We start from the raw sequence: 115,343 nt of genomic DNA, 5'->3' as shown, positions 1-115,343 counted from the left end.
GGGAAGAGTGAAACATGGCTATCGTGCGGGTTGTGATGATGCAGCGGGACGAAGGTACAGCCCTGGCGCGATGGATCACGCATTACGCATGGCTCTTTGGTTTCGAAAACCTCACCATCCTTGATAACGGCTCAGTCGATCCGCAGACACTTTCCATTCTCGACGCCGTTGAAAAGCAAGGCGTCACAGTCCGACGGGATCTGAACCAGTCGCATGATTTTCATCGGAAAGGTGGCCATCTAACCCGGATCATCCAGGGATGGGACGGGCTTTACAATTATGATTTCGCTTTGCCGGTGGATTGCGATGAACTGCTTGCTGTCTTTACCGAAGATGGCCTCTCTTTGGACAAGACTGCCATTCATGAAGCTTTTGACGCGCTAAAGGGTACGGATTGCGCGCTCAGAATTGATACATCCCTTTTCAATGTCCCAGGCCGGCCCGGCTGGTATGCTCCTATCAGGCACTTTCACAAGGGATTTGTAGCGGCCAAGACAATTTCCATCTGTGATGATGGGCAACATGAACCACGATCAGCGGTTCGGGATGAGTTCAAAAGCACCGCCTTCACCTATTTGCATAACCATCATCTTCCCTACACCGACTGGAGAGAACGCCTGAAAAACAAGGTTTCCGGGCTTGTCGATGTGAATGATGACGCTGCCCTACGCGCCTACCTGACCCAACCTCACGCCGAAGGCGCTCATGCTGTTGAGGCACTTCTGGTGACGCCTGAAGAGTATATGCATCTGTATGATGACAGCGTGCGTGTCTTCGTAGGCGTTGGCTCAACACCGATTACTTTTGTTGAAGGTCCAGAGGTGAAGACGACGGTGTGGAACACCGACGCTTATCTGGCAGCCCATCCCGACGTAAAGCAGCACTATACGATCGGCGCGCTCCAGCATTATCTTCGCGATGGCTTCAGGGAAAAACGCCCTCTCACAGCATGACACACACGACGCTGAGCGGACTGGGCCGATCAATTAGAAGGTTGGCGGCGTACACGAACTGATCACTTCACAGGCTTCCTCGCTAATACAGCGGAAGCGATGGGGTTTGCGGCTATCAAAATAGTACGCGTCTCCCGGACCGAGAATATGTGACTGGTTTTCTACCGTCACCTCGACCTGACCACGAATAACAACACCAGCTTCCTCGCCGTCGTGTGCATAGGCAACACCTGTATCGGCCCCAGGCTCATAACGCTCGTGCAAGACCTGAAGCGAGCGACCAAACAGGTTTCCTCCAACCTGTCGCAGGGAGATGCCGCTCTGCCCGATCTCAGTCAGGTCTTCGGCGGAATAAAAGTATTTTTCCTGCCCTTCCGTCTCGAAGCTGAAGAAATCTCCGAGTGTGACAGGAATGCCGTCCAGAACGCGTTTCAGCGTCCCAATCGAAGGATTCATGTCCCCCGACTCAATCAGTGAAATTGTGGAATTGGTGACACCGGTGCGCTTGGCCAATTCGCGCTGGGAAAGATTTTTTGCAACACGAACAAGTCGCAACCGCTGACCAACATCCGTCACCATTCATTCTCCCACTCACCTGACATTCCATCTCAGTATGTCATAACGATTTAGGAATGGAACACGGAAAAATACTGTTTCACCAACGAGATGCTGGCAAACTGCTTTTTCCGCACTCCCATTTTTCATTGATGCCCCCGGAGCCAACACAATGAAGTATGCGTGTTGAGCGAGGGTTCTTTTTCAAACAGCCCCCGTCTACCTACCCAGGATGTAATATTTTCCGCAGACGGAATTATAATGAATTTAGATGCGAAATTCTTTCGAAAGTCTCGCAGACAAACGTTTCACGAAACAAGCCGGTTCATAGATCAAAGAGCGGTAAGACTTCGCCAGATCATATACGTGGCCACTACGAAGATCACACCAGCAAAAAACGTCGTAAGCGCGCCCCCTGCTCCAGCCAGACGTCGGGCCGCAGAGGTTCCAAGCGTACTACCAAGTACACCTCCCAGAACGAAAAGCGCGCCCATCGTCCAGTCAACATACCCCGACAACATATAACTTAGGGCGGTACTCGCCCCAAAAGCGGCCACTGCAACCAACGATGTTCCGATTGCATTCAAAATTGGCATTCTCGTGCAGGCAACCAGCGAGGGGACAATGAGAAACCCGCCGCCGATGCCAAAAAAGCCCGACAGAAGCCCCGTTACCGTTCCGCTTGCCATGACCTTGGGCATATTGTCGCGATTACAGGCTGCCCCAGCGATGCCCGGATTCCGCCGTCCCCGCAGCATTAGAATACCCACGACAATCATCAGCACCGCAAAGCAAAGCAGTAGTTTTTGCCCGTCAACAGCCTTGCCCAGCGCAGCACCAACCAAGGCTCCCACCACACCAAATGGCGCGAAAACTGCTGCGCAACGCCATTTAACGGTTTTCTGCCGGGCATGACTGACAAGCCCTGCCAGCGCATTGACGGCGACTGCCATCGCACTCGTCCCGATCGCGACATGGGGGTTTTTCACCCCCACGACATAGACCATCAGTGGAACAGCCAAAATAGAGCCACCGCCGCCGATCAATCCCAGCGTAAAGCCGATAATGACGCCACAGAACAGTTCAAGCGCGATTTGCATCAAAGCAGCCAATACTTACTTTTTGCCGGACTTCAGAGCCTTCGGAGCCACAAAGAGCTCATGCCCCTTGAGCATGCCTTTCCAGTAAAGAGCCGGCATGATGTATTTTTTAAGCCACCAAGCGAGACGGGTCGCTTTCTGGCCATTGAGCAGCCACTTCGGCAGCGCCGGCGCCAACTTCCCACCATAGGCGAACTCAGCAAGAACAATCTTGCCGTTCTCAACGGTCAATGGGCATGCACCATATCCGTCATATCCAGACACCGGGCTCTTACGCTCCAGGAATGCCAGAACGTTTGTAGCAACAACGGGAGCCTGCACACGCACAGCTGCCGCCGTCTTGGCGCAGGATGCTCCAATCACGTCACCAAGAGCGAAGACCTGCGGATACCGGACATGCTGGAGCGTCTCCGGATTCACCTCAACAAAACCGTCCGACCCGGCAATGGCGCTCTCTCGCACAACCTTGGGAGAAACCTGCGGCGGCACGACATGCAGCATGTCAAACGTGCACTCCACGCGCTCCACGCCAGCATCCGTCTTCCGCTCAAAAACAGCCGTCCGTGCAGGACCATTCACTTCAACAAGCCTTGAGCCCAGATGAAGTGCGATACCGTAATCCCGCACATAATCCATCAAAGACGGCACAAACTCTTTCACCCCGAACAGACCCGGCGTTGCCGTATTGAATTCGACGGAGATATTCTTCAATACCCCCCGACGACGCCAGGCGTCACTGGCCAGATACATGGCCTTTTGTGGAGCGCCAGCACATTTGATCGGCATAGGCGGCTGCGTGAAAATCGCCTTACCGCCTTTGAGCTGTTCAACCAGCTGCCACGTGTAAGGCGCCAGATCAAAGCGATAGTTGGACGTCACTCCATTCTTGCCAAGCGTTTCGCTGAGACCAGGGATAGCATCCCAGTTCAGGGAAATGCCTGTCGCTACAATCAGAGCATCATAGGACAGAACCGTGCCGTCCTTCAGCACGACCTCACGCGCCTCGGGTCGAAAAAGCTCAACAGACGTTTTCAGCCAAACGGCGCCTTTGGGAATCAGGTCCTGTTCCCGACGTCGTGTCTGCGATGCCTTGAAAACACCGCCACCTACAAGCGTCCAGCCCGGCTGATAAAAATGCTCTTCGGAAGGCTCGACAATACCAAGAGCGAGGGTGGAGTTACGTTTTAGCAGACTGGCAGAAACGGAAAGGCCGCCCGCACCGCCACCAATAACCAGAACCTGGAAATGCCGAGCGCCTTCACGAGCAGCCATAGTCGGAGCAGGCACAGCCTCAAGACGCGATTTCAGTCCACCCAGATCAATACCGGCCCGTGCGGCTTCCGCCAGAATCTCCGCAGCAGGACGAGTACCCGCTTCAGCAAGCGCCCAGATCTGTGCTGCGCGCGTTCCCGAGCGACAATAGCCAACGACTGGAGCGGGAAGTGACGCAAGTGCTTCTCTAGCCTGCAAGACCTGAGCATCACTCGGCACCGTTCCGGCCTTCACCGGAATGGCCAGAAACGCCAACCCTTCTGCCTTTGCTGCGGCCTCTACAGCAGCGGCATCGGGCTGGTCTGGCGCCTCACCATCCGGGCGAAACGAAACAATACTCCGAAATCCTTCCGCTTTGAGGTCCGCAACATCCTGCGGCGTGACCTGAGGGGAAACAGCGTAGCGATCCGTAAGAGAAGTGGTTGGCATGACGTGCTCTCCGACAAAAATATCTTGGTAGATCAACCTGCTCAGAGGCGATTAACGGGTATCTTGATGTAGCTGATGCCGTCAGCTTCCGGCTCCGGCATGTGACCGCCGCGCATATTGACCTGCACTGAGGGCATCAGGAGTTTCGGCATGGCAAGAGTAGCGTCCCGCGTTGTGCGCATCGCCACGAAATCTTCCTCACTAACTCCATCATGAACGTGAATGTTGTGCTCACGCTCCAGAGCCACCGTGGTTAGCCAAGCGTACTCGTCGCGCTCTGGCGCCTTATAGTCATGGCACAGAAACAGACGTGTTTCCGGAGGAAGAGACAGCAGACGGCGAATGGAATGGTAAAGCTGGCGCGCGTCCCCACCGGGGAAATCCGCGCGGGCTGTCCCGAAATCCGGCATGAAAATCGTGTCGCCCACGAAGGCACAGTTTCCAATTACGAACGCCATGTCCGCAGGTGTATGGCCTGGTACATGCAACACCGTGACCGGCAGGTCACCAATAGAAAAAGTCTCGCCATCATGAAAAAGGTGGTCAAACTGGGATCCATCCCGCGCAAACCGGGTGCCTGCGTTGAAGATCTTTCCAAACACATTCTGGACCCGCACGATGTTCGCGCCAATTCCCAGCTTGCCGCCCAACTGTTCCTGTAACCACGGGGCTGCAGACAAATGATCGGCGTGCGCATGGGTCTCCAGCTGCCAGTCAACAGACAGCCCTTCCCGACGCACATAATCCACAATCGCCTGCGCAGAGCCATTGGACGTCCGACCCGCAGCGGCATCGTAGTCCAGTACGCTATCCAGGATCGCAGCACGCCTGGTGCCCGGGCAGTGAACAACGTGACTGGCGGTATTTGTCGCTTCATCGAAGAACGTGCAAACTACAGGAGATGGAACCTCACCACTCTGCACACGTCCGATCTGGGCAGTTGCAGCTTCAATGGCAGCATCAGGCATGACGTTTTCACCTTTGGAGTTACAGTTTCCAAGAAAACAATTATATGTTTAATAAAGTCATAAACTATCAACAGTCAAGACCCAGACAGGCTGGATACAGCATCATGACAGGCCCCCTCACTGAAGACTCCGCCTTTTTTCCCCTTCGCATTGGCGACGAAGCCCCAGACTTTACGGCCCGCACGACCCACGGTGAATTCGTTCTCAGTTCACTCAGAGGCCGGTGGGTCATGCTGTTTGCACACCCAGCGGATTTTACCCCCGTATGCACCAGTGAGTTTATTGCTTTTGCTAAGGTAGAAACCTTTTTCCGAGAGCGAAACTGCGTTCTCCTCGGGCTATCCGCAGACAGTCTTCCCGCTCATCTGGCATGGATTACGGCCATTGAAGATCGTTTCAATGTCCGCATTCCCTTTCCGATTGTGGAAGACCCATCCATGGAAGTCGCCCGCGCCTATGGCATGATGGATCTGGAAGCACAGGACAGCGCCACGGTGCGTTCCGTCTTCTTCATCGATCCAACAGGCATCATTCGCGCCATTCTGAGTTATCCGGCCAGCGTTGGCCGGTCAGTGGCAGAATTGCAGCGTATGCTTTCTGCCCTGCAGGAAGTTGATCGCTCCAACGTCCTGACACCTGAAGGCTGGCAGCCAGGTCAGGCTGCCATAGCGCCTCCTCTCCAGACCCAGGAAGCAGTTCAGAAAGCAGGTCCGAACTGGTTCCTTCAGCCGAAAAAGCCGCGCCCATGACTCTTCTTGCCCTTGAAGAAAGCCGAAACCTCGCTGAGTGGCTGCGCCTGCTCGCCCAGCCACAGCGCCTCATGATTCTGTCCGCCCTGCTAGATGGCTCCCATGCCGTCAGTGAGATCGAAACCATGACGGGCATAGGCCAACCGACCCTGAGCCAACATCTTGGCACACTCCGCCGCAGTGGACTGATTGAGTCCCAGCGAGAGTCCCGCGCCATCAGCTACTGCATGGCTGATACGCCAGATGCTGCGCGCGCCAGAATGCTCATCATGACGCTTCGTCCTGACGGACTGGCAGTCTCACCAACTGCAACCACTCCACTACGAAAATCCAATACGCAGCGCTCTTCGCTTGAAGGAGCAAGATTTGCCCGCATCGTCCGCCCACTCCCCCGGTGATCAGAATGCGGACCGCATAGGGCTCTTTTTCAACATAAAAACAGCCGGAAACTGTCCCGCTTATCAGACGCTTTTATACGGAATAAGGAGAAGGTTCATGACCCGTTACCTGATGCTTCTGGCCTGCCTCACCGGTTTTGCCACCCTGTCTGGCACTGCGTCAGCCGCGACACGCGATGAGCAGAAACAGGCGTGCCAAGGCGATGCCATCCGCCTGTGCACTTTTGCCATCCCCAACGAAGCCAAAATTACGGCCTGCATGAGGAAGAAGATGGATCAGCTCAGCCCGAAATGCCGGGCAATGTTTGAACCTGTTCCCCAGAAAAATACCGCTACGACAAAACCTAAAAACTGAGACGTTTACCCTCTTGTCGTAATTGTGAAGATAGGCGGAGAGTGAGCGAGCCAGTATTTACCTGAAACACCGACACGAAGGAGCCTTCGCGTTCTTCAGTCAGGATTGCACGAAGGCAGCGTTTTCATTATTGGATAACATATGAAAACAACCCGTCAGTACGGTCGTCGCAAGGTTACGCTCAAGGATGTAGCGGCACAGGTCGGGGTGTCTCATACGACAGTCTCGAACGCTTATATCCGGCCGGGTCAACTCTCGGCTGCGCTGAGGGAAAAGATCTTCGCGGCTGCGCAGGAGCTGGGATATACAGGCCCTGATCCAGCAGCGAAGCAGCTTGCAACCGGGCATTCCGGTGCTCTGGGCTTCCTTTTCAGTGAAGACCTTCCATACGCATTCTCTGATCCGGCTGTTCTGGCAGTTCTGAATGGCGTCGCGAAAAGCTGTGACGAAATGGAAACCGATCTCGCCCTGATTTCAGCAGGCAGCAGCCTTCGCAACATGAACACACCTGTTTCGCTCGGCAATGCTGCAGTCGACGGATACATCCTCTATTCCGTGGCCCCCGACAGTCGATGCGTTCTGATGGCGCAACAGCGAAACGTGCCACTCGTTGTGGTGGATCAGCCTCGTTTGGACAACGTGCCATATGTTGGTATCGATGATCGCGGAGCAGCCTACAACGCTGCAAAAACGCTTCTTGAGCTGGGACACCGTCGCTTTGGTATCCTGTCTCTCAAAACAGCCCATGACGACTATTTCGGCATTCTGACTGCCAAGCGTCGTGCCAATATTGCCCACAGCACGATTGCCATGCGCCTGGAAGGGTATCTGACAGCTCTGCAGGAAGCGGGCATCGCGCCTGAAAATGTGCCTGCTTGGGAAATCCCGATCAACTCTGAAGAGTCCGGCGCGGAAGGTGCGCGCTTCCTGCTGAACCGTCAGAATGCACCAACAGCCATTCTGGCGATGAGTGACCGCGTCGCGATTGGCGCCATGCAGACGATCCGTGCCGCGGGTCTCAGCATTCCTGAAGACGTTTCGATTTTTGGATTTGATGACATCCCCGCCGCTGCCCTGGCGGACCTCAGCACGATCCGCCAGCCTCACGAACGCAAAGGCATGGAGGCAGTCCGTCTCCTGACCCAGCAGGACGGCGGGCAGAACAAGAACGTCATTCTGGAAACAGAACTCGTCACCCGCGGCAGTATTGGTCCAGCCCCGAAGGGCTGAACCACACCGTATCAGCGAGCGACGTTCAGCAGTTCGGCAATACTGTCGATCCGGAAATCCGGTTTGAGGTCGATGCACTGGGTAGCAGACCCGTGCCCGTAACTTGCCCAACAGGACGCAATCCCACTATTGCGGGCAAACCCGAGATCGGCAGCCGTATCGCCGACCATCAGGAAATCTGATGCGGGGACTTCGGGGAATAACGGGCGCACACGGTCCGTCATGACGCGGGGATCTGGCTTATGAGGATAGTCTGGTTCGGAACCCATCACATTGCTGATCCAGCCACCCAGACCAAAGCGCTCAATGCTGGCATGGACAGTGGGAGCATGCTTGTTGCTCAAAATGACAAGCGTCGCCCCTGCAGCCTTCAGGTCATCAAGTACTGACTTGACCCCATCAAACAGAACGGTCTCTTCCTGATCAGCCCTGGGATAATATGTCCGATAATGACGGACAAAAGCCTGCGCAGCATCTGCCTCACTGTCAGGAACGATCGCCTGAAACAGTGTTTGAAGCGTCCCTCCCTTTGAAAGCTGATGCTTCAGAACGTCTGATGAAGGACCTTCGTAGCCACTGGCTTCGAAGGCTTCCTTCAGGCTGCGAAGAATGGCCGGCTGCGTTTCCGCCAGTGTACCATCGTAGTCGAGAAGAACGATCGGGAATCTTGTCATCCCCTTTTGTCACCCTGTTCGCAAAGGAAATCCAGCCCTCCCCTCCCTACTCGGGACGGCGCCCAAGAAGGCGGCAAAGGGCTGACACTGTATCCGCATGATTCAACGTATAGAAATGGAATTGCTCCACCCCTTCAGCCTTGAGAGTCTGGCAGAGACGGTCAGCAACAGTGGCTGCCACAAGAGCACGCGTCTGCGGCGTCTCATCCAGACCATCGAACAGATCGCGCATCCACTGCGGAACATTCGCGCCGCACATCTCTGCAAATTTCCAAGCCTGCGCAGCACTTCCCACTGGCAGAATACCAGGAACGACCGGCCGGTCTATTCCAATCGCGGCAGCGCGGTCCCGGAACCTGAGAAACGTTTCCGCGTCAAAGAAGAACTGCGTTAGTGCCCGATCTGCACCGGCATCAATCTTTGCGCGGAGATGCTCCAAGTCTGCCTGAGGACTCAGGGCTGCCGGATGCGTCTCCGGATAGGCTGCAACGGAGATTTCAAAAGGCGCAATATCTTTCAGCCCTCGAACCAGATCTACGGCACCTGCATATCCTTCCGGGTGAGGCTCATATACCCCACCCGCTGAGGGTGGCGGATCGCCGCGCAGAGCTACAATATGCTTCACGCCCGCATCCCAATATGCATGCGCCACTGCGTTCACGTCTTTTTTGGATGCGCCTACACAGGTCAGATGCCCTGCCATTGGCACGCCGGTTTCCCGAACCATCTCCTTCAGGGTGGCTAAGGTGCGGTCTCGTGTTGAACCGCCTGCCCCATACGTGACGGACATAAACTGCGGACCGAAACCTGCGAGTGTCTTTGCATTGGCAAGCAAAGTGGCCGCAGATTTCTCTGTCTTGGCTGGAAAAAACTCGAACGAAATTGCGGGCAGAGGCCCTGTCTGTGCAGGCATCATGCCAGCTCCTTGTTCAATAATTCAAATCAGTTGGGGCGTTGGCCAAGCCAGAGCTTGACGGTCAGTTCGCCTGCAAGAGCGACAGGTGCTGCGGAGATTAAGCCGGCAGCCTGAAACCACGCGGCAATCTGCGCATCTGTAAATCCAAGCCGGACATGCGCGTCCCGTGTGCGAAGCTCCTCCCGGTTATGGGAGGCAAAATCGACAACCAACAACCGACCCTTGGTGTCCAGAATGCGTGCAGCCTCTGCAATCACAGCCGCAGGATGCTGCGCGTAGTGCAGAACCTGATGCATGACCACAACATCGGCTGAGCGATCCGGTAAAGGTAGCACCTGAAAATCTGCCTGTCGCAGATCAGCCTGCTCCAGCCCCGCTGCCGCAAGTTTCGTACGGGCAAGACGCAGCATGGCCGGACTGCGATCAAACCCGATGACTGTACTTGCTCCTGCTCCAAGCAACTCCATCATGCGCCCGGTTCCGGTGCCGATATCCACAAGCCTGCCAACCGGAGACACGGACAGCCTCTTCACGATGGCCGCTTCGACTTCCCGTTCAGAAACATGCAACGAGCGCAGTGCATCCCACTCCGCCGCATGGGTCTCAAACCAGTCTTCTGCGGCAGTAGCGCGAACGTTTCGGATCGCTTGTAAACGAATACGATCCGCGTGGATTTCCGCAGGCTCACGCATTGTCCACCGATCAAGCGCCATGAAGACAGGCTCCAGAACGTCCGTGGCACCCAACGTCAGAAAAACCCAGCTTCCTTCCTTGCGACGTTCAATCAGAGCAGCATCGGCAAGAATTTTTACGTGCCGTGAGACGCGAGGCTGGCTCTGCCCCAGAACCTGCGCCACCTCACCGATGGACAGTTCCATTTCATGCAGAAGAGCCAGAATCCGCAGACGGGTCTTATCTGCGAGGGCCTGAAAGATGGTAAGCGCTTGCTCCATGGGGATTACATATAAGGAGTTCTTTATATGAGCAAGATCATTAGGCTCTTTCTGAAAACCCACCATTCATGAGACTTGTCATAGGTTTTATGGTTAGTTCCACACGTGACATGACCAAGACGCAAACCGAGGCAGTTGGTATTGAGATGCGCCAAGACTACATTTGATCGCCTGGACCGGCTCTTCTTTCCGTTTACGAGCAGATTCGGAAGGGTCTGAGACAAAAAGGCCCAGACTGACCAACCATGTCTGTTCTGGATCTGCCAGAAAATGCTGCTCCGGCGTTCAGGAACGCAGGACAGCGTGGGCTGCCACAGCCTACTTCCATGCGCCCGCAAAAGAGCCAACAGATGGGGTGGTCATCCACCCCACCTCACACGCACTGACCTGAAACCAGATACAGCTTGCCCCCTAGGCGCGCATTCTACGCCAGACCTATCCTCAGAACAGGAAGGCAAAGCACGCCATGAAACATTAGTTCTGGCTTGCAACCAGCGCTTTGATCCCTGGAAGAATGGCAATCAGCAGTCCCCCTGGAGGCTGCTCGCGCCTCAGGGACAACAAATGGTTGGATGAATTGTGGAACAGTTCTTCCTGTGCAGCGATCAGGTGCTGCGCATCCAGACGCCAAGCTGTTCCTGATGCTCCATTCAAAACATTCAATCCTGCATTGGAGAGGGCTGCAACCGTATGAGATACGGGTGTGACTTCCTCAAGGGCAGGCACATCTGCGGCAATCGTGACGAAAGCTTCATCATTGCCAGCCCAGCTTGCCAGCATGGCCTTCAAGGGAGCCTTCAGACTCTTTTCGCCCGCAACATACCGTCTCACCATGTCGTTGAAGCGGATAGCCGCAAAAGCATCCGGATTAGCAATCGCGATCGGAGCCGACAGCATGGCATCGCCACTTTTGGAGGCCAGACGATTCAAGGCGTAATTGCGCACCGGAACCGTAACGCTCAAAAGCGTGGAGAGAGGGCCGGTATGCGCAGGTGCCAAAGCCTCCTTCAACGCATTTTCATGCTGCGCGGCTTGCAAACCTGTTGATTGGAGTTCTGCCATGATCACAGGCAGCCGGCGCTCCAGATCATCCACATCCCGCACGTTTTCAGAAGACCAGAATCGTTCGGCCAGAGCTGCAGTACGAGGCCACAAACGGGCATCCAACATGTTTTCGGAGACAACTTCCGTCCAGAGTGCGGCTTCTGCACCCAGAACCATTTTCTTCTGGTCATCGGTCAAAGGCGCTGCATTCGGGTCCTGGATGAAAGCCTGAAGCAGCGGGGTGATCTTCGGATGTGTCTCTGCCAGTTCTTCCGGCGTGATGCCATTCGCCTTGGTGTCATACGGATCAATGGCGTAATGCGTCCGGGACGGAGTCAACATATCCAGATAATAGCCCGAAGACACGACAACCGGATGCCCGGCCTGTGTGGCAGAACCCGTCCACTTTGAGCCGCGCCACCCCTCAACAACAACGTTTTTAGGAATTGGCGCTTCGCTGACTTCGTCCCACCCGATCATGACGCGGCCCTGGCTGGACAGGATTTTTTCCACCTGCGCCGTGAAGGCTGCCTGAAGAGCTGGTGCATCCTTGTATCCATGCACCTTCATATAGGCCGCAATTTTTGGATTACTGGTCCACTGAGAGCCCAGAACCTCGTCACCACCCGAATGGAAATAATGATCCGGAAAGAGTGTTTCCATTTCCGCATAAAGCGCACGAATGAATGTCAGCGTCTTGGGATTGGTCGGGTCCATCGCCGGGTTGTTCAGGTTTTCACCAACGGCGTTGACCTCCGGCAGTGTCTGGGCCGCCAGTTCCGGATAGGCCTGCAACACCGCAAGCGCATGACCCGGCACGTCAAATTCAGGCACAACGCGGATACCGCGATCCGCAGCATATGCCACAATGTCTCGAACCTCAGCTTGCGTATAAGACTGCCCGTGCGATCCAACGCTCGTCAGCTTCGGGAAAACACGGCTCTCCACACGGAAGCCGGTCCCGTCATTCAGATGCCAGTGAAGCACGTTAAGCTTCAGAAGCTCCATGGCATCAAGCTGGCGTTTGACGGTCTCTACAGAAGCGAAATGCCGGGACACATCCAGCAGAAGGCCACGCCATGCAAAGCGTGGAGCATCATCAATATGCAGCCGTTCTACCACAACCCCATCTGATGTTTTCTGAACAAGCTGCAGGAATGTAGCCAGCCCATGCACAACGCCTGCCGGTCCATCAGCTTCCAGATGGGCGCCATCCGCTGATGTCGTGAGAGCATAATGCTCTTTGGCCCCAACCGTGAGATAGGCCGGATCATAGGCTGCGCTGATATGCAGAACGTATGGGCCACCATGCGCAGAAGATGCGCCTGTCAGAGCACCAAGCCGTTGAGAAAAACGGGCTGCAGCTCTTTGCAAAAGGGGGGACGGCGGGGTGGCCCAGACAATCCGGACACCTCCTGCAAGGGATGCAACACCATTGGACGCCGAGACGGATTGCGGCACAGGCATCAGAGCAGGTGCCGCCTGGGCCATGCCTCCAAAAACCGTGCCCGCCAGCAAAGCACTCCCCAAACACACTTTCTTCCAGAAAGAACCATAAGGGAAAGACGTGGTCCGGGTCATTCAAGGCTTCCTTGCAGTTACGGATCAGTATCTGAAACGATTTTTACCGTATCACTCTGCCTTATCGTGTCACTCCGGCGGCAGAGCTGCAAGCATGCGACGCGCATCCTCAGTCCGGAGCGTAATGCCGTAAAACTGACGATAGAACTGCTGCATCTTTGCAATCATTCCGACCTCGTCCACATGACCCGCCTGAACAATCTGGCGTGCCCAGTCGACCTGCAAAAGCAATTCAGGGCTGTACCGATCCCACGGGAAAATTCCTGCCGGATTGCGGTAAACACGGCCTGCTTTGACAGCAGCGAGCTGAGACCAGACGCCATCGTTGGCAAGCTGGGCAGGATCTCCTGCATTGGCGCCCACAATAATAATGTCCGGGTTCCAGGAGAGCACCTGCTCGACAGCGACAGGCTGCTTGTTTCCATGCACGCCCACAGCCGCATTACGTCCACCAGCAGAACGGATCCACTGATCGATAATGCTTTGATCTCCATCCACGCGCAGAGGTTTCAGAGATTCAACGTGAAGGACTTTGGGCCCTTGCGGGTTGGTTGCAGCCTGCGAAATTTCCTTGAGGAAAGCCACACGATAAGCCTGCGCGCGCTGCGTCGCCAGGGGCGTCTGAAGAAGGGTGGCCGTGCTATCCACACATTCCAGAAGCCCTATAAAACGATCAAAGCCCTCAGGCACAACATGCAGACCAACCTTGGAGAGCGCCGCGACGGAATGGCTCGACGCAGTGACAAACACCAGATCCGGCGCGAGACGTAAAAGCTCTTCTCCGTTCAGATTCCCCGGATCCAGCGGCTGTGCTTTGGAAAGCGACGGCACCAGACGGAACATCCACGGCATGATTGATGGCTTGGCGACTGTTGCGATGATCTTGTCCTGCGCGCCGAGCATAATGAGCGTGGCGTTATGGGCATACCATCCCTCCACCAGACGTGTGGGAGGAGCAGCGAATGCTGTGGTGGCCATGAGTGAAAGACCCAGAAGCCCTCCAGCCAGTCGAGACAGTCTCATCATTCACTCTCCTCACGATGGAAAAAACGTTTCCCGGCATGATCAATCTGCGCCAGAGGAACACCATAAAGACGGGACATCCGCTCAGCCGTCACAATAAGCTCGGGTGGGCCGTCCGCCACAATTTGCGCTTCTTCTAAGATAAGGGCGCGATGGCCCGCGGAAAAAAATTCTTCAGGCCGGTGGGACGTCAGAAGAATGAGATGTCCTTCAGCGGCCAGTTCTGCAAGCAGACTCATCAAACGAAGCTGATGACCATAGTCCAGACCGCTCATTGGCTCATCAAGAAGAAGCCCGACAGCTTCCTGTGCAAGGGCCCGCGCCAGTACGACACGCTGCTTTTCGCCGCCGGATAGTTCAGTCACCGGACGCTCTGCCAAGGCCAGAAGTCCCAGACGATCCATGGCCTGATCAACGCGGAGCCGGTCTTCCGCTCCGAGGCGCCCTGCCACGCCATGATGGGGAATACGCCCCAGTTCAACCATCCGCCGGACCGTGTAAGGAAACGTCATCGCGTGTGCCTGAGGCACATACGCCAGACGCCGCGCCACGTCTAAAGGCCGCAAAGATGATAACAGCGTACCTTCCAGATAAACCGCACCGGACGTCGGTTTAAGCACCCCCATCAGAATGCGCAAAAGGGTGCTCTTACCCGCGCCATTGAGGCCAAGAAGCCCAATCAGTTCACCACGCTGGAACGTCAGGCTGACATCATTCAGCACCACGGATCGAGACGATCGTTTCAGCGTAATACCCTTGCAGGACAGAAAATCGCCACTCATGTCGCGTCTCCGCGGAGACGACGGAGCACGAGAATGAAGGCAAGTGCACCGAAAAGCTCCGTCATGATCCCGAGTGGTACTTCCCCGGAAGTCAGGCTGCGCGACACGGTATCTGCCAGCAGAACGCCGGCGGCTCCCAACAAGGCACAAACCGGCATCATCCGCCGATGCTCCGCACCCGCCAGCATTCTGGAAATATGAGGCACCAGAAGTCCGACCCAGCCAATAATACCCGCCATGGAAATCGTCATGGCACAGGCCAGCGTCGCAAGCAGAATGACGAAAGGCCGCATAATCTGAATAGGAACCCCAAGGCTCCGCGCTTCATCGTCTCCGAGAGAAAGTACATCCAGTAACGGGGCAAGTAAAACCAATACGGAAACCAGAACAAGCACTGGAACAGTCAGCCAGGAAAGCTCTTTCCATCCCGTCTGAGACAATGTCCCCAGTAACCAGTTCACAACAGCAGGCAACTGATCCATCGGATCGGCAGTGTATTTCACAAGAGACAGGAGCGCTGTGAAAACGGCATTGGCCACAAGGCCACCCATCAGCAATGTCAGGAGGCCGCCCTGTGGCAACAGACGGGAAATGGAAATTCCAGACCCCACGGCCACGACACCACCAGCAAAAGCACCGATCTGAATCCATGCAGGGGACGCACCCCACACAATCATGAGTGCTGCTCCAAACGCGGAGCCACTCAGAACACCCAGAAGGTCAGGCGAAACAAGGGGATTTCGAAGGACAGCCTGATAGGTTGCGCCACCGCAGGATAGCGCACTTCCCACCAGAATTCCGGCCACAACCCGCGGCAACCGAACCTGCTGAACCACAGCATCGGCAACAGGATCAAGCCCACCCCAGAGGTGAAGCAACCGCCCAAGCACCATCACCACACGATGCGGAGACAGCGGGTAACGGCCGCAGCACAGGGCCAACACAATGGACAGCAAAAGAGCCCCGCCCGCGAGGCTCCGGACATATGCCGGACGATTGAAAATGAGCCGCCCTTTCACACACAGGATCTGCCCTACTCTACTCCGGCACAGACGCACTCGGAAACAGGGCACGTTTTCTTTCCATGCGACAGGATTGCGAACAGTCCCGGAAGAACCCATTCATTTTGGCACTGGGTGACAAAATATTCAATCAGGCCGAATCGTTTTTTCAAGAGTGAACAGACAATGACACACCGATATAGGACCAATAAAATCCCTATTTTGAAATATGAATATTGGCGCATCATCTCGTAAATTTGAGTGAACACCCTCCCCATTTGTGTGACATTGAAACCCATCCCCGATGAAAACTGCACTTTGACCACGCGCAGGCCGAATTTTGAGTTATCTCAATCTTCCCTTTCTGGCGCCCGTGCCATATTGAGGGGAACAATCATCCGTCACGTTGTGGACGGCAGTTTTTCAAACAGTGCCGGGACAGTACAAGAATGCTCAAACGGATAGCCGCCAGTATTGTGGGCCTCGGTGCAGTGGGCGGCCTCGGTTTCCTCGCCTATGCGTGGTACCCCGCAATCGCCCCCATCTCCCCTCCCACTGCGGCCTCTTTTTCCGCAGACGCCATCAAGCGTGGCGAAATCGTTGCCGCCGGTGGATACTGTGCCGAATGTCACACCCGCGTGGATGGCACCCCCGGCCCCGAACTGGCCGGTGACTTCAAGATGGCCACCCCATTCGGCGACATCTTTTCTTCCAACATCACGCCTGACCCGGAATGGGGTATCGGCAACTGGTCTCTGGAAGCCTTCAAGCGTGCCATGAACAAGGGCATTGCCCGTGATGGCTCACAGCTTTACCCTGCGTTCCCGTTCGACCATTTCACAAAGGTCAACGATCAGGACGTCTCGGACCTGTATGCGTATCTGATGACGCGTCCAGCCATACATCTGAAGCCGCGTGACAACACGGTCCCCTTCCCGATCAACATCCGCCTGATCGGTCAGGGTTTCTGGAAGCTCCTGTTCTTTACGCCAGGCCGCTACCAGAACGACCCGAAGCATGATGCGCAATGGAACCGCGGGGCCTATCTGGCCGAAGGTAACGCCCATTGTGGTGCCTGCCATACGCCGCGTAACCTTCTGGGTGCAGAGAAGCTGAGCCATGCTTATGACGGTGCTGTCATTGATGGCTGGATTGCTCCACCGCTGAATGACCACAACCCAACACCGGTTGTCTGGACGGAAGACGAGTTCTTCCAATACCTGCGCTTCGGCGTCGCTCCGCTGCATGGTTCTGCTGCTGGCCCGATGTCTCCGGTGCCGCATCGCTTCCTGTCCAAGATTCCGGAAGACGATGTGCATGCCATTGTTCATTATTATGCAGACGTCGCGAAGGCTGCCCAGCGTTCTCAGGGCGATCAGGCTGCCATTACTCGCGCCATGCAGATGTCCGGCAAGGATCTGACTGGCCCGCAGACACTGGATGCGGATGCGCGCCTGTATCAGGGAGCCTGTGGCGCCTGCCATTACAACTCTGGCCCAATGCCCGTTTCCGGCCGCCCGGAACTGGCTCTGAACAACGCACTTTGGCTGGATGAGCCGAACAATCTCTTCCAGGTGATGCTGCATGGCATCGGCGCTGCCGAAGGTCAGGACAACATCGCCATGCCAAGCTTCTACACGGCCCTTTCGGACCATGACATGGCCCGCATCGCCACGTATCTCCGCCGCACCCGCACCACTCTGCCCCCCTGGACGGATCTGGAAAAGAAGGCCGCGGCTGCCCGCGCCACGCTGTCCGCACCGCCCGTTAACGCCTCGCACTGATCCGGGCAGGACAGGGAAAACGAAATATGACCACGAAATTTGAACTCAACGGACAGCCCGTTTCGGTCGATGCACCGGATGATACCCCTCTGCTGTGGGTCTTGCGGGACGAACTGAACCTGACCGGCACCAAGTTTGGCTGCGGCATCGGCGAATGCGGTGCCTGTACCGTTCATGTGGGTGGGCGCGCAACACGCTCCTGCATCACGCCGCTGTCTTCCATCGAAGGCGCCTCGATCACCACGATTGAGGGGCTGGACCCGGAAGGCAATCACGTCGTGCAGGTTGCCTGGCGTGACCAGCAGGTGCCGCAGTGCGGCTACTGCCAGTCCGGCCAGATCATGCAGGCCGCAAGCCTTCTGAAAGATTATCCGAAGCCGACGGATGAAGAGATTGACGGCGTCATGGGCGGCAGTCTCTGCCGTTGCATGACGTATGTCCGCATCCGCAAGGCCATCAAGGAAGCAGCTGCCGCGCAGCAGGGAGGCGCCACCAATGGCTAAGATCGAACAGATCGCCAAGAGATCCGACGCAGGCCGCCTGTCTCGCCGCAGTTTTCTGATGACGGCAGCAGGCGCAGGTCTAATGTTCGGCTTCGCCCGCAAGGCCGAAGCTGCGCAGACCTACCCCTCTGCTATGCCGCCGGAAGCCGCGTTCGAGCCGAACATGTGGTGCGCCATCGCGCCGGACGGTTCCATCAACGTGAACGTTGTCCGTGCCGAAATGGGTCAGCACGTCGGCACCGCCCTCGCCCGCATTATTGCGGACGAAATGGAAGCCGACTGGGATCACATCAAGATCACGGAAGTGGACACCGCCCCGAAATGGGCCGGCAAGTTCGTAACCGGCGGGTCCTGGTCCGTCTGGGATACGTGGGACACGTTCCGTCAGGCTGGCGCCGCGGCCCGCACGATCATGCTGGAGGAAGGCGCAAAGCTGCTCGGTACCACGCCGGACAAGTGCGTTGCCCGCAACAGCACGGTCACGGCAGGCAGCAAGAGCGTCTCTTATGGCGAGATCGTTTCCAAAGCCAAGCCGACGCGCAGCTTCACGGCTGACGAAATGGCCAAGCTGCCACTTAAGCCTGCCAGTGAGCGTCGCCTGATCAGCAAGCCGGTTCCTGCTCTGGATATTCCGGACAAGACGACCGGCAAGGCCATTTACGGCATCGACGTGAAGCTCGAAGGGATGGTCTATGGCCGCCCCAAGATGCCGCCGACGCGCTACGCCGCGAAGGTTCAGTCTGTTGATGACAGCGAAGCCAAGAAGATCCCGGGCTACGTCCGCTACGTTATTCTGGATGACCCTTCGGGCATCGTTCCGGGCTGGGTCGTGGCTCTGGCCAAGACCTATCCAGCCGCCATCAAGGCTGCGGACGTTCTAAAGGTTCAGTGGAATCCCGGTCCGACGATCAATGTCTCGGAAGCAGACATCATCGAGCATGGCCGCAAGCTGATTGCAGATCAGAGCACTGGCGCTCGCGTCTTCAACGATAAGGGTGTGGACGAGGCATTTGCCCATCCGGCACACTCCTTCGAACGCAGCTACACCTGTGCCTCTGTCGCGCATTACCAGCTTGAGCCGGTCAATGCGGTGGCCCGTCATATTGATGGCATGTGGGAAATCCACACCGGCAACCAGTGGCAGTCCCTCGTTCTACCGCAGCTCTCCAAGGCGCTTCAGGTGCCCGAAGAGCAGGTTGTCATGCGCACTTACCTGCTGGGCGGCGGGTTTGGTCGCCGCCTGAATGGTGATTATTCCATCCCGGCAGCTCTGGCGTCCAAGGCCATCGGTGGCGCACCGGTCAAGCTGATCCTGACACGTTCGGACGATATGGCGTTTGACTCCATTCGTTCCCCCTCTCTTCAGACGGTTCGCGTCGCACTCGATGCAGACCAGAAGAAGATTGTGGCGATGGATTACGCTGCAACAGCAGGCTGGCCCACACTCGTCATGGCACCGGCATTTCTGGCCAAGGGCGAAGACGGCAAGTCCTACGATCCGTTTGCCATTGCGGGCGCTGATCACTGGTACGAAACCGGGCCAACCCGCATCCGTGCCATCACGAACGATCTGGCCAACAAGACTTTCCGTCCGGGCTGGCTCCGTTCCGTGTCCGCAGGTTGGACGCCCTGGGCGCTTGAATCCTTCCTCGACGAACTGGCTCACCAGACGAAGCAGGACCCGCTGGCATTCCGCCTGTCCATGTTCACAGCGACAGGACGGAACGAAGGCTCCGCTCCCAATGCTGTCGGCGGTGCCAAGCGTCAGGCCGCAGCCCTTCAGCGCCTTGCCGACAAGATCAACTATGGCAAGACGCAGCTTCCGGCGGATACCGGCATTGGCATCGCGACCAGTTTCGGACAGGAACGCGGTATGCCGACCTGGACGGCTGGAGCGGCACAGGTCCACGTTGATCGCAAGACCGGCGTCATCACCTGTCAGAAACTCTGGCTGGTTCTGGATGCTGGCACGATCGTTGATCCGGGTGGCGCACTGGCACAGACCGAGGGTGCAGCTCTATGGGGCCTGAGCATGGCGCTGTTTGAAGGCACCGAGATCGTCAATGGCACGATCAAGGACAGCAACCTCAACACCTACACACCGGTCCGTCTTCCGGACGTGCCGGACATGGATATCGAGTTCGTCCAGAACACCGAAAAGCCTACGGGCCTTGGTGAACCGGGTGTGACGGTTGTGGCGCCTGCCATCGGCAATGCCGTGTTCAATGCCATTGGTGTGCGCCTGCGCCATCTGCCAATGCGTCCGGCAGATGTGCTGCGTGAACTGAACGGTCACAACAGCTAAAATCCGGCTTTATCGTCGGAAAACAGAAACGCCGCGCCCCGGATTGGGACGCGGCGTTTTTTTATGGCTGCATCAGCCGTTGCGGTAATAATAGCTGTAGCCGTTCAGGGCCGGTGCGCCGCCCAGATGAACGTACAGAACCTTCGACCCGTCCGGGAAATATCCCTTCTTGGTCAGGTCAATCAGACCCTGCATGGATTTCCCTTCATAGACAGGATCCGTCATCATGGCTTCCGTACGGGCCGCCAGTCGGATGGCTTCGTTCGTTTCTTCGGACGGGACGCCATAGGCGGGATAGGCGTAGTCCTCGAGGATCACGATCTCATCGTCCCGCACTGTCCGACCAAGCTCTACTAGCTCGGCTGTGCGGTCCACGATCTCCCGCACTTGCTCGCGCGTCTGCTCCGGCGTTCCGGAGGCATCAATGCCAATGACCCGATCTGCACGGTCCTGCGCTGCAAATCCGACGATCATTCCCGCCTGCGTCGAGCCCGTCACGACACAGACGATAATGTAATCGAACGTGAAGCCGAGTTCCTTTTCCTGCTCCGCGACTTCTTCCGCAAAAGCAGCATAACCAACGCCGCCATATTGATGAACGGATGCACCAGCCGGAATGGCATAGGGCTTTCCGCCTGCATCCTTCACGGACTGGATGGCATCTTCCCAGCTCTGGCGGATACCGATATCAAAGCCATCTTCCACAATGCGGGACTCAGCTCCCATGAGGCGTGTCATGAGGATATTGCCCACACGATCATAAACAGCGTCATAATGCGGCACCCATTTCTCCTGCACGACAACGCATTTCATACCCAGCTTGGCCGCTGTCGCTGCGACCATGCGGGTATGATTGGACTGCACACCGCCGATAGAGACCAGCGTATCTGCGCCAGAGGCCAAAATATCCGGAACAATATATTCCAGCTTGCGGAGCTTGTTGCCCCCCATCGCCATGCCCGAATTGCAATCTTCACGCTTGGCATAGATCTGCACTTTGCCACCCAAGGCTTCGCTCAGACGTGGAAGATGCTCAATAGCCGTTTTTCCAAAAGTCAGCGGATAGCGCTCAAATTTCTCAAGGTTCACAGACAGCCTCCCAAGGTGTTCACACCCGAAAGCAGTAGTGAAATATTCTTCGAAGGTGCTTTCTAATTCAGGCAATAATTTCTGTATTTTAGTCTTAAAATAGAATTTTAATGGATGTTTCTTTTATAACTTGAGGAAATAATGAAAGATTCCATCACACCAGATCTGGACGCAATCGACCGGAACATTCTTCGCCTTCTGCAGGGCAACGGGCGCATGTCCAATGCCGAGCTGGCCGAGCGTGTAAACGTGAGCGCCGCGACATGTCATCGGCGCACCCAGAGACTGTTTCAGGACGGTTATATCCGCGGCGTTCGCGCCGAGATTGATCCCGTCAAAGTCGGACTGGGAACAATCGCTCTGGTCGGCGTCGTGCTGGACCGGTCCACTCCCGAGAGCTTCGCGGAACTGGAAGAGGCGGTGAAAACCATGCCCATGGTGCTGGACTGTCATCTGGTCGCAGGCGATTTCGATTATCTGCTGAAGATCCGTGTGGAAGACATGGCAGATTTCAATCGGCTTCACGCAGAAAAGCTGATTGCCTTTCCGGGAGTACGACAGGCACGGACGTTTTTTGTCATCAAGGAAGTCAAGGACAGCGGGCCCCTCGCGTTCTAGAATTGCGTCCGCATGGAACGTCCTGTTGCCTCTGTGCAATGACTTCCTTTGCGGTATTGTCACGTCCTTGCCTGCCACCAGCTATGGAACCCTCTGCCCATGCCCCTTCACCCCACCGTCCCGAAGCCGGAACGTTTTAGAAAAACGCGGAAGGCCCTGCGCCGCACGCTGGCGCTTGGACTGGTCGCTGGCGGCCTGCTGGCAGCCTCCGCGCAGGCGAAAGCTGACCCACGCCTTGTCATTTTTGACGATGATGGCTTCAGCATTGCCCAGTGGATGATCATCAAGGCCCCCAATGTCCGCGTGCTTGGCATCACGACTGTCACGGGTGACGTCTGGCAGAAAGAAGCGACGAATGACGCACTCCGTGGCGTGGAAGTGGCAGGCCGGGCAGACATTCCCGTTGTTCCGGGCGCCACCTACCCGTTCCTGAACTCGGAAAAGCTGACGGACCGCTGGGAAGCCCTTTACGGAAAGCTGATCTGGAAAGGGGTGTGGATGAAAAAATGGGTCGAAAAGACCGAGCAGCCCCTTCCCTACTATCATGGCCCGGATGTTGTTCCGGACCTGCCATATGGCAACCCGGTCAAGAAGCCCGAAACCGAGCGCGCAGCTGACTTCCTCATTCGGATGGTTCACCAATATCCTGGACAGGTCAGCATCATTGCAACGGGTCCGATGACCAACATCGCACTGGCCCAGACGCTTGATCCGGAATTTGCGGGCCTTGCAAAAGAACTTGTTTACATGGGCGGTGGCCTGAACCCGCGCCAGACACGGCCCGGCGTTGTGGCACACCAGTTCGCGCGGGAATTCCTCAACAGCCCCCGTCGTGAATTCAACTTCCGTCTGGACCCGGAAAGCGCAAGTGCGGCCCTTCGCGCGCCATGGAAGCACATCGTGATGGTCCCGGCCGATCCATCAACGGATACCGAGCTCACGCCGGAATTCCTGAAGAAACTGGAAGCGACCGGCACGCCGGTCGGGCATGTCATGAAGTGGCATCTGAGCGGCTTCCCGCTCTGGGATGAAATTGCAGCATCCGTCTGGCTAGACCCGAGCATTATCACGGAAAAGCAGGATCTGTTCGTAGATGTGAACAGCCAGTTCGGCCCCGGCTATGGTGACGTTGTGTCCTGGACGCCGGGCTATGAGCCAGGTCTGGGCGAACGCAAGAACGAAGTTGTCCTGCGCATCAATGTTCCGAAACTTGAAAAGCAGATCCTTGATCTGATTGGCAGCCCACAGGCTCCTGTCAGCGGACATCCTCTCCCCTGAAACACAAAAGCCCCGTTGCCATCCGGCCGCGGGGCTTTTTTCAGACGGCGGGAAGAGCGACCTGCTCTTTGGGCCAGCGGCGATGAAGCCAAAGCCATGCTCCTGGCCTTTCGCGGATCCACCGTTCCAGCGTCTCGTTCATGGCGACGCAGATTGACCGGATATCTGCATGACGATCGCCCGTTCGTTCAGCCTGAAGCGGGGCTTCACACACCATGCGGAACCGCCCGTTCCCCAGTCGCACGATATGGACGGGTATGATGGGCAGATTAAAGCGCAAGGCCAATTGCGCCACAGCCGGTGCCGTCATGGCATCCCGCCCCAGAAACGGAATGGCCAACCCGTCATTCATTTTCTGATCCACCAGAAAACCCAGTGAGCCACCGCTCTGCAGATGCGTTAAGGCCTGTCGGGCACCCTTGGGGCCTTTGGGAAACATGGTTCCTGTCGGGCCGAGAGCTTTCTGTCGCATTCTCTGCGTCAGGAGATCAATGACCGGATTGGACGAGGCTCGATAAAAACCCGCAACTGGCATACCCAGACTGGTTGCGATGGGCAGAATGAGCTCCCAGTTCCCCAGATGCCCTGAGAAGAACAGAGCCTGTGATCCGTTCGCTTTCAGAGCATCGATGTGCTCTTCGCCTTCAACCTCCCAGCCTGGCCCGCTATCCGTGCGGGTAAACGATGCAAGGTGGGGCAACTCTGTCACGTTCCGTCCCAGATTGGTCCACACATCCCGAATAATCTGCTGCCGTTCCGCCGCCGACAGGTCAGGGAAAGCCAGCTGGAGATTCTGGTCCGCAATGCGGGTTGCACGAAGCTTCATCCCCACATTGCGCATTAGCCAGCCGCCAGCTGTCGAGGCATATTGCGGACCAACACTGCGCAGGAGGTTAATGACACTCCCGAGCGCAGCTGATTGCACATGATGAGACAGACGGGACAAAACAGGAGCGATTGGAGCCATGCGACGATAGTCGCGTTAAAAACAAGATAATCAATTCTTGTTTTGTATCTAATTAATACATGCATTTCTTGTTTTATACTTTATTTGTAATTTTTTTGAAATATTCAGATATAATTTTGTTTTTTAATAAATAATGATTTCGAATTTTATTTTTAAATTCTTACGTCTAGGGCCTGTGCCTCACTGAGACACAGGCCTGAAACATCAGGAGAAAAGTTCCCACGACACCTTCAGACTGGCATCGCCACACTGTGTTCTCGCGCAAACTTTTCCAGTGCATCGAGATAAACCGTCCGCTCCTCTTCCGAAATCCAGGCAGCCTGAAACGCATTTCGGCTGATCTGTATGAGTTCGTCCTGTGTCAGGTCCGCTGCACTTTGCGCCTTGGCGAAACTCTCCGTCATATACACGCTCTGCATGTAACCCGGATCGTCGGAATTGATCGTGATTTTCAGTCCCGCTGCCAGCATGTCCCGAATATCCTGACGGGACCGCCCCGGCCTGATGACATCGTTCGGAGACGGACACAGCGTGAATGTCACGCCCTTGTCCCGAGCCATCGCAATTAGTTCGGGCTTTTCCAGCACATTCAATCCATGATCGAGGCGCTCGCTGCCCAGATCCTGAAGAGCCTGCCGGATATGCTCATGCGTATTCTGCTGATCGAGATCACAATGCATGGTCAAGTGAAGGCCCAGCGCTCTTGCACGGGCGAATGTTTTCGCAAATTTGGCTGGCGGATTACCCTTTTCGTCTGAATCCAGACCTACACCAATGATGCGGCTCCGACCCGGTCTTTCAAGATAAGGGAGAGCCTGGGTAAAGGTCTCGTCGGCAGAGTCCGCACTCATTTCACGTATGAAGCACATGATGAGGTGAGAGCGGATGCCGAAGTCCTCCTCTGCTTCCTCCTGCGCTGCATTGAAGCCCCGGATGACTGTTCCGAATGATATTCCGCGACGGGTGTGAAGCTGCGGGTCGAAGAACATCTCAGTGTAAAGCACATTCTGCTGCGCGACTTTTTTCAGATAGTCATAGCAGAGATCATGAAAATCCTGCTCGGTCTGCAGAAGTTCGACGCCTTCGTAATACAGCGTCAGAAAAGATGGCAGGTCATGATAGACGTAACCCTGTCGAATTTCTTCAGCAGAGCTGGACCTGAGAGGATGATTATTCCGCTCAGCCAGCTTGATTTTCAAGTCCGCTTCCAGCGTTCCTTCCAGATGAACATGAAGTTCAGCTTTGGGGAGCTTTTCAAGAAATTTCTGCATGCAGACAACGGACATGACCTGCTTTCCTTATCAGTCGTGATAAGCCCGCATCATGCATGTTTGCTGGAGAATTGAAACGATATCGACATGATATCTTTATTTTGAAACGGCATGGCACGTTACAAGTGCTTTGTCGTCCATCTCACTGGAAAAGAACGCGTCGTTTCCTTTGTTCCACCAGACATACTGAGCCGCAGCATATTTGGCGCCATCCGCAGCAATTACGTTTGAAAACACCTGCATGTGCCCTTCAATTGGCAGGACAGCCAAACTGATGGCATCTGCATTGATATATTGAACGGCAACGCGTTTTTGCGGCAAGCGCGAGAGAAGCTCCTTGGCCGCCTCACCGTTTCCCTGACAGGTATAAAGCACTGTCTGGCGGTCAACTGTTGTGGGAGAAGCGAGTTTGATCTGAAAACTAGTGACCTTTGATGCAAAAGCCGGATTTATCCCCAGACAAAGAACAGCCATTAAACCAAACGAATATTTTCTCATCACTTGACCCTTCCCAGCAGATTGAAGCCTTCAGTATTGCCTGAGACATCTCTTTCAGTCAGATTGAGCCGCCATTCTGTCAGCATGATGACAACTGCCCAAACCAAGGACGGACTGTGAGCTGGTTTTACGAAGAACACGGAAGCCGCAAAGGCCCGCTTTCTGAAGATGGTATGCGTGCCCTCATCTCGACCGGCAGTATTGAGCACTCAACTCTGTGCTGGACCGAGGCCTTCGGTGCGGAATGGCATCCGGCAGGCAGTTGCGCGTTCTGGCCGCCCCAGCCCGAAGGAGTCCCGCCTGCCCTGCCCCCCAGCAGGGTCTCGAACCGCTGGGCTTGGCTGAGCATTCTTGGCCCCTTCGTCAGCAGCATGATCGTCAACGTTCTGGCCTGGTTCGGCAACATCCCTGACCGCCAGTCCAGCATCATTGCCGTTCTTCTCAGCTTTGCGATCATCTTCACCTCCATGCTGACAGATCGCCGCGCCCTGATTGCTGCTGGCTTCCGTCCCGGCTCTGCATTCTGGATCCTGATCCCGCCGCTCTATTTCTGGCGGCGTATCCAGTTTGTCGGCAAAGGAATGCTGCTGTTTTTCCTGTCGCTGCTGGTCTTCCTGTTCCAGTTCGTGCCTTCTTTTTCAGAAAGCTGGCACATCATGCACAACCCGAATGGCCTCTCCAGCTACGTCTCCAAACACTACGATCTCTGATCGCGATACTCAGCAGAAACGGCGATAGAACTGCTCTGTCTTGAGGGCCTGCTCTTCCAGCACATGGAAGGACAGGTCCCATGTTCTGCCCGGCTGCTGCCTCAGGCGCACAAGCCCAGCGGCAAGTGCGTCGATACAGTCCGGCTTAACCAGACAGTCCGATACATTTTCCAGAATATCCAGAACGCCCCCCGCTGCTGTCGCGCAGACAGGTAATCCTGCCGCCATCGCTTCCAGCAGCACCAGCCCAAATGGCTCCCGTCTGGAGGGCAGAACAAATCCGTCAAAGGCACAGAACACGTCCGGCACATCTGACCGGTAGCCCGCGAAAATGATGCGATCCCTGTACTCTGCGCAGACGTTTTCAAGCCGCGCACGTTCTGGGCCGTCCCCAATCAGAACAAGATATGTGTCGGTCGGCAGAACAGCCTGTCTCCAGGCCTGAAGGAGACAATCAAACCGTTTCTCTTCCACCATTCTTCCAACGGCACAGATCACAAAAGCTTCCGATGGAAGGCGATGCTCCTGCCGGAAGCCTTCCCGAAGCCTAGTACGCTCCGGATGGCAGAGGACGGAAGGAATGGTCCAGTTTGCAATCACTGCGCTCTGGTTCCGACAGCCTGCCGGCAGGCTGTCCTGTTGCCACCGGGCAATGCAGATCAGGCCGTCATGTTTTCCATAAGTTCTGACACGATAAGCATTGTGGAGCGTACCGATGACGGGGGTCTCACCCATCAGTCCCAGAATCTTCAAAACTCCTGCCCGGATCGACGCCTTACCCAGATGAGTATGGATGATATCGAAGGTCTCGTTCCATACCAGCGCCGTCAATGTCGGCAGATATCCTGCGCGATAAGCCCTTACGATACGGACTGAGGGTGAAAAGTGATGCGCAATATCTCCGCCTGTTCGAAGATCAGCGGTATGACGCTCCAGAAGCACCGTTACGTCATGCGTCTGAGCCTGCTGGTTCGCGAGTTCCGCGACATGGCGTTCCGTGCCCGCGAATTCCCGCGTTAGAAGACAGTGAAGAATCCTCACTGCCCGCCTCCTTAGCGAATACTACCGTTCCCGGCCCAGACGCCTTCAATGATAGGGCCTGTCCGCGAAGACATCCGCTGTCGGGGCGGCTGAGGCTGGCAGGCCACAAAATACAGACCGATCACAAACGTCAGCTGAGACAGTGTCATGAGCTGAGATAGAATCCAGCCAATGCCGACCCCGTCCACGCTGCGGAAAAGCTGATAGATGAGAAATGCCATGGCAATCATCCGCATGCTCAGCATCATGGGGCGAAGGGGATTCAGCATGTTTGGCCGGATCATCGGGATCGTTTTTTTCATGCCCAGAAAGAAGGCAAGGTTCATGAACCAGATCAGCGATGTATCCACCACACCGCCCATCGTTGCGCCAAACAGCACGATCGGCAGAAGCAGCGCTGCGCCGTTCAGCATCAATGAGCCGAGCTGAAAGCTCATGCCCAACTGCACAACGGGAAGAACTGACGGCAGTCTGTTCGCGACGGGCTGAAAAAGCCGGTCAATCAGCCAGTCATCAAAGCGGACGATAAAATTGGAAGAGGTCATAGTAGTTTTATTCTTAGCGGCCTCTGATTGACCGCGTCACATGATTTTTTATTCATCCTTCGGCAATCCTCCTTCGGTAGACAGCATCCCTGACAGTCGATTTACTGCCGGGCAGAACATTTTACCCGTAGGAAGTTCATAACCTATGCCCGGTTTTTCCCGCCTGACCCGTGTGACCCTGCTCGCAGCCTCCATGCTGGCCCCGCCTCTCCTGACGGGCGCACATGCTGCCCCTGCGGTGCCTCAGGCTGCCACGGCAGCACCGGCCTCCGTCACCCGTGCCACCTTGCCCAATGGCCTGCGTGTCGTGATTGTGCGGGATACTCTGGCACCCGTTGTACAGACGATGCTCAATTATGAAGTGGGCTCCGTCAACGCACCCAAAGGTTTTCCGGGAACGGCACACGCCCTTGAGCACATGATGTTCAATGGCTCCGAAACACTCTCCCGGGACCAGCTTTCCACCATCAGCGCTCAGCTCGGCAACAATGATAACGCCGACACGACGTCTGACGTCACCCAATACTATTTCAAGGCCCCTGCTGCGGACCTTGATGTCCTTCTGCGGATCGAAGCCGGTCGTATGCGCGGTCTGAACATCACAGAGAAAGAGTGGGCCCATGAACGAGGCGCCATTGAGCAGGAAGTCTCACGCGACCTGTCGAGCCCCATCTACCGCTATCTCTCTCAGGTGCGCGCCGCACTTTACGCAGGCACACCTTACGAGCACGACGCACTCGGGACGCGTCCCTCTTTCGATGCCACGACTGCCCCGCTTTTGAAGCAGTTCTACAACTCCTGGTATGCTCCCAACAACGCCATCCTCGTTATTACGGGCGATGTGGACCCGCAGGACACTCTGAAGAAAGTTCAGGCAGCCTTTGGCAATATTGCCGCGACCACACTTCCTGCCCGCGCCGCTGTCACCCCCACGCCAGCCAAGGCACAATCCCTGTCGTTGGATACAGATCTACCCATCGGCCTTGTCACCATGGCCTGGCGGATGCCGGGGCAACGTGACCCGAACTATGCTGCCGTAACCCTGCTGGCCGATGCCATTGCCAGCCAGCGCAGTGTGCTTTTCGGTCTGGTGCCGGATGGCAAGGCTCTGGACGCAGGGTTCATGTATGACCCGGATGCGCAGGCTGGCCTCGCTGTCGCCTACGCAGGCTTCCCCAAGGGAGCCAACCCGGATGAGCTCCGCCGGACGCTTGCGTCTCTCATGGATAACTTTCGCAAAAACGGAATTCCTGCGGACCTGATCGAAGCCGCCCGTCGCAAAGAGATTGCATCTCTGGAGTTCAATGCGAACAGCATTTCGGAACTCGCAGAGAACTGGTCCCAGGCTGTCGCCATCCAGCATCTTGAAAGCCCGGATGATATGATCGCGGCCTTCCGGAACGTCACGAAGGCACAGGTGGATGAGCTGGCCAAAACGCTCCTTGATCCGCAACACGCCATCAGCGCCACCCTGACGCCGAGTGAAAAGGGCAAAGCCATTGGCGGTAAAGGATTTGGTGGCGCAGAGTCTTTCAACACACCACCATCAGGCAAAGTCAGCCTCCCAGCATGGGCGGAAGAAGCCCTCGCACGGTTGAGCATTCCGGCCGCGGCACCTCTTCCCAAGGCCTATACACTTTCGAATGGTCTGCACCTTCTGGTCCAGCCCGAGCATGTCAGCCATACGGTCGAGCTGATCGGCTCCATCCGGCAGAATGCATCCCTGCAGCAGCCTGCTGGCAAGGAAGGCGTTGCTGGCCTGACGTCTGACATGTTCCTGTATGGCAGCACCTCTCATGACCGTCTGGCCCTTGCCAGCGCGCTTGATGACATCTCGGCAGATGAAAGCGCTGGCCCTGGTTTCAGTCTCAGCACACTCACCCAAAATTTCAGTAAGGGCCTGTCCCTGCTGGCAGAGCACGAACTGCACCCTGCCTTCCCGGAAAAGGCCTTCCATGTCACGCAGATGGAAGCCATTCAGGCCCGCGCGGGTGAGCTTCAGTCTCCAACCTACCGCTTTGGCCGTGCCACCCGCCGGGCGCTTGTCCCTGCAACTGACCCGACCCTTCGCGAGGCCACTCCAGCTACGTTGAGCAAAATTACGCTCGCTGACGTCAAAGCCTATTACACGGCCACATATCGCCCGGACTTGACGACGATTGTGGTTGTCGGGGACATCAGCCCTGAAGATGCTCATGAACAGGTTGAAAAGGCTTTTGGCGGCTGGAAGGCTGAAGGCCCTGCCCCTGTCGTTGATCTGCCATCCATTCCTCTCAGCAAGGCCTCTCAGGCTGTTGTCGCAGATCCAGGACGTTCACAGGATGACGTGAAACTCGTGGAGACCATTGGCATGAAGGTCACGGACCCGGATCGTCATGCTCTAGCTGTCGGAAACGAAATCCTTGGCGATGGGTTCTCTTCCCGCCTGATGCAGGATTTGCGCGTTCGCACAGGCTATGTGTACGGGGCAGGAAGTGCCTTCAGTTACTCCCGGACCCGCGGCTCCTTCGGCATCAGCTTTGGTGCGGACCCGGACAAAGTGAACAAGGCACGCGCCCTGGCAATCAAGGACGTGCAGGATATGCGCAGCCAGCCTGTCTCTCAGGAAAGTCTGGATCTGGCCAAAGCGTCTCTGCTGCGTCGGCAGCCTATGGCACGCGCCAGCTTCGGGGCTCTCGCTGGCAGCTATCTGGATCTGATTGATCTGGGGCTGCCTTTGAATGCGCCAGCAGAGGCAGCTCAGGCGATTTACGACATGACACCTGCGCAGGTGCAGGCCGCGTTCAGCAAGTGGGTTCGCCCAGATGATCTCGCGCAGATCGTCCTTGGCCCACAGCCGAAGTAAACACTCTACTTCAGGCCGGGATATTCATATTCCGGCCTGATCCCTTAACGCCAGATCGTCATCAGAACACCACCTGAGACGATCAACAGTCCCCCGACGCAGACAGGTAAGGTCAGGCTCTGACCAAACGCAAAATACGCTACCACCTGAGCGGCAATAAAAAACAGCGCAACATAGACGCCCATCAATCGCCCGAAGTCCCAGTCCGGAAGATTGACGGTTATTCCATAGATGAAAAGTACCAGCGCGCCTGCGGAGATAAAGCCTACACGCCCCAGACCTGCCGTATGCAGCCCGGTTCGCACCAAGGCGTCACCGCCGACTTCCAGAAATGCGGCGATCAGTAGAAGCGCCATGAGCCAGACAGTCTGCATTTCCAGATATCCTTACAAAAAAAGCCGGGCACGACAGCCCGGCTTTTGATGAAATTACAAATCCTGCAGCTTTTCAGCCTAGGAACCCTTCAGCCTGAAGAACTGACAGCGCCTGCTGGATGCGATGCTTGTAAAGATGCTGCTCCATCGTTCTGGCCTGTGCCTTACGGCTCATCGCGAGACGGGCTTCATCATCCCCTACGTATTTCTCAACCAGCCGCTCGAAATCAATCCGGTTTGAGAAAACCGGAATTTCGTCTGCATCGTAGTACCGGCGAAGCTCATGCGTATCTTCGTGAAACACCTGGAACGCGCCTGCCAGAGCAGCTTCAAACGTCCGGGGGCCAGGCGTGGAAGGAGCGATCACAAAACGCTTGTTTTCGAAGTGGAGTGAGCGCCCCAGATTCAGAACCAGCTTGGACCGGCGATACAGTTCTACCAACTGGGACTTCTCGATCCGGGCATCGGAGAAACCAATGCCCAGCTCGCCCCAACCTGGACCGATAATCTTGATATTCAGGTTACGCAGGACCGGCAGCAGATTGCGGACAATGTCCTTCCGGCTCGTGAACGCCACGCCACAGAACAGAACATCGATCGTTTTTTCGACATTCTCTTCGATCGGCATGTAATGCAGGCTCGGGCTTGCTGCCAGCGGAAGATGGAACACCAGATCGCGCTGATAGAAATTGTGGCCCCAGCGGTCACAGGAGAAAACGACGTCGAAGTCATCGGCGATGCGATAGTTCGCATCCTGCTCATAGGGATCTTCTGTCGCCCAGAAAACCGTCACAGCGCCAATCTTCTTGGCTTCGCGACAGACTTCGCCGAAATAGGTGCTCTCCGGCAGGTACGACCCAATGGCGAAAACGATTGTGGGCTTCAGGATCTTAATGGATGCAGCTGCTGCGGAAATATGAACAGCTGTAACGTTTTCTTCGCCAAAGCACTCAGCCCACCCATCCATGATCGACTCACGGATCTGGGCATTGGCCTGACTTTCATAACGCCCACCACTGCACACCAGAACACGTCCGGTCAGGCCAGACACTTTCCGCTCCGTTTCAGAGGAACGATCTTTCACTTCTGTCGACATAGCCTCACCTGTTTCCTTAAACTTCATGCCCCGGGTGGGTGGCGTCTTCAAGCTATACACGCCTGCAGGATCTTGGACAGATCCTGTCGGAACTGCGCTGGCGCACAATCCCGCTCCACCGCCTTCAGCGCTTCACTTCTCAGCCGGGCCCAGAGTTCGCTATCCTGATAAAGACGGGCGACATCTGACGCAAATGCTTTGGCATCATCGGCAGGCGCAGACAGCAATTCCACATCATTTGTCCAGCCGACCTGACCCGCCAGGAGGGTCGTCACAACCATTGGAACCCCGAATGCCGCAGCTTCCTGGACCTTGAACGGCAGACCGCCCGCAAACCTTGTTGGCGCCACGAAGACACGATGTCTGTCGAACAGCGGGGCAAGATCATGCACAGGACCAACGATATCCACGCGAGGATGCCGCGCAAACGCACTCACATCCACAGAAGGATGAATGAAGCCCGCGATCGTAAACCGAACGTCCGGAGGCAGAAGTTCGTCAAGGACTGGTAGAACCTCTCCGACAAACCACTCCAGACTGTCATGGTTCGGCGCGCCCTCATCATGCAGTGCCCCCAGGAAGAGAATATCTTTCCGGGCCTCGAATGCTGCGCGCGTCGGACGGGTTCGCATTTCATGTCCCAGCACGGAAACATTCTCATACCCGGCACGGCGCACAAATCCGGCATCCTTCTGCGTTACCGCGACGATCTGCTGGCAGTAGTGGGCGCATTCCAGTTCCCGACGCAGCATCTCGTCAAAGCTCAATGCCGGCTTGGGCAAATCAAGCACCTTGATGCGCTCCAGCGTACGGGGCGTGGAAATCACTTCCGTATCCAGAACAGCTCCACCCGTTGGCAGGTAACGGCTGGCCTCGTTCATAATTGGCAGGAGCCGCGCCATGTTATGCGTACGTCCGACCCACACAAGATCGTAATATCCGGCCCGGGCTTGGATAAAATCTGGAAAGGTGGAAAGATGCTGATCCGCAATCAGCTCTACTGTCTCCGGGAAATCTCCAAACAGATCCAGCTCGCTCTGATCCCTGGGCAGCATGGGGAACACTGTGACCTGATACCCCAGTGCGGCCATAGCCCGAACCACATCATTGGAACGGACATACCCTGAGCCCAAGCGCCTTAATGGCAGGCGGTCTTCAATGAACAGGATGTGCTTCCGATCTGAACGCCGCTCGCGAGCCTGCACTGCATTTCGGATATGAGCCGGCTGCTGATGGCGCAGAAAATCCTGATGCACGCGCGAAAAAATCCGCAGATTGGCATGCATCAGGGTCTGAGATCCGGCAGAGCCAGAACTGCCGTACTCAAGATGCTCAACCACCACGTTAGGATCATAAACGATCCGCGCACCCATCTTGAGAATACGAACGCACAAATCCGCATCTTCAAAATAGGCCGGACGGTACCGTAAATCGTAACCGCCCAACTGAATCAGAATGGACGACCGCACCATGAGAAATGCTGCGGAACAATAGTCCACATCTCTCACGAAATTCGCTTCAGGGAGGTTCGGACTATCTTCGCGGCGATATCCATACGTCGCGCCATCACGCCAGATAATGGAACCTGCTTCCTGCAGGCGCATATTGGTGCGGATCAGCTTCGCCCCCACCGCCCCGATATCGCTGTCCGAACGCAGACGCTGCAAGGCATGTGCGATACTGTCCGGGTAGAGACGCAGATCGTTGTTCAGATAAAGAACAAATGGCGCATCAACTTCTGCAAGACCTGCATTACAGCCTTCCAGATATCCAATGTTATACCTGAAACGCAGGATCTTGGCGCCGTGAACCATTTCGTCGAGACGACGTGTCTGATCGTGTGAACCAGAATCCACAACGATCAGCTGGATGGCTCCGGCATAGTTTGCGCGTAGGGACGCCAGAGCCTGCATTGTCAACGCAATCCGGTCATAGACCACGACAATGACACTGAGTTCCGGCACACCCGCAACAGTGAAATCCAGCGGGTGCCGCGCCAATGCGGGAAGGAGCGCCTCAGCTTCCCGTTCAAAAACCTGCCTTGACTGACTTTCCTCAATCTCCGGGGCTTCAACCAACGAAGCGCGCTGCCCCTCTCCCATTCTGGCCGCAACCAGATGAGCAAAGGGACTGTCATACAGGTGATTGCGAACGTCGTTGCGGACCTGTGGGCGGCTCAGGTGAGCGGCAAGATCCACGCCCGCTTCAGGCGCGCGCCCTTCATGCGCGCCGAACAGCAGAAAATGCTCATAGCCGTTCCGAAAGGACCCCATATCCAGACAGGCAACCACATCCGGATGTGTGTCTGCGTAGAAACTCTCGGAAAACATTTCCTGCGGATTAAACAGCCGAGGTGTTTCATTGGTAAGGTAATGATGAAGGGCGCTGCTGTACCGCCCCTCAGCAATTTCACGCCGCACTTCCGGATAGCGTTCCAGATACCAGACAGGATCAAAATACCAAGAGACACGCCCTGCATCCGCAATCTCGGACGGCAGACTGAGCCAGGATGCAAACAGGCCGATACGGCTGTCAAAATAATCCGGAAAGCGGAGGGCAAGCCGCCGACAGAGCTCATCATCGAAAAAACGATGGCCGCTATAATAACGTGCCTCGCCAATTTCCAGATAATGGTCGTAGCCGTTGAAAAACCCCTGCTCTTCCAGCGAGCGACGGGTCAGTTCAGGATACCGTCGAAGATAATCAACTTCGTCAAAAAGCCAGTGTGCCGAAAGGCCATGATATCCTTCGGCGCAATAATGCTCGAAACCGGACCGATATTTTTCCTGAATCAAGTCCCGACGAACGTCTGCGTGGGTTTCCCGATACCAGATTTCATCAAAATACCGGTTCGGAGAATGACCGTATCGCTGCCCTGTTTCAATATAGAACGCGTGAAGGTCCTGATGACCTTCATCACGCATCCAGTCCCCAACCTCCGGATAACGCAGCAGATACCACTGCGCATCAAACTGGCGCCAGCGAGGCTCGCGCGCAGCCGAGGAGGACTCAGGAACCGGATCGGACATAAAAAAACTGACCTCCAGGTTCAGGCGATGGCTTTCTCATTCAAAAGCTGTTCAGACCGCTCGGCCTGCTCCGGCGTCAGATCTTCACGGCCTGTGGAAACAATGCGTCCACCATCGAAAGCTGCAACCAGATCAGTAATGTATGTGCCGAAAACGTCGCCCGTCACATTGATCAGAGCTACCCGATAAACCCCATCCATCGGGCGGGCATAACCCTGCATTGGGTTCAGTATTCCGGAGAAACCCGCACAAAGCGGAGCATCACGATGCACAACCGCTACATCCTGGCGGGCAATACGGTCCATGCCGAACAAAGTGACTTCATCACGTTCTTTATGGATAAGCCCAACATAGAGCTGGCCTGCCCGGGACAGATTTTTCAGGAACGCCCAGCCGCGCACATAGATGCCCCCGAACGGATCGACATCCTGCACAGGAGACCCAATGACGCCTGTGAACTCGTCGATGAAATTCTCCAGCATTCCGCTGCCATACGGATGGAGGTCTTTCTTCTGGAAGCCAGACAGCTTGATGCCGCGCAACAGACCGTCGCTATGAGAAATCCGATTAAAATCAGACAAAATGACATCGTTGGAAGGCATCGAACGATGAATTTTGTCGATCTTACCGCCCTCGACCTCAATCTGGACCGAAGTGAGCTGGAACGCTGCCTGCCCGTTGATGACATTGATCAGGCCAACGCGGAAACGACCTTCACACCACTTCCCACGCAGAGCTGTCTTGCCGGAGAAGCCAGAACGACGTGGAGACCCGTTGAACATCTCAACAATGTCCCCACGAATTTCACGTTCACACTCAAGGAAAATCAGCGGACTGTCTGCACCTTCTTCGATCAGAACTGCCAACATGCGGCCGGCTGTACTGATCCCAGGAAGAAGGAACCAGCCCCGGATATGAAATTCGTTGGCGCCTTCGAAATCTTCATCTTCGCTCGTGGCAAAGACGTGATGACAGACGTCATCAATATAGCACTCAGCGCCCTGGATGGAGAACCAGTCCGAAACAGGAATGGGCAGCTCAACAGAGAGATCACGTGTGGTCGGCGGATCAAAAATATGACGCGGCGGAGCCTGATGGCGCCATGATGGATGCGGAAGAAGGTGGACTTGCCCAGCATCCAACCGCAGGTCCGAAACGCCCATCGGACGACGCGGCACCACATCCTGGTAAAGCTTCAGCAAACCGTCCGCATACTCACGGGCATGCGTCCAGAGATGCGGGCCAATGTTTGCCATGATTTTCTTGCGCACAGGCTCAGAAGAACGCAGCAGTTCAAGGCGCTCCAGAACCATGCTGGGGCGATTGATCGGAACCTTGAAACCGTTAACACCATCTTCGACGCGATCCCCCAGAGCGCCGACATCCGTCACAATGGGGATCAGGCCATTCTGCCAAGCTTCGGAGAGGGAAATACAATAGGTTTCCGGCCAAATTGACAGGTTGAGTGCAACATCTGCCTTTTTCAGGGCCTCGATATCGCCCATGTCATATCGGCCGTACAGCTTCACGTTCGACCGGCTGCCAGCATTCAGAACAGCTTCGTATTCTGGATGCACATAACCGAAGATATGAAAGACAAAATGATCCGGATGAGCGATTTCGATCAGACTCAGGATCGTATCTGCCCCCTTGGTGCGCAGGAAATTACCAACTATCGCAACATGCAGAGGAGCATCACCCAACGGAGCATAGCTCTTCGGCTTCACCGGCACCGTGTTTTCAGGGCTCGGAATACCCGTGATCAGGCTGATTTTTTCATTAAGGATCGGATAGATCTCATGCGTCAGATCACGGGAATGCTGTGTCCCAAACATGATGGCATCAACAGAGTGAAGCATCTTGGCGACAAAGGCCCGACGCGTCTGCTCGCCACCATGATCCACATTTTCGGAAGCCTTTAGCGTGATATCCGCTGACAGGACAGAGCGGACCTCGTCTTCCACATACCGCAGTTCATGGTTCAGCAGGTTGTACCGCGCTGAGACAAGCCAGAAGTCATGCGCAGAGAAAACCACACCGACACCATTGGCCTTGGCGATGATCGGCAAGGAAAGGGCATGATGTCCGAGATGCTGGAAATGGACAATGTCCATGTTGTACTGGCTGATGACGCTTGAAAACGCCATTTCCTCTGGCGCATCGCACATTGCGTCTTGCCAGCCCACTTCCGGCACATCGAAGCGTTCGAGCTCCTGACCACTTGCCGTCGTCAGACGGCAGAATGTGCCACGACGCAGCCAGTAAAAGAACTCAACGTCACGTCCAAGCAGGGAGCAAAGAGCCTGCTGGTAAACTTCAACACCACCCCAGGCCTGCTCGTGAATTGTGGAATGCGTGCACATCAGCACCCGCAGACGGCGACGACGCTCAACCGGGAGGATATCAGCAGCCTTACGGCGACCAAAATCAGCACCAGTGATGTCACGCATCTTTTCGAGACGGTGCTCATAAAGATGATGTGCCAGCACCGACTTCTGAGACGCCTGAGCTGCTTTGCGACGCGTATTCTTGTTGTTAAGGATGCGAGCAACAGCATCCACGACGCCATCAGGATCACGCGCAAGGCTGATCCCCTCTACAGTATCGAAATGCTCGCTGCCCATGCTTTCAGGCGCTTCGACCACCTGTGCCGTACCGCCCAAAGCCAACTCGAAAAAGCGTGGTCCCGGCGCCGTCGCCTGACTGACATCGCCATGGCTGGCATAATCGCGGAACATCGTCAGAGTAACGGCGCTGACATTCGCAAAATCAATAAAGGCTTCGTGGCTGATCGGCCGCTGGATCGCAAGTGCGGCAAGGTCTGCGGGCAGCGGTGGCAGGTACTCGTTACCCGGGCAAACAAGCTTCAGTCTGGCATCCGGGAAGGCCGCAATCACGCGCCGCAGTGTCTGAACGCGGTTCGGCCACATCGTGCCAGCAAAGAAAATATCATATTCCAGCTCTGCGGCAGAGAGAACCTTGCGCTCATGAATGGAACGACTGGCCGCCAGAGGAAGATAGTGCCCCTTGCCATGGTAGTATTCGGCGCAAGACGGATCATTCGTAAAGACGAAGTCAAAAAGGCCGGCATTCTCAACATTGAAGTCCCGCATGAACGGGTCTTCAAAGGTCCAGAGAATTAACGTCTTGAATGCAGGGCGAACGCGACGAATCAGTGGAAGATTGATCCGTTGTGCGTCCAGACAGATCAGAACGTCATGCTCACCGGAGGCAGCAATACTGCCCAGGGACATATTGTCAGCGACAACAATCTGGTCATTACCAAATAGAGATCGAGCAGCCCGTTCGACCGCCAGCGTAAGGTAGGAATTGGGATTGTGGGTATAATTTGTGTTGTAAATAACCGCCATCAATCTCCTGAGCGCAGAACGCCCACTCCCATCTCAAACTGACTTCATCAGTCTTCTGGACATGAGACCACAAGACCGCTGCCGTCACGATACTCTTAATTCTTACCTGAAGGTTTACAGCAACAAAAGCCCCTGACAAGAAAGAAGATCATTACATCTCAAATACAAAAAAGGGCCGCTTGCGCGGCCCTTTTCTAAAATCATGACAACATAGAGTTATCTGATTTCCAGTCTCTTCAGACGTCTGTAGTACGACGACGGATTGCCGCGCCCAGAATGTCACCCAGGGAAGCGCCCGAGTCAGAAGAACCGTATTCGTTGATCGCAGCCTTGTCTTCCTCGACCTCACGGCCGCGGATCGTCAGCGCGAGCTTACGGGAAGCACGGTCAACGGAAACAATCTTCGCATCGACCTTTTCGCCAACGGCGAAACGCTCCGGACGCTGCTCAGCCTTGTCACGAGCCAGCTCTGCACGACGGATGAAGCCGGTCAGCAGATCGTCGACCTTCACTTCGATACCGTTTGCCTGAACTGCCGTTACGACGCAGGTCACAACAGCACCCTTCTGGATGCGGGACAGGGTGTCGGCTGCCGGATCTTCCTGAAGCTGCTTGATGCCCAGGGAGATGCGCTCCTTCTCAGGATCCACGTCGAGGACCTTGGCCTTAACGACCTGACCCTTTTCGTAGTTCGCCATGGCTGCTTCGCCAGCTTCGTCCCAGGACAGGTCGGACATGTGAACCATGCCGTCGATGTCTGCGGAGAGGCCAATGAACAGACCGAACTCGGTGATGTTGCGGATTTCGCCTTCGATGACAGAGCCAACCTTGTGCTCTTCTTCGAACTGCTCCCAAGGGTTGCGCTGAACCTGCTTGAGACCAAGCGAAATACGACGCTTGGAGCTGTCCACGTCCAGAACCATGACGTCGACTTCCTGGGAAGTAGCGACGATCTTGCCCGGATGGACGTTCTTCTTCGTCCAGGACATCTCGGAAACGTGCACCAGACCTTCGACGCCCGGCTCCAGCTCGACGAATGCACCGTAGTCGGTGATGTTCGTGACGCGACCCGTGAAGCGGGCACCAGCTGGGTACTTGATGGCGACGTTTTCCCACGGATCAGCTTCAAGCTGCTTCATGCCGAGGGAGATACGCTGCGTGTCCGGGTTGAAGCGGATGACCTGCACGCGAACCGGCTGACCGATCTGCAGAGCTTCGGACGGGTGGTTGATGCGCTTCCATGCGATGTCGGTGACATGCAGGAGGCCGTCAACGCCGCCGAGGTCAACGAACGCACCGTAGTCGGTGATGTTCTTGACGACGCCGTCAAGGATCATGCCTTCCTTCAGGCCCTGGATCAGCTCGGAGCGCTGCTCTGCACGGGTCTCTTCAAGAACGGCACGACGGGACACAACGATGTTGCCACGTGCGCGATCCATCTTCAGGATCTGGAACGGCTGCGGCTGACCCATCAGCGGGCCGACGTCACGAACCGGACGGATGTCAACCTGGCTGCCCGGAAGGAACGCCATTGCGCCGCCCAGATCAACCGTGAAGCCACCCTTGACGCGACCATAGATCGTGCCGTTGACGCGCTGGTTGTTGCCGAATGCACGCTCCAGAGCGGTCCATGCTTCTTCACGACGAGCCTTCTCGCGGGAAAGAACGATGGAACCGTCACGGTCTTCGTAACGCTCGACATACAGCTCGACAACGTCGCCCGGCTTTACGTCCGGAGCAGCGCCTGGCGGGCCGAATTCCTTAAGGGAAACGCGACCTTCGCTCTTGAGACCAACATCAACGATAGCGAATTCGTCGGTCAGACGGATCACGCGGCCCGTGACGACGGAGCCGTCAAAACCGGTGTCGCGGCCCAGGGTCTCTTCGAGGAGGGCTGCAAAATCTTCCATGCCGTGAGCGGCAGGGGCCTGTGTGGCTGAAGCCATGTAAATACAATATTCCCGGATTTTCGGCCTGAAACCGATCATCCACGTCTGCGCCACGCGGATCGAAATCTGGCATGGCGACTCCCCGCTGCCTCAAAAGGTCAGACCGGGTCCGTTAAATTATGGCCCGCACGCAAAACGCATGACGGACGACACTTTCCCCCTTCGGGCAAGGTGCTAACCCGCAACAACACCTTCCACAGGCGCTCTGTCAATAAAAAAACAGGTGTCAGACGGGCAGATACCGCAACTCAGATCCGAGTTATGCGCCGCCTGATTTCTTCGTGCGCCTTTTCAAGCACTTGCTCTGCAGAAAGCTCATCTGTCTCAATCAGAAGCGCATCTGCGGCCTGCACCAGAGGCGCAGTATCCCGCGAAGAATCCCGCGAGTCACGCGCGATGATCTCAGCGATCGCAGCGTCCAGCTCAGCCTCTGTGATCGCTGCGTCCCCGTGCACTTGGCGATGGCGACGAAGGGCCCGCGCCCTAGGGGAGGCCGTGATGAAAAACTTTACGTCCGCATCCGGGAAAACAACTGTGCCGATATCCCGCCCGTCAACAACGGCCCCTGTCTGGGCGGCGAACACACGTTGACGCTCCAGAAGAGCCTCACGCACAGCAGACTGGCTAGCTACCAGTGAGGCACCGCGGTCGATTTCCGGAACGCGCAGATCCGTTCTCCGCAGATCCCCCTGCTCAAGTGCTTCCGCCTGTGCAGAAGCATCGCCCGCAGGGTCAAGACCGGCATCAATCATGCGCCTTGCAACCGCACGATACAGGAGGCCCGTGTCCAGATAGGGCAAGGACAGCCGGGAGGCGAGCGCCTTGGCCAGCGTCCCCTTTCCAGCAGCCGCCGGCCCATCAACGGCAATGACCAGCGGACGGCTCATGCCCGGATATCCGCACCCAGACCATTCATGAGATCAACGAAACCGGGAAAGCTGGTTTCAATGAAGGCAGTATCATCAATATAAACCGGCTTCTGCGCAGCCAGACCAAAGACAATCCCACTCATGGCCAGACGATGATCCATGTGCGTCGTCACGCTTCCGCCACCCAGTGGGCCCTGAAAACCACGAACAATCAGGTCATCGCCAACCACTTCGGTTTCGGCACCATTCACATTCAGCAGGGAGACGGTTGCGGCCAGACGGTCACTTTCCTTCACCCGAAGTTCTTCCAGACCACGCAGACGGGAGGCCCCTTCCGCAAAAGCACAGGCAACGGCCAGAACGGGGTATTCGTCAATCATGGACGGTGCGCGCTCTGGCGGCACATCCACACCTTTCAGCTTGCTGTATCGTGCGCGAAGGTCACCCACAGGCTCCCCGCCCTCAATGCGCTCGTTTTCAATGGTCAGATCAGCACCCATTTCGAGCAGGGTAGTGAACAGACCCGTCCGAAGCGGGTTCAAACCAACATTCTCAATCAGCAGATCGGAACCAGGAACCAGCAGCGCAGCCACAAGCGGGAATGCAGAAGACGACGGATCACCCGGAACTGTCACGTCCCGTGCGGTCAGCTTCACCGGTCCGGTCAGCTCGATTCGGCGTCCACCAGCATCCAGAACGGAGACATCAACATCCACGCCAAAATGACGGAGCATATTTTCCGTATGATCACGGGTGGCGACCGGCTCTTCCACAACCGTCCGGCCAACGGCATTCAGCCCGGCCAAAAGAACTGCTGATTTTACCTGCGCAGAAGCAACTGGCAGACGGTATTCAAGCGGTTTCGCCTGACCATTGCCACGCACGGCCATCGGCAAACGGCCGCCCTCACGGGACAAAAACTCGGAACCGTTCTTCGAAAGCGGGTCCATCACCCGACGCATTGGACGGGAGCGCAGGGAAGCATCCCCGGTCATGACGCTGTTCATCTGGTGGGAAGAAAGAATACCGGACAGGAGCCGTGCTGCTGTCCCGGAATTCCCCATATCCAGCACATCTGCCGGCTCCGTCAGCTCACCGACGCCACGGCCATCAATGGTCCAGACGGCGCCGTCACGCGTGATCGTCGCACCCAGCGCGCGCATGGCGTCTGCGGTGCGCAGAACGTCTTCACCCTCCAGAAGGCCGTAAACCTTCGTACGGCCATGTGCGAGGGAGGCCAGCATCAGCGAACGATGGCTGATGGATTTGTCACCCGGTACGAGGGTACGGCCGGAAAGTCCCTTCGGGGACGCGGAAACTGTCAGAGGTCGCGCTTGCATGTGCACTTTCATGCGAGGGTCATTCCTGTGTGTCAATCACCCTGAAATACGTCCCCTCATGCAGATTTCGGGACACTTGGAGTTTGACATGGCGGAAACAAGCTGGCATGGCCGCGTTCCTTATCCGAGGCATTGGCAGGCTTGCGCAACATGGCAAAACCCGAACTCGGTCTAAAACGGACGTGCGTTGAGTGCGGCGCCCGCTTCTATGACCTGAACCGCGTCCCTACGGTGTGCCCGAAATGTGGCACCACCCAGCCGAACGATATCGGCCGTCTCAAGCGTAGCGAAGGACCGCTGCCTGAGGAGAAAGATCCGAACGCTCCGAAGGACGAGAACGAGGATGATGTAGACGTCGATCTGGACACGGACGATGATGCAGATGACGATGTCATCGCAGCAGACGACGATCTGGATGATGACGATGATCTCTCGAACGACATCGAAGTTTCGACTGACAAGGACGACCGCGACGACCACTAAGGTCGTCCGTGCTCTTTCCTTTGCAGCAGTATTGAGCGGCTGTGCCGGTCCGGGAGACGCCTTGTCCCCGGATGGCGCAGCCGTTCGTGCATTAAAGGACCGCCTGGAGCGCCATCCCAGCGCAACAGCAGTTCTTCAGGAGCACTGCTCCGTTCCCATTCGCGTCGTGCGCCTCTCCGTTGGAGAGCAGCCTTCACAGGAAACCCTGCGTCTTCTGGAAGTCTCAGACCCTCGGCAGGTTCGCACACGTCACGTTCAGCTTCTGTGTGGGGATGTCCCGCTCTCTGATGCCTGGAACTGGTATGTGCCGGAACGCCTGACAGATGACATGAACCATCTGCTGGAAACGACAGATACGCCTTTCGGTAAAGCTGTCTCGAAGACGAATTTTTATCGCCAGCGACTCGAAACACGTTTTCCAAATAACGCCACAGGAATCGTACTCGAAAACCGTGCGCTCCTCAGACGTGCTTCAGACAACGCACCAATTTCTCTGGTTGTGGAAGATTATCTGCCTGGTGCGCTGAAACCTCAGCCCTGATTTATCGCGCAGGCGACCAGTTCAGGTGCTGCCCGCCATCCATGGCCAGCATTTGCCCCGTGACGGACGGGAGAGAAAACAGCGCGAGCGTGGCTTCAGCGATTTCTTCGGGAGACGACCCACGCTTCAGGGGCGTTTGTGCGCACATCTTGTCAAAATGCTCCTGAGACTGTCGGCCTACCGTTGGCAGAACAGGCCCTGGACCAATGGCATTAACGCGAATACGCGGCGCCAGTGCCAGCGCAAGCGTTTGTGTCAGTGTCCACAAGCCAGCTCGGGACACGGTGTAGCTGATAAAATGTGGCGTCAGATTCCACACGCGCTGATCCAGCATATTCAAAATCAGCCCTTCAGCCTCTGCCGGCAGGGCTGCTGCCACCGCCTGAGACAGGACGAACGGAGCCCTCAAATTCGGCTCAAGATGCTGGTCCCAGCTTTCACGAGTTACAGTCTCGACTTCATCACGAATGAATGCTGAAGCGTTGTTGATGAGCACACCGATCGGCCCAAGCTGCTGAACTGCTTCAGCAGCCAGCCTGTTCACATCCGCTTCACACGACAGATCTGCGCCAATCACACATCCTCGGCCGCCAATGTGATCGAGCAGATCCAGCGCTTCTGTTTTGCTATCGCGATAATGAATGGCAACAGAAAAACCCTGCCCGGCCAGCATTTCAACCAGCGCCCGGCCAATCCGACGCGCACCACCGGTCACAATCGCCGTACGGGGGACTAGAGCGGAAATCATAATGCGCGTCGTGCAATCAGGGCAGCAGCCAGCGTGCCATCATCCAGCACGTCCAGAGCGCCCCCCATGGGAACGCCATGTCCGACACGGCTGACGACCACACCCGTTGATGCCAGTTTTTCCTGAAGCCAGTGCGCTGTGGTCGCCCCCTCGACTGTCGCACCAAGAGCGAGGATGACTTCTCTCACGCCACCTTCGGCAATACGGTCCAGCAGAGAAGAGACATTCAGATCTTCAGGGCCAAGACCGGCAAGCGCCGATAACGTTCCACCCAGAACCTGATAGACCCCGCGATGTACGCCAGCACGTTCCAGGGCCCACAGATCACCCACAGTTTCGACCACGCACACCAGACCGCCGTCACGGGTTGAGTCCGTACAGATGTGGCAGGGATCGATGGTGTCGAGATTGCCGCAAAGGGAGCATGTGCGGACGCTTGTGGCAGCCCGTTCCATGAGATGCGCCAAAGGCAACATCCGCGCCTCTGGCTGCCGCAGCAAACTGAGCGCAGCGCGACGGGCCGACCTCGGGCCGAGCCCCGGCAGGCGAGACAGCATGGAAATCAGCTGCTCGATGTCATTGCTGATCATCATGATGTGACGCCCGCAGAAAGACTATTCAGATCAGAACGGAAGCTTCAGACCTGGCGGCAGGTCCAGACCGCCCGTAACGTCTCGCATGGCTTCAGAGCTGGCCGCTTCAGCCTTGTTCTTGGCATCCGTGTAGGCTGCCACGATCAGGTCCTGAAGCATTTCCATCTCGTTCGGATGGGCGAGCTTCGGATCGATTTTCAGACCACGCATTTCGCCTTTACCCGTAAGTTGAAGTGTCACGAGACCAGCGCCAGCCGAACCATCTACCGTCAGATTTGCCAGATTTTTCTGGGCCTCTTCCATTTTGGACTGCATCTGGCTGGCCTGCTTCATCAGTCCTGCAAGGTTCTTCATAACGTCTCCTGGTCTTTCAGTTCAGATCATCTTCATCAAGGAAATCAGCGTCCAAAGGCGCGAATTCCAGATCCGGAGGAGAGTCCTCCGTCAATGGTGCGGTTATTTCGGGTGGAAGACCGTATTCATCAAGGGAGTGGTCTTGCACATCGCCGATTTTCGCACCGGGGAAAGCATCAAGAATGGCTTGGACCAACGGGTGTGCCTCAACCATTGCACGGTTGATGGCCACCACCTCCGCACCCTGTTCGTCCAGAGTTGGCTCACCTTCGGCTGTGGAAAGACTGATGCGCCACTGGCCGGGAAACATCTCTTCAAGAAAATTCTGAAGGAGACGGTCCGCCTTGGTGTGCTGGTCTTCCAGGCGAACCTGCACATCGGGGGGCGAAAAACGTACCAGATGCACCGACGAGCGCAGAACCCCATGCAACTGCGGCTGCTTGTCCCAAACCAGAGCGACCATCTCGCGCCATGTTCGTGGCGGGGGCGGAGGAAGTTCGGGTTCCGGGGCCAGCTCAGGAGCGGCCTCCGCATAACCCGGCTCAATAATTTCGCCGCCATTGGCCACCAGACGGACATGCGCACGAGGGCCACCCGTGTCAGTGGGCGATACGGACGTCGACAGCACAGGCGCAGTCTGCAACCCAGACGACACCTCTCCGGACGGAGCTGCTCCACCCGAAGGGCCTGATGGCAAGGAGAGATCGACCCCGCCTTCAGTCAACTGACGGATCAGACGGTCAGGCGTCGGTAGAAGGCTGGCGTGGCACAGTCGAATCAGGACCATCTCAGCCGCCTGACGACGATCCGGCGCAGATTCGACCTCGTTCACACCCTTCAGAAGAATCTGCCAGGCGCGTCCCAAACTGCTGGTTGAGAGCCTGTCTGCCAGCACGCCACCACGCAGTCTTTCGGCTTCTGGAAGGTCCCGGCTTTCACGAAGACCCGGCATCGCCTTGAGACGGGAAACAAGATGCAGAAGATCCAGAAGATCCGTCAGGAGAACGCCAAGATCAGCACCACGCGCATAAGCCTGATCGGTAAGATCCAAGGCCTCTGCTGCCTTGCCGGCCATAAGGGCATCAAGCAGATCAAAGACCAGTCCACGATCTGCCAGACCCAGCATGTCTGACACGGCATCGGCGTCGCTCGCACCCTGTGCAATCGCCTGATCCAGCAGAGATAGTCCGTCACGGACCGAGCCATCAGCTGCACGTGCAATGAGCGCCAAAGCGTCTTCGGAAAGAGTGGCTCCTTCCTTTTCGGCAATACGTCCAAAATGTTCGGTCAGCAGCGCCTGAGGCACGCGCCGGAGGTCAAACCGCTGACAGCGGGAAAGCACCGTCACCGGTACTTTCCGCAATTCCGTCGTGGCAAAAATGAACGTGACCTGTGACGGAGGCTCTTCCAGCGTTTTCAGCAGAGCATTGAACGCATTGCGAGACAGCATGTGCACTTCATCAATGATGAAGACTTTCATGCGCGCTTGCATCGGGCGGAAACGGGTCGCCTCAATGATTTCACGCACATCATCAACGCCCGTGCGAGACGCTGCATCCATTTCCAGAACGTCCGGATGCCGGTCCGCGAGGATGGCAGTGCAGTTTGCACAGACGCCACAGGGCTCCGCGGTCGGTCCACCCTTCCCGTCTGGCCCAATGCAGTTCAAGGCGCGTGCGATAATCCGGGCGGTCGTAGTTTTCCCCACGCCGCGCACACCCGTCAGCATGAAGGCATGCGCCACACGCTTCAGCTCGAACGCACGACGCAGGATTCGTACCAGCGAGTCCTGACCAATCAGATCATCGAGTGTCTGGGGACGATATTTTCGGGCAAGGACACGATAAGGCGTGCTTTTTTCTGCCTGAACAGGAACTGGAACCTGCTCGGCCGGGGCTTCACCAAAGAAGCCACCACCGCTCTCGGGCGGCAGGGGAAGATCGTCGATATCGTCAGTCATGAAACTGGAAAGCCGTCAGAGCGGGGAATGAGACCGCACTCTGTCGGTCTTGCACCGGGGCGCCTGACAGTAAAACTGCCGCGCCCACAGGCTGCACTAGGTAGGAGGCCGGACATTTAACCCGGATAAAACTCACTGCGGCTGCTTCCTTCCGGACCTGACCGGGTTGGCAAGGTATCCGTCCAAAGCCGACCTCCCGGCGCTCTCCTAACACGGAGATAGGGGTGTCTGACAACCCCCTATCATTCACCCGCGGCTTCACCCCCGGCATGACGCGGATCAGCAGCCCCATAAATGAGCCCGGTTTTGTGTGCAGAGAGGCTTGGACGATCCGCAAGAATACCTTCTGCCACACCCCATGGGCGGTGCAGAGACAGCGCATATCCTTCAGATTTCAGCTTATCCATGACGTCATCCGCCAGGGCACCTGGTTCCAGCTCAACAGCAGATGGCTCCCACTGCTCGTGGATTCGCGGCAGATCAACAGCCTGACGGATGTCCAGCCCGTAATCGAGCACGCCCAGAATGGCCGAAAGTGTGATCGTTGGAATACGGGAACCACCAGGGCTGCCGATCACCATAATCACCTTTCCATCCTTGGAGACAATCGACGGAGACATGGACGATAGCGGCGTTTTGCCCGGAGCAATGGCATTGGCTTCCGAGCCAACAATCCCAAACATATTGGGGGCACCTGGCTTGGCCGAGAAATCATCCATCTCGTCATTGAGCCAGATGCCGGTGTTGCCACCCATGACACCTGAGCCGAACCACCCGTTCAGGGTATATGTCGCGGAAACGGCCATGCCGCTCTTGTCCAATACCGAGAACTGGGTCGTCTCGTGCTTTTCCTGCGTGTCAGGAGCAGCCTGGGCAGCTTTAACCGGAAGCGCCTCACCAGCGCGGAGGGTGCTGGACGGCAATGCCTGATCAAGCGGGATCCCTGCCCTGACCTGTGCGGCATATGTCGGATCATTCAGGTGCTCGATCGGATTCTTGACGAATGCCGGATCCCCGAGATCGCGTCGATCCGAGTACGCATGTCGCATGGCTTCAATTTCACGCTGCGCAGACGCCGCCGTGTGCAAGCCAAGGGCGTGCATATCGTAGCCGGAGAGAATATTCAGAATTTCGCATAGCGCGATGCCACCACCGCTCGGAGGGGGTGCCGTGTCGATCGTGTACCCACGATAGGTGCAGCGGATCGGCTCAAGAAACCGGATATGATAATTCGTGAAATCTGATGGCTTCAGAAGGCCACCGCCTTCTTCGCTGGCCCGCACGATTTCAGCGGAAATCGGACCTTCGTAGAACGCTTTCGGACCATTCTTGGCGACCAGTTCAAGAGAATTGGCCAGATTTTTCTGAACCAGCCGGTCTCCAGGCTGAAAGGACGATCCGTCCGGACGCAGAAAAATAGAACGTGCGTATGGGTCCTGACGGAAATACTTCGTGGACGTGTCGAGGAGCTGTACGTCGCCTTCATTGAGCACAAACCCATCACGGGCGAGCGCTATGGCTGGAGCCATGACTTTTGCGCGTGGCAAACGCCCCCACTTCTGAAGGATCGTGTCCAATCCTGCGACAGTCCCCGGAATGGCGACCGCTTTCCAGCCTTCCGTTGAAAGCCCCGGAATGACTTTACCAGACGCATCCTGATACATGGTGGCTGTCGCAGCACCCGGGGCATGCTCCCGGAAGTCCACAAACACTGTCTGCCCGGATTTCAGGCGGATCGTCATGAAGCCGCCACCGCCGATATTACCCGCAGCGGGGTAAACGACAGCCAGCGCATAACCCACCGCAACCGCTGCATCGATGGCATTGCCACCTTCCGCCAGGATTTTGGCGCCGGCATCAGAAGCGAGATGCTGGGCGGAAACCACCATGCCGTGCTTGCCAGAGACCAGAACGCCCGGAGACGTATGATCCGGACCAAAGGCCAGCGGATCATGGGCAGAGCTCAAAGGGGCTGCCGTGGGAGCAGCCAGCGCCGTGCCCCCCGTCAGGCCCGCAACAATCAGGGCAAACAGTTTTTTCATGCGCCAGCTCCGTATGGGGGCTTGTTGTAACCTTTCGGGGACAGCGTGAAGATTTCACATCCGTCGTCCGTCACGCCAATCATATGCTCGAATTGTGCAGACAGCGTCCGGTCACGCGTGACAGCTGTCCAGCCATCATCAAGAATTTTCACTTCAGGTTTGCCGATATTCAGCATCGGCTCAATGGTGAAAACCATTCCCGGCACGAGCTTCACGCCCTGCCCTGGCTTGCCGTAATGCAGAACGTTCGGAGCGGCATGGAATTCCCGGCCAATGCCGTGACCACAAAAATCACGCACGATGGAGAAACGGTTCTTTTCCGCATGGACCTGAATGGCATGACCGACATCGCCCAGCGTCTTGCCTGGCTTGACCTGCTCAATGCCGAGCATGAGGGACTCATAGGTCACCTCAACGAGTTTTTCAGCTTTCTTGGGGGCCTTGCCTACGATGTACATCCGGGAATTATCCCCGTACCAGCCATCCAGAATGGACGTGACGTCAATATTGACGATATCGCCGTTGGCCAGTTTCTTCTCACCGGGGATGCCGTGACACACAACATGGTTGATCGAAATGCAGCAGGATTTCGGGAAGCCATGATAATTCAGAGGAGCCGGTGTAGCGCCGTGCGCCAGAGTGAACTCATGAATAAGGGTATTGAGTTCTTCCGTCGTGACGCCGGGTTGAACATGCTCGGTAATCATATCCAGCGTTGCCGCTGCCAGATGCCCAACCGTTCTTAGATGTTTGAAATCTTCACTGTCATAAAGAACAATCCCACGCGAATTATCACCCATGTCTACCGCCCGATCCTAAATCTCTTAACTGGTCGGGACAAAATGCGACCGTCCCGACCGGATCGCAAGGCAGTGATGCGAGTTTTTCACCCGCGCGGGTGACGGCCCGGCTTGTGATGGGCAGCAACATGGTGAGCACTGACCATGCGAACAGAGGCTGAATGATGCGCAACACGGCCATAACGGCGCGGTGACGTTGGCGCATCCGCCACTTCAATAGGACGGCTGGATGCAACCATTGTCCCATGATGAGCAAAACGACCACCACGACGCGCAGACGCGATCATGACAGTGCGCGGAGCGACCGGATGAAGCAGAGGCTGTGGCGCGACGCCTTCTGAAGCGAAACCATCATCCAGAATGGACGCCATTTCCATCGAACGACGCGCATTTGAGGACGACCCAAGGACCACACCAATCAGACGAACATTTCCACGGATGGCAGACGTGACAAGATTCCGCCCCGCAGCATCGGTGTAACCCGTCTTCATGCCGTCAGCGCCCGAATAGATTTTCAGCATCGGATCATGGTTGGGAACCAGATGACGATGGAAATAGAAGGAAGGCACGCCGAAATAGTGATAATACTGCGGGAAATCGTTGATAAGGTGCTGCGCGAGAAGCCCTAGATCATGCGCTGTCGTGACCTGATCGGGGTCAGGCAGGCCGGATGCGTTGCGGAACGTTGTGTTGGCCATTCCCAGAGCACGCGCCTGCTGCGTCATGAGCTGAGCAAAACGGACCTCGTCGCCCCCCCCCAGGAACTCACCCAGAGCGCACGCAGCGTCATTGGCGGACTTGGTGACAAGCGCCAGAATGCCCTGCTCAACGGTCAGCCGAGTGCCTGGGACCAGTCCAAGCTTGGATGGAGCCTGCATGGAAGCATGAATGGAAACCGGGACTTCCTGATCCAGCGTAATCTGATGGGCTTCCAGCGCACGGAAGGTCAGATACAGCGTCATGAGTTTTGTCAGGGATGCAGGATACCGCTGAAGATCGGCGTCCGACTGGGACAGAACGGCACCTGAATGTGCATCCATCACGAAACTGGACGTGTGGCCTGCGTATTGTGCCTTGGCAGAGCCCGCACCAACTGCAGTCAGAGCGCATAACAGAAGGGCCTTGCGGACAGGGAAACGCATTATGTGGCAGCCTCTGAACAAAACATTGAACGCTGGAAAGATTGAACTGTTTAACGCAGTCCTTAATCCCGTTACTCTAGGCGCAACAAAAAGCGCCCGTCCACAAGGTTTGGGGCAGTTTGCTTAATTTTTCGTAAGCATGACCCAAACCCGACCAGAACATGTCAGGAAGATGGCGATATTCACGAAATGTACTCATCCTTACCCCCTTCTCAAGTCGGGGGAAGCGTCCCATATCATACCAGTCATGTCTTCTTACGATCTCCCTTCACCAGCCACCTCCCATTCTGAAGCCGAGTCTATTTTCGGACCAGTCAGGATGGGGCCGGGATCATCGGACCCAAAAGGTCCGACAAATCCACGCCTGCCCGATGACGAAGATCTTGAGATCAGCGTTGTCGTTCGCCCTCGTACACGAACGCGCAAGCCGTCGATGTACAAGGTTCTTATGCTCAACGATGACTACACACCGATGGAGTTTGTCGTGCACGTGCTGGAACGGTTTTTTTCCAAGAACAGGGAAGAAGCCACCACCATCATGCTGCATGTGCATCAGCGGGGCGTAGGGGTCTGCGGCGTCTTCACCTACGAAGTTGCGGAGAGCAAGGTCGCTCAGGTTATGGATCTGGCCCGCCAGAACCAGCATCCGCTTCAGTGTACGATCGAAAAAGACTGATTTCCCGCCACAGTCATACAGGCATCGGACAATTTCTTGTTCAGCCTTACGTTTCTGACTGGCGTTACGTGTTGCACCACGACAAGATACCTCTTCCACGAGAGGTCGAGAGGAGCGCCACCCTATGCTGTCCCGTACGCTCGAACAGACGCTCCACCGCGCCCTGACATTCGCAGGTGATCGGCGTCATGAGTATGCCACCCTCGAACATCTGCTGCTGGCTCTGACAGAAGACGCCGACGCACTGACGGTTTTCCGCGCCTGCGGAATTGACCTCGACAAGCTGCGCTCGGACCTGACGGACTTTCTGGACAAGGACCTTGCCGGTCTTGCGTCCGACCGTCCGACAGAACCAAAACCAACGGCGGCTTTCCAGCGCGTAATTCAACGCGCGGCCATTCACGTGCAAAGCACAGGCCGCGATGAAGTTACGGGTGCCAACGTTCTCGTTGCGCTCTTTGCGGAACGTGAAAGCCACGCCGTGTACTTCCTGCAATTGCAGGACATGACGCGACTCGACGCCGTGAACTTCATTTCGCATGGCATCGCCAAAGCGCCGGACCGTGGCGCTGGCCGTAAGGCTGCCGCTGCATCCAAGGATAATTCCGAGCGTGAAGAGCGCAAGGAAACAGCCAAGGACGGCGCCCTCGCGACCTATTGCGTCAATCTGAACGACCGTGCCCGTGAAGGGCGGATCGATCCACTGATTGGTCGCGATCAGGAGATCGAACGCACGATCCAGATCCTGTGCCGCCGCACCAAAAACAACCCGCTGTATGTGGGTGACCCGGGCGTCGGCAAGACTGCGATCGCGGAAGGTCTGGCAAAGCGTATTGTTGAGAAAGACGTGCCTGAAGTCCTGCAGGACTGCACGATCTACTCTCTCGACATGGGCTCCCTGCTGGCTGGCACACGTTACCGCGGTGATTTCGAAGAACGCCTCAAGGCTGTCGTGACGGAAATGGACCAGACGCCCGGTGCGATCCTGTTCATTGACGAAATCCACACGGTCATTGGTGCGGGCGCGACGTCTGGTGGTGCGATGGATGCATCGAACCTGCTCAAGCCAGCTCTGGCTGCAGGTACGCTGCGCTGCATCGGCTCCACGACATACAAGGAGTTCCGTCAGCACTTCGAGAAAGACCGTGCACTGGTCCGGCGCTTCCAAAAAATTGACGTCCCTGAGCCGTCAGTCGAGGACACGATCAAGATCCTGCGCGGCCTTAAGGGCAGCTACGAGAAGCACCACAAGGTTCGCTACACCGACGAAGCCCTGCGTGGCGCCGTCGAACTGGCAGCCCGATATGTGCATGACCGCAAACTGCCCGATAAAGCCATCGACGTCATTGACGAGGTCGGTGCGGCGCGGATGCTGGTGCCTGAGAACAAGCGCCGCAAGACCGTGACGCTGCGGGATGTGGAAGATGCAATCGCCAAGATTGCCCGCATCCCACCCAAGAGCGTCACGGCGGATGATCGGGAGACCCTGCGCCATCTGGAGCGGGATCTGCGGAACATGGTGTTCGGGCAGGACAAGGCGATTGATGCACTGGCTGCGGCGATCAAGCTGTCCCGTGCGGGCCTGCGTGATGCGGAGAAGCCGATTGGCAACTACCTGTTCTCCGGCCCTACGGGCGTCGGCAAGACGGAAGTTGCACGTCAGTTGGCGTCGTCTCTTGGCATCGAACTGATCCGCTTTGACATGTCCGAATACATGGAGCGTCATTCGATCTCCCGTCTGATCGGCGCGCCTCCAGGGTATGTCGGGTTTGATCAGGGGGGACTGCTGACGGATGCAATCGACCAGCATCCTCATGCCGTCCTGCTGTTGGACGAAATCGAAAAGGCCCACCCGGACCTTTACAACGTCCTGCTTCAGGTCATGGACCATGGCCGCCTGACAGACCACAACGGCAAGACAGTCGATTTCCGCAACGTGATCCTGATCATGACCACGAATGCGGGCGCGGCTGACCTGTCCAAGGAAGCGATCGGTTTCGGCCGGACCAGCCGTGCGGGTGAGGATGAAGAGGCAATCAAACGCACCTTCACACCTGAGTTCCGCAATCGTCTGGATGCGATCATTCCGTTCGCTAACCTGACGCCGGAGACCGTGGGCCGCGTGGTGGAGAAGTTCGTTCTCCAGCTCGAAGCCCAGTTGGCTGACCGTCACGTTACGATCGAAATCTCCTCTGCTGCCAAGGAATGGCTGGCCGAGAAGGGTTATGATCGCCTGTATGGCGCACGTCCTCTCGGCCGCGTCATTCAGGAGCACATCAAGAAGCCATTGGCCGAGGAACTGCTCTTCGGTCGACTGGCCAAAGGCGGGGCCGTCAAGATTGGCCTCAAGAATGACGTACTGGACTTCGAGATTATCGAAGGGACCGGCGTCAAAGGCGACAGTAGCGCCGAGAAGAAAGACGAAGCGACCAACTAGGCCGCCCGTCACGAAAAAGCCCGTAGGACATTCCTACGGGCTTTTTTTATTCGTAGCGGTGTCCGTTGACGGTCACATAGCCGGGCCACGGCCATTTGCGGCTGGTGCCGTGATGCGTCCAGTCAATCCCCTGCTTGCGCAGGCTGTCGTAGTAGTACCGCCCCTGAACCTCGACGGTGTCGCCCTTCTGCACCCAGGGCCATTGTGGGGCAGTCATTTCATCAAGCCCCGAGACAATTCGGATAGATACGCCCTGCCCTACATCCAGGTAGAAATAGCCATGCCATCCGCTGCGGGTCCGCTTCGCATGGGGTGCAATGGCGATGACGCGCCCGCAAATATGCTCGGGAAGATCCGTCCGGGTGGCGCCACGTTGCTCGAAGGTCTGCTGGTCACTCAGGAATTTGGCGTTGTCACAGCTTGCCGGCATCGGCGCTATCGCCTGTGCCAGAGTAGGAAGTGGCGCACCCAAACATGCCATTGCAGCCAGAAGTCTCAGACGGGACATCATCAAAAGCACTCTCCAGTCAGGAAAGTGCTTTTATGCGCCGAAACACATCCTGAAACAAATGCCGTCGCCCGTTTACAGGGAGCCGAACAGAACAGCTGTATCGATCATGCGGTTCGAGAAGCCCCATTCATTGTCATACCATGAGCAGACGCGAACCATTCGACCACATTCCATGATGGCCGTCTGCGTGGCGTCAAAATTCGAAGATGCGGGTGAATGGTTGAAGTCGCTACTGACCAATGGGGCACTGCTATAGGCCAGCACACCTTTCAAGGGGCCCGAAGCAGCTTCCTGCATGACGCGATTGACGTCTTTGGCCGTTTCCGGTGGACGGCGGGACAGGAAGTCGAACGATACTAGAGAAACATTAGGCGTTGGCACGCGAATGGACGTGCCATCCAGCCGACCCTTCAAGTGCGGCAGAACCAGACCAATTGCCTTGGCCGCCCCCGTGGACGTAGGCACCATGTTGAGCGACGCGGCTCTGGCCCGGCGAAGGTCCTTATGGCGCCGGTCAACGATCTGCTGGTCTCCGGTGAAAGAGTGGATCGTCACCATGTATCCGCACTCGATACCGTAATTGTCGTCGAGCACTTTCACGAGCGGCGCCAGACAATTCGTTGTGCAGGAGGCATTGGAAATGACCGTCATGTCCGGCTTCAGCATGTCATTGTTCACGCCGTAGACGATGGTTGCGTCCACATCGGTGCCAGGCGCTGAAATCAGGACTTTCCGGGCACCAGCCTGAAGAAGCGTGGAGGCTTTTTCCTTGGTGGTGAACAGGCCGGAACATTCAAGGGCTACATCAACACCGTCAAATGGCACCTTCGACGGGTCACGCTCGGATGAAATGCGAATGGGACCGTAAGACCGCCCGTTATGGGTCAGGGTCAGCATATCGCCTTCGACGTGGACTTCCCCTGGCAGGCGGCCATGCACGCTGTCATACGTCAGCATGTGAATCTTGTCTTCAACGGACCCAGGGCCATTGATGGCGACGGGCACAACGTCATCCCGGCCGCTTTCAAGAATGCTGCGAAGGGCCAGTCTGCCAATACGGCCAAAACCGTTAATGGCGATCTTTACTGTCATTGTCTTTGGTCTCCGTCAGGGAAAACCGCCGCAAAGGCGGTTTGTCCCGGCAGGTGTGAAAGCGCCGGGACAGTCGTGCCGAGGGGCAGGATCACAGACCGATCCGGTTGAGTGGCTTGCCCGCCATCAGGTTCCGCTCGATTTGCTCAAGGGAAACACCGCGCGTTTCAGGCACAAATTTCAGGGTGAGGTAGATAAAGAACGCATTGAACGCCGCGTACATCCAGAAGGTCTGGGCATTCCCGATGGTGTTCAGGAGCGTCAGGAACGTCAGGCCGACGATCATGTTCGTGACCCAGTTCGTGAAGGTGGAGCAACCGATGCCGAAATCGCGCCCTTTGATGGGCTGAACTTCCGAGCACAGGATCCACACCAGCGGACCGGCAGAGAACGCAAATCCGACGATGAAGGCCAGCAGCATGATCACGGCGCCATATCGCGCAAGTTCGCTATTGCCGGTTCCGAAGTAGAGCAGCGTCCCAACTGAAGCCATGCCGATCGTCATGATGATGAAGCCGGCAATCAGCATCGGGCGACGGCCCCATTTGTCCACGAAGCCAATGGCAATGAACGTCGACAGCACATTCACCAGACCGACAATGGCCGTACCCCACATGGCTGCGTTATCGCCAAAACCTGCGACTTCGAAAATGCGGGGCGCGTAGTACATCACCACGATGATGCCCGTGAACTGCTGCATGGTCTGGAGCAGGATGCCCAGAAAAACAGAGCGGCGGAAATTTGCGTTGGCCTTGAACAGGCCGTAGCCGCCTTCAATCTGCGCAAGCTGCTCTTCAATGTCCGAGATCTCGGCGCGTGCGTCGCCTTCATGGCCACGCAGCTGATGCAGAACCGTAAAAGCTTCGTCCTTACGGCCCCGCAATACGAGCCAACGTGGGCTGTCAGGCAGCAGCAGCACGCCAAGCAGAAACACGACGCCTGGAATAGCGACAATGCCGAGCATCCAGCGCCATGAGCCGGAATAAGCCAGCAGCGCATCAGAAATGAACGCTACAAAAATCCCGACCGTAATCATGAGCTGGTAAACCGAGATCAGAGACCCACGGTAGTGCTGATGCGCAATCTCGGAGATATAAAGTGGAGCGGTAAAGCTTGCGATGCCAACAGACACGCCAAGCACCATACGCCCCACAATCAGCAGCGTGACGGATGTTGCCAGCGCACACAACAGCGACCCGAGAACAAACAGGACAGCTGAAGACAGCAGCAGGCGCTTCCGGCCGAAGAGATAGGACAGGCGCCCACCGCAGACGGCACCTACCGCCGCACCAACCATCATCGATGAGACGATGCACTCCTTGCCGAAGTCCGTGACGTTGAATTCCAGACCGATGAATTTCAGAGCCCCTGAAATCACACCCAGATCGAGACCAAACATCAGACCCGCAACAGCAGCCAGAATTGCCGTCAGGACACTTTTACCATTCAGAGACACTGGCGGCGGTGGTGCCGAAAGGTCGATGCCACTCATTGCCTTATTCCTTAATTCAGATTCCCATTATGGGAATAGTCTTTCAACGCAGCATGTTCTCAGGTTGTTTATTCAAGTAAAATCAAATAAAAGAGACAGGTTGTATTTCTTTTTATTTGAATTTACATGTTTGGATAGTTCGGGCCATCGCCTCCCTGCGGCGTTGTCCAAACGATATTCTGGCTTGGATCTTTGATGTCGCAGGTTTTGCAATGCACACAGTTCTGGAAGTTAATCTGGAACCGTGGCTGTTCATTCTCCGGACGCAGAACCTCATACACGCCCGCCGGGCAGTAACGCTGGGCAGGCTCAGCGTAGAGCGGCAGGTTCACCTGGATTGGGATGGATGGATCACGGAGTGTCAGATGGCAGGGTTGGCGTTCTTCGTGGTTGGTGAAGGCAAACGCCACATTGGTTGTGCGATCAAAGCTGAGTTGCCCGTCCGGCTTGCGATATTCAATCGGCTTGAAACTGGCAGCCAACCCTGTTGCCGCGGCATCGGACTTTCCGTGTCCGAGCGTTCTGAAGGGAGAGTGTCCGGTCAGAGTTGTCATCCACATATCCAGACCACCGAGCGCAACACCGCCCAGGAGGCCAAACCGCTCCCACAGAGGTTTGACGTTACGGACGGCCTTTAAGTCTGTCCCGACAGGGCCGTTTCGCAGTTCTTCCTCATAATCCGTCAGTTCATCCTGAGCGCGCCCAGCCGCCAGCGCTGCGCGGGCCGCATCGGCAGCGGCAATGCCGGAGAAAATGGCGTTATGGCTGCCCTTGATGCGCGGAACATTCACAAGCCCGGCGGAACACCCGAGCAGAACGCCGCCAGGGAAAGTCACTTTCGGAATGGACTGCCAGCCACCTTCGGATAGCGCACGCGCACCATAAGCCACGCGTTTTCCGCCTTTCAGCAGTTCGGCCACCATCGGGTGGTGCTTGAACTCCTGAAACTCACGGTATGGGTCCAGATACGGGTTTTCATAGCCCAAATGGACGACAAACCCGACGCAGACCTGATTGCTGTCGAGATGGTAGATGAAGGACCCACCGCCCGCCTTGCTATTCAGCGGCCAGCCCATGGTGTGTGTGACTGTGCCTTCATGATGTTTGGCGGAATCGATCTCCCAGATTTCCTTGAGGCCCAGCCCGAATTTTTGCGGGTCCTTGCCCTCGGAAAGCGCGAAACGATCCATCAGCTGCCGGGCCAGTGATCCCCGCGCACCTTCGGCGAAGAACACGTATTTCCCGCGCAGTTCCATACCAGGCTCGTAAGCATCCCCCGGCGTTCCATCCGGGTTTTTACCGAACTCGCCAGCCACCACACCCGTAACGCGACCCTGATCGTCATAAACGACTTCGCTTGCTGCCATACCGGGGAAGATTTCCACTTCCAGGCCCTCTGCGACCTGTGCCAGCCAGCGGCAGACATTCCCCAGCGAGACAATGTAATTCCCGTGGTTGTCCATGAGCTTTGGCATCAGAACATTCGGCAGGCGGATCTGGCTCTTTTCCGTCAGCAGGAAGAAATTGTCTTCCCTTACCGGCACGGTGATGGGCGCGTCCATGGTCCGCCATTCGGGAAGCAGCACATCCAGCGCGCACGGATCAATGACCGCGCCTGACAGGATATGCGCCCCGACTTCAGACCCTTTATCCAGTACGACCACGGAGAGGTCCGGCTCATTCTGTTTGAGCCGGATCGCCGCGGAGAGACCGGCAGGGCCAGCGCCGACGATGACAACGTCATAGTCCATGCTTTCCCGTTCGATCGTAGTCATGGTCTTTCTCCTCCCTGCAGGCTGCCGGGGCCTGTCAGAGTTTTGCCGTCAGTTCGGGAAGGATGGTGAAGAGGTCTCCCACCAGCCCATAATCCGCGACCTGGAAAATCGGGGCGTCTTCGTCCTTGTTGATGGCGACGATCACCCGGGAATCCTTCATGCCCGCCAGATGCTGGATCGCCCCGGAAATACCGACTGCGATGTACAGATCAGGCGCCACGATCTTGCCCGTCTGCCCAACCTGCCAGTCATTCGGCGCGTATCCGGCATCAACAGCAGCACGGCTGGCGCCGATGGCGGCATTCAGCTTGTCCGCAAGTTTGGCGATGGTGTCGAAGTTCTCTTTCGATCCGACGCCACGGCCGCCTGAGACGATATTCTTGGCTGCCGTCAGTTCCGGACGTTCGGATTCAACTGCCTTGTCTTCCACCCAGGACGAGAGACCCGGATCAGCAGGCACGGAGACATTGTCCACACTGGCTGAGCCACCTTCACCAACAGCCGAAAAGGCCGCCGTACGAATGGTGAAAACCTTCACCGGATCGGAGGACTGCACCGTCTGGATCGCATTGCCGGCATAGACCGGACGATCGAACGTCTCGGCATCCTTCACAGCCGTTACGTCTGACAGGATCATGACATCCAGAAGAGCGGCAACGCGTGGCAGAACATTCTTGGAGAACGCCGTCGAGCCCGCAGCGATATGGCTATACCCGGCTGCCAGAGACACAATGAGGGCGGCGACAGGTTCAGCCAGTTCATGAGCCAGAGACGCATCATCCGCCAGCAGGACCTTGGAGACACCCTCAAGCTTTGCAGCTTCGGCGGCAGCTTCCGCGCCGTTCTGGGTAGCAACAAGAACCGTCACATCGCCCAGCGCTTTGACGGCAGACAGGGCCTTGGCAACGGTATCGGTTACGAGGTGGCCGTTAGCCACTTCAGCGAGCAGCAGAACAGACATCAGATCACTCCTGCTTCATTTTTGAGTTTCGAAACCAGCTCATCAACGGAACTGACCTTCACACCAGCCTGACGCTGAGGCGGTTCAGCCGTGCGAATAACCTTCAGACGTGGCGCAATATCCACGCCGAGGTCAGACGCCTTGCGTTCTTCGAGCGGCTTCTTCTTGGCCTTCATGATGTTGGGCAGAGCGACATAGCGCGGCTCGTTCAAGCGCAGATCCGACGTGATGATGGCGGGCAGCTTCACGCGGATGGTCTGAAGACCACCATCAACCTCACGGCTGACGGTTGCACTGTCGCCCTCAATCTCGACGGATGATGCGAAGGTGGCCTGGCCCCAGCCCAGCAGGGCGGCAAGCATCTGACCAGTCGCGTTCATGTCATTATCGATGGCCTGTTTGCCTGCGATGACGAGGTTTGGTTTCTCATCCTCAATCACCTTCGCCAGCAGTTTGGCGACAGCGAGAGGCTCAATATCCACATTCACATCCGTCGTTGCTTCGACGAAAATGGCACGGTCCGCGCCCATGGCGAGCACGGTGCGCAGTGTTTCTTTCGCCTGCGGCACACCGATAGAAACAGCGACCACTTCCGTGGCGATGCCTTTTTCCTTGAGACGGACGGCCTCTTCGATGGCGATTTCGTCAAACGGATTGACCGACATCTTGACGTTCGCAAGCTCGACCCCAGATCCGTCACCCTTTACGCGGATGCGGACGTTGTAATCGACGACACGTTTGACAGGGACGAGGATCTTCATGATGCCCTCCGATGGGTCAGCAGACAGTGCGGAAGCGTTCGACCATCGTGTCCAGCACGTCAGCCGGGTGGCGCTTCCACCAGTTATTCGCGGAAAAGATTTCCACCTCGCAGAAGCCGGAATACCCGGCGGCTTCCACCTCCCTGCGGATCCCCCGCAGGTCCGCAACGCCGTCCCCCATCATCCCGCGGTCAAGCAGGATGTTGGTTGTGGGAACGAGCCAGTCACAGAGGTGAAAGCCCAGAATGCGGTTTCCCGCACGAGCGAGCTGGCGTGGCAGGTCCGTGTCCCACCACACATGGTAGATATCGATCGCAACGCCCACGCTATCCGACGCCAGAAGGTCGCACAGATCCAGGGCGTCACGGGTGGTCGTGAGGCAGGAACGGTCTCCGGCATAGGCCGGATGCAGCGGCTCCAATGCGAGTTTCACGCCACAGGCTTCAGCGTAGGGAATGGCCTTCGCCATCCGGTCCGCCACGATGTCCAGGCTGTGAGCCACGCCCTTCGTGCCGGTTTCCACACCACCGACAACGATGGTCAGAACATCGGTTCCGAGCGCGGCTGTCTGATCGATGGACTGACGGAAATCCGACAGGATTGCCTCTTCGCTCTGAAGCCCCAGCGGACCGACCAGAAAGGGCGTCCGGCACAGGCCGACAACCTGCACCCCGGCCTGACGCGCCCGGTCTCCAATTTCCGCAGCCCGGCCCTCGATCTCCCGCCGCCAGAACACGATCCCGCCGATGCCACGTTCAGCACAGGCGTCGATCGTCTGTTCCGGTGACCACCCTGCCCCGACACCCGGCACATTATGGCCAAGCGTTGCGGTATTGAGGGCGAGAGCCGAATGATCGTGGCGAACGTCCCGCATGATCAGGCCCCGTACACCGACAGAAGGGACTTCATGCGGTGCACAGCCAGATCCGGGTTCCGCAACAGGCCGCAGCCATCAGCGAGACGGAAGATCTCCGTGAAATGCTGGAGGGACCGCATGGACTGCGCACCATTCAGCATGACGAAGTGATCCTGAAAGCCATTCAGCCAGGCCAGAAACACCACGCCCGTCTTGTAGTACTGTGTGGGGGCCTGAAAGATCACACGAGCGAGTGGAACAGTCGGGTCGAGTGCGTCGTGAAAACCTTTCACGTCCCCCTCGCCAAGCAGTTTCACACCACGCGCCGCCAGCGGTGCAATCGGATCGAAAATGCCTAGAAGCGCGTGGCTGTAGCCCTGCTCGTCACCGGCGATCAGTTCCGGGTAATTGAAGTCATCACCCGTATACATCCGCACGCCCTTGGGCAGGCGACGACGCATGATGATTTCCTTCTCCTTGTCGAGAAGGGAAATCTTGATGCCGTCCACCTTCGCAACGTTTTCTTCAATGATGCTCAGGACTGTTTCCAGCGCCTCATTGAAATCATCCGTGCCCCAATAGCCTGCCAGAGCCGGGTCGAAATCCTTGCCCAGCCAGTGCAGAACGACAGGCTCATCACAGGCAGAGAGCACTTCGCGGTAGACCCGCTTATAGTCCTCAGCACTGGACGCCACGCGAACGAGGGCACGGCTGGCCATCAGAATGACGCGTGCGCCAACCTTCTGGATCGCCTCGACCTGTTCCATGTACGCCGCGAGAACATGATCGACGGACCGTGCATCCTTCGGGTCCAGATGGTCTGTCCCCGCACCGTTCACGACCATCGCATCCGGCAGTTCGGCCTTGGTGCGACGGATCAGATCCAGCGCGCCGGGCCAGTCCAGCCCCATGCCGCGCTGGGCCGTATCCATGGCTTCAGCAATTCCGAGGCCCATGCCAACGAGATAGCGACGGAACTCAAGCGTCTTCTTCCAGTCGATCGTTGCGCGGCCGGACGGTGCATTATCCGTGAACGGATCAGCGACGACATGGGCCGCCGAATAGACGATCCGGGCCGGATTGGCCGGAAGGACACTGCGAGGAACAGGAGTACCGATCAGATGGTAATCCATCTTCCGGCCGGTTTCGTCGGGCAGGATGATCTTCATAACCGTTTCTCAGAAGCGCGGCACAAGCATTCCGGCATCTGCCGAAATGACCTGGCCTGTGGTGTAAGGCAGTTTCCCGGTGGCAAGGGCCGCAATGATGCGCCCCATGTCCGAGGGCTCTCCAACACGCGGAAGCAGGGTTAGCCCCTCTTCCGCGCGCTGGCGGTAGTGCTGAATGACGGCAGCCGTCATTTCTGTAGCGATCAGGCCAGGCTGAACGTCATAAACCGCGATATTCTCGATCCCGAGACGCACAGCCAGAGCCTTGGACACCATGGCCGCCGCAGCCTTTGACGCGCAGTATTCAGACCGCTGCACTGCCACAGCCGTCGCATTTGACGATGTGACGTTGACGATCGAATGGAACGCATCGGCTGACCGTTCCCGGTTCAGAAGGCGCTTTGCGAAAGCCTGTGACAGGAAGAATACCGCTTTCGCGTTGATCATCAGGCAGCGGTCCCAGCTTGCTTCGGACACGTCCAGCAGGTCACCCCGCTGGAGAACGCCGACGCCCGCATTGTTCACCAGTGTTGTCAGCGGGCCGAGTTCGTCCTCAATCCGCGCCAGAACACCCTCATGGGCGCTGATGTCGGACACATCGAACGGGGCGGCTACAACCTTGGCACCCAGCCCTTCCAGACGGGCCACGGCTGCACGCAGTTCTGCATCATCAACCGGCCCGTTTACCGCTAAAGAAAATCCTTCTTTAGCGAGCGATTCCGCGGCGGCCAGGCCGATCCCGCGTGAAGAGCCGGTGACGAGAGCGACCTGTCTCATGTACGGGCGCCCTTCTTGAGCAGTTCACGCGCAATGATCATGCGCTGGATCTGGTTCGTGCCTTCATAGATCTGCGTGATCTTGGCATCGCGATACAGACGCTCAACTTCAAAGCCACGAATGTAACCGGAGCCACCGAAGACCTGAACTGCATCCGCCGTACGGGCCACAGCCACGTCACCAGCAAAGCATTTTGCCATGGAGCAAGAGCGAGTGGCGTCCTGACCGTTATCGATCTTCACCGCGGCGGAATGAACCAGCAGACGGGCCGCTTCGATGTCCTTGGCCATATCGGCCAGAAGCCACTGAACACCCTGGAATTCGGAGATGTGCTTGCCGAACTGCTTGCGCGTTCCGGCATAATCGACAGCGGCTTCAAGACCAGCCTGTGCGATCCCAACAGCGAGCGCTGCGATGCCAACACGCCCCTTGTCCAGCACACTCATCATCATGTGGAAGCCCCGGTTCATCTCGCCCAGAAGAGCATCCGGGCCGAGGCGCACATCGGAGAAATCAAGCGCACCAACCTGGCTGGCCCGCTGACCCATCTTGTGCTCTTTCGGGCCGCGCTCAACGCCTTTGGCATGCAGGTCCACAATGAAAATGGACATGCCACGGTTTCCGGCTTCCTTGTCCGTCCGCGCCAGAACGAACCCGAGATCCGCCACCGGGGCGTTATGGATCCAGATTTTGCCGCCGTTCAGAATCCAACCATCGCCATCACGTTCAACTGTGGTGCGAATGCCGGACACGTCCGTGCCGGCTTCCGGCTCAGTGATGCAGTAAGCAACCTTGCGCTTCATGGAGAGAATGTCTGGCAGCAGTTTCTTCTGCTCATCCGTGCCGTGACGCACCAGAAGCGTGGAAATCAGTTCCACCAGGCCACACTGATCGGCGATACTGGCATAGCCGCGGGACAGTTCTTCCATCACGACGGCATAGGTCAGGGTATCGAAGCCAGGCCCTCCGAGCTCTTCCGGAACAGCAATGCCGAACAGGCCAAGACGGCCCATTTCCTCGTAAATTTCGGCCGGAAAGCGTTCTTCACGGTCGAGGGCCTCAGCAGCAGGGCGGATGACTTCATCCACGAAGGACCGTGTGGTCTCGCGAACCTGCTCCTGCATTTCATTGAGAAACATAACCCGATTCCCTTAATTAGTAACTAACCAGTTAGTTAGTATGGTGACTGATTTGTTTTCAAGGCCATTCTGCGTTTTGAAATCAAAAGAACTTGATATTCATAATACTCAGAATGAATTCGTTCTCACTAAGGAACAGTTTTTACTTCGCCATCTTTTTCTACCTCAGCAGAATAGCGCGAAAATCATTGACGTTTGTCCCGGTAGGGCCTGGCACAAATAGGTCATCTAATGCCTCAAAGGCAGTATAGGCGTCGTTTTCCGTCAGCAGGACCGACGGATTGATCCCGCGCGCGCGCAGTCGTCCCATACTTTCGCCATCTGCAAAGGCACCGGCATTGTCCTCAGACCCGTCAATTCCATCTGTATCCGCAGCGAGTGCGGAAACCGGGAGCCCTTCAGCCGCGAGCGCAAACGACAGGAGAAACTCCGTGTTGCGACCACCCCGTCCACGTCCACGCAATGTCACCGTTGTTTCTCCCCCCGAGAGGATGACAACCGGCTTCTGGAATGGCTGATTACGAATAATCACTTCACGCGCAATCGCTGCATGGACCTTCCCGACATCCCGGGCTTCCCCCTCAATCGCGTCGGACAGGATAACAGCTGGAATTCCAAGATTCCGGGACGCTGCGGCGGCTGCCTCAAGAGACAGATGAGCCGACGCCACGATACGAACTTCGTTCCCGGCGAATGCCGGATCTTCCGGACGCGGCGCCTGCCCCAGTTCTCCGTCGAGCCATGCCTGCACTTTAGACGGCAGTGCGAGCTTCCAGGCCTTGGCCATATGCCGCGCGTCTTCGCGTGTTTTTGTATCAGGCACGGTTGGTCCAGAGGCCACCTGTGCCGGATCATCAAACGGTACATCCGAAACTATGAGTGAAACGACTCTCGCCGGGGAAGCCGCAGCGGCCAGACGACCGCCCTTAATCCCCGAAAACTGCTTGCGGATGCTGTTCATGACAGAGATCGGCGCGCCAGAAGACAGGAGAACCCGGCTGAGCTCCGCCTCATCTTCCAGCGTGAACCCTTCTGGCGGGCACGGCAGCAAGGCCGAGCCGCCCCCGCAGATCAGTGCAACGACCAGATCATCCGGACCTAATCCACGCACCGCCTCAAATAAAGCCGCCGTTGCAGCCAGACCGGCTTGATCCGGAACCGGATGGGAAGCCTCCAGAACGCGGATCTGTTCTGTAGGGTAGCCATAGCCATAACGGGTGACGACAACGCCTTCCAGCGGACCATCCCACACGCGCTCGAAAGCTGCTGCAAGCTGGGCTGCCCCCTTCCCGGCCCCAACCACGACCGTCTTGCCTTTCGGGCGTTCCGGCAGATTGGCAGCCAGCACGAGGTCTGCATCAGCTGCAGTAATGGCGGCATTGAACAGACCTGTCAGGAAACTGTGATCGTCGACTGTCATGGCTTCTTTCAGACTCCACTCACGGAAAAGACGGCCTGGGGCGTTCAGAGCTCGAGCCCCATCACGGTATCCCTGAACAGAACGGCATCCATTTCCTTCAGTTCAGGAGAAACCTTCAGAGGCGTCGATGCCTGATCGAGCACGTCTTTCTGCAAGTCGATGCCCGGCGCGATTTCCGTGACCGTCAGTTCACCGTTCAGAAGCTTGAGAACACAGCGTTCCGTCACGTAGGTGACGTCCTGTCCTGTTTCGGTGGCTCTGCGCCCTGAGAAGCTGACCTGATCCACCTCTGGCACGATCTTGGAAATCTTGCCTTCCCGATCAATCACGAGACGGCCGTCCTCGATGTGCATCTTGGCTCCGGCATTGAAATTGCCTGAGAAGATGATGCGCTTGGCCCGTGCCGTAATGTCTACGAAACCGCCCGCCCCTGCCGTCCGATGCGGCGTGGCAGCAAGGCGGCTGACATTGACCGACCCATCAGCCCCGATCTCAAGAAAGGACAGCAGGGAGCAATCAAAGCCGCCCGCCTGGAAGTAACTGAACTGATGAGGAGAGGCCACAAACGCCTCGGCGTTACTCGCGCAACCGAACTTGAAGTCCAGCAGCGGAACGCCGCCAACCGGTCCCTGTTCGATAACCCATGTCACGCTACCATGCAGCCCTTCTTCCAGCAGGATGCGCGGCACATTGGCGGAAATACCGAAGCCGATATTGACGGCCCAGCCATCCTTCAGCTCCTGCGCCACACGTCGCGCAATCACCTTGCCCGGATTGAAATCCGGAATAGCGAAGGACGACAGAGGCCGGAAAATCTCACCAGAAATTGCAGGATCATAAGGCGTAGCAGTCGTCTGCAACTGATCCGGGGCTTCCACAACAACGTCCACCAGAATACCCGGCACTTTGACGTCATGCGGCTTCAACGTGCCCTGTTCTGCCACGCGCCGAACCTGCGCGATGACCAGCCCACCATTGTTATGAGCCGCCAGAGCCATTTCCATGGCACCAAGGGTGGCACCTTCCTGCTCGAATGTCAGATTGCCATTCTCGTCCGCTGTCGAAGCACGAATGATGGCAACGTCCGGCCTCAGCGCCGGGAAATACAGCCAGTCTTCGCCCTCGAAGTCCATGTGACGCACGATGGGATTGGAGCGTGCGGTCTCATTCATCGCCCCGCCTTCCCGCTTCGGGTCTACGAATGTATCGAGACCAACTTTTGTCAGGACGCCGGGACGCAGGGCCGCACCTTCACGCAGCATGTCGAAGATAACGCCAGATGGAAGGTTATAAGCGGCGACGTCCTCGGCCAGAATGCGTTGCCAGATAAGCGGTGGCTCAGCATTGCTGGGACCGGACGGATAAGACCCGCCGATGATCTTTTTGATCATGCCAGGCTGGGCGATATGATCCACGCCCTTGGTCCCAAACATGTCACCCGTCGCGATCGGATGGATCGTCGTCAGGTTCTTCGGGGCCGCTTCCTTTTCAAAACGCTCCCCGAGCGCCTTCAGAACATCGTCGGGGCACAGAAGCCCGGACGATGCGTTGATCGCAATGGTGGAACCATCCTTGATAAGACTGACGGCTTCCGCTGCGGTTCTGGTCTTGGTCATTGCCTTTGATCCACTATAACTATCTTGTTAGTTACTTATGATCTTGTAAAAATCGCGATGCATTAGGCGCCGCTTGAGAAGGTTATCGTTCTCAAGCATTCCCCAGAATAAAGTCCGCCGCTCGTTCACCAATCATGACCGTTGCCGCATTGGTGTTAGACCCAAGCAATGATGGCATGACCGAGCTATCACAAATCCGGATGCCCTCCAGACCATGCACATGCAGGCGTGGATCAACAACCGCCATTTCGTCCCTGCCCATTTTGCACGTGCAGGTCGGATGATAGGATGTGCGTCCCTGCTGGCGGGCATAATCCTCATATGCCTTGAGCGTACGGCCACCGCCTTCTGGCAGGCAGACCTTGCTGATGTATTGTTGCAGCGAGTGGCTGCCGAACATTTCATAGCTCAGGCGAACGCCCTCGGCCGTTGTCCGCAGATCGTCTGGGTGACCCAGAAAATTCGGATCCACAATCGGTGCTTCCCGAGGGTCAGACGAACGCAACGTGACAGACCCACGCGCTTTTGGCCGAAGCGTATAGCTGTTGAGCGTGATGCCGGACGTCCCTTTCGGAACAGACGCCACACCCGCTTCCGCGCCAGCGCCCGCCAGGAAGTGGAACTGAAGATCCGGGCAGCTTGCAGCCGGATCGCCGTACCAGAAGGCTCCGCCTTCCACGACGTTCGACGCCACTGGACCACTTCTAAACAGCGAATATTGTAGGCCAGCCCACATCATCCACTTGTACTGGTTGTACTTGTCGAAACTGTCATGGCCTTTCAGCTCAGCAACAATATCGACACCAAAGTGATCCTGAAGATTCTGACCCACACCCGGCAGATCATGAACAACGGGAATACCGTGTTCTTTCAGATGTGCAGCCGGACCAACACCAGACAGCATCATCAGCTTTGGCGTTCCGATTGCACCGGACGTGACCAGCACTTCCTGCTCAGCACGCGCAGTGTGCATCTGCTTGTCCGCAATGTACTGCACGCCGACTGCACGCTTCCCCTCGAAGACGACCTTCAGAACCATCGCGCCAGTAATCACCGTCAGGTTCTTACGCTTCAGAGCGGGACGCAGATATCCAACGGCCGTAGAGCAGCGCCGGTTATTGCGCACCGTCAGCTGGTAAATACCAGCACCCTGCTGAACTGGACCGTTAAAGTCAGGGTTATACGGAATTCCGATTTCCTGGCAGCTCTGTACGAAGGCGCGGCTGACGGGATTGGGGCAATCCAGGTTCGACACGCCGAGTGGACCATCCGTTCCGTGCCATGATCCCGCAAGAATGGAATTTCCCTCAGAGCGGATGAAATACTTCTGAATGTTCTTGAAGCCCCAGCCGTCAGCTCCCTCCTGCTCCCACCGGTCGAAATCAGATGGATGGCCACGCGTGAAGACTTCGGCATTGATGGATGAACCACCACCGAGAACACGCGCCTGCACATACGGGATCTGGCGGTTATTGGCGTGCTTCTGCGGTGTGGTGACAAGCCCCCATGTCAGGGGGCCTGTCGTCATTTTCGCAAAGCCAACCGGCATGTGAATGAGCGGATTGGTGTCACGCTTGCCTGCTTCGATCAGGCAGACGCGCACCGCCGGGTTTCGGGAGAGACGGGCGGCAAGAACACATCCTGCCGAGCCGCCACCAACGATAACGTAATCGAAACCAGTCATCATTATGCGATCCAGTGCGTCCGTTTGCCGAGATCTACGTGAACGGATTTGATCTGGGTGTATTCTTCCACCCCATACATGCCCGCTTCACGGCCCCAGCCAGACTGCTTGAAACCACCCAGCGGCATTTCAGGGCCGCCAGCCATGATCGTGTTAACCCAGAAGCGCCCGGCCTGAACCTTACGCGTCACCTTCAGGGCCTTACTAATGTCCTTCGTCCAGACAGACGCGGCCAGACCATAAACCGTGTCATTGGCCAACGAGATTGCTTCTTCCAAGGTGCCAAACCGGAAGACGGACAGCACCGGACCAAAGATCTCGTCCGTCGCAATGGACATATCCGGCTTCACATTTGTGAAGAGCGTTGGCGCAATGTACTGCCCACGACCCAGATCGACCTTGTTCCCGCCACACAGAACGCGCGCGCCTTCGGCCTTACCCTTCTCGATATAGTCGAGAATGGTCTTGTTCTGCGCATCCGTTGTAATGGCGCCAATCTGCGTTTCCGGGTCAAACGGGTCGCCCACGCGGATCTTTTCCATCTTAGCGACAACAAGCTTTTCGAACTTGTCGGCTACAGACTCTTCAACGATCAAACGGCTGGACGATACGCAGCATTGCCCGGTGTTGAAGCTGATCCCAAAGGCCACCGCATCGGCCGCATCTTCCAGATCGCTGTCCGCAAAGACGACAATCGGGTTCTTGCCACCAAGCTCCAGACCAAGCTTCTTGAGGTTGCTGTCTGCGGATGCATGGATACAGGATCGGCCAACACCCGTGGAACCAGTGAAGGACAGCATATCTACATCCGGGTGCTGCGTCAGAGCCTGACCAACACTCTTTCCGGTGCCCGTCACGACGTTATAGACGCCCTTTGGCAGGCCGGCTTCCGTTAGAATATCGGCAAGCATCAACGTTGTAGCGCTGGTGACTTCCGCTGGCTTCACGACGACCGTGCAGCCTGATGCCAGAATGAACGGCACTCGCTCACACAGGATCATGAACGGGAAGTTCCAAGGCGTGATGAGGCCAACGACACCCACCGGCTCGCGCAGAACCATTCCGAACAGGCTTTCGCCCAGATTGTTGAAGCTGTCGCCGTGCAGAAGGCGCGCGGCACCGGCAGCCATCTCGAAACAGGAAATACAGTTGTCGATCTCGGCCTTGGCCTGTGAGATCGGCTTGCCGTTTTCCAACACTTCCCAAAAGGCGATGTCATCGCGACGCTGCTTCAGAAGCTCAGCCGTTTTCAGCAGGATCGCACTGCGCTCTGAGCTTGCCAGACCAACCCATGTGCCGTTCTCAAACGCACGACGCGCGGCGGCTACCGCATCATTCAGATCGTCTTCCGTGCAACGTGCAATTCGCGTGACAATAACATCATGACTGGGAGACTTGCGCTCGAACATCTCACGTCCGTGGCGCCACTCACCATCGATGAAAAACCCAAAGTCACGAGCCACTCCGGATGGAGCCAGTTTCTGTGCCATCTTGTTCATTGACGGCTTCTCCCTGTCTTTTTTGACGAGCGCTCAATGACGCATCGTCGTTTCAGATTGTCCCGTGAGCAGACGGTCAGCGCACCAGGATTATTTAACGGTAAAGATACTGTTGAACCGCCTACGGCTGGCGGTGCGCTGGAGGGAGTTTTACCTCATTTTCAAAATGTGCGCTGTGGACAGGACCCTCCACAAGAAGACTATTTCTCCGAAAATGTTTCCGAAAAAACTACTGTTCGAAATGTTTTCCTCACTCCCGCTTCCTGATTTCACCCCTCCACCATGGAGAGATCAAATCGCCCTTCGCACCATCTGGTTACTTTGGTAGCGCATAATGAAAAATCCCATAAATCACGTTATAGTGATAGATAAATCTCTTTTATATGTTATTTTTTATGTGATGTTTTGACGTCTGCGCGTTTCCGGCCATAAAGCGGGAACTTCAGGCCCGGCTCCAGCAAAAAGCGAGATTTCCCGTTGAGTGCACAGTCCCCAGACACACAGTCGCCCCGCCCTCGCATCCGCGACGCCGAGGCTACAAAGAGCCGGATTCTCGAGGCGGCAAAGAAAGAATTTGCGAAAAATGGCCTTGAAGGAGCCCGTGTCGATACAATCGCGCTAGAAGCCAATGCCAATAAGCGCATGATTTATCACTATTTTGAAAGCAAAGAGAAGCTCTTCCAAACTGTTCTGGAAAACGCATATTTTGATATTCGGGAATCCGAGAAGAAGCTGGACTTGGATAGTCTGGACCCAAGAGAAGCTCTGGAACGACTCGTCCGTTTTACCTGGAACTACTACATTCAGAACCCTGAATTCATTTCACTGGTGAATAGCGAGAATCTGGCTCAGGCCCGGCATCTGAAGTCTTCCGATGCCGTCAAAATTGTCAGTCGACGCTTCGTCGGCCTTGTCGACACGATTTTGACGCGTGGGGTGGCACAAGGCCTCTTTCGAGAGGGCGTTGATCCCGTCCAGCTCAATATCACCATTGCAGCTGTCAGCTACTACTACTTCACAAACCAGTACACCGGCTCAATCATTTTCGAACGAGAGCTGATGTCTGAGGCCGCTCAGGCAGAGCGCATTCGCTTTAACATCGAGACAATATTGAGGATTGTTTCTCTTTGAGCACTGCACAAACTTAAAGAGGACGCAGGACGATCTCATAATAGCCAGCTCGATCCCGACCGTGAGGATGCACAGCCCCTTCCAGGAGCGCTGGTCGACCAAGGCATGCTCCACGCGCGAGCGTATCAAACGACAGACGCCTGTTTTTGCTTTCTTCCAAATACGTCAGGATTTTGCCCAGATTTGGTTGAAATGCCTTAAAATCTACAGTCCGCGAAATGGCTTTCAAACGGGCTAGGCGCTATCAGAAAAACCTACGAGTAAATTTCTGATACTAATTATTAAATAGCTACCACTCAGACGGGATAGAATTGAGATATGAAGATTTCAGAGTGGATGGTGCAGTCTGGCGTCCCATTCGGAACGAGCGGGGCCCGAGGCCTTGTTACGGCCATGACAGATACTGTGTGCTTTGCCTACACTGTGGGGTACCTAAAGCACCTTGAAACACTAGGGGAATTTGCTCCCGGAACATCTGTGGCTATTGCTGGTGACCTTCGCCCCAGTACACCGAGCATTCTAAGGGCGTGCGCCGCTGCAATTGCCTGGATGAAGGGTGAGCCAGTCTTCTGTGGTTTCGTACCGACACCTGCCCTAAGCCTCTACGCCTTCTCTCGCGGTATCCCGTCTCTCATGGTGACCGGCAGTCACATTCCTGATGACCGCAACGGGATCAAATTCAATCGTGCCCATGGCGAATTCCTGAAAGACGATGAAGCTGCCATGCGGACACAGGACGTTGTTCTGCCTGAGGGTTGGTTTGACGCACAGGGTCATCTGAGAACAGACTTCACACTTCCTGCCGTCACCGACGTTATTGCCGATTACATAGAGCGCTATCGTCACTTCTTTGGTGCCGCCTCCTTGTCCGGTCTGACACTGGGAATTTACCAGCACTCCGCGGTCGGTCGTGACGTTCTGGTCACCATTGTCGAAGCTCTGGGCGGAAAAGCGGTTCCACTAGCACGCTCTGATGTATTCGTTTCCGTGGATACGGAAGCCGTGCGTCCGGAGGACGTGGATCTGGCGCGCGACTGGGCTAAAGAAGGGCAGTATGATGCCATCCTTACCACAGATGGTGACTCGGATCGTCCTCTTCTGGCCGATCAGAAAGGCCGCTGGATCCGGGGAGACGTGCTGGGTATTCTGGCTGCCCGGAAGCTGGGAGCTGCAGCAGTCTCAACTCCAATCAGCAGCAACACCGCGCTTGAAGCATCAGGATTTGTCCCCTCTGTCCGACGGACACGAATTGGCTCGCCATTTGTTGTCTCCGCAATGATGGATGCAGCGGCAGAAGGCTTCGTACCTTCCATGGGCTATGAGGCCAATGGCGGCTTCCTGTTAGCCAGTAATATTGTTCAAGATGGAAAAATACTTCGGTCCCTCCCAACGCGGGATGCGGTTCTTCCCATGCTTTGTGCGCTCATTGAAGCACAGAGCCGTCAGGACGGTCTTGCAGGGCTTCTCCCCACCCTTCCACCCCGCTTTACAGTCAGTGACCGGTTGAAAGAGATCGCTACGGAACGCAGCAGAGCACAGCTTCAGATACTCCGTGACGATATTCCTGGTGTGACCAACATGCTGGGATTCGTGACCATGTGTGGTCCTGTGACGCAGGTAGATGAGACGGACGGCATACGTATGACGTTCAAGCAGGGCGACATTATTCATTTACGTCCGTCAGGCAATGCTCCGGAATTACGCCTCTATGTGGAAGCTGAGACTCAGGAACGGGCTGAAGAATTACTCACTCAAAGCCTGCAGAATGTTGCTAAATGGCTAGCCTAACAATCTACAGCTCGCCGGTATCTCTAAGTAATTATCCAGAGAATGACTGGAAGACGGACTGCCTGATTCTGGGGTCCAAACTTTGCTGACGTATTTCTAAGGCTTTATAGGCCGTAAGCGCGTATCTGTGTTTTGGATAAAATCTACAAGGATGGCCGCAGAAGCGCAGCGGCCTATTCTTATATCGCCAGCTCATTATACAGTCAGCGTAGACAACGAACACCGCTGAACAAGCGGTGTTCCGTTCGGAATGATGGCGCAATTCTTAGGAAAGAGCGTGCGGCGAGATTAAAATGCTTTATGGGCATCATACTCAAGCACGCAGTGGCAGCCTTGTCTGGCTCGCTCAGTTAATTCTTCTCAAACCTTGATGTGGCCTACTGTAGCAGCCAAGGCCAAGCAAAGCTTCAACGATTTTCTGGGAAAAGACTGGTGCTGCTGGACAGGATTGAACTGTCGACCTCTCCCTTACCAAGGGAGTGCTCTACCACTGAGCTACAGCAGCAGTACCGGTGCCTTGGCGCGCTTCGTATCTCTTCAGCGCGCCAAGTGCAACCCCCTTAATCGTCGCGATGTACCTTTTCCATGCGCTCGTGACGTTCCTGAGCGTCAATGGAAAGCGTAGCAATCGGACGTGCTTCCAGGCGCTTCAGACCGATAGGCTCGCCGGTTTCTTCACAGAAACCGTAGCTTCCGTCTTCGATCCGCAGCAGAGCCATATTGATCTTGGCAATAAGCTTACGCGCACGGTCACGGGTTCTCAGCTCGAAAGCACGATCCGTTTCGACGCTTGCACGGTCTGTAATGTCAGATTCATGAATCCCGCCTTCTGAGAGACTGGCGAGTGTCCCGTCAGCCTCTTTCAGCAGGTCCGCACGCCAGCGCAGAAGCTTCTGCCTGAAGTACTCCACCTGGAGGGGGTTCATGAATTCTTCTTCGTCGGAAGGGGTATAATCCGGCGGTAGCGTAATCATGCGCATCCAATCCCAGCTAATCCGCCAACGTCCGATCGATAGCCGCGGGCGATAACGCGCGGCTTATAGCCATCACAGATCATTTCGCCAACCCCGTAGATCTTTATTCCATATCTCCTTCAACCGCAGAATTCCGCGCCCGTGTTAGGTGTTTCTTTACGATACCGCGTCATCCTGAGTGTCAAAGGGTCTTTGTTACAGTTTAACCCGTCAGGATTTCACTGAACTTTCATGTCTGTCGTCTTCAGCTCTCATCCAATTTTTCGGCGCCTAACCGCTATTTTCTGCGCTTTTATCCTGTGCATCCCGTCTCTGACGCTGGCTGCCACCGTCCGCATCAAGGACATCACGGACATGGAAGGCGTCAGAACCAACCAGTTGATTGGCTATGGCCTCGTGGTCGGTCTCAACGGCACAGGGGACCGGCTGACAAATTCCATTTTTACCCGAGAGACTCTGATTTCCATGCTCAACCGGCTCGGTGTCAACATTCGGGATCAGGAGACACAGTTACAGACTCATGACGTCGCAGCGGTCATGGTCACGGCAGACCTGCCAGCGTTTGCCCATGGCGGGAATCGGATTGACGTCACCGTCTCTGCCGCTGGTGATTCCTCATCGCTCACAGGGGGAACACTCCTCGTTACCCCTCTCATGGCAGCAGATGGCGAAGTTTACGCCGTCGCGCAGGGTAGCCTGGCGACAAATGCCTTTAGTGCACGCGGTGCTGCTGCTTCCGTGACCCGCAACGTTCCAACCAGTGGCCATATCGCAAATGGTGCGGTTGTAGAGCGTGAGGTTCCGTTCGATCTCAGTCACCGCAAAAATCTGCATCTCAGTCTACGGAACCCTGATCTGACGACAGCAAGCCGAATGGCAGCCGTTATCAACCGCACAATAGGTCCCATCGCTGTTGTCGAAGACCCTCGAACAGTCCTTCTGGACCTCAGTACCCGTGACCCGGTCCCCACACTGTCTCGCATTGGAGACCTGCTGGTGACGCCCGATAACCCGGCTAAGGTCATCGTGGACGAAGCCAGCGGAACAATCATCATGGGTGCCGACGTCCGTATCAGCACAGTGGCGGTTGCGCAGGGCAATCTGACCGTTCAGATCACGGAAACCCCACAAGTTTCTCAGCCTGGGCCGTTTTCAAACGGCCAGACTGCTGTTGTCCCTCGTACCAACGTCAAAGTTGACACAGGCAAGAATAGTCATTTGGCCGTTCTTCCGGGTGGAACGACCTTAAGAGAACTGGTGTCCGGCCTGAACGCACTCGGGGTTGGCCCACGTGACATGATCAGCATTCTGCAAGCCATCAAAGCGGATGGAGCCCTGCAGGCAGAACTGGAGATGCGCTGATGACTGTCTCAAACCTAAAGCCGCTATCACAGGGCTATGCCCTTCATGACAATGCCCCGGATGCTGCAAAGACCCTTAAAGCAGCGAGGGATTTTGAATCCATGACCATCAACCAGATGCTTCAACCCATGTTCCAGTCCAGCGATGACAGTCAGAATATGTTCAGTGGAGGAGCGGGAGAGCAGCAATTCCGTCCCATGTTGGTGGAGCAAATTGCGAAGCAGATGGAGAACAACGGCGGCTTGGGCATGACAGACGCCATTGATCGACAGATGCTGGCCATGCAGGAACAAAAATGATGACCACGTCCATCATCTCAGCAATGAAAAAGCTTATTGCGATTCTGGCGCTTGAAAATGATGCCCTGTCAGAAGCGCGACTTTCTGACGCCCTGAAGCTTATTCCACAGAAACAAGACATAGCAGCAGAACTGGAAACAGCCATCGCAACGGCCTCTGAAAAGGATGCGTGTGCTTTTGCAGGTACACCATTGTCTCCAGAGCATCGTAGTCTTCTGGAAGAGATGATCGCGCTAGGAAAGCGAAACGGCGAGTTACTCCAGCACGCAATTTCTTCGCAGAAACGCGTCATAGAACTCCTGACAACTTTTCCACCGTCAGAAATGGTTCAGGGCTATGGGCATACAGGGACGTATGCCCAGGAGGAAGGACAACGGCAGGCACTGTTCATTAGCCGTGCCTGACCAGAAGCAGAATTAGTCTTCAGCTAGAACCTGCCTGCTAACCTTAACCTTCGAGACGCGGCGGCGATCCATTTCCAGCACTTCGAACAGCCAGCCTTCAAAGGCGACCTTATCGCCTCTAGCTGGAACACGTCGCAACAAAGCCAGAATTACCCCACCCAGCGTATGATAACTGCCTCCCCCGGGCAGCTCCGGCAGGTCCAGGCGAGAGCGGAGCTCATCGGCAGGCATGAATCCATCAAACAGGTATTCATCTCCGCCTTCGGCAGCCTGGAGTTCGAAGGAATTGGCTTCGGTCTTTTCTTCACCGACAATGGCTTCGAAAACGTCAGACGGTGTCACGATGCCTTCGAAAGAGCCGTATTCGTCCAGAACGAAAGTTATGCCGATATTTACACCGCGCAGGCGTTCAATCATGTCCTGCGCGCTCAGACTATCAGGAATGACAGGCGGTTCGCGCAATGCTGCCTCAATGGACACCGGCATTCCTAGCAACAGACGGTCCATGATGTCTTTGGCAAGAATGACGCCAACCGGATGATCGACGTCCCCTTCACACACCACGATCCGCGCATAGGATGACTGCCTGAGCTTGCGCACGAGCGTTTCTTGATCAGCGTGACGATCCACCCAGAACAGCTCATTACGAGGTGTCATGATGGCTCGGACGGGACGGTCAGCCAGCCGGAGCAGGCGTTCGATCATGGCCTGTTCGTCCGTTTCCAGAACGCCCGCGCGCGCGCCTTCAGCGAGAACAGCTCGGAGTTCCTCCTCCGTCACAGCGGCACGGGTTAGAGGTCCGACACGAAGCAGGCGCAGTACAAGCGACGACGTGCCGCTCAGAAGCCACACGACAGGCTGAGCCACACGGGCGACGACGACCAGGAGCCAGGACAGGCGAGACGCGATGATCTCAGGCTGCTGCAACGCAATCTGCTTGGGAACCAGTTCACCAAATACCAGCATCGCAAAAGTTATGATCGCCACGACCAGAACAATCGAGAGCTCACCCGCAAAGGGGTGCAGAGCGGGAACGGTTGCTATCCAGTCCCGGATGTTGGCTTCAATCTGGCTACCACCAAACGTACCTTCCAGAATCGAAACCAGCGTCATGCCGATCTGAACGGTAGGAAGAAACGCATGCGGGTCTTCCGCAAGGCGGAGTGCTGCGGGCGCGCCGCGGAAACCCTGCTTTGCAAGGACTTCCAGCCGAGGGCGCTTGGCTGAAATAAGTGCCAGCTCTCCCATGGCAAAAACAGCGTTCAGAAGAATAAGCAGGCAAATAACAAAGATCGGGGTCAACATGGTCCGGCCGGAGTAATGAGACCCTGATGATAGTCAGGACTGCCGTTCGACACCATGACATTCATGCCACACTCATAGTTCTGTATGACAGAATACAAAAAAACCGGCCTTGAAGGCCGGTCTTTCTGCATAACCCAGTCCAAAAAAGACTGTGTCAGTCAGCGGCGTCAGCTGCCGCAGTCACAGTATTGGCTGCCGGCCGGCCATTTACACGGACACGCGGACCACGAGCCGGTTTGCCACCTGTCGTGATCTTTTCCATCTGCTGCTCAACCTGCGCTTCATAGCCGTATTCGGCAGGACGCTGGTTGGCGAGCGAGATTTCCGGAACCATCGGCTTTTCAGTTTCCGGCCCGAACAGTGCGACCTTGGCGATGTGCCAGGGACGACGAACGGCATCCATCACAGCTGTGGATTCGTAGCCTGAGTGAACCATGCAGTCAGCGCATTTCTCATATGCGCCTGTGCCATACTTCTCCCACTCGGTGTCGTCCATCAACTCCTTGAAGGTTTTGGCATAGCCTTCACCCAGCAGATAGCAGGGACGCTGCCAGCCAAACACCGTACGAAGGGGCTTGCCCCAAGGTGTGCAGTGGTAGTTCTCGTTACCAGCAAGGAAGTTCAGGAACAGCGGCGACTGTGTGAAGCGCCACTTCTTGCCCTTACCCAGACGGAAGACATCGCGGAAAAGCTGCTTGGTCTTCTGGCGGTTCAGGAAGTGAGCCTGGTCCGGAGCGCGCTCGTAAGCATAGCCCGGAGCCGTCATGATGCCATCAACGCCCAGAGCCATGACTTCATCGAAGAACGCAGCCAGACGCTCGGGAACCGCACCATCAAAGACCGTGCAGTTGATGGAAACGCGGAAGCCACGTGCCTTGGCGGCCCGAATTGCTGCTGTCGCCTTCTCGAACACGCCGTCCTGACAGACCGACGAGTCATGCATCAGCTTGTCGCCGTCCAGATGCACGTCCCAGGAGAAGAAGTGGGATGGCTCGTAATCGTCGAGCTTCTTCTCAAGGAGAAGACCGTTTGTGCAAAGGTAAACGTACTTCTTGCGCGCAATCAGACCCTTGATGATCTGAGGCATTTCCTTGTGCAGAAGGGGTTCACCACCTGCAACGGCAATGACGGGGGCGTCTGCTTCCGTGTCGGCATCCAGACATTCCTGCAAGCTCATGCGCTGGTTCAGGATCTGTGCCGGGTAGTCGATTTTACCACAACCGGCACACGCCAGATTGCAGCGGAACAGCGGTTCGAGCATCAGGACCAGCGGATATCGCTTGCGGCCCGTGAGGTGCTGCTTGACAACGTACCGTCCGACTCGGACAGCCTGCATCAAAGGAACGGCCATTATAATCCTCTGGTTCTAGCCACCGACAGTGTGCGCCGTGACAGCGCGCCGGGGCCCTAAACATCTGAATGAGGCCCGTATGGCCTAGGCAATGTCGGTTTGTGTTAACCGGCACCGAGAAGGCGCATCGGACTCTTGATTGACTGGCTATAGCCTCATTGCCATGTGGGCCTCAATGTCGTTGGTTGCAATTCTATGTAGTGATGTGGCCATTCGACCACAGAACGATTTCCGCATCCGGCGGTTGATACCGTGCAGCAAGAGCATGACCTCTTGCATAAAACGTCTCAGAGGACGAAAGCATGACCATGAATTCCCGATTTGCCCAGAACGCGACTCTGTCCCTTCTTGTGACCAGCCTCTTCGCAGGCGTCCCGGTGGCAGCAGCGCAAGCCCAGACCGCCCCAGCAGCCAGCGAAAGCTCTGCATCCGCGCCAGCCGCGCCAATTCAGGGTTTGTATGATGCTCTGAAAACTGCGCAGACGACGGGCAAGACTGCACAGCAACGCGCCGCGATGATTGCGCCGGCCGTTGACCATGCGTTTGATCTTGAGGCCATTCTGCGTCGCTCTGTGGGGGTGCGCTATAATAATCTGAGCGCAGCTGATCGCACCCGTCTGCTTGGATCGTTCCGTCAGTTCACAATCGCGCGATATGCATCTTCTTTCAAACCGGGAAGCAACGCTGTCTTCACGATCCTGCCACAGACCCGCCCTAACCCAACGGGTGGACAGATTGTGGATACGACCATTGGCGGCGGTTCTGATGGTGGCACGCCAATCGATTACATCATGACGAATGGCCCATCAGGCTGGCGCATCACAGACATTCTTCTGGATGCCCATATCAGCCAGGTTGCCGCACAACGTGCCGATTTCGGCGGCGCTCTGTCTCAGGGCGGTGCAAGCGGTCTTGCAGATCTGCTGGACCGGAAAACGACCAAATTCCTGCATGATTGAGTCCCGCGCGGCTACGAAGCTCTTCCTTCCTGATGTGAAGGGGAGATAAAAGACCGCCGTGCCTTCACCTCTCTCCATTGCAGCTGGCTTCTGTACACTCGTATCTGTAGCTGGAAATATTCAGGCCCTTACGGGGGCTACCCTTCTTGCACGTTTCCGCACGCGGGAACGTCGAGAGGACGAGGCCGTCCGCATGTCGGGCAGGCGTTGGCCAGCTGTTACAGTACTCAAGCCTCTTCACGGCAATGAGCCTCTGCTCCGGGAAGCGCTTGAGAGTGTCTTCGCGCAGGACTATCCGGACTTCCAGATTGTCTTTGGCGTTCACGACGAAGCCGATACGGCTCTGTTCGTCGTTCAGGATCTTCGGCAGAAACATCCGCATGTCCCTGTCAGCATTGTCATCAATGCTGCGGAACATGGTCCGAACCGGAAAGTCAGCAACCTCATCAACATGTTTGATGAGGGGCAGCACGATGTTCTGGTCATTTCAGACTCTGACATTCACTGCGCTCCGACTTACCTGAAGCACGTCGTTTCCAGCCTCGAAACTCCAGGTGTCGGACTTGTGACGACTCTTTATGCCGGGCGCACAGCTGGTGGAACGCTGGTCCAGCAACTTGGCGCCTGTCAGATCAACCACAATTTTCTGCCAGGCGTGATGATGTCACGCCTGCTGGGTCGTCAGGACTGTCTGGGCGCCACCATGGCTCTCACTCGACAGACATTGACTGAAATTGGCGGACTGGAAGCTCTGGTCGATCACGTGGCCGACGATGCTGAACTTGGTCAGCTTGTCCGTCAGCGTGGTCAGGGCATCGCCATTGCGCCGTCCCTCACCCATACCACCGTTGGCGAACATACCCTCAGCGAGTTGCTCTCTCACGAGTTACGCTGGGGCAGAACCGTCAAGAATGTTGAACCCGTCGGCTATGGCCTGTCTTCCATTCAGCTCCCGCTGTTCTGGGCCGTCACAGCCGTTCTTTTTCGTCCCAACACATGGTGGACCTGGCTGCTGCTTGGGCTGACATGGGCCATTCGTGGCCTTGGAAGCCGCATTATAGACCGTGCAACGGAGTGTCCTTTGCCCGCTGCAATCCCTCTTCTGGTCATCCGTGACTGGCTCTCCGCAGCCATCATGGTGGGCAGTGCAAGAGGGTCACGCGTTGCATGGCGCGGCAGAACGGTCCATATCGCCCGAAGAAAACGTAAATCTTCGGCGCGCGCCACAGCGTTCCAGTCTGGCGCCACCACCCACAGGAGTGTCCGATCATGATGAGAACCCTTTTTCTCCAGCCTCCTTCCTTCGACGGCTTCGATGGTGGTGCTGGTTCCCGTTATCAGGCCAAGCGTGAAATCAAGTCTTTCTGGTTTCCAACATGGCTGGCTCAGCCGGCAGCTCTGGTGCCCGGCTCCCGCTTGATCGATGCCCCACCGGCGAAGATGGGCATGGATCCGATCCTTGAGGACGTGAAGAATCGCGACCTCGTCGTCATGCACACCTCCACGCCGTCCTTCGCATCAGACGTCCGCGTGGCGCAGATGATCAAAGACGCCAACCCGAAGATCATGATCGGCATGGTCGGCGCCAAGGTTGCCGTGCAGCCTGACGAGAGCATGAGACAGGGTAGCCCGATCGACTTCGTGGCGCGCAACGAGTTCGATTTCACAATCAAGGAAATCGCCGAGGGCAAGCCGCTGGCGGAAGTGGACGGCATCACCTGGCGTAATGCTGACGGCGAGATCATCGCGAACAAAGAACGCGCGATGATTGAGGACATGGACAGCCTTCCGTTCGTAACGGAAGTCTACAAGCGTGATCTCAACATCAACGACTACTTCATCGGCTACCTGAAGCACCCTTACATTTCCATCTACACGGGTCGTGGCTGCAAATCCCGCTGCACGTTCTGCCTGTGGCCGCAGACGGTTGGCGGCCATCGCTACCGCACGCGTAGCCCGGAGCATGTTGCTGCCGAGATCCGTCTCGCCAAGCAGTACTTCCCGGAAGTACAGGAATTCATGTTCGATGATGACACCTTCACGGACGATCTGCCGCGCGCCGAAGCGATTGCCCGTGAAATGGGCAAGCTGGGCGTTACGTGGTCCTGCAATGCCAAGGCGAACGTTCCTTACGACACGCTGAAGATCATGAAGGAGAACGGCCTGCGTCTTCTCCTCGTGGGTTATGAGAGCGGCAACCAGCAGATCCTTCACAACATCAAGAAGGGCATGCGCGTCGAAGTCGCCAAGGAATTCACGAAGAACTGCCACAAGCTGGGCATCAAGATCCATGGCACGTTCATTGTCGGCCTGCCGGGCGAAACGAAGGAAACCATTCAGGAGACCATCGCTTTCGCCAAGGAAATCAACCCGCACACGCTGCAGGTTTCTCTGGCCGCTCCTTATCCGGGCACGGCACTCCACAAGCAGGCAACCGAGAATGGCTGGCTGAACGTGGATGCGGCCGAGCTGATTGACGAGAACGGTGTGCAGATTGCTCCCCTGCATTATCCACACCTGTCGCACACGGAAATCTTCGAGAGCGTCGAAGAATTCTATCGGAAGTTCTATTTCCGCGGCTCCAAGATCGCTTCCATCCTGAACGAGATGATCCGCAGCCCGCAGATGATGAAGCGTCGTCTGCGCGAAGGTGTGGAATTCTTCCAGTTCCTCAAGGACCGTCACGCGGCCTGAGACCGTCCCTGACGGCCTCGTTTTCTCAAAAAGGGGCATGGCTTGACGGCCATGCCCCTTTTTTCATGACCTTCTTCCCCTATTCCGGAGCTTCATCGTGACCCGTCGCGCCATTGTTTCCGCCGATGATTTCGGCATGAGCCTGGAAGTCAACGAAGCCATCGAGGCAGCCCATCGCAAGGGCGTCCTTTCAACGGCAAGCCTGATGGTCGCCGGAGATGCCGCAGCGGACGCAATCCGTCGGGCCAAGTCCATGCCCAATCTGCGGGTGGGGCTACATATTGTCGCCATCGAAGGGAAATCCGTCCTGGATCTTCCCGCCATCACGGATGAACAGGGTTGGTTTGGTCGCAACCAGCTTCGGCTAGGCGTCGAATATTTCTTCAGCCCTCATGCCCGAAGCGCTATCCGTCGTGAAATTGAAGCGCAGTACCGCGTCTTTGCCCGTACAGGCCTTCCGCTGGATCACGCAAATGCCCACAAGCATATGCATCTCCACCCCACTGTAGGGCGCTTCCTGATTGAATCGGGGCTGGAGCATGGCCTGAAAGCTGTGCGCTCTCCGTTTGAGCCACCTGAGCCTGTGGACGCAAAAGATAGCATCGGTGATCGCGCCTTGCGTCGCTGGATTGGAGTCCTTCGCCATCAGATCCACAAAGCGGGCCTCAAGACGAACGACTGGTGTTTCGGGCTGCGCTGGTCTGGCCATATGACGCCTGATCGTATCCGTTCCCTGATCCCCAAACTGCCGGATGGGGTTAGCGAGATCTATTTCCATCCCGCCACAGCCCAAAATGCCATGATGCACCGCTTTATGCCGACCTATGATCAGGAGGGAGAACTGGCCGCTCTTCTCGATTCCGGTGTTCGCGACGCTTTCACACAGGAAAAGATAGATCGGATTGGCTGGTCGGATCTTTAAGGCGTCGGACCGCTCGTTTTTTTGCTGTTTACTCACTCCGTTCCGAGATCATTATGATATCAGGGAACTGTAGACTTTTGAATTAACAAGGATTTAGAGGGGTGAAGGCAAGAATGAACGGACGGCATGTTTTCAAACGACTGTTTTTTCTCGTCGGGCTTGTAGCCTCACCAGCCTGGGCTAATCCATCCACAGTTCTGAGCGTCAAAGACGGCGATACCGTTCATAAATTCAGCGTTGAAGAGCTTCTGCATCGCCCGGAAACCCAGAGGCTCGATCTGTCCCATATCAAGCAGCCTCTAGGACCAGACGTTCCCGCGATCCCACTTTCAGCGCTGATCCATCAGGATGATGCGCTGGCTTTTCAGGCCACAGATCTTTTTACGGCGGAAATTCCCAGGAGTGTCTTTGAACAGGCACGCAAACATCACGTCACTGCGTGGATCGCCATTGAAGACAAGGAATGGCCTAAACGCCGTCCTCACGGCCATGACCTGGGACCATTTGCCCTTGTGTGGACCGGCGAGGAAGTTGGCATCATCAAGCAGGAACAATGGGTCGACCAGCTCGCTGCCATTACCCCATCCTCAAGTAATGAGCTGCCGTCTGGCACGAGCGAACCCGCCGCAAAAGGCCAGGTCATTTTTGCAGAAAACTGCCTGCCCTGCCATCAGCTCATGGGCGTTGGCGAGGGAAGCATGGGACCGGATCTCGGGCGCCCCATCCCGGTAACAGAGTACATAACGCCCAAGGGATTCCGGGCCATCATCCGCAACCCGAAGCAGGTCAGGAAGTGGCCAAGCGAACACATGGAGTCTTTTCCGGAAAGCGCCATCTCGGAAAGCGATCTGGATGCACTCTGGACCTATCTTCAGGAAGTCGGCCAGTCAGGATTGGCCCAGAAACATCTTTGAAGCGTAGGACTATGGGATGATCCGGGAAATAACTTCCCCGGATCACGTATTGCCCTCAGGCGCGCAGAGTAAAATCTTCCTGCGGCCGCGCACCAAAGCGCGTGATGATGGCACCAGCAGCCTGATTGCCGAGCTTCGCGCAAGTCACAAGATCATGCTGCTTGCTCAGGCCAGCAAGGAATCCGGCCGCAAATGCATCACCAGCGCCGGTCGTATCCACAACCTTGACCGGCGTAGTTGGAACATCGTGACGCTCGCCCTTGCTGATAACGACAGCGCCCTTTTCGCTCCGCGTGATGATAGCCAGCTGGGTTTCTGCAGCGACCTGACGCAGGGCTTCTTCGAAATCAGTCGTTTCGTACAGCGCCAGAAGCTCGGCTTCGTTGGCAAAGAGAATATCGACGTGACCGGCAACGAGCCCACGGAATGCCGCGTGATGACGGCCCACGCAGAACGTATCTGACAGTGTCAGAGCAACCCGACGGCCAGCCTTGCGGGCCAGCGTGGCGGCATGTTCGAAAGCCGCCTGAGCATGGGGCTTATCGTACAGATAGCCTTCCATGTACGTGATGGCAGCATCCGTGACTGTCTCTTCGTGAACGTCTGCCGGTGTGAATTCCGTGCAAGCCCCGAGATAAGTGAACATGGTACGCTGCCCATCGGGCGTCACGAGCACGATGCAGCGCGCGGTCGGGATTTCTTCAGACGCAGCCAGCGGCTGGGACGGAAAAGTCAGGCCCTGATCGCGGATGTCCTGCGCAAAATGCGTCCCGGCCTGATCTTCAGCGACCTTGCCAAGATAAGAGACTTTTGCGCCCATACGGGCCGCAACCACGGCTGTGTTGGCACCGGAGCCGCCACCGGCCACACGCTCTACAGCTATACGGTTTTCAATGTCCTGCGCGGTTGCGGCATCAATCAGTGTCATGCTGCCTGGAGTTGCACCAAGATCGGCAATAACAGCCGGGTCAACAGAGGCAAGAACATCGACAATCGCGTTGCCGATGCAGAGGAGATCATGCTTGGGGGCTGACATTAAGGCTCCAGAGTTCACAAAAAGGCAAAAAATCGTTCAAGACGCCATCTGCGCCATTAAATCAACACGATCATAGGTGCCCTCTGGGAACACGCCAACACCCGGGACGAATGCACTCTCCTGTTCTGCGCATGTCAGATTATGACATTTGCACGCAAGCGCGGGTTGTCCGTTCGGGGCGTGACCGTGTAAGCCTTGTCAGAGGCCGTTCCTGACAAACCCTGCACCAGCAGGTCCGGTGTCGAGCGGCCGAGACATAGTCCTTGTTCTTTCCAGATCCGTAGCGGGGTTTCCTTGTTCAGAAGACGCAAACCGGAAGAAGACGCAAAGCCTGCCGAGACAAGCAAGCTCGCCGGGCAGCCCATCTTTCCCAACCGGCCGGATGCTTCCAGCCAGACCACTCCTGCGTCCGGATCCGGAACAGCCAGCCCGCAGCCCAACCAGCAGAAGGACCCCGCATCTATGGGTCGTACCCCTTTCCCGGCGCCGCCATCCCCGAACAACCTGCCGGGCGCAACGCCGGCAACTGCGCCCCGTCCGGGTGCAGCAGGCGTACCGGGAGCACCGCGCCAGACGGGTCCGGAGCGTCGCACGCTGGTCGTCGGCCGTGGTATCAGCGTTCAGGGTTCGGTTCAGGATGCCGAGCGTCTGGTCGTTGAAGGGACTGTCGAGTCCAGCATGATTCAGGCGGCGGAAGTCGTTGTTGCACAGGGCGGTGTCTTCCGCGGTGCGATCGAAGTTGAAGATGCAGAAGTTGCCGGCACGATTGACGGCACACTGACTGTCAACGGCAGCCTTACAATCCGCGGCAGCGGTCGTCTGATCGGCAAGGCAAAGTGCCGTCGTCTGCAGGTTGAAGATGGTGGCCAGATCACCGGTCAGCTCGAAATGATCACGGATGGCGTCGCCCCACGCTCCCCGATCGTGGAACCTGCGAAGGCTGCTCCGGAAGCCGCTGAGGAAAAAGCTGAAGGCTGATCCAGCCTCCATCTTTCTCTGAAGGTATCGAAAAGCCCGCTTCCCCTGACTGGGGAGCGGGCTTTTTCGTATACGCAATGTCCCGGGAAAGCCCACTTCTGATACAAATCCACTTTCTCTATAATAAATTTACTTTTAATAAATATAAATTCATTACAGGCCGTATAGAATACACGACTTCAAACAACAGATTAAATCTGCATTTAATTAAATCTCTGTATTAAATGGGAGTTTAAATCCAGCTTTACAACATAGTGTGTATATCGGCGCATCTACCTAAACCGCATCAGGACGCGCCAACCAATGAATGCCATTGTTGTCACCGCGCTAAGACGACCCTTAACGTTCGTCGTCCTGTCGATTCTGATTGTGATGCTTGGCATCCTCTCGATCCTCAGGACGCCAACGGACGTATTCCCCAATATCAAGATTCCGGTCGTCGCAGCGGTCTGGACCTATCCAGGTCTTCTGCCACAGGAATTTGCTGGCCGTATTACCTACAACTTCGAACTGGCTGTTACGACAACAGTTCAGAACATCGAACATATGGAGTCCAACTCCTATTATGGCCGGTCGATTGTAGATATTTACTTCCAGCCCGGCACGCCCATCGGGGAAGCCGAAGCAGAAGTGACGGCAATTTCGCAGACAGTGCTCCTGGGCCTTCCGCCCATGGTGCCTGCACCAATGATCATGGCCCTGAACCCGTCTCAGGTTCCCGTCATTGCTTTGCAGATCACATCTGACAAACAAACACCGTCCGATCTGTTCAAACTCGGCGTAATTACAGTTCGTCCACTGCTCGCAACCGTTCCGGGTGCCGTCGTGGCTCACCCGAATGGCGGCATGGACAGCTTTGTCATGGTTTCCATGAACCAGGCCGAGCTTCGGGCCCATCATCTTGCTGCGGCGGACGTACAGGCCGCACTGCGCAAGCAGAACATCGTTCTGCCAGCCGGTGACCAGAAAATCGATGCGACCGACTGGATGGTGCAGACCAACGCAGCTCCGCAAAGCATGGAAGACATTGCCAATATCCCCGTCAAACGGGTTGGCAATGCGGTCATCTATGTGAGGGACGTCGCGGACGTTTATCGCGGTGGCCATCCTCAGACAAACCTGGTGCTGGTGAAGGGACGTCAGGCCGTAGAAGTCATTACCCAGAAGGGTGGTACCGCCTCCACTCTCGATGTTGTGGCTGCGACCAAGGCGCTTCTTCCGCGTCTGCGTCGAATTCTGCCACCTGATGTGCATGTCTCGATCCTTGAAGACGCCTCCGTGATGGTGAAAGACCAGATCAAGGACGTCGTTCAGGAAATGATCACGGCCGCGTTCCTGACAGGAATCGTGGTTCTGCTGTTCCTTGGCTCCTGGCGCTCGACCGTCATCATCGCCACATCCATTCCGCTGGCCATTCTGTGCGCACTCATCGGACTGGGCTGGGCGGGTCAGTCCATCAACGTGATGACGCTAGGTGGTCTGGCTCTTGCCGTTGGTATTCTCGTAGATGACGCCACCGTCATGATCGAGAACATCGATACCCATCTTGAAATGGGCAAGGATCTGGAACTCGCCATCATTGATGCGGCAAACCAGATCGTCATCCCGACCTTCGTTTCCACAACCTGCATCTGTATTGTCTGGCTGCCACTCTTCGAACTGGATGGCGTATCAGGCTACCTCTTCATGCCGATGGCAGAAGCCATCATCTTCGCGATGATCGCGTCCTTCATCCTGTCCCGTACGCTCGTACCGACCATGGCCAAGTATCTTCTCGCAGGACAGGTTCATCATGGCGCGCATGGTGAAACCGATCATAGCCACCCTGAACCCAAAGGCTTCTTTGGCCGGTTCCAGGCCGGATTCGAAGCCCGCTTCAACCGTTTCCGCGATGGCTATGGCAGCCTGCTGGAGCGCTGCATCAGCCGCCGTGGCGCTTTCGTCGGCATTTTTATGCTGATCTCCATTGCCTCAACCGGACTCTATGCCTTCGCAGGGCGAGACTTCTTCCCTGAAGTGAAATCCGGCACTCTCCAGATGCATATGCGTGCACCTCTGGGAACGCGTATCGAGGTTGCTGGCCGTATCGCTGCCCTCGTGGATGATCGCATTCATCAGGATCTGGCAGGCAAGGTTGAAAGCATCATTTCTGATTGCGGCCTGCCAGAAGGCCCCCACAATCAGGCGTTCATGCCCACACCAAGCGTCGGAACGCAGGACTGCGACCTGACGATTGCCCTGAAAAATGATGCCTCCCCTGTCTGGGACTACCGCAAGCTGCTCCGCAAGGATCTGTCACAGCGTTTCCCCGGCACGGTCTTCACATTCCAGCCTGCTGATCTGACCCAGAAAATCCTGAACTTTGGATCTTCTGCTCCGATTGACGTTCAGATTTCCGGTCCGGATGCCCTGCTGAACTACGATTATGCCCGTCACATCATTGGCAAGATCCGTCAGGTTCCAGGTGCTGCAGACGTCACGATCCAGCAGACCATGTCCACGCCGACGCTGATGGTTAACGGTGATCGGACCTTTGGTCAGGCAACAGGCGTGACGGAAGCCGATATTGCCCAGAACGAACTGTACACGCTGTCGGGCTCAGCCGTTGTGGACCCGCAGTTCTGGCTTGACCCGGAAGACAACGTCACCTTCCCGCTGAACCTTTACACCTCACAGGATCAGATGACGCATCTGAGCGATCTGCTGACCATTCCGGTGGACAAGGGTGAAGGCAACACAGAGAACATCGACCCGCAGCTTCTGGGTGCCGTTGCCAACGTGATCGCAGCCGGAACACCGGGCGAAGTGTCTCACTACAACTCGATGTCCGAGATGGACATTTACGTAAACGTCGAGGGCACGGACATGGGTTCCGTTCTGGACGGCGTGAAAAAGGTACTGGCGGCCGACGCAGATAACGTCCCGCGCTCGGCTGAAATCGACGTCCACGGACAAGCCACCACCATGCATGGTGCCTACTCACAGCTTGTCTTCGGGCTCTGCGTTTCCGTGGTGCTGATCTATCTGCTGATCGTTGTGAACTTCCAGTCCTGGCTTGATCCGTTCATTATCATCACGGCTCTGCCGGGTGCTCTGGGCGGTATTGCCTGGGCTCTGTTCCTGACAAATACGCGTCTGTCCGTTCCGGCTCTCACGGGCGCCATCATGTGCATGGGAACGGCCACGGCCAACTCCATCCTCGTGGTCTCGTTCGCCCGTGAACGCCTCGAAATCCATGGTGACGCCCTCAAGGCAGCACTGGAAGCCGGCTTTGGCCGTATCCGCCCCGTGCTCATGACCGCACTCGCCATGATTGTCGGCATGATCCCGATGGCCATTTCGAATTCCACGAACGCGCCACTGGGTAAGGCTGTCATCGGCGGTCTACTGGTCGCAACGATCTCTACGCTGCTCTTTGTCCCCTGCGTTTACGCCATCCTCCACAATCGTTCTTCGCGTCAGAAGGAAACTGTCTAATGGCCAGCTCTCCGAAAATCTTCGCCATTGCGGGAAGCTGCGTTCTCGCGCTTTACGTGGGCTTCATCGTTGTCGAAAAAACCCATGCGGCAACGGAACTGAAGGCTGACACTGAAGCTGGCGCAATCCAGAACGTCGCGGTCGTCACGCCCAAACAGTCACCTGAAAAGGTCGCCCTGACGCTCCCCGGCACGATTGATGCCTGGTATCAGGCGCCAATTTACCCGCAGGTCTCTGGCTACGTGAAGATGTGGTACAAGGACTACGGTGCACACGTGAAGGCTGGCGACGCTCTGGCCGAAATCAATGCCCCTGCCCTTGATGCACAGTATGCGCAGGCCAAGGCAGATCTGGACTCTGTAATGGCGAAGTACCACCTCGCCACCGTGACGGCCGAGCGCTGGCGCGCCATGGGGCGGTCTCAGTCCGTTTCAGGGCAGTCCGTCTCGGTGTCCAACGCAAACGAACAGTCTGCCCATGCAGAAGTGGATGCAGCACAACGTAACGTTGATCACTTCGAAGCTCTTGAGAAGTTCAAGACCATCGTTGCACCGTTTGATGGCGTCGTGACGGCGCGTAACATCAACGTCGGTGATTACGTCAACAATGGCGGCGGCGGCCTGAACTCAACCGGTGGCGCATCCGAACTCTTCACGGTTGCAGATGTACAGAAGCTGCGTCTGTTCGTGTCGGTGCCAGAAACATTCTCCTATGTTCTGCAGCCGGATCTGACCGCAACCATCAGTGTGCCCCAGTATCGTGGCCGCACGTTTGAAGCCCATTACCTGACGACATCACGCGGCTTCGATCCGACCACCCGTACGGCCGTTGCCGAGTTTACGCTTGAGAACAAGGATGAAGTCCTGTGGCCGGGCACCTTCGCCTCTGCAGCGCTGAAATCCCACAACGAAGACGCACATCTCTACGAAATCCCGACCAGTGCTCTCGTCTTCGAGGAAAAGGGCATGCAGGTCGCCATCGTCGATGAAAACAGCCGCGTCCATTACCGGAACGTCACCGTTGGTCGCATGGCCGACACATCGACCGAAATCCAGAATGGCATTTCCCCGACAGACCGCATCATCTCCAACCCACCAGCCGATGTGCTAGAAGGCGACAAGGTCAATGTTGTGGAAGGTCAGCGCGGCTATAACCAGTCAGGCTATGGGAAAGACCAATGATCAGCCCCATCCTTCGCCGTTTTTCACTCGCCTGCGGTTCAGCCCTCTCCCTTCTGGGGCTGTCAGCCTGCGATCTCGCCCCGATCTACAAGGCCCCCAGCTTCGTTGTCCCGGCGAGCTGGCAGGGTCAGGCACCGTTCGCTGTCGCCACGCCTGCTGATACGCTCCTTCCGGAAAACTGGTGGATCATGCTGCATGATCCACTCCTGAACGAGCTTGAGGAACGCGCAACCGCAGACAACGGGGACATTCAGGCAGCGGCCGAGCGCTTCATTCAGGCGCGGTCCCTCGTAGCCGCGGCGCGGTCCGAACTACTCCCCCATGCCAGCCTGGAAGCCGGTGCGTCAGACAACAAACAGTCTGCTGACCGCTTGTTCCGCAATGGTGCCACCCTCACGCAAACGGAAGAGGATTACGGCGGGCTCGTGTCCTGGGAGCCGGATTTCTGGTCGTCCATCCGGAACCGCGTTCGGTCCCAGAAGCAGTTTGCCCAGCAACGCGCGGCAGACTTCGCCATGGCGCGCCTGAGCACACAGGCGGAACTGGCGCGCGATTATATTGAACTGCGCGGTTATGACGCACAGGATGCGATCTACTCACAGTCCATCGCTTTCTATAAGCGGGCTGTCACCATCACGGAAAATCAGGTTCAGAATCAGGCAGCCCCACGTCTGGATCTGGCCCGTGCTCAGGCACAGCTCTACACCACGCAGGCCGCTCAGCTGGATATTCAGGCGGCCCGTCAGGTCACCGAACATGCCATTGCCGTTCTGACCAACTCGTCTCCATCGGCGTTCCATATTCCGCAGGTTCAAACGTTCAGCTTCATCCAGCCAAGCATCCCAACCACCGTGCCTTCCGAACTGCTGCAACGTCGGCCCGACATTGCGTCGGCCGAACGCGAAATGGCGCAGGCCAACCGGGAAATCGGCATTGCCCGTGCGGCATTCTACCCGCATATCGCTTTGAAGCTGGGCGGCGGTTTTGCGTCCAATGGCTTCGATCTGGCCAACCTGGCCAATTCACTCTGGACGTATGGCGCCAGCCTCGACATGCCACTCTTTGATGGTGGCCTGCGTCGGGCGGAACTCCAGAGAACCTGGTCAGCATATCGGGAAACGCGCGACGAATACCGCATGAAGATTCTTGATGCCTTCCGCGAAGTCGAAGATGGCTTGTCCCGGACTGAACGCCTCTCCAAAGAAAACACTGCCCTGGAGCAGGCCGTCAAAGCCAATCTCGACACCCAGAATATGACCATGACCCTTTATCAAGGTGGCGTTGGCACATACCTGGAAGCGATTTTCAGTCAGGAAAACACACTGGAAAGCCGCATCCATCAGGTGGAGGTCGCCACGCGCCTTTATACGGCAGACGTGGACCTGATCCGCAGCCTGGGTGGCGGGTGGTCCATCAAGGCGCTCCCAACCATGGACCAGACGCTGTCTATCGCGCCGCTCCAGTATGACAATCTGCACCACCCGAAGGCTGTTGGGGATGTCACGGCATCACAGCATCCGGAGCAGTTCGAGAACCTCACGGGCACCGCACCTTCGACGCCCGGCCTCGGCCATGACAGGCAACTTCCCTCCCTGCCAATGGGAGATCTGGCGAACCATCCCTGAACAGACGGATGGCCAGAAATAGCCAATAAAAAAGCCGTCCATTTGGACGGCTTTTTTTTAATCGCGACGATCGCGGATTTTGACGTAGGCGATGGCCGCATGTTCCGCACAGTAGGGCTTACCCGGCAGAGGGGTCGCGCCACAGAAATGGAACCCCGGGGTGCCCGGATCACCGATCGGCCAACAGCAGGACGGCCCACGACGCGTCGGACGATCAATGCTGGCCGTAAAACGCGGCGGCGGAGCCGGACGGACCGGCGGAGCCACACGGGGTTCCGGAGCAGGCGGCTTGGCGGGCGCTTCAGCCTTCAGGGGTGGAACCGCAGTTGCGCGTGCAACTGGGGCAACCACAGGGCGGGCCGCCACAGTCTCTGCTGCCTTTGCAGGAGCAGCCTTGGGCGCATCCACCTTGGCTGGGGTAACCTTGGCATCTACCTTATCCCCCAAAAGGTCAGTAGTTGCTTCGGCAGGTGCCGCAGCCTTCCGGGTGGGGGGCTTGCGCCGTGGCACTTCCGTTGACGGCGTTTCGCCATCCTTGACCTTGCGGTTCCGGATGGGTGACGGGCGAGGCGGCAGGCCAAGGCGATGCGCCTTGCCAACAACAGCATTCTTCGTGATGGAAAGCTGGCGGCCGATTTCGGCGGTCGAAAGTCCCTGACTCCACAACTCGCGAAGTCTGGCGATCGTCTCGTCCGTCCAGTCCATATATCGTTCCTCTGTCGCGCATCCGGGCCTGTCTTGGCCCACTATCCTGTTACCCGCCGACCCTTTTTACAGGACCGGAATCTTTTGGGTGACGTTCCTTACCAGAAAGTCATGCCCGCGTCGAAGGTGCTTGTCACGCGTCCGCAGGTTCACCGTCTGGTGCAACCCGCTGAAGCTCAACACATCCCTTTACGACAGCCAGTGCGATCTCGCCACGTACGAGCGCCAGCGCATCCAGCCCAAAAACTTCACGACGCCAGCCCTTGAGAGCACCGACATCTGTCTCACCAAGCGCAATCCGGTCCAGATCTTCGGAAGACGCCACCAGACGCGGCGCGACTTTGTGCATTTCACACTTGGCTGTCTGAAGCACCCGAAGAAGCGCAACCAGTGCTGCTGATGGCCGTCCACGATCAGACTTGGACGGTGGCTTGGGCAGTTCGGACTCCGGAAGGTTTTCACCGACACGAACGACTTCCAGAAGCCCCTGCCCCATGCGCCCTTCGGCAAAGCCACGCGTTACACCACGGACACGCGCTAACGTCTCAACGTTTTCCGGCTTGATCGCAGCAATTTCGAGCAGACTTTCATCCCGAATAACCCGCTGCCGGGGAATATCGGCGTTCTGCGCCTCTTTTTCACGCCATGCTGCTATCTCACGCAGGATACCAAGCATTCTGCGATTATTCGTGCGGGCTTTCAGCTTTTCCCAAAGACGGCGCGGATCAGGGCGGAATGTCTCTTCGGACGTCAGAACAGCCTGTTCAGCATCAGCCCAGCGTAGGCGACCTTCATCTTCAAGCTGCTTGCGAAGCGCAAGATAGACTGTGCGAAGATGCGTCACATCCGCTGCTGCGTAAGCAATCTGCGCCTTCGTCAGCGGACGGGCTGACCAGTCACTGAACCGATGGGCCTTGTCGATCGCATTGCCAGTGATAGCCCCTACGAGGCTGTCATAACCGACCTGATCGCCAAATCCGGCCACCATCGCAGCGACCTGCGTATCGAACAAGGACTGCGGGAGCCGATCGAAAATATGAAGGAAGATTTCAAGGTCCTGCCGTGCGGCATGGAACACCTTGATGCATCCGGGCTCATCGAGAAGTTCGCCCAGCGGAGCCAGATCAATGCCCGGTGCCAGCGTATCGATAACGGCGACGTCTTCGGCGCCAGCAAGCTGCACGAGGCAGAGCTCGGGCCAGTAGGTTTTTTCCCGAACAAATTCCGTATCGATGGTAACGAACGGCTCCTGCTTCAGCTTGTTGCAGAGCCGTGCAACCTCTTCACTGGAGGTTACGATGACGGGGGACGGGAAATCAGAGGCTTTCGGACGCATGGCCCGATCCTACACAAAGGAATCGCCTCTGACCACGCCCCCACTGCCCTCTAATGAAGGACAGTGAACAGCGAGTAGCCGTCAGATCAGATGGACTTTTCGATCCAGGCCTTGAGCTGGCTCTTCGGCATCGCACCCATCTGCTGGGCGACCGGCTTGCCGTCCTTGAAGACAATCAGCGTCGGGATGCTGCGGACGCCGTACTGCGTCGGGGCTTCCGGGTTGGAGTCGATGTTGACCTTGGCTACCTTCAGGCGGCCCTGATACTCAGCGCCGATTTCCTCGAGCGCCGGGGCAATCATCTTGCACGGACCGCACCATTCTGCCCAGAAATCGACCAGAACCGGGCCGTCAGACTTCAGGACGTCTGTTTCAAAGCTGCTATCCGTAACGGCAACCGTATTTGCGCTCATGGACGTGTTCCTTGTGATGAAACGTGTTTCTGTAAACCGATATCGGCTTCTCTGGTCAGGACTGCAAGAGCCTGCCCATTAAATCAAGACCCCTCCAGTACACGATCCAGAAGCTCATCTGGAAGAACCATCACAGAGGGCCCCTCCGTCCAGACCAGCGAGCAGTGAATGGCAAAATCGGGGTGCAGTTGCTGGAGAACAGCCCTATAGGCCGCCATCTGCCGCACATAGGCCACGGGTGTGCGCTCAACGCGAATCGGGGGAGTACGGTTCGTTTTGTAATCGCAGATCCAGATTTCTCCGTTCCCGATCCACAGACGATCCACCTGCCCCAGAACCACGCGCCCCTCACTGATGCCCGATATTGGCTGCTCTGCCCTGCTACCTGCCTGAAACAGAGGTGCGAGATCCGGATGATGCAGGACGCCCATGACCTGATCCGTAAGACGCTCGACCTCGATCTCTGTCAGCCCGAGCGCAGGTCTGGAGAGCCAGCGGGCTGCAAGCGCCAGCCGATCTTCGGAAGGCGTTTCCGGCAGAAGCTGAAGCAGGCGATGGATCATCGTGCCGCGCCGCATGGCCTGTTCCCGAACTGGCTTTGGTCTCCCCGCCAAAAGTTCCAGCGGGGAGCGGGCTGCGGGCGCTTCGCCAAACTCCGCGCCATCCGGCCGGCTCGGCGCCAGAGGCCGGGTCATGGCGTCTTCCATTGGCGCAACATCCGCGCGCCACTCGGGCGCACGGCCTAGCCAGACCGGCAAATCCAGCATGGGCGCGACGATCTGCGGCGCGGCATCCGGCGCGGGAGCCACACTTCGCTCTTCTTCCAGAAGCAGACGGTCTCCGTCCCACCCCAGTCCCAGCGGTTCGGATCGCGCATTGATGAGCGTTTCAAACCCGGCCTGACATTGACGATACCAACTCGTGTCTTCCGGCTGACGTTTCGTGGAGGCTCCGCAGATCACCAGCCAGTCACTGGCGCGCGTCAGGGCCACGTAGAGTAGACGGTTATTTTCCGCCCGTGCCTTCTCCGCATCGCGAGCAGACAAGGCCGTCGTGACATCCGTGCCAGCATCTTTCTTCGGCACCCAGATCGGAAGGTCCAGCCCGACCGCCTCCTCCCACAGGAAATCGCCACTGGCTGGCGCACGGGACAACGTATCCGGCATCACGACCAAACGGGCCTGCAATCCCTTCGATCCATGCACAGTCATGACGCGGACAGCCCCGGTCTCGCTTTCGGCTTCACGCTTACTGGTGATTTCGCTAGCTTCCAGCCAATGCAGAAACCCCTGAAGCGAAGGGGGGTGCAGTCCTTCGTAGCGCAGGGCAGCGGTCAGCAGTTCGTCCACAGGTTCAGCCGCTTCCGGCCCAAGACGACGCAGCAATCTTGTGCGCCCACCATGCGGGCCAAGGGCTTCGGCCAGCAGACGATACGGCGTGGCATAATCCACCCGTGCATAAAGCGCGGACAGCATGACCCACGCGGACTGCCACTCCGCACGCTCCCGATGACGCTCCCGCAGGACAGTCCAGAGCGGCTGGCCTTTAGAGCCAAGGGCGTGGGCGCGACCATCTTTTGTCGCCAGCGCCATCAGGGAATCATCGCTCAGTCCACCGAGGGGTGAGGTCAGAACCGCCGCCAGTGTCAGATCGTCTTGTGGCAAAAGCAGTGCCGCACAGAGCGTCATGAGGTCGCGCACAGCGACCTGCTGTGTCAGACCAACGCGCACCAGTGTTGCCACCGGCACATTCCGCGACTTCAACGCCCGGATCAGGGAGCGCAGGAATGACGAACGACGCGGGACGAGAATCAGGACATCACCAGCTTTCAACGGCGCCTGACCCGGTTGCGGCGAACGACCAATTTGTTGATCAATCCACCCGGCAAGGGCCTCCGCCAGACGCTGTGGTGCACTGCGCTGGCCGGTATTGGCTTTCGGAGCCTGCCAGGGCGTCAGACCTTCATCATCGTCTTCGCCTTCCAGCACCGGAACGAGCGGCCAGAGTTCAACGCGCCCACCCTGCCCCGGACGCGCGGACACATGAGGAAGGAGTGCCTCCTGCCCCTGCTCCAGCAGGCCATGTGCGGCATTCGGCTGAGAAAAGACCGCGTCCACAAAAGACAGAACGGGCGTGACGGAGCGGAACGAGACGTTCAGATCCGGATCACGCCACGGCAGACCCGCATTCTGAACGCGACGGGCAAACTCGGCTCTCCAGCTATGAAACTGTTCGGGGTCAGCGCCCTGAAATCCGTAAATGGACTGTTTGTAGTCGCCGACCGCGAACACGGTGCGGGGTCTCGGCCCCTGCTCCCATGCGCCCTCACCGGAGAAGAACTCGGATGTCAGAGCTCCGGCGATTTCCCACTGAAGCCCGGAATTATCCTGCACCTCGTCCAGCAACAGGTGGTCGATACCGCCATCCAGCTTGTAGAGCACCCAGGCCGCACCTGGATCTTCCAGCAGATTCCGCGTTTCCTGAATAAGGTCGTTGTAGTCCACCAGTCCACGCGCGGCCTTGCCCTCTCGGAAGTTAGACAGCATTGGTGCGGCAAGGGACAGAAGCGCGCGATTCAGGGAAAGAAGCACGGCGCGCTTGATGCTCTCGGTCAGGTCCAGAAGGCGCTGGCCTTCCTCTTCCAGCAGCGGCACGATGTCAGGAACGGCGTCCTGTGCTTTCTTGCTGATGATGCGGTTCATCTGCCGCACGGTGCCTTTGTCCGTCAGCAGACATTTGCTCCAGACAGGTGCCGAACGGTCTTCTATCTGCGTCCCAAGCCATAGGAGCATCTGCTCCACAGTTGGTTTCGCAGCGGCCGTGACCACGCCGAGCGCCGCCTGAAGTCCGGCCCGCAATTCCGCTTCCTTGCGAGGCTTACAGATCAACCCTTCCAGATCAGACGCCGCCTCCTGCCCGGCTTTCAGGGCGCCCCGATAAGCGCTCAGCACAGCGTCCGGCAGGATCTGCCAGCGGTCCAGCAGGGGACGAACGCGGCTTTCTTCCATGTTCAGAGCACGTATCCGCTGGAAGAACCGGTCGATCCCGATGGTCCCCGCCACTTCGGCCACGATTTTCGGAGCCTTGGCGAGTTCGTCTTCCATGGCTTCCCGCAAAGCGAGCGTCGTATCCGTATCTTCCATCAGAGTGAAATGCGGATCAACGGAGGCTTCCAGCGGGAAACGACGCAGAAGAGACTGACAGAACGCATGGATCGTTTCGATCCGCAGACCGCCCGGCAGGTCCAGAACTTTCAGGAACAGCGCCCGGGCCGCACGACGTGTCTCATCCGTATTGGGGACACGCAGTTTCTCAAGTTCCCGGCCCAGACGCTCATCCGGGAGCGATACCCATTCGCCAAGCCGGGACTGAAGACGGTTGGCCATCTCCGCGGCGGCGGCTTTGGTGTAGGTCAAGCATAGGATGCGGGACGGATTTGCCCCTTCGGCCAACACAATCGACCCATCATCTGCTTCTACTTCAAGGGGCAGCATCAGACGAAGCAGACGATCAATCAGCAGCTTCGTCTTACCTGATCCAGCAGACGCAGACACGAAGACGGACGCCATCGGGTCAGACGCGGCAAGCTGGGTGCGATCAGCTTCCGCAATGACGTCAGCGCGGTTGCGCGTCTCGCTCATGAATCGTCTCCTTCCGCATAGGCCGCGCGCCATTCGTCCACCCGTGCCAACTGAGCGTAATCCGTATAGCGCGGCACATGCCCGGCCCAGGGCTGGGAGCGATAGGGTTGATCGGGCTGGTCATACTCATCAATGAGGCCACGCAGTTTTTCCATGGCCTCACCAATCAGGGCAGCGGCATCAAGGCTGGATTTCCGGCTTGGAACTTCGCTCTCTTTCCCCGGATCATCGCCGCCTGTCAGGTGCCAGTACAGAAGCTGTTTCGTTTCGGCAGCCGGAACGCCTTCGAAAGCACCTTTGGCCAGCAATGCCCCTTCCAGAACAAGCTGAACGGACCATCCACCCTCTACCGCTTTGCCTGTTGGCGGAGAGCCGGTCTTGTAATCGAAGATCGTCGCCTTGCCGTCTTCATCAACGTCAATGCGGTCTGCCCTCCCGCGTAGCTCAAAGGGTGCGCGTGCAGCTTCGATCCTGAAGGACGCAGACACTTCCATATGTCGCGCGACGGCGTGTTCCTGTTCTCGACGGGTGCGCTCCTGTACGGCAACCCAGTCCGCAATACGCTCCAGCCTTGGGGCCCACCAACTGACCAGCGCAGGTCGCATATTGGCCTTGGCAAGTTCTTCGGCGAAGGTACGCTTCAAGGAGGCAGCCACATTCTGCGGCCAACGATCCGGATAGTCCTTGAGAACGCGATCCATAGCCTCATGCACGATCATGCCGAAATCAGCATGTTCCGCCCCTTCTTCAAGCGGCTTGAGTGCCTTCAGCTTCAGAACATGCTTGGCGTAAATGGCATACGGGTCCTGCATCCACGTTTCGATCTCCGTGATGCTCAGACGCCGCGGCCGGAGTGCCACAGGAGGCCTTGGCTCTGGGGGAGCCACGGTTTCTGCACCATCCAGCGGCTGATCCATGGCCTTTTGCCATTCGAGCGCTGGATGCACAGGCAGCTTCTGGCCGCGACCACCCAGGAATGCTTCCATTCGCACCATCCAGCGGGCAGGCACACCCGGTGCACCATCCCGTCGGGCGGAACTGGAAAACACGACCTCCCCAGCGGCCAGCGCTGTTGAGACGAAATCATGGGCACTGATCCCGATCTGCCGCTCAGGAGACGGCAGACCCACACGCGTCCGCATCGGGCGGCTCAACCATGGCCCAGGATCAGTCGCGGGCGGCCAGACCGTTTCGTTCAATCCACCCAGAACAACCACATCGAACGCCAATAGACGCGCTTCGAGCACACCGAGAATGGTGACACGCGGATGGGCCAACTCCACACCACCCCGATGCGCGCGCAAACCCGTCAGCATCTGCCCGGCCATGGACGTGTTCAGGAAGGAATCCAGATGCGCCAACCTTTGCGGTGGCAGGATGCCGGTATGCTGGATCAAAGCGGCCAAGTGGCGAGACAGCGCCTCACCATCGTCCCCCATCCAGAGACGGCCACCCGGATGCAGTCCTTCTTCAGGCTCTGCAGTCAGTTCTGTTTCGGTCGCAGCCAGAGCTTCGGCGGTATGAATCAAGGCTTCCAGCAATTCAGGGAGTGGAACCGCGCCAGACAGGCCAAGCAAAGGCTCGAAAGCGGCTTCAATCCGGGCGATGAACGCTGCTGGCCCTTCCGGCTCATCAGGAGCATCCGCGCTTGCCCCATTGTCCGGATCACGCTGGTTCTGAATATAAGTCTCAAGCGCCGCTTTAAGGCCTGCAATCCCCGGTGCAGGAGCGGGTCCACGCAGCAACAGACGCTCCAGCCGACGGGCCGAGGCGTGACAGTTGCCCGGTGTTCGCCCAAGCGACGCTAAAGGGTGTTTCAGAACGGAAAGCAGAGCCACCGGGGACAGTTGCGCCTCGGCTGCCGTGGCGATCAGGCGCAGGAACACGGCGGCTGGCGTCTGCGCCAGAGGCTCACCGGCACTGTCATCAGCATAAATCCCGAACCGCAAAAGCTCGGTCCCGACGCGCTGGGCAAGACTACGATCTGGCGTCACAAGCGCACAGGTCTGGCCGGAGACGGACACCACATTTCTAAGGATCAGCGCGATGGACTGCGCTTCCTGTTGCTGATCCTGTGCAGGCAGCAGAGACAGGCCAGAGATATCACGCGGGTTCAGATCCCGCCCCCAGGCCGTAATCCCCTGTTCCGGCAGCATGACGCCACGCATCAGACGCTCTCTGGCCCGATCCCTGCCGCCGTCCCAATCCGTCAGATTGTCGCGTGTCAGACCCAGATCCGCAAGAATTTCCTTGAGACCAGCTTGTGGGTGGGACGCAGGAAGCGCCTCCCACATTGCCTGAGGCAGGTCCAGATCAACCCCCGGAAGGATCACCAGTCCGGCCGGCAATGTCGCTACTGCCGCCAGCACATCTGAAACCGCTGCGGACCCATCTGCGAACCCGACGGCCCAAACTGGCGTGTGGGGCGGAACATGCTGCCATGCCGCCGCCTGCGCTTTCAGACGCGCGACCTGACGGGCAACGGGGTTCGACAGACCCTCTTCTTCTAACCATTTCGGCCAGATCGTGGTTACGATTTCCAGAAATTTCAGCGTCTGCTGCCAGTGTTCCGAAAAGCGTTCCTCTACAGCGTCCGGCAGACTTTTTGCCAGATCCACGCCACTCCGCTCGGCCTCATCCATCAGGTCAGCCAGGGCCTTGGCGAGAGGCCATGCCCGATCAATGCCTTTGGTTTTGTCCACTCCGACACTGACAATGGGCGTTTGCAGAATCAGCATGGACAGAACAGCCAGCCGTCTTTGTGGCTCAACAGCCGGGGGCAACGAGACATCAATCCCGATGGACGCCAGCGCCTCTTCATCTACGTCATTGATCGCAACGATGCGCGGCAGAAGGGATGCCTTGCCATCCAGCACGCGCAGGAACGCTTCCATCAATGCACGGCCGGCACGACGGCTCGGCACGAGCAGCAGGCCCGGACCATCCGTTCCAGCGGCAGGGTCCTGCTTCAGCCATTCATGAGCGACCCGATCCAGAAACGGCTCGGTGCCCGCAATCGTCACAACGGTCATAGCGCAATCCCGCTCAGGCGCTCGTCCGGCCAGCCGGTCAGGTCTGCAAGACGTTCGTCTTCTGTCGCACCAGAGGTCAGCGTCAGATGCAGGGCATTGGCGGGCAGGAGATCTTCGGCGCGCTCTGGCCATTCCACCAGCATGATGCCTTCGCAGGCTTCATCCCAGGCCAGTTCATACAGCGCATCCGACCCATCCAACCGCCATAGATCATAGTGGAAAACTGGCCCGGCGGAGGTGTCATAAGGCTGAACCAGCGCAAAACTTGGGCTCGGGACTTCCATCGTAGCATCGCCTGCCAGAAACCGTAGAAAGGCCCGGGCAAAAGTGCTCTTCCCAGCACCCAGTCCACCCGACAGGGCAATGCAGTCTCCGGCGGCACAAAGCGTCGCGATTCGGGCAGCAAGATGTTCGGTCGAGGTCTGATCAGGGAGGCTTATCTGCATCCCCTCAATGTGACGTTCTATGGGCCATCCAGCAAGCGCCCTCGTGTTCTGGTTTCTGACAACACATCATTGCTCTCTAAAAGCATGGAATAGGACACAAAACGAAATGAAGTGAATGTTTTGTGATTTTTTAAAAAATACAAACAACGCATATTGACTCTTTATTACGCAAAGTCAGAAATGTTTTTTAACTTTTCAGTAACGATTCTGAAAAATTATTCCAGCAAGGGTATTTAACAATGACATCCACGCTGCTCATCAATGAATTCATGTTTAACTCAAGTATTTCTGGCGATCCGAACGAATTTATAGAAATCAAGGGTGATGCAGATACGGATTATAGTGCATGGTCGCTAATCGTCGTAGACGGCGATGGAACGGCTGCCGGTAAAATTGATAATGTTTTTCAGCTCGGCGTCACTAACAGCAACGGTTACTGGGTCACACCATACCAGACAAATTCTTTGCAGAACGGCACGCAAACTGTCCTCTTGGTCAAAAATTTTACTGGCAAAGCGGGAGACGATCTGGACACGGCCAACACAGGCACTTTCACCTCTACGCCCTGGTCTGAAATCGGTGACACCATTGCGGTCTCAGATGGCGGAAAGGGCGATCCAACTTACGCGAACGCGCCCGTTCTCACAGGCAAATTAATTGCCGGTGCCTCCCGCATTCCTGACGGAAGGGACACTGACAGCCCATCAGACTGGACTGTGGATGATCCGGCTCTTTCTGGCATTGCGGGTTACGGCACAACGCCTGCCGCTGGAACAGTTCTCGTAACACCCGAGGCTGCAAACGACGGCTCTGATGCCGGAGGTTCCTCTGGGTCTGACGATGGCTCTTCCGGGTCGGACACGGGATCAGGCGGTAGCGGTGATGACTCCGGCACCACTACACCGACAACACCAACACCTCTGACGATCCAGCAGATTAACGGGAATGGTTATTACAGTACGGTAGCGGGCAGCAGCGTCACCACCACGGGTGTCGTCACAGCCATTGATACGAATGGCAGTATCGGGTTCTGGATCCAGCAGTCCAGCAAGGACGCCAACAGCGTCGGAAGTACCGGCCTGTTTGTCTATGCCGGAAAAAACGCAACGCTCCCGACTGTTGGCACAACAGTCTCCGTAACCGGCACTGTCACGAACTACTCCGGTACATCCTGGAGCAAGTCCCTCACTTTACCGGAACTCAATCTCGTCTCCTACACAGACACGGGTGCAGCCTACACGGCCATTACCCCAGCGGTGGTGGGTCAAGGTGGCCTCACCGTTCCGGCGGCCTCCTATCTCGGCGATCTGCAACAGGCGATCGACCTCAACACCAGTACGGCTTCCCTCAATCCAGACACCAACGCTTTGGACTTTTACCGGAGCCTCATCGGTCAGGTCATTACCCTGCATGACGTTGTGGCCACCGGCGCCACAGCCTCTAACGCCACATGGGTCGTGCCGGATAACGGCAATGGACTGCTCACGCCAACCGGCGCTCTTCAGAGCACCGAGAGCAGCATCAACACCCAGCGCGTCGAGATATACTATGATAGCGGTGTCACGCCTGGCTCTGCCATCAGTGCCGAAGTAGGCGACAAGCTCGGCGATATTACGGGTGTTCTAACGTATTACAACGGCGTTTATGAACTGATCCCGACCACACAGGTCACGGTCATTCACAATGAAACGCCTGCGCCAGTTACGACCTTCCACAAGGACGAGCAGAACCTTCTCGTCAGCGACTACAACATCGAGAATTTCAACGCCCTGGACCCGGCAAATGCGGACCGTCTGAAGCAGGTCGCGCAGATCATCGTCAAAAATCTTGACAGTCCGGATGTTCTGGCTGTTCAGGAAATTCAGGATGACAGTGGCGTCACTAACGATGGAACTGTCAGCGCTGAGCAGAACCTTGCCGCTCTGGTCAAAGCCATCGCTGATGCCGGGGGGCCCACCTATTCCTGGGCTCAGGTCGATCCGGCGAATGGCACGCAGGGTGGCGTCTCCGGCGGCAATATCCGCAGCGTCTTCCTCTACAACGCAGACCGCGTCACACTGAAAGAACCCGTAATCACCATCGGCAGTGAGGAACTGAGCGGCACGTTTAAGAACACCCGCCTGCCCCTGGTTGGAACCTTCGAGTTCAATGGCAAGGATGTCACGCTCATTAACGTGCATCTGTCCTCGCAGGCCGGAAGTTCGGAGCTGTATGGTGCGACCCAGCCACCAGTAAATCATGGCGGCACGACAGCGACGGTCAACAACCGTATCGCGCAGGCCCAGTACATCACGAACTACGTCCAGAACCAGCTTTCGAGCGATCCTACCGCCAAGATCGGCATCCTCGGTGACTTCAATGACGTGGCGTGGAGCGACGCCAACCAGGTCTATGCCAATGCTGGCCTGACGGACATGGAGACCAAAGAAGACGCAAGCAATCGCTACACCTACATCTATGAAGGCAACGCGCAGTCACTCGACCATACGGTCGGAACGGACGGGTTTGCGAATGCGGGCCAGTTCCAGACCCTGCACGTTAATACGGGACAACTCGACGCAGAGTCAGATCACGATCCGTCCCTGACCCTTCTGGAAATGACGGATTACAGGGCTACGAACGGCACAGCCCTGTCTGACATTACTCTGACAAGCAGCCAGAGCGCCGCCGTCCATAGCGGCAGTTCGGCCTCGAATGTCAGCGTTGGAGATGGAAGCCGTCTTGCACTTTATGCAGGCAGCACGACCCGAAACATCCATCTTTCCAGTGGTGCAAAAGTGGACCTGCCAGAACTCGCCTGGTCCAGCAGCACCACAGCAACCCTGACCGACCCTTCCACGCTGGAAATTTCCAACGGCATAGACACCTATACGATAGCCCTCGATAGCGACTATGCCGCTGATTTCTTCACCCTTCAGTCTGACAGTACAGGCGGCACACTTCTCCTGGCCGAAGGGACGCCCTGCTATTGCCGCGGCACACTCATCATGACGAACCGCGGAGAGATTCCGGTCGAACAGCTCGAAATCGCTGATCTTGTTCAGACCCGTTCGAACGGTCTCCGAGCCATCCACTGGATTGGTCGCCGAAACTATGCGGGCGCGTTCGCTAATGGGAACCGTGACATCCTTCCGGTCATCTTCCGTAGCGGTTCTCTAGGCAATAATCTGCCACAACAGGATCTGTCCGTTTCGCCACTCCACGCCATGTATCTGGACGGGGTTCTGATCCCCGCAGTCGCTCTGGTCAACGGCACAAGCATCCTTCAGGCAGAACGCATGGATGAGGTGGCTTATTTCCACATTGAGCTGGAAAGCCACGACGTCATCTTCGCGAACGGTGCAGAGTCCGAAACCTTTGTGGACGATAGCTCTCGTGGCATGTTCCACAATGCTTCCGAGTATGATGCGCTCTATCCTGCGGCAGAGCAGGTTCAGGCCCGCTATTGTGCGCCACGTGTTGAAGAAGGTGCTCAGTTAGCCGCCATTCGGACGCGCCTGAACGCTCTTTCCACTAAAACACGCGTGGCAACGGGCCCTCTGGAAGGCTTCCTGGACGTTGTAACCCACACTCATATTGAAGGGTGGGCACGCGTTCCGGGCAGCACTGACGCCGTTCGCCTTCAGATCCTTGATAATGGGGTTGTTCTCGGCGAAGTCACCACGGGAACGGCAAGGCCGGATGTTGGTGGAGCCTGTGGCTTCCGATTTGATATTCCAGGCGGTCTGTCTCCGCTGGATCGTCACGTTCTGGAAGTGCGTCGCGCCACCGATCATGCTCCCTTGGGCAACACGCCCTGGATGATGGACCAGATGGAGCAGAAAATTCCACAGGCCGTTCTGGCACCGTCGCCAGTGGCCCCTCTTGATGGCTTCATAGACATCGCTACACGCAATCGCATCTCCGGCTGGGCGACGAACCCTGCTAACCCCGAAGATGTCGTGACGCTGCAGATCGTCGATAACGGTGTGGTTCTCGCTTCCATCGTGGCAAACGGTCGTCGCCCCGATGTTGCCAAGAGCGGACGGCCCCTGCTCTGCGGCTTCGATGTGATCCTGCCCGGCGGCCTCTCCCCACTCACACGCCATGTTCTGGAAGTGCGTCGGGAAGAGGACGGTGCACTTCTGGGCACGCCACAGGTTCTGGAACCCGTAACGGCCTTCGACGCGGATATGGAGCAGACTGTAGCCCGCGCTGTGTCTGCTGCCGCTGACGAACAGTCTGGCGATCAGGTTCTGTCCTTCCTCCTCGGACAGGTGGAAAAACTCCGACAGTCCCGTGCGCTGGCCGTGAGTGGTCTGGCAGAACAGTCTCTTCATGCCACGCGCCGTCGCCGGGGAATGCCCACAAAGGCCACAACGCAACGCAAGCGGGCACTCGTCATTGACAGCCTTCGCCCCGATGCCAATCGGGATGCGGGATCTCAGGCGATCCTGTCTCACATGATGGCCCTCGAAACTCTGGGTTATGACGTCTGTTTCGTAGCCGCTGACCAAATGGACATGACCGCTCCTCTGGACTCACTGGCAAGTGTAAAGGTGCAGGGACTTCCGTTCTTTGCGTCCGTCGAAGACGTTCTGCGCCGCCAGTTGAACAGCTTCGACGTCGTGTATCTGCACCGTGAAGATATCGCGACGCGCTATATGGCACTCGTCCGCCGTAACCAGCAGAAAGCCTACGTCCTCTACAGCGTCGCAGACCTTCACTTCCTGCGTCTGGCACGTCAGGCCGCAGTGCAGGGCCGACCGGAACTGATGGCGAAGGCCAATCAGATTCGCGTGGCGGAATACCGGGCAGTTCTTCAGGCGGATGCTGTCCTGACGCATTCTGAAGCGGAAGCGGCCCAGCTTCGGAAAGATCTGCCGCAAGCCATCGTGCATGTGGTTCCATGGGCAACACCTGCGGCCAGCACCTCGTCCACAAGCCACGACAGAAACGGCGTACTGTTCATTGGTAACTACGCACATGCCCCAAACAGCGATGCCGTGCAGTGGCTGGTGAATGACATCATGCCGGCGGTGTGGGCCATGGACCCGACCATTACCTGCACTCTGGTTGGGGCAGAGATGCCAGACAGCATCCATGCTATGGCCAGCGATCGCATCCGGGTTCTTGGTCATGTCCAGAACTTGGACAGCGTGCTGAACCAAGCGCGCCTCAGTGTCGCTCCTCTCCGGTTCGGGGCAGGCATCAAGGGTAAGGTGCTGGAAAGCCTATCTGCGGGCGTGCCCTGCATCATGACGCCCGTGGCCGCAGAAGGACTGGCGCTTCCGGACAGTCTGCGTGGCCTCGTCCAGTCCACCACCCAAGACATGGCCCAACAGATTGTGGCGCTGCACTCCGCCAAAACTCTGTCTGGCATCATTGAAGCCGGACAGACATACACCAGCGTCACATTCTCTGAAGACGCTGTGACAACGGCACTGGGTGTGGCGCTTGAGCGGAAAGTAACGTTTCAGGCAGCAGGCTGAAGAAAAAGTCAGGACTGACCCAGGAGAGCCATCCATCGATCCATGATGGGGCCTTCCTGAAATTCCAGTGCTTTAAGGCGGGCCATGTCTGACATGGCCCGCCTTTTTTCATTCTGCTCCATCAGAGTCAGAAGAGCTTCAGCAAGTCCGATATAATCCTCGGGTGGCACGAGGATTCCTGTTTCCTCCGGCACAACCACTTCCGCCGGGCCGGTTTCGCAATGGAAAGCCACCACTGGCACTCCCGCTGAGGCAGCCTCAAGCAGAACCATCGGCAGCCCTTCGTAGCGCGATGAACACACGTAGAGCGCGGCCTGCCGGTAGTCGTCATCAAGATGAGAGGTCGCGGGAGCAATCGTCACCCGTAGCAGGCACGCCGCCTGTTGCAGAAGCATGAACCTTTCCGGTCCGTCTCCACGAATAAGTAGAGACCAGCCTGCTACGCGTTTATCAGCCTCTACAGCCGCCCAGGCTTTCAGAAGCAGGTCATAGCCTTTCTGAGCGGTCAGCCGACCTGCCGTCAGAACAAGACGAGAAGTCTGCGCATAAGCTGTCTGCCAGACCGGCGGGGCCATATTCGGAATGACTGACAGAGACGCTTTGAGGGATAGCCCTGCCTGCCAGAGCGCTTTGTCACGCGCCGTCAGGACCACCACATCATCAGCCCATCGCGCCGCAATCTGCCGTCCCCAGACCCGTTTGCGCCGATTGAACGTAATGTTGAAATTGAAGTGCTCCCACACGATGCACCGACACCCGGCCAGACGGGCCGCAGCCACGCCATACAGGGCATGTGTGGCCTCCACAACAACAAGTGTGTCGATGCGGTGACGCTTTAGATAGCGCACCAATTTCCCAACAATTCGTGGCCAGGAATTGAAAATTTTTACCGGCTTTTCAAACAGGGATTTTACGGGAATTCTGTCGTCCAGCGGAAAGACGGGCGCGCCGTTTCCCACCAGTTCCAGCAGATGAACCGTCACATCCCGCTGAACAAGCCCGTTCATCACCGCGCAGGCAGAGCGTTCGGTTCCGCCTGTTGCATTAATATGTTGGATGACAAAGGCGCACCGCATGCGGGATGGTCTACCCCATTCAACTCAAAACGCCTAAGAAACAGATATGACGATTTCACCTCAAACCCTCTCCACCGACGTCGCAATTGTTGGCGCCGGTCCGACCGCCCTCTTCGCAGCTTTTGAATGCGGAATGCTCAAACTGAGCTGCGTCCTGATTGACGCGCTCGACAGCATTGGCGGTCAGTGTGCGGCGCTCTATCCGGAAAAGCCGATTTATGACATCCCGGCACACCCTTCTATTGAGGGCGGCGCACTCATTGAAGCGCTGGATCAGCAGATTGCGCCGTTCGACGTTCCCCGTCTGCTCGGCTCCCGCGTGGAAACCCTGACGGGTCACCGTGGAGACTTCACGCTCACCACAGCACGTGGCGACACCGTGAAAGCCAAGGCTGTCATCATAGCCGCTGGTGCTGGCGCATTCGGTCCGAACCGTCCACCGCTCGACGGATTGGAAGCATACGAGCGCACGGGTGCAGTTCAGTATTACGTCAAGAAGCGCGCTGATTTCGCCGGCAAGAAAATTGTCGTTGCCGGTGGTGGCGATTCTGCTCTGGATTGGGCGCTGTCGCTTTCAGATGTTGCTGAGCACATTTATCTGCTGCATCGCCGAGACCGCTTCCGCGGTGCCCCGGAGACACTGTCCCGCATCGACGATCAGATCAAAGCGGGCCGTATTGAGAAGGTTGTCCCTTACCAGCTCCACGCCCTGCACGGTACGGACGGCCAGCTTTCTGCCGTGGAAGTCACTACTCTGGCTGGCGAATCCCGCCATCTGGACGCTGATACGCTGCTGCCGTTCTATGGTCTTTCCACGGATCTCGGCCCGATCGCTCTTTGGGGTCTGGACACGCATCGCAACACGGTTCCGGTCACCCCGGCGACCTTGGAAAGCAGCACACCGGGCATTTTCGCCATCGGCGATGTGGCAACTTATCCTGGTAAGCTTAAATTAATTCTTCAGGGATTTTCTGAAGGTGCGATGGCAGTTCATGCCATTCACGCCATAGTTCATCCGGATACAGCCCTGCACTTCGAATATTCCACCAGCAAGGGCGTTCCGGGCTGAAAAGCCGGGGGTAGACAACCGTTTCCGCTGGTGCTGATCTGATCGGTACCAAATCGAAAATACGGTTTTCTACCAATCGGAAAGCAGCAGAACTGTCATGAAAATCATCGTCATGGGCGCCGGCGTCATCGGCGTGACAACCGCCTGGTATCTTGCTCAGGAAGGTCATGAAGTTGAGGTTATTGACCGGCAGCCTGGCGTAGGGCTTGAAACGTCCTTCGCCAACGCCGGTCAGGTCTCCCCTGGTTACTCGACACCATGGGCCATGCCGGGTCTGCCGTTCAAAGTCGCCAAATGGATGACCAGCAAACACAGCCCGCTGATCATCCGCCCGCGCTTCGATACGGCCATGTTCCGCTTCATGGGCGAGCTGCTCGCGAACTGTTCGGAAAAAGCATACGACATTAATAAGAGCCGTATGCTTCGGATTGCGGAGTACGCCCGCGATAAAATCGACGCCCTCCGCGACGAAACCGGCATCACGTATGACGGAGACCAAAAAGGTCTAATCCAGCTTTTCCGGACGGATGCCCAGGTCGAACACGCAGCCGAAGACATGCGTCTTCTGGCGGAAAGCGGTGTGGATCATCAGCTTCTGAACGTCGATGAAATCATTGCTCATGAGCCGGGTCTGGCCCATGCCCGCCATCGCCTGCGTGGTGGCTTGCGTCTTCCAGGCGACCAGACGGGTGATGCGCATCTCTTCACACGTCGCCTCGCTGCCATGGCCGAGCAGAAGGGTGTGAAGTTCCGCCTTGGCACCACGATTGAAGCGATCGAAGCGGCTGACAAATCCATCGTGAGCATTCGTACCAGCGCTGGCCGCCTGACAGCAGATGCGTATGTGCTGGCTCTTGGTAGCTACTCCCCGCGTTTGATGAAGCCGCTGGAGCTGCGTCTGCCGATCTATCCGGTCAAGGGATACTCCCTGACCATGCCAATCACAGATGAGAGCCGTGCGCCGGTATCCACGGTGAATGATGAAACCTACAAGGTTGCCATCACCCGCCTCGGGGATCGCATCCGCATCGGCGGAACAGCCGAACTGACTGGCTTCAGCCTACGCCTGAGCCCGGACCGTCGTGAAACGCTGGAACTGTCGTTCAACGAGATGTACGGCGGCGGCGACCTCTCCGCCGCCCGTTACTGGACCGGCCTGCGTCCCTGCACGCCAGATGGCACACCCATCGTCGGGCCAGCTCCGCGCTACGGCAATCTATGGCTTAACACCGGTCACGGCACGCTGGGCTGGACCATGGCAGCGGGCTCCGGCCAGATCGTTGCAGACCAGATCTCCGGCCGGCAGACGGCAATCCCGTCACTGGATCTCTCTCTCGATCGCTACCTGTAAAACGATGCTGCTATCGGCTTTATAAAGGCTGATAGCAGCGTTCTTTCTCTGGCAGACCAATCTGACGTGATCTGCCAGAACCAACTTTCAGCCATACTCTTCCGCTCAAGCGGACAGAAAAGCCCGAACATCCTCTGCAGACACAGTGCCTTCGTGCTCAAGCAACTCCTGCTTGCCACCCACATGATGGGGCATCACCATCAAAGGCGTTCCGTCATCCATGAAGCGAATACGCAACGTCTCCCAATCCGGTGCTACAAACTGCTTGTAAGCCTGCACTAAAGCGCATTGGTCGATACACCAGTTGGTCGGATTATCCGGATTATAGGCAATTTGAAGATAATTATGCAGGAAACGGGCGATGTCGGGCACTTTCTCCGCATTCCCAAAGTAGGAGATGCCAGCCCCAAAACCCCACGGCTCTCCAAAAAACTGATGCCCGGCCTTATCGTAAGCATAAAGGCGAAAGCCATAATCTGCCGTGGCTTTCATCTCTTCCCAGAGTGTCAAAAAATCTGACGGAAAGTAGCCATCACAGTCTGCGGTAATGACCGGACAGCTCCAGCGCTCGGCAATTTCCGGAAAAATCAGATATCGAATGGCCGTATAGGTTGCACCGTCGCGGTAGGTCAGCGGGCCATGCGCAAAGGTGAAATCAAGCCCATAATCATGCCCTGACAAGGCACTGACTATCTCTTCCAACCAGTCCAACTGTTCCTTCGTCGGGCTATCGATACCCAGACAGAGCCGGATGCGGCCACCCTTCGGTCGGGCCATGCACACTTTCAGCAAAGATAGGACTAGCTTGGGAATGAACTGGAAGTATCCAGTATCACAGCCGAAAACCAGACAAAGCTCTGGCTGAACGTCCTCCTGCCCCGGAAGAACACTGGACTTCCAAGTCCACCCCGAGGTTCCAAGACGGTCTTCCACGACTTTGTTTTCAAGGCCAGTAACCTCAGCTTCAGGCAACCAGGAAAACACACCGCAATTATAGTGGATTGGCATGATCCCGTTTTCGATGGCTTGGGTCTTGGCCTCGCCATAATGCCTGTCTGCGGCAGCTCGATCCCCGGACAGCCACGCGTCATGCCCTAAACAAATCTCGCTCCAGTAACGGACGCCATTACCAGTCTGATCATGGCGCAAAAGCGCCCGACCACGGTCTCGGCTTTTACTGAAACAGAACTGCTCAAACATCAGACTATAGGCCTGCACCACATCCTGATTGTTTGTTGCGGCCAGCTTCTGAGAGAGCATCAGGGAATCAAAAAGAGGATCGAAGCCACTTCCTGAAACCTGTTGCATCAGTTCTGGCAGAAGAAAAAGCATGTTCTCTCCTGCTGCCATTCTGGCCTGCAGGTAATCAAGCTGCTTGAGCATGGTCGAATCAAAAAATTTTTGCGCCAGCGCATCCGAGAGATGCTTAGTCGCGGCGGCATGATCTCCCATGCGCTCCGCCAAGACGGCCTGGAAATAGCCTAGATCCGGACGGGCATCATAAAGGCGGGCATATTTTAGAAACTCTTGTCCAAAAGTCATTCTTTCCTGCTCTGCACACATCCGGGCCAAATACAGGAGATGAATGATTTCATGCGGTGCAGCGGACACCCTTAAAATCTGCCTGCGCAGTTCTTCAGTCTCAGGGGTAGAAACTGCCCCGACGAAACTTTCGGACACGCCACGCAAAAGCTTGGACAAGAGGGCGGACGGGCAGGCTCCTAAAATCCAGACGGTTTCATCGCCTGCAGTCTGCAGAAGAATAGTATCCTCTTCGATTGTCGCCAGAAGTGTCTCCAATGGCCATTTCTGATCCCCAATGAAGAGAGAAAATTCCTGAATACACGGCAGCTGTAGAGGTCCATTCCCAATGGACCACCTCCGAGAGAGCAGCGCATGCAGGACAGGAAGCAGAGAGGCCTTGATTGGTAAGAAACTCTCCCATTCCAGATGATAACCTACCCAGTCCAGGTCTATGGCATTGCGACTGGACAGGAACTCCGTACCCATCGTCAAAACACACAACGGTCGTACGGCCCCCGGCAAAGGACAGAGCGACAAACCTGCCCAACTGGGCATCATGTCATATCCGCCTTCTACCAGAACGGGTGTGACCACTTTCAACAATACGTCTGCAAAAGATGCCGTGCATAAACAGGCTTCCCTGCTGGAAACAAGCGTCCCATGCCAAGACAAAAGATAAGAAGCCATGAAATCCACACCCGGAAAATTGAAACGACTGTATGTCTTGCAAGCAAAGGTTTGAGAGGACCGTACAGTAAAAACAAAAAAAGCGGGACCAGCCTGAGCCGATCCCGCTTTCCTCTACTCACTACCCGGTAAAACCGGGTAAGCCGTCATTAGTTGGACGGTGCTGCTTCATCCGTCGTGGAGGCAGCAGCGGCAGCCT

92 protein-coding genes, 1 tRNA gene and 1 other RNA gene (1 of these 94 running past the window's edge) are annotated in these 115,343 nt (G+C 56.8%); 34 read left to right on the top strand and 60 right to left on the bottom strand.

The genetic code is table 11. The annotated features are described in order from the left end of the window. Window positions 1-14 precede the first annotated feature (14 nt). Complete coding sequence (locus tag KP702_RS00720) at window positions 15-953, top strand: glycosyltransferase family 2 protein (RefSeq protein ID WP_202206294.1); 939 nt, start codon at window positions 15-17, stop codon at window positions 951-953. A 33-nt stretch (window positions 954-986) separates the two neighbouring features. Here the strand turns inward: KP702_RS00720 and KP702_RS00715 are convergent, their stop codons facing one another. The 4 genes from KP702_RS00715 to KP702_RS00700 form a co-directional block, all read right to left on the bottom strand. After that, window positions 987-1,532: a cupin domain-containing protein gene (locus KP702_RS00715; RefSeq protein ID WP_202206293.1), complete on the bottom strand. Its 546-nt coding sequence runs from the start codon at window positions 1,530-1,532 to the stop codon at window positions 987-989. Window positions 1,533-1,840: 308 nt separating this feature from the next. Then, on the bottom strand, window positions 1,841-2,608 hold the full coding sequence (locus tag KP702_RS00710; RefSeq protein ID WP_202206292.1) for a sulfite exporter TauE/SafE family protein: 768 nt from the start codon (window positions 2,606-2,608) through the stop codon (window positions 1,841-1,843). A 15-nt stretch (window positions 2,609-2,623) separates the two neighbouring features. Continuing rightward, a complete protein-coding gene (locus KP702_RS00705; RefSeq protein ID WP_202206291.1) occupies window positions 2,624-4,309 on the bottom strand; it encodes a bifunctional protein tyrosine phosphatase family protein/NAD(P)/FAD-dependent oxidoreductase in 1,686 nt (561 codons plus the stop codon). 41 nt (window positions 4,310-4,350) lie between these two features. Further along, on the bottom strand, window positions 4,351-5,277 hold the full coding sequence (locus KP702_RS00700; RefSeq protein ID WP_202206290.1) for an MBL fold metallo-hydrolase: 927 nt from the start codon (window positions 5,275-5,277) through the stop codon (window positions 4,351-4,353). Window positions 5,278-5,381: 104 nt separating this feature from the next. Between KP702_RS00700 and KP702_RS00695 the strand changes: the two genes are divergently transcribed. The 4 genes from KP702_RS00695 (at window position 5,382) to KP702_RS00680 (ending at window position 8,009) form a co-directional block, all read left to right on the top strand. After that, window positions 5,382-6,026 carry a peroxiredoxin gene (locus tag KP702_RS00695; protein WP_202206289.1) on the top strand — a complete coding sequence of 215 codons (645 nt, stop codon included), beginning with the start codon at window positions 5,382-5,384 and terminating at the stop codon, window positions 6,024-6,026. After that, entirely contained in the window at window positions 6,023-6,424 is a 402-nt protein-coding gene (locus tag KP702_RS00690) for a helix-turn-helix transcriptional regulator (RefSeq protein WP_202206288.1), read from the top strand. Before KP702_RS00695 ends, KP702_RS00690 begins: the two co-directional genes overlap by 4 nt. A 97-nt stretch (window positions 6,425-6,521) precedes the next feature. Then, window positions 6,522-6,779 (top strand): hypothetical protein, encoded by a 258-nt coding sequence (locus KP702_RS00685; protein WP_202206287.1) that lies wholly within the window; start codon window positions 6,522-6,524, stop codon window positions 6,777-6,779. 141 nt (window positions 6,780-6,920) lie between these two features. After that, window positions 6,921-8,009, top strand: a complete 1,089-nt coding sequence (locus KP702_RS00680; RefSeq protein WP_202206286.1) for a LacI family DNA-binding transcriptional regulator — start codon at window positions 6,921-6,923, stop codon at window positions 8,007-8,009. Between the two features lie 11 nt (window positions 8,010-8,020). On the opposite strand, the gene KP702_RS00675 is transcribed toward KP702_RS00680, so the two are convergent. The 7 genes from KP702_RS00675 to KP702_RS00645 all read right to left on the bottom strand — a co-directional run bounded on the left by KP702_RS00675 (window position 8,021) and on the right by KP702_RS00645 (window position 16,055). Further along, entirely contained in the window at window positions 8,021-8,683 is a 663-nt protein-coding gene (locus KP702_RS00675; protein WP_202206285.1) for an HAD family hydrolase, read from the bottom strand. A 46-nt stretch (window positions 8,684-8,729) separates the two neighbouring features. After that, window positions 8,730-9,596 (bottom strand): methylenetetrahydrofolate reductase [NAD(P)H], encoded by an 867-nt coding sequence (gene metF / locus KP702_RS00670; RefSeq protein ID WP_202206765.1) that lies wholly within the window; start codon window positions 9,594-9,596, stop codon window positions 8,730-8,732. Window positions 9,597-9,625: 29 nt separating this feature from the next. After that, window positions 9,626-10,552 carry a metalloregulator ArsR/SmtB family transcription factor gene (locus tag KP702_RS00665; RefSeq protein ID WP_202206284.1) on the bottom strand — a complete coding sequence of 309 codons (927 nt, stop codon included), beginning with the start codon at window positions 10,550-10,552 and terminating at the stop codon, window positions 9,626-9,628. Between the two features lie 474 nt (window positions 10,553-11,026). Continuing rightward, the gene (locus KP702_RS00660; protein WP_202206283.1) at window positions 11,027-13,177 is read right to left on the bottom strand and encodes a beta-N-acetylhexosaminidase; all 2,151 of its coding nucleotides are present in this window, start codon (window positions 13,175-13,177) and stop codon (window positions 11,027-11,029) included. 69 nt (window positions 13,178-13,246) lie between these two features. Beyond that, window positions 13,247-14,203, bottom strand: coding sequence for an ABC transporter substrate-binding protein (locus KP702_RS00655; protein WP_202206282.1), 957 nt, complete (start codon window positions 14,201-14,203; stop codon window positions 13,247-13,249). Then, on the bottom strand, window positions 14,200-14,982 hold the full coding sequence (locus KP702_RS00650) for an ABC transporter ATP-binding protein (protein WP_202206281.1): 783 nt from the start codon (window positions 14,980-14,982) through the stop codon (window positions 14,200-14,202). Before KP702_RS00650 ends, KP702_RS00655 begins: the two co-directional genes overlap by 4 nt. After that, complete coding sequence (locus KP702_RS00645) at window positions 14,979-16,055, bottom strand: iron ABC transporter permease (RefSeq protein ID WP_237389813.1); 1,077 nt, start codon at window positions 16,053-16,055, stop codon at window positions 14,979-14,981. Before KP702_RS00645 ends, KP702_RS00650 begins: the two co-directional genes overlap by 4 nt. Before the next feature lie 377 nt (window positions 16,056-16,432). On the opposite strand from KP702_RS00645, the gene KP702_RS00640 reads away from it, so the two are divergent. The 3 genes from KP702_RS00640 to KP702_RS00630 are packed head-to-tail and all read left to right on the top strand — an operon-like array spanning window position 16,433 to window position 20,575. Continuing rightward, the gene (locus KP702_RS00640) at window positions 16,433-17,767 is read left to right on the top strand and encodes a c-type cytochrome (RefSeq protein WP_215768354.1); all 1,335 of its coding nucleotides are present in this window, start codon (window positions 16,433-16,435) and stop codon (window positions 17,765-17,767) included. A 26-nt stretch (window positions 17,768-17,793) separates the two neighbouring features. Next, window positions 17,794-18,270: a (2Fe-2S)-binding protein gene (locus tag KP702_RS00635; protein ID WP_046900117.1), complete on the top strand. Its 477-nt coding sequence runs from the start codon at window positions 17,794-17,796 to the stop codon at window positions 18,268-18,270. After that, the gene (locus tag KP702_RS00630) at window positions 18,263-20,575 is read left to right on the top strand and encodes a molybdopterin cofactor-binding domain-containing protein (RefSeq protein WP_215768353.1); all 2,313 of its coding nucleotides are present in this window, start codon (window positions 18,263-18,265) and stop codon (window positions 20,573-20,575) included. Before KP702_RS00635 ends, KP702_RS00630 begins: the two co-directional genes overlap by 8 nt. Window positions 20,576-20,647: 72 nt before the next feature. On the opposite strand, the gene KP702_RS00625 is transcribed toward KP702_RS00630, so the two are convergent. Continuing rightward, window positions 20,648-21,664, bottom strand: coding sequence for a 1-aminocyclopropane-1-carboxylate deaminase (locus KP702_RS00625; protein WP_211498797.1), 1,017 nt, complete (start codon window positions 21,662-21,664; stop codon window positions 20,648-20,650). Window positions 21,665-21,805: 141 nt separating this feature from the next. Between KP702_RS00625 and KP702_RS00620 the strand changes: the two genes are divergently transcribed. After that, a complete protein-coding gene (locus KP702_RS00620; protein WP_211501855.1) occupies window positions 21,806-22,282 on the top strand; it encodes an Lrp/AsnC family transcriptional regulator in 477 nt (158 codons plus the stop codon). 99 nt (window positions 22,283-22,381) lie between these two features. Continuing rightward, on the top strand, window positions 22,382-23,560 hold the full coding sequence (locus tag KP702_RS00615; RefSeq protein ID WP_046900120.1) for a nucleoside hydrolase: 1,179 nt from the start codon (window positions 22,382-22,384) through the stop codon (window positions 23,558-23,560). 40 nt (window positions 23,561-23,600) lie between these two features. Here KP702_RS00615 and KP702_RS00610 read toward each other — a convergent pair whose 3' ends face one another. The 3 genes from KP702_RS00610 to KP702_RS00600 form a co-directional block, all read right to left on the bottom strand. After that, a complete protein-coding gene (locus KP702_RS00610) occupies window positions 23,601-24,527 on the bottom strand; it encodes a lysophospholipid acyltransferase family protein (protein WP_215768352.1) in 927 nt (308 codons plus the stop codon). A 230-nt stretch (window positions 24,528-24,757) separates the two neighbouring features. Further along, the gene (gene add / locus KP702_RS00605) at window positions 24,758-25,813 is read right to left on the bottom strand and encodes an adenosine deaminase (protein WP_202206275.1); all 1,056 of its coding nucleotides are present in this window, start codon (window positions 25,811-25,813) and stop codon (window positions 24,758-24,760) included. 81 nt (window positions 25,814-25,894) lie between these two features. Further along, window positions 25,895-26,296: an MliC family protein gene (locus KP702_RS00600; protein ID WP_237389812.1), complete on the bottom strand. Its 402-nt coding sequence runs from the start codon at window positions 26,294-26,296 to the stop codon at window positions 25,895-25,897. A gap of 116 nt (window positions 26,297-26,412) precedes the next feature. Here KP702_RS00600 and KP702_RS00595 point away from each other — a divergent pair, with 116 nt between their 5' ends. Beyond that, window positions 26,413-27,006 (top strand): DUF4339 domain-containing protein, encoded by a 594-nt coding sequence (locus tag KP702_RS00595; RefSeq protein ID WP_064273616.1) that lies wholly within the window; start codon window positions 26,413-26,415, stop codon window positions 27,004-27,006. Between the two features lie 9 nt (window positions 27,007-27,015). Here the strand turns inward: KP702_RS00595 and KP702_RS16355 are convergent, their stop codons facing one another. Next, a complete protein-coding gene (locus KP702_RS16355; RefSeq protein WP_202206273.1) occupies window positions 27,016-28,047 on the bottom strand; it encodes a glycosyltransferase in 1,032 nt (343 codons plus the stop codon). A gap of 11 nt (window positions 28,048-28,058) precedes the next feature. Beyond that, window positions 28,059-28,592, bottom strand: coding sequence for a hypothetical protein (locus tag KP702_RS00585; RefSeq protein ID WP_202206272.1), 534 nt, complete (start codon window positions 28,590-28,592; stop codon window positions 28,059-28,061). A gap of 145 nt (window positions 28,593-28,737) precedes the next feature. Here KP702_RS00585 and KP702_RS00580 point away from each other — a divergent pair, with 145 nt between their 5' ends. Then, a complete protein-coding gene (locus KP702_RS00580; protein WP_202206271.1) occupies window positions 28,738-31,437 on the top strand; it encodes a pitrilysin family protein in 2,700 nt (899 codons plus the stop codon). A gap of 44 nt (window positions 31,438-31,481) precedes the next feature. Here the strand turns inward: KP702_RS00580 and KP702_RS00575 are convergent, their stop codons facing one another. From KP702_RS00575 to aroA, 7 genes are all read right to left on the bottom strand, one after another. After that, the gene (locus tag KP702_RS00575; protein ID WP_202206270.1) at window positions 31,482-31,811 is read right to left on the bottom strand and encodes a hypothetical protein; all 330 of its coding nucleotides are present in this window, start codon (window positions 31,809-31,811) and stop codon (window positions 31,482-31,484) included. 73 nt (window positions 31,812-31,884) lie between these two features. Further along, window positions 31,885-32,907 (bottom strand): glycosyltransferase, encoded by a 1,023-nt coding sequence (locus tag KP702_RS00570; protein ID WP_202206269.1) that lies wholly within the window; start codon window positions 32,905-32,907, stop codon window positions 31,885-31,887. A 47-nt stretch (window positions 32,908-32,954) separates the two neighbouring features. Further along, window positions 32,955-35,936, bottom strand: a complete 2,982-nt coding sequence (locus tag KP702_RS00565; RefSeq protein WP_202206268.1) for a glycosyltransferase — start codon at window positions 35,934-35,936, stop codon at window positions 32,955-32,957. A gap of 20 nt (window positions 35,937-35,956) precedes the next feature. Then, window positions 35,957-39,307, bottom strand: coding sequence for a glycosyltransferase (locus KP702_RS00560; protein WP_202206267.1), 3,351 nt, complete (start codon window positions 39,305-39,307; stop codon window positions 35,957-35,959). A 236-nt stretch (window positions 39,308-39,543) separates the two neighbouring features. Continuing rightward, window positions 39,544-41,253: a 30S ribosomal protein S1 gene (gene rpsA / locus KP702_RS00555; RefSeq protein ID WP_202206266.1), complete on the bottom strand. Its 1,710-nt coding sequence runs from the start codon at window positions 41,251-41,253 to the stop codon at window positions 39,544-39,546. A gap of 251 nt (window positions 41,254-41,504) precedes the next feature. After that, on the bottom strand, window positions 41,505-42,143 hold the full coding sequence (gene cmk / locus KP702_RS00550; RefSeq protein ID WP_202206265.1) for a (d)CMP kinase: 639 nt from the start codon (window positions 42,141-42,143) through the stop codon (window positions 41,505-41,507). After that, complete coding sequence (gene aroA / locus KP702_RS00545) at window positions 42,140-43,465, bottom strand: 3-phosphoshikimate 1-carboxyvinyltransferase (RefSeq protein ID WP_215768530.1); 1,326 nt, start codon at window positions 43,463-43,465, stop codon at window positions 42,140-42,142. Before aroA ends, cmk begins: the two co-directional genes overlap by 4 nt. Before the next feature lie 150 nt (window positions 43,466-43,615). On the opposite strand from aroA, the gene KP702_RS00540 reads away from it, so the two are divergent. Both KP702_RS00540 and KP702_RS00535 read left to right on the top strand, forming a co-directional pair. After that, window positions 43,616-43,948: a TIGR02300 family protein gene (locus KP702_RS00540; protein WP_046900134.1), complete on the top strand. Its 333-nt coding sequence runs from the start codon at window positions 43,616-43,618 to the stop codon at window positions 43,946-43,948. Continuing rightward, window positions 43,890-44,489, top strand: a complete 600-nt coding sequence (locus tag KP702_RS00535; protein ID WP_237389811.1) for a hypothetical protein — start codon at window positions 43,890-43,892, stop codon at window positions 44,487-44,489. Before KP702_RS00540 ends, KP702_RS00535 begins: the two co-directional genes overlap by 59 nt. Before the next feature lies 1 nt (window position 44,490). Here the strand turns inward: KP702_RS00535 and KP702_RS00530 are convergent, their stop codons facing one another. From KP702_RS00530 to KP702_RS00495, 8 genes are all read right to left on the bottom strand, one after another. Further along, the gene (locus KP702_RS00530; RefSeq protein ID WP_202206264.1) at window positions 44,491-45,237 is read right to left on the bottom strand and encodes an SDR family oxidoreductase; all 747 of its coding nucleotides are present in this window, start codon (window positions 45,235-45,237) and stop codon (window positions 44,491-44,493) included. Beyond that, complete coding sequence (gene recR, locus KP702_RS00525) at window positions 45,234-45,827, bottom strand: recombination mediator RecR (protein ID WP_167386111.1); 594 nt, start codon at window positions 45,825-45,827, stop codon at window positions 45,234-45,236. The genes KP702_RS00530 and recR overlap by 4 nt, the downstream gene beginning before the upstream one ends. A gap of 33 nt (window positions 45,828-45,860) precedes the next feature. After that, window positions 45,861-46,184: a YbaB/EbfC family nucleoid-associated protein gene (locus KP702_RS00520; protein WP_215768351.1), complete on the bottom strand. Its 324-nt coding sequence runs from the start codon at window positions 46,182-46,184 to the stop codon at window positions 45,861-45,863. A 16-nt stretch (window positions 46,185-46,200) separates the two neighbouring features. Beyond that, window positions 46,201-48,144 (bottom strand): DNA polymerase III subunit gamma/tau, encoded by a 1,944-nt coding sequence (locus KP702_RS00515; RefSeq protein ID WP_202206263.1) that lies wholly within the window; start codon window positions 48,142-48,144, stop codon window positions 46,201-46,203. Window positions 48,145-48,245: 101 nt separating this feature from the next. Then, an RNA gene (gene ffs, locus KP702_RS00510) (signal recognition particle sRNA small type) lies at window positions 48,246-48,340 on the bottom strand. A 46-nt stretch (window positions 48,341-48,386) separates the two neighbouring features. After that, the gene (gene ggt / locus KP702_RS00505) at window positions 48,387-50,186 is read right to left on the bottom strand and encodes a gamma-glutamyltransferase (RefSeq protein ID WP_202206262.1); all 1,800 of its coding nucleotides are present in this window, start codon (window positions 50,184-50,186) and stop codon (window positions 48,387-48,389) included. Further along, window positions 50,183-50,986, bottom strand: a complete 804-nt coding sequence (gene map, locus KP702_RS00500; protein WP_202206261.1) for a type I methionyl aminopeptidase — start codon at window positions 50,984-50,986, stop codon at window positions 50,183-50,185. The genes ggt and map overlap by 4 nt, the downstream gene beginning before the upstream one ends. Window positions 50,987-51,072: 86 nt before the next feature. Further along, entirely contained in the window at window positions 51,073-52,128 is a 1,056-nt protein-coding gene (locus tag KP702_RS00495) for a D-alanyl-D-alanine carboxypeptidase family protein (RefSeq protein WP_202206260.1), read from the bottom strand. Between the two features lie 247 nt (window positions 52,129-52,375). On the opposite strand from KP702_RS00495, the gene clpS reads away from it, so the two are divergent. Both clpS and clpA read left to right on the top strand, forming a co-directional pair. After that, complete coding sequence (gene clpS / locus KP702_RS00490) at window positions 52,376-52,804, top strand: ATP-dependent Clp protease adapter ClpS (RefSeq protein ID WP_232309080.1); 429 nt, start codon at window positions 52,376-52,378, stop codon at window positions 52,802-52,804. Window positions 52,805-52,928: 124 nt separating this feature from the next. After that, window positions 52,929-55,241, top strand: coding sequence for an ATP-dependent Clp protease ATP-binding subunit ClpA (gene clpA / locus KP702_RS00485; RefSeq protein ID WP_099210941.1), 2,313 nt, complete (start codon window positions 52,929-52,931; stop codon window positions 55,239-55,241). Between the two features lie 46 nt (window positions 55,242-55,287). Here clpA and KP702_RS00480 read toward each other — a convergent pair whose 3' ends face one another. The 14 genes from KP702_RS00480 to KP702_RS00415 form a co-directional block, all read right to left on the bottom strand. Further along, on the bottom strand, window positions 55,288-55,752 hold the full coding sequence (locus tag KP702_RS00480) for a DUF3465 domain-containing protein (protein WP_215768350.1): 465 nt from the start codon (window positions 55,750-55,752) through the stop codon (window positions 55,288-55,290). 72 nt (window positions 55,753-55,824) lie between these two features. Then, window positions 55,825-56,844 (bottom strand): type I glyceraldehyde-3-phosphate dehydrogenase, encoded by a 1,020-nt coding sequence (gene gap, locus KP702_RS00475; RefSeq protein WP_202206258.1) that lies wholly within the window; start codon window positions 56,842-56,844, stop codon window positions 55,825-55,827. A gap of 91 nt (window positions 56,845-56,935) precedes the next feature. Further along, entirely contained in the window at window positions 56,936-58,336 is a 1,401-nt protein-coding gene (locus KP702_RS00470) for a sugar porter family MFS transporter (RefSeq protein ID WP_099210947.1), read from the bottom strand. A 122-nt stretch (window positions 58,337-58,458) separates the two neighbouring features. Further along, entirely contained in the window at window positions 58,459-60,111 is a 1,653-nt protein-coding gene (locus KP702_RS00465) for an electron transfer flavoprotein-ubiquinone oxidoreductase (RefSeq protein ID WP_252348481.1), read from the bottom strand. A 34-nt stretch (window positions 60,112-60,145) separates the two neighbouring features. Then, the gene (locus tag KP702_RS00460; RefSeq protein WP_215768349.1) at window positions 60,146-61,072 is read right to left on the bottom strand and encodes an electron transfer flavoprotein subunit alpha/FixB family protein; all 927 of its coding nucleotides are present in this window, start codon (window positions 61,070-61,072) and stop codon (window positions 60,146-60,148) included. Further along, a complete protein-coding gene (locus tag KP702_RS00455) occupies window positions 61,072-61,833 on the bottom strand; it encodes an electron transfer flavoprotein subunit beta/FixA family protein (protein ID WP_203548268.1) in 762 nt (253 codons plus the stop codon). Before KP702_RS00455 ends, KP702_RS00460 begins: the two co-directional genes overlap by 1 nt. A gap of 16 nt (window positions 61,834-61,849) precedes the next feature. Beyond that, window positions 61,850-62,707 carry a sugar phosphate isomerase/epimerase gene (locus KP702_RS00450; protein WP_215768348.1) on the bottom strand — a complete coding sequence of 286 codons (858 nt, stop codon included), beginning with the start codon at window positions 62,705-62,707 and terminating at the stop codon, window positions 61,850-61,852. A 2-nt stretch (window positions 62,708-62,709) separates the two neighbouring features. Then, complete coding sequence (locus KP702_RS00445; protein WP_215768347.1) at window positions 62,710-63,858, bottom strand: dihydrodipicolinate synthase family protein; 1,149 nt, start codon at window positions 63,856-63,858, stop codon at window positions 62,710-62,712. Between the two features lie 9 nt (window positions 63,859-63,867). Then, window positions 63,868-64,635 (bottom strand): 3-ketoacyl-ACP reductase, encoded by a 768-nt coding sequence (locus KP702_RS00440; protein WP_215768346.1) that lies wholly within the window; start codon window positions 64,633-64,635, stop codon window positions 63,868-63,870. Further along, window positions 64,632-65,774 (bottom strand): acyl-CoA dehydrogenase family protein, encoded by a 1,143-nt coding sequence (locus KP702_RS00435; protein ID WP_046900154.1) that lies wholly within the window; start codon window positions 65,772-65,774, stop codon window positions 64,632-64,634. Before KP702_RS00435 ends, KP702_RS00440 begins: the two co-directional genes overlap by 4 nt. Before the next feature lie 160 nt (window positions 65,775-65,934). Continuing rightward, a complete protein-coding gene (locus tag KP702_RS00430) occupies window positions 65,935-67,194 on the bottom strand; it encodes a glycerate kinase (protein ID WP_215768345.1) in 1,260 nt (419 codons plus the stop codon). Between the two features lie 44 nt (window positions 67,195-67,238). Beyond that, window positions 67,239-68,810 carry an acyl CoA:acetate/3-ketoacid CoA transferase gene (locus KP702_RS00425; RefSeq protein WP_215768344.1) on the bottom strand — a complete coding sequence of 524 codons (1,572 nt, stop codon included), beginning with the start codon at window positions 68,808-68,810 and terminating at the stop codon, window positions 67,239-67,241. A gap of 91 nt (window positions 68,811-68,901) precedes the next feature. After that, window positions 68,902-70,494, bottom strand: a complete 1,593-nt coding sequence (locus KP702_RS00420) for a GMC family oxidoreductase (protein WP_202206760.1) — start codon at window positions 70,492-70,494, stop codon at window positions 68,902-68,904. A gap of 2 nt (window positions 70,495-70,496) precedes the next feature. Continuing rightward, complete coding sequence (locus KP702_RS00415; RefSeq protein ID WP_202206249.1) at window positions 70,497-71,993, bottom strand: aldehyde dehydrogenase family protein; 1,497 nt, start codon at window positions 71,991-71,993, stop codon at window positions 70,497-70,499. Window positions 71,994-72,029: 36 nt separating this feature from the next. On the opposite strand from KP702_RS00415, the gene KP702_RS00410 reads away from it, so the two are divergent. From KP702_RS00410 to KP702_RS00400, 3 genes are all read left to right on the top strand, one after another. Then, window positions 72,030-72,260, top strand: a complete 231-nt coding sequence (locus KP702_RS00410; protein WP_202206248.1) for a hypothetical protein — start codon at window positions 72,030-72,032, stop codon at window positions 72,258-72,260. Between the two features lie 210 nt (window positions 72,261-72,470). Further along, entirely contained in the window at window positions 72,471-73,124 is a 654-nt protein-coding gene (locus tag KP702_RS00405) for a TetR/AcrR family transcriptional regulator (RefSeq protein ID WP_215768343.1), read from the top strand. Window positions 73,125-73,460: 336 nt separating this feature from the next. Continuing rightward, window positions 73,461-74,912: a phosphomannomutase gene (locus KP702_RS00400; RefSeq protein ID WP_215768528.1), complete on the top strand. Its 1,452-nt coding sequence runs from the start codon at window positions 73,461-73,463 to the stop codon at window positions 74,910-74,912. 430 nt (window positions 74,913-75,342) lie between these two features. On the opposite strand, the gene KP702_RS00395 is transcribed toward KP702_RS00400, so the two are convergent. Together KP702_RS00395 and dksA are read right to left on the bottom strand one after the other, a co-directional pair. Beyond that, window positions 75,343-75,417 (bottom strand) — tRNA-Thr (locus tag KP702_RS00395). A 55-nt stretch (window positions 75,418-75,472) separates the two neighbouring features. Then, the gene (dksA, locus tag KP702_RS00390) at window positions 75,473-75,886 is read right to left on the bottom strand and encodes an RNA polymerase-binding protein DksA (protein ID WP_046900902.1); all 414 of its coding nucleotides are present in this window, start codon (window positions 75,884-75,886) and stop codon (window positions 75,473-75,475) included. Between the two features lie 231 nt (window positions 75,887-76,117). On the opposite strand from dksA, the gene KP702_RS00385 reads away from it, so the two are divergent. From KP702_RS00385 to KP702_RS00375, 3 genes are read left to right on the top strand one after another with little or no spacing between them, the layout of a single operon-like run. Beyond that, on the top strand, window positions 76,118-77,248 hold the full coding sequence (locus tag KP702_RS00385) for a flagellar basal body P-ring protein FlgI (protein ID WP_215768342.1): 1,131 nt from the start codon (window positions 76,118-76,120) through the stop codon (window positions 77,246-77,248). After that, window positions 77,248-77,547 carry a rod-binding protein gene (locus KP702_RS00380; protein ID WP_215768341.1) on the top strand — a complete coding sequence of 100 codons (300 nt, stop codon included), beginning with the start codon at window positions 77,248-77,250 and terminating at the stop codon, window positions 77,545-77,547. The genes KP702_RS00385 and KP702_RS00380 overlap by 1 nt, the downstream gene beginning before the upstream one ends. Beyond that, complete coding sequence (locus tag KP702_RS00375; protein ID WP_237389807.1) at window positions 77,544-77,951, top strand: flagellar protein FlgN; 408 nt, start codon at window positions 77,544-77,546, stop codon at window positions 77,949-77,951. The genes KP702_RS00380 and KP702_RS00375 overlap by 4 nt, the downstream gene beginning before the upstream one ends. 12 nt (window positions 77,952-77,963) lie before the next feature. On the opposite strand, the gene KP702_RS00370 is transcribed toward KP702_RS00375, so the two are convergent. Together KP702_RS00370 and hpnH are read right to left on the bottom strand one after the other, a co-directional pair. Next, window positions 77,964-79,256 carry a hemolysin family protein gene (locus KP702_RS00370; protein WP_202206244.1) on the bottom strand — a complete coding sequence of 431 codons (1,293 nt, stop codon included), beginning with the start codon at window positions 79,254-79,256 and terminating at the stop codon, window positions 77,964-77,966. 154 nt (window positions 79,257-79,410) lie between these two features. After that, window positions 79,411-80,607 (bottom strand): adenosyl-hopene transferase HpnH, encoded by a 1,197-nt coding sequence (gene hpnH, locus KP702_RS00365; protein ID WP_099210969.1) that lies wholly within the window; start codon window positions 80,605-80,607, stop codon window positions 79,411-79,413. Window positions 80,608-80,909: 302 nt separating this feature from the next. Here hpnH and KP702_RS00360 point away from each other — a divergent pair, with 302 nt between their 5' ends. The 5 genes from KP702_RS00360 to KP702_RS00340 all read left to right on the top strand — a co-directional run bounded on the left by KP702_RS00360 (window position 80,910) and on the right by KP702_RS00340 (window position 86,096). Beyond that, window positions 80,910-81,566: an ABC transporter substrate-binding protein gene (locus tag KP702_RS00360; RefSeq protein WP_202206243.1), complete on the top strand. Its 657-nt coding sequence runs from the start codon at window positions 80,910-80,912 to the stop codon at window positions 81,564-81,566. Window positions 81,567-81,624: 58 nt separating this feature from the next. Then, window positions 81,625-82,839, top strand: a complete 1,215-nt coding sequence (gene hpnI, locus KP702_RS00355; RefSeq protein ID WP_202206242.1) for a bacteriohopanetetrol glucosamine biosynthesis glycosyltransferase HpnI — start codon at window positions 81,625-81,627, stop codon at window positions 82,837-82,839. Beyond that, window positions 82,836-84,260, top strand: coding sequence for a hopanoid biosynthesis associated radical SAM protein HpnJ (gene hpnJ, locus KP702_RS00350; protein ID WP_202206241.1), 1,425 nt, complete (start codon window positions 82,836-82,838; stop codon window positions 84,258-84,260). Before hpnI ends, hpnJ begins: the two co-directional genes overlap by 4 nt. A gap of 97 nt (window positions 84,261-84,357) precedes the next feature. After that, complete coding sequence (gene hpnK, locus KP702_RS00345; protein WP_202206240.1) at window positions 84,358-85,182, top strand: hopanoid biosynthesis-associated protein HpnK; 825 nt, start codon at window positions 84,358-84,360, stop codon at window positions 85,180-85,182. Between the two features lie 113 nt (window positions 85,183-85,295). Next, window positions 85,296-86,096, top strand: a complete 801-nt coding sequence (locus tag KP702_RS00340) for a cytochrome c (protein WP_237389806.1) — start codon at window positions 85,296-85,298, stop codon at window positions 86,094-86,096. 55 nt (window positions 86,097-86,151) lie between these two features. Here the strand turns inward: KP702_RS00340 and KP702_RS00335 are convergent, their stop codons facing one another. After that, entirely contained in the window at window positions 86,152-87,132 is a 981-nt protein-coding gene (locus KP702_RS00335; protein WP_202206238.1) for an adenosine kinase, read from the bottom strand. Between the two features lie 294 nt (window positions 87,133-87,426). On the opposite strand from KP702_RS00335, the gene KP702_RS00330 reads away from it, so the two are divergent. From KP702_RS00330 to KP702_RS00315, 4 genes are all read left to right on the top strand, one after another. After that, window positions 87,427-88,110: a polymer-forming cytoskeletal protein gene (locus KP702_RS00330; protein WP_249211332.1), complete on the top strand. Its 684-nt coding sequence runs from the start codon at window positions 87,427-87,429 to the stop codon at window positions 88,108-88,110. 303 nt (window positions 88,111-88,413) lie between these two features. After that, window positions 88,414-91,587, top strand: a complete 3,174-nt coding sequence (locus KP702_RS00325) for an efflux RND transporter permease subunit (protein WP_215768340.1) — start codon at window positions 88,414-88,416, stop codon at window positions 91,585-91,587. Beyond that, complete coding sequence (locus tag KP702_RS00320) at window positions 91,587-92,768, top strand: efflux RND transporter periplasmic adaptor subunit (RefSeq protein ID WP_202206236.1); 1,182 nt, start codon at window positions 91,587-91,589, stop codon at window positions 92,766-92,768. The genes KP702_RS00325 and KP702_RS00320 overlap by 1 nt, the downstream gene beginning before the upstream one ends. After that, window positions 92,765-94,393 (top strand): efflux transporter outer membrane subunit, encoded by a 1,629-nt coding sequence (locus KP702_RS00315; protein WP_202206235.1) that lies wholly within the window; start codon window positions 92,765-92,767, stop codon window positions 94,391-94,393. Before KP702_RS00320 ends, KP702_RS00315 begins: the two co-directional genes overlap by 4 nt. Before the next feature lie 57 nt (window positions 94,394-94,450). On the opposite strand, the gene KP702_RS00310 is transcribed toward KP702_RS00315, so the two are convergent. The 6 genes from KP702_RS00310 to tsaE form a co-directional block, all read right to left on the bottom strand. Continuing rightward, window positions 94,451-95,098, bottom strand: a complete 648-nt coding sequence (locus KP702_RS00310) for a GcrA family cell cycle regulator (RefSeq protein WP_202206234.1) — start codon at window positions 95,096-95,098, stop codon at window positions 94,451-94,453. A gap of 133 nt (window positions 95,099-95,231) precedes the next feature. Then, window positions 95,232-96,434, bottom strand: a complete 1,203-nt coding sequence (rnd, locus tag KP702_RS00305) for a ribonuclease D (RefSeq protein WP_202206233.1) — start codon at window positions 96,432-96,434, stop codon at window positions 95,232-95,234. Window positions 96,435-96,520: 86 nt separating this feature from the next. Further along, complete coding sequence (trxA, locus tag KP702_RS00300) at window positions 96,521-96,847, bottom strand: thioredoxin TrxA (protein ID WP_007283421.1); 327 nt, start codon at window positions 96,845-96,847, stop codon at window positions 96,521-96,523. Window positions 96,848-96,930: 83 nt separating this feature from the next. Further along, window positions 96,931-100,488 (bottom strand): double-strand break repair helicase AddA, encoded by a 3,558-nt coding sequence (gene addA / locus KP702_RS00295; protein WP_202206232.1) that lies wholly within the window; start codon window positions 100,486-100,488, stop codon window positions 96,931-96,933. Next, window positions 100,485-103,520, bottom strand: coding sequence for a double-strand break repair protein AddB (addB, locus tag KP702_RS00290; RefSeq protein ID WP_202206231.1), 3,036 nt, complete (start codon window positions 103,518-103,520; stop codon window positions 100,485-100,487). The genes addA and addB overlap by 4 nt, the downstream gene beginning before the upstream one ends. Further along, the gene (gene tsaE / locus KP702_RS00285; protein ID WP_202206230.1) at window positions 103,517-103,966 is read right to left on the bottom strand and encodes a tRNA (adenosine(37)-N6)-threonylcarbamoyltransferase complex ATPase subunit type 1 TsaE; all 450 of its coding nucleotides are present in this window, start codon (window positions 103,964-103,966) and stop codon (window positions 103,517-103,519) included. The genes addB and tsaE overlap by 4 nt, the downstream gene beginning before the upstream one ends. A gap of 239 nt (window positions 103,967-104,205) precedes the next feature. Here tsaE and KP702_RS00280 point away from each other — a divergent pair, with 239 nt between their 5' ends. Further along, the gene (locus KP702_RS00280) at window positions 104,206-109,437 is read left to right on the top strand and encodes a Hint domain-containing protein (RefSeq protein ID WP_215768339.1); all 5,232 of its coding nucleotides are present in this window, start codon (window positions 104,206-104,208) and stop codon (window positions 109,435-109,437) included. Window positions 109,438-109,445: 8 nt separating this feature from the next. On the opposite strand, the gene KP702_RS00275 is transcribed toward KP702_RS00280, so the two are convergent. Then, window positions 109,446-110,513, bottom strand: a complete 1,068-nt coding sequence (locus KP702_RS00275) for a glycosyltransferase family 4 protein (protein ID WP_202206228.1) — start codon at window positions 110,511-110,513, stop codon at window positions 109,446-109,448. Window positions 110,514-110,559: 46 nt separating this feature from the next. On the opposite strand from KP702_RS00275, the gene KP702_RS00270 reads away from it, so the two are divergent. After that, window positions 110,560-111,582 carry an NAD(P)/FAD-dependent oxidoreductase gene (locus tag KP702_RS00270; protein WP_202206227.1) on the top strand — a complete coding sequence of 341 codons (1,023 nt, stop codon included), beginning with the start codon at window positions 110,560-110,562 and terminating at the stop codon, window positions 111,580-111,582. Between the two features lie 97 nt (window positions 111,583-111,679). Beyond that, a complete protein-coding gene (locus tag KP702_RS00265) occupies window positions 111,680-112,933 on the top strand; it encodes a D-amino acid dehydrogenase (protein WP_046900180.1) in 1,254 nt (417 codons plus the stop codon). Window positions 112,934-113,038: 105 nt separating this feature from the next. Here KP702_RS00265 and KP702_RS00260 read toward each other — a convergent pair whose 3' ends face one another. Both KP702_RS00260 and KP702_RS00255 read right to left on the bottom strand, forming a co-directional pair. Next, window positions 113,039-115,144, bottom strand: coding sequence for a hypothetical protein (locus KP702_RS00260; protein WP_215768338.1), 2,106 nt, complete (start codon window positions 115,142-115,144; stop codon window positions 113,039-113,041). Window positions 115,145-115,293: 149 nt separating this feature from the next. Beyond that, a protein-coding gene (locus tag KP702_RS00255; protein WP_046900907.1) for a hypothetical protein crosses the window boundary here: on the bottom strand, window positions 115,294-115,343 show its 3' portion. The gene runs 250 nt beyond the window's last position; only the last 50 of its 300 coding nucleotides appear in the window; its start codon lies beyond the right edge, outside the window; it ends in the stop codon at window positions 115,294-115,296.

The organism is Gluconobacter sp. P5B12 (assembly GCF_018812035.1).
Classification (GTDB): Bacteria; Pseudomonadota; Alphaproteobacteria; order Acetobacterales; family Acetobacteraceae; genus Gluconobacter.
This window is presented reverse-complemented; position numbering and strand designations above follow the sequence as displayed.

What these genes read in the sequence shown, in the direction of transcription:
- KP702_RS00720 (WP_202206294.1), top strand. Translation starts at nt 15, where the DNA reads ATGGCTATCGTGCGGGTTGTGATGATGCAGCGGGACGAAGGTACAGCC.
- KP702_RS00715 (WP_202206293.1), bottom strand. Translation starts at nt 1,532, where the DNA reads ATGGTGACGGATGTTGGTCAGCGGTTGCGACTTGTTCGTGTTGCAAAA.
- KP702_RS00710 (WP_202206292.1), bottom strand. Translation starts at nt 2,608, where the DNA reads ATGCAAATCGCGCTTGAACTGTTCTGTGGCGTCATTATCGGCTTTACG.
- KP702_RS00705 (WP_202206291.1), bottom strand. Translation starts at nt 4,309, where the DNA reads ATGCCAACCACTTCTCTTACGGATCGCTACGCTGTTTCCCCTCAGGTC.
- KP702_RS00700 (WP_202206290.1), bottom strand. Translation starts at nt 5,277, where the DNA reads ATGCCTGATGCTGCCATTGAAGCTGCAACTGCCCAGATCGGACGTGTG.
- KP702_RS00695 (WP_202206289.1), top strand. Translation starts at nt 5,382, where the DNA reads ATGACAGGCCCCCTCACTGAAGACTCCGCCTTTTTTCCCCTTCGCATT.
- KP702_RS00690 (WP_202206288.1), top strand. Translation starts at nt 6,023, where the DNA reads ATGACTCTTCTTGCCCTTGAAGAAAGCCGAAACCTCGCTGAGTGGCTG.
- KP702_RS00685 (WP_202206287.1), top strand. Translation starts at nt 6,522, where the DNA reads ATGACCCGTTACCTGATGCTTCTGGCCTGCCTCACCGGTTTTGCCACC.
- KP702_RS00680 (WP_202206286.1), top strand. Translation starts at nt 6,921, where the DNA reads ATGAAAACAACCCGTCAGTACGGTCGTCGCAAGGTTACGCTCAAGGAT.
- KP702_RS00675 (WP_202206285.1), bottom strand. Translation starts at nt 8,683, where the DNA reads ATGACAAGATTCCCGATCGTTCTTCTCGACTACGATGGTACACTGGCG.
- metF (WP_202206765.1), bottom strand. Translation starts at nt 9,596, where the DNA reads ATGCCTGCACAGACAGGGCCTCTGCCCGCAATTTCGTTCGAGTTTTTT.
- KP702_RS00665 (WP_202206284.1), bottom strand. Translation starts at nt 10,552, where the DNA reads ATGGAGCAAGCGCTTACCATCTTTCAGGCCCTCGCAGATAAGACCCGT.
- KP702_RS00660 (WP_202206283.1), bottom strand. Translation starts at nt 13,177, where the DNA reads ATGACCCGGACCACGTCTTTCCCTTATGGTTCTTTCTGGAAGAAAGTG.
- KP702_RS00655 (WP_202206282.1), bottom strand. Translation starts at nt 14,203, where the DNA reads ATGATGAGACTGTCTCGACTGGCTGGAGGGCTTCTGGGTCTTTCACTC.
- KP702_RS00650 (WP_202206281.1), bottom strand. Translation starts at nt 14,982, where the DNA reads ATGAGTGGCGATTTTCTGTCCTGCAAGGGTATTACGCTGAAACGATCG.
- KP702_RS00640 (WP_215768354.1), top strand. Translation starts at nt 16,433, where the DNA reads ATGCTCAAACGGATAGCCGCCAGTATTGTGGGCCTCGGTGCAGTGGGC.
- KP702_RS00635 (WP_046900117.1), top strand. Translation starts at nt 17,794, where the DNA reads ATGACCACGAAATTTGAACTCAACGGACAGCCCGTTTCGGTCGATGCA.
- KP702_RS00630 (WP_215768353.1), top strand. Translation starts at nt 18,263, where the DNA reads ATGGCTAAGATCGAACAGATCGCCAAGAGATCCGACGCAGGCCGCCTG.
- KP702_RS00620 (WP_211501855.1), top strand. Translation starts at nt 21,806, where the DNA reads ATGAAAGATTCCATCACACCAGATCTGGACGCAATCGACCGGAACATT.
- KP702_RS00615 (WP_046900120.1), top strand. Translation starts at nt 22,382, where the DNA reads ATGCCCCTTCACCCCACCGTCCCGAAGCCGGAACGTTTTAGAAAAACG.
- KP702_RS00610 (WP_215768352.1), bottom strand. Translation starts at nt 24,527, where the DNA reads ATGGCTCCAATCGCTCCTGTTTTGTCCCGTCTGTCTCATCATGTGCAA.
- add (WP_202206275.1), bottom strand. Translation starts at nt 25,813, where the DNA reads ATGTCCGTTGTCTGCATGCAGAAATTTCTTGAAAAGCTCCCCAAAGCT.
- KP702_RS00600 (WP_237389812.1), bottom strand. Translation starts at nt 26,296, where the DNA reads ATGAGAAAATATTCGTTTGGTTTAATGGCTGTTCTTTGTCTGGGGATA.
- KP702_RS00585 (WP_202206272.1), bottom strand. Translation starts at nt 28,592, where the DNA reads ATGACCTCTTCCAATTTTATCGTCCGCTTTGATGACTGGCTGATTGAC.
- KP702_RS00580 (WP_202206271.1), top strand. Translation starts at nt 28,738, where the DNA reads ATGCCCGGTTTTTCCCGCCTGACCCGTGTGACCCTGCTCGCAGCCTCC.
- KP702_RS00575 (WP_202206270.1), bottom strand. Translation starts at nt 31,811, where the DNA reads ATGCAGACTGTCTGGCTCATGGCGCTTCTACTGATCGCCGCATTTCTG.
- KP702_RS00570 (WP_202206269.1), bottom strand. Translation starts at nt 32,907, where the DNA reads ATGTCGACAGAAGTGAAAGATCGTTCCTCTGAAACGGAGCGGAAAGTG.
- KP702_RS00565 (WP_202206268.1), bottom strand. Translation starts at nt 35,936, where the DNA reads ATGTCCGATCCGGTTCCTGAGTCCTCCTCGGCTGCGCGCGAGCCTCGC.
- KP702_RS00560 (WP_202206267.1), bottom strand. Translation starts at nt 39,307, where the DNA reads ATGGCGGTTATTTACAACACAAATTATACCCACAATCCCAATTCCTAC.
- rpsA (WP_202206266.1), bottom strand. Translation starts at nt 41,253, where the DNA reads ATGGCTTCAGCCACACAGGCCCCTGCCGCTCACGGCATGGAAGATTTT.
- cmk (WP_202206265.1), bottom strand. Translation starts at nt 42,143, where the DNA reads ATGAGCCGTCCGCTGGTCATTGCCGTTGATGGGCCGGCGGCTGCTGGA.
- aroA (WP_215768530.1), bottom strand. Translation starts at nt 43,465, where the DNA reads ATGCAAGCGCGACCTCTGACAGTTTCCGCGTCCCCGAAGGGACTTTCC.
- KP702_RS00540 (WP_046900134.1), top strand. Translation starts at nt 43,616, where the DNA reads ATGGCAAAACCCGAACTCGGTCTAAAACGGACGTGCGTTGAGTGCGGC.
- KP702_RS00535 (WP_237389811.1), top strand. Translation starts at nt 43,890, where the DNA reads ATGATCTCTCGAACGACATCGAAGTTTCGACTGACAAGGACGACCGCG.
- KP702_RS00530 (WP_202206264.1), bottom strand. Translation starts at nt 45,237, where the DNA reads ATGATTTCCGCTCTAGTCCCCCGTACGGCGATTGTGACCGGTGGTGCG.
- recR (WP_167386111.1), bottom strand. Translation starts at nt 45,827, where the DNA reads ATGATCAGCAATGACATCGAGCAGCTGATTTCCATGCTGTCTCGCCTG.
- KP702_RS00520 (WP_215768351.1), bottom strand. Translation starts at nt 46,184, where the DNA reads ATGAAGAACCTTGCAGGACTGATGAAGCAGGCCAGCCAGATGCAGTCC.
- KP702_RS00515 (WP_202206263.1), bottom strand. Translation starts at nt 48,144, where the DNA reads ATGACTGACGATATCGACGATCTTCCCCTGCCGCCCGAGAGCGGTGGT.
- ggt (WP_202206262.1), bottom strand. Translation starts at nt 50,186, where the DNA reads ATGAAAAAACTGTTTGCCCTGATTGTTGCGGGCCTGACGGGGGGCACG.
- map (WP_202206261.1), bottom strand. Translation starts at nt 50,986, where the DNA reads ATGGGTGATAATTCGCGTGGGATTGTTCTTTATGACAGTGAAGATTTC.
- KP702_RS00495 (WP_202206260.1), bottom strand. Translation starts at nt 52,128, where the DNA reads ATGCGTTTCCCTGTCCGCAAGGCCCTTCTGTTATGCGCTCTGACTGCA.
- clpS (WP_232309080.1), top strand. Translation starts at nt 52,376, where the DNA reads ATGTCTTCTTACGATCTCCCTTCACCAGCCACCTCCCATTCTGAAGCC.
- clpA (WP_099210941.1), top strand. Translation starts at nt 52,929, where the DNA reads ATGCTGTCCCGTACGCTCGAACAGACGCTCCACCGCGCCCTGACATTC.
- KP702_RS00480 (WP_215768350.1), bottom strand. Translation starts at nt 55,752, where the DNA reads ATGATGTCCCGTCTGAGACTTCTGGCTGCAATGGCATGTTTGGGTGCG.
- gap (WP_202206258.1), bottom strand. Translation starts at nt 56,844, where the DNA reads ATGACAGTAAAGATCGCCATTAACGGTTTTGGCCGTATTGGCAGACTG.
- KP702_RS00470 (WP_099210947.1), bottom strand. Translation starts at nt 58,336, where the DNA reads ATGAGTGGCATCGACCTTTCGGCACCACCGCCGCCAGTGTCTCTGAAT.
- KP702_RS00465 (WP_252348481.1), bottom strand. Translation starts at nt 60,111, where the DNA reads ATGACTACGATCGAACGGGAAAGCATGGACTATGACGTTGTCATCGTC.
- KP702_RS00460 (WP_215768349.1), bottom strand. Translation starts at nt 61,072, where the DNA reads ATGTCTGTTCTGCTGCTCGCTGAAGTGGCTAACGGCCACCTCGTAACC.
- KP702_RS00455 (WP_203548268.1), bottom strand. Translation starts at nt 61,833, where the DNA reads ATGAAGATCCTCGTCCCTGTCAAACGTGTCGTCGATTACAACGTCCGC.
- KP702_RS00450 (WP_215768348.1), bottom strand. Translation starts at nt 62,707, where the DNA reads ATGCGGGACGTTCGCCACGATCATTCGGCTCTCGCCCTCAATACCGCA.
- KP702_RS00445 (WP_215768347.1), bottom strand. Translation starts at nt 63,858, where the DNA reads ATGAAGATCATCCTGCCCGACGAAACCGGCCGGAAGATGGATTACCAT.
- KP702_RS00440 (WP_215768346.1), bottom strand. Translation starts at nt 64,635, where the DNA reads ATGAGACAGGTCGCTCTCGTCACCGGCTCTTCACGCGGGATCGGCCTG.
- KP702_RS00435 (WP_046900154.1), bottom strand. Translation starts at nt 65,774, where the DNA reads ATGTTTCTCAATGAAATGCAGGAGCAGGTTCGCGAGACCACACGGTCC.
- KP702_RS00430 (WP_215768345.1), bottom strand. Translation starts at nt 67,194, where the DNA reads ATGACAGTCGACGATCACAGTTTCCTGACAGGTCTGTTCAATGCCGCC.
- KP702_RS00425 (WP_215768344.1), bottom strand. Translation starts at nt 68,810, where the DNA reads ATGACCAAGACCAGAACCGCAGCGGAAGCCGTCAGTCTTATCAAGGAT.
- KP702_RS00420 (WP_202206760.1), bottom strand. Translation starts at nt 70,494, where the DNA reads ATGACTGGTTTCGATTACGTTATCGTTGGTGGCGGCTCGGCAGGATGT.
- KP702_RS00415 (WP_202206249.1), bottom strand. Translation starts at nt 71,993, where the DNA reads ATGAACAAGATGGCACAGAAACTGGCTCCATCCGGAGTGGCTCGTGAC.
- KP702_RS00410 (WP_202206248.1), top strand. Translation starts at nt 72,030, where the DNA reads ATGACGCATCGTCGTTTCAGATTGTCCCGTGAGCAGACGGTCAGCGCA.
- KP702_RS00400 (WP_215768528.1), top strand. Translation starts at nt 73,461, where the DNA reads ATGGTGCAGTCTGGCGTCCCATTCGGAACGAGCGGGGCCCGAGGCCTT.
- dksA (WP_046900902.1), bottom strand. Translation starts at nt 75,886, where the DNA reads ATGATTACGCTACCGCCGGATTATACCCCTTCCGACGAAGAAGAATTC.
- KP702_RS00385 (WP_215768342.1), top strand. Translation starts at nt 76,118, where the DNA reads ATGTCTGTCGTCTTCAGCTCTCATCCAATTTTTCGGCGCCTAACCGCT.
- KP702_RS00380 (WP_215768341.1), top strand. Translation starts at nt 77,248, where the DNA reads ATGACTGTCTCAAACCTAAAGCCGCTATCACAGGGCTATGCCCTTCAT.
- KP702_RS00375 (WP_237389807.1), top strand. Translation starts at nt 77,544, where the DNA reads ATGATGACCACGTCCATCATCTCAGCAATGAAAAAGCTTATTGCGATT.
- KP702_RS00370 (WP_202206244.1), bottom strand. Translation starts at nt 79,256, where the DNA reads ATGTTGACCCCGATCTTTGTTATTTGCCTGCTTATTCTTCTGAACGCT.
- hpnH (WP_099210969.1), bottom strand. Translation starts at nt 80,607, where the DNA reads ATGGCCGTTCCTTTGATGCAGGCTGTCCGAGTCGGACGGTACGTTGTC.
- KP702_RS00360 (WP_202206243.1), top strand. Translation starts at nt 80,910, where the DNA reads ATGACCATGAATTCCCGATTTGCCCAGAACGCGACTCTGTCCCTTCTT.
- hpnJ (WP_202206241.1), top strand. Translation starts at nt 82,836, where the DNA reads ATGATGAGAACCCTTTTTCTCCAGCCTCCTTCCTTCGACGGCTTCGAT.
- KP702_RS00340 (WP_237389806.1), top strand. Translation starts at nt 85,296, where the DNA reads ATGAACGGACGGCATGTTTTCAAACGACTGTTTTTTCTCGTCGGGCTT.
- KP702_RS00335 (WP_202206238.1), bottom strand. Translation starts at nt 87,132, where the DNA reads ATGTCAGCCCCCAAGCATGATCTCCTCTGCATCGGCAACGCGATTGTC.
- KP702_RS00325 (WP_215768340.1), top strand. Translation starts at nt 88,414, where the DNA reads ATGAATGCCATTGTTGTCACCGCGCTAAGACGACCCTTAACGTTCGTC.
- KP702_RS00320 (WP_202206236.1), top strand. Translation starts at nt 91,587, where the DNA reads ATGGCCAGCTCTCCGAAAATCTTCGCCATTGCGGGAAGCTGCGTTCTC.
- KP702_RS00315 (WP_202206235.1), top strand. Translation starts at nt 92,765, where the DNA reads ATGATCAGCCCCATCCTTCGCCGTTTTTCACTCGCCTGCGGTTCAGCC.
- KP702_RS00310 (WP_202206234.1), bottom strand. Translation starts at nt 95,098, where the DNA reads ATGGACTGGACGGACGAGACGATCGCCAGACTTCGCGAGTTGTGGAGT.
- rnd (WP_202206233.1), bottom strand. Translation starts at nt 96,434, where the DNA reads ATGCGTCCGAAAGCCTCTGATTTCCCGTCCCCCGTCATCGTAACCTCC.
- trxA (WP_007283421.1), bottom strand. Translation starts at nt 96,847, where the DNA reads ATGAGCGCAAATACGGTTGCCGTTACGGATAGCAGCTTTGAAACAGAC.
- addA (WP_202206232.1), bottom strand. Translation starts at nt 100,488, where the DNA reads ATGAGCGAGACGCGCAACCGCGCTGACGTCATTGCGGAAGCTGATCGC.
- addB (WP_202206231.1), bottom strand. Translation starts at nt 103,520, where the DNA reads ATGACCGTTGTGACGATTGCGGGCACCGAGCCGTTTCTGGATCGGGTC.
- tsaE (WP_202206230.1), bottom strand. Translation starts at nt 103,966, where the DNA reads ATGCAGATAAGCCTCCCTGATCAGACCTCGACCGAACATCTTGCTGCC.
- KP702_RS00280 (WP_215768339.1), top strand. Translation starts at nt 104,206, where the DNA reads ATGACATCCACGCTGCTCATCAATGAATTCATGTTTAACTCAAGTATT.
- KP702_RS00275 (WP_202206228.1), bottom strand. Translation starts at nt 110,513, where the DNA reads ATGCGGTGCGCCTTTGTCATCCAACATATTAATGCAACAGGCGGAACC.
- KP702_RS00270 (WP_202206227.1), top strand. Translation starts at nt 110,560, where the DNA reads ATGACGATTTCACCTCAAACCCTCTCCACCGACGTCGCAATTGTTGGC.
- KP702_RS00265 (WP_046900180.1), top strand. Translation starts at nt 111,680, where the DNA reads ATGAAAATCATCGTCATGGGCGCCGGCGTCATCGGCGTGACAACCGCC.
- KP702_RS00260 (WP_215768338.1), bottom strand. Translation starts at nt 115,144, where the DNA reads ATGGCTTCTTATCTTTTGTCTTGGCATGGGACGCTTGTTTCCAGCAGG.